General features: G+C 67.1%; 112 protein-coding genes, 5 pseudogenes and 1 other annotated feature (1 of these 118 cut by a window edge). Of the genes and pseudogenes, 41 read left to right on the top strand and 76 right to left on the bottom strand.

The genetic code is table 11. The features are described 5' to 3' along the window. The 3 genes in view from CKW28_RS12040 to CKW28_RS12050 are tightly spaced (each overlapping or abutting the next) and all read left to right on the top strand, a layout consistent with a single transcriptional unit that may run on beyond the window. A protein-coding gene (locus CKW28_RS12040; RefSeq protein ID WP_081475410.1) for a PP2C family protein-serine/threonine phosphatase crosses the window boundary here: on the top strand, positions 1-39 show its 3' portion. The gene continues 1,179 nt to the left of window position 1, outside the view; only the last 39 of its 1,218 coding nucleotides appear in the window; its start codon lies off the left edge, out of view; it ends in the stop codon at positions 37-39. Then, positions 36-1,676, top strand: a complete 1,641-nt coding sequence (locus tag CKW28_RS12045) for a sensor histidine kinase (RefSeq protein ID WP_003923743.1) — start codon at positions 36-38, stop codon at positions 1,674-1,676. The genes CKW28_RS12040 and CKW28_RS12045 overlap by 4 nt, the downstream gene beginning before the upstream one ends. Further along, on the top strand, positions 1,673-2,119 hold the full coding sequence (locus tag CKW28_RS12050) for a response regulator (protein ID WP_003923745.1): 447 nt from the start codon (positions 1,673-1,675) through the stop codon (positions 2,117-2,119). The genes CKW28_RS12045 and CKW28_RS12050 overlap by 4 nt, the downstream gene beginning before the upstream one ends. Before the next feature lie 7 nt (positions 2,120-2,126). Here the strand turns inward: CKW28_RS12050 and CKW28_RS12055 are convergent, their stop codons facing one another. From CKW28_RS12055 to CKW28_RS12065, 3 genes are all read right to left on the bottom strand, one after another. Then, complete coding sequence (locus CKW28_RS12055; protein WP_003923746.1) at positions 2,127-2,351, bottom strand: hypothetical protein; 225 nt, start codon at positions 2,349-2,351, stop codon at positions 2,127-2,129. Further along, complete coding sequence (locus CKW28_RS12060; protein WP_003923747.1) at positions 2,338-2,571, bottom strand: DUF6400 family protein; 234 nt, start codon at positions 2,569-2,571, stop codon at positions 2,338-2,340. The genes CKW28_RS12055 and CKW28_RS12060 overlap by 14 nt, the downstream gene beginning before the upstream one ends. A gap of 106 nt (positions 2,572-2,677) precedes the next feature. Further along, positions 2,678-3,373: an MBL fold metallo-hydrolase gene (locus CKW28_RS12065; RefSeq protein WP_003923748.1), complete on the bottom strand. Its 696-nt coding sequence runs from the start codon at positions 3,371-3,373 to the stop codon at positions 2,678-2,680. Between the two features lie 87 nt (positions 3,374-3,460). Between CKW28_RS12065 and CKW28_RS12070 the strand changes: the two are divergent. The 3 genes and pseudogenes from CKW28_RS12070 to CKW28_RS12080 form a co-directional block, all read left to right on the top strand. After that, positions 3,461-3,580, top strand: a pseudogene (locus tag CKW28_RS12070) (DUF6328 family protein); the annotation flags it as partial. Between the two features lie 128 nt (positions 3,581-3,708). After that, a complete protein-coding gene (locus tag CKW28_RS12075; protein ID WP_040545993.1) occupies positions 3,709-4,656 on the top strand; it encodes a DoxX family protein in 948 nt (315 codons plus the stop codon). Between the two features lie 116 nt (positions 4,657-4,772). Beyond that, positions 4,773-5,279, top strand: a complete 507-nt coding sequence (locus CKW28_RS12080; protein WP_003923751.1) for an RDD family protein — start codon at positions 4,773-4,775, stop codon at positions 5,277-5,279. Here CKW28_RS12080 and CKW28_RS12085 read toward each other — a convergent pair. Beyond that, positions 5,276-5,755, bottom strand: a complete 480-nt coding sequence (locus CKW28_RS12085) for a gluconokinase (protein WP_040545994.1) — start codon at positions 5,753-5,755, stop codon at positions 5,276-5,278. The two genes, CKW28_RS12080 and CKW28_RS12085, sit on opposite strands and share 4 nt — an antisense overlap. A gap of 125 nt (positions 5,756-5,880) precedes the next feature. On the opposite strand from CKW28_RS12085, the gene CKW28_RS12090 reads away from it, so the two are divergent. After that, a complete protein-coding gene (locus tag CKW28_RS12090; RefSeq protein ID WP_003923753.1) occupies positions 5,881-6,774 on the top strand; it encodes an SCO6745 family protein in 894 nt (297 codons plus the stop codon). A gap of 5 nt (positions 6,775-6,779) precedes the next feature. On the opposite strand, the gene CKW28_RS12095 is transcribed toward CKW28_RS12090, so the two are convergent. Genes CKW28_RS12095 through CKW28_RS12105 form a run of 3 tightly spaced genes read right to left on the bottom strand, consistent with a single transcriptional unit; the run spans position 6,780 to position 10,749 of the window. Continuing rightward, a complete protein-coding gene (locus CKW28_RS12095; RefSeq protein WP_003923754.1) occupies positions 6,780-7,109 on the bottom strand; it encodes a YnfA family protein in 330 nt (109 codons plus the stop codon). A gap of 49 nt (positions 7,110-7,158) precedes the next feature. Next, complete coding sequence (locus CKW28_RS12100; protein ID WP_040545973.1) at positions 7,159-9,189, bottom strand: DUF7064 domain-containing protein; 2,031 nt, start codon at positions 9,187-9,189, stop codon at positions 7,159-7,161. Positions 9,190-9,234: 45 nt separating this feature from the next. Beyond that, positions 9,235-10,749, bottom strand: a complete 1,515-nt coding sequence (locus tag CKW28_RS12105) for a carboxylesterase/lipase family protein (protein ID WP_040545975.1) — start codon at positions 10,747-10,749, stop codon at positions 9,235-9,237. Between the two features lie 77 nt (positions 10,750-10,826). On the opposite strand from CKW28_RS12105, the gene CKW28_RS12110 reads away from it, so the two are divergent. Then, on the top strand, positions 10,827-11,516 hold the full coding sequence (locus CKW28_RS12110; protein WP_003923757.1) for a hypothetical protein: 690 nt from the start codon (positions 10,827-10,829) through the stop codon (positions 11,514-11,516). Here CKW28_RS12110 and CKW28_RS12115 read toward each other — a convergent pair. Continuing rightward, on the bottom strand, positions 11,513-12,091 hold the full coding sequence (locus CKW28_RS12115) for a DUF3159 domain-containing protein (protein WP_003923758.1): 579 nt from the start codon (positions 12,089-12,091) through the stop codon (positions 11,513-11,515). The two genes, CKW28_RS12110 and CKW28_RS12115, sit on opposite strands and share 4 nt — an antisense overlap. A gap of 58 nt (positions 12,092-12,149) precedes the next feature. Next, positions 12,150-12,491 (bottom strand): hypothetical protein, encoded by a 342-nt coding sequence (locus CKW28_RS12120; protein ID WP_040545977.1) that lies wholly within the window; start codon positions 12,489-12,491, stop codon positions 12,150-12,152. A gap of 134 nt (positions 12,492-12,625) precedes the next feature. On the opposite strand from CKW28_RS12120, the gene CKW28_RS12125 reads away from it, so the two are divergent. Continuing rightward, positions 12,626-12,970 carry an RNA polymerase-binding protein RbpA gene (locus CKW28_RS12125; RefSeq protein WP_003923760.1) on the top strand — a complete coding sequence of 115 codons (345 nt, stop codon included), beginning with the start codon at positions 12,626-12,628 and terminating at the stop codon, positions 12,968-12,970. Positions 12,971-13,052: 82 nt separating this feature from the next. Here the strand turns inward: CKW28_RS12125 and CKW28_RS24125 are convergent, their stop codons facing one another. Genes CKW28_RS24125 through CKW28_RS12155 form a run of 6 tightly spaced genes read right to left on the bottom strand, consistent with a single transcriptional unit; the run spans position 13,053 to position 18,963 of the window. Next, complete coding sequence (locus CKW28_RS24125) at positions 13,053-13,772, bottom strand: polyprenol monophosphomannose synthase (RefSeq protein ID WP_234784910.1); 720 nt, start codon at positions 13,770-13,772, stop codon at positions 13,053-13,055. After that, positions 13,654-15,777 (bottom strand): apolipoprotein N-acyltransferase, encoded by a 2,124-nt coding sequence (lnt, locus tag CKW28_RS12135; protein WP_003923762.1) that lies wholly within the window; start codon positions 15,775-15,777, stop codon positions 13,654-13,656. Before lnt ends, CKW28_RS24125 begins: the two co-directional genes overlap by 119 nt. Beyond that, a complete protein-coding gene (locus CKW28_RS12140) occupies positions 15,770-17,320 on the bottom strand; it encodes an amidohydrolase (protein WP_050811866.1) in 1,551 nt (516 codons plus the stop codon). The genes lnt and CKW28_RS12140 overlap by 8 nt, the downstream gene beginning before the upstream one ends. Before the next feature lie 51 nt (positions 17,321-17,371). Continuing rightward, complete coding sequence (locus tag CKW28_RS12145; RefSeq protein ID WP_003923764.1) at positions 17,372-17,917, bottom strand: FxsA family protein; 546 nt, start codon at positions 17,915-17,917, stop codon at positions 17,372-17,374. 25 nt (positions 17,918-17,942) lie between these two features. Beyond that, positions 17,943-18,329: a PPOX class F420-dependent oxidoreductase gene (locus CKW28_RS12150; RefSeq protein WP_040545997.1), complete on the bottom strand. Its 387-nt coding sequence runs from the start codon at positions 18,327-18,329 to the stop codon at positions 17,943-17,945. 40 nt (positions 18,330-18,369) lie between these two features. Next, positions 18,370-18,963, bottom strand: coding sequence for an Rv1476 family membrane protein (locus CKW28_RS12155; RefSeq protein WP_003923766.1), 594 nt, complete (start codon positions 18,961-18,963; stop codon positions 18,370-18,372). Between the two features lie 165 nt (positions 18,964-19,128). On the opposite strand from CKW28_RS12155, the gene CKW28_RS12160 reads away from it, so the two are divergent. Together CKW28_RS12160 and CKW28_RS12165 are read left to right on the top strand one after the other, a co-directional pair. Beyond that, entirely contained in the window at positions 19,129-21,975 is a 2,847-nt protein-coding gene (locus CKW28_RS12160) for an aconitate hydratase (protein WP_003923767.1), read from the top strand. Positions 21,976-22,018: 43 nt separating this feature from the next. Further along, on the top strand, positions 22,019-22,591 hold the full coding sequence (locus CKW28_RS12165; protein ID WP_003923768.1) for a TetR/AcrR family transcriptional regulator: 573 nt from the start codon (positions 22,019-22,021) through the stop codon (positions 22,589-22,591). 40 nt (positions 22,592-22,631) lie between these two features. Here the strand turns inward: CKW28_RS12165 and CKW28_RS12170 are convergent, their stop codons facing one another. The 8 genes from CKW28_RS12170 to CKW28_RS12200 form a co-directional block, all read right to left on the bottom strand. Next, positions 22,632-22,826, bottom strand: a complete 195-nt coding sequence (locus CKW28_RS12170) for a helix-turn-helix domain-containing protein (RefSeq protein ID WP_003923769.1) — start codon at positions 22,824-22,826, stop codon at positions 22,632-22,634. A gap of 100 nt (positions 22,827-22,926) precedes the next feature. Then, positions 22,927-24,564, bottom strand: coding sequence for an ABC-F family ATP-binding cassette domain-containing protein (locus CKW28_RS12175; protein ID WP_003923770.1), 1,638 nt, complete (start codon positions 24,562-24,564; stop codon positions 22,927-22,929). Between the two features lie 158 nt (positions 24,565-24,722). Then, positions 24,723-25,547, bottom strand: coding sequence for an enoyl-CoA hydratase (locus CKW28_RS12180; RefSeq protein ID WP_040545981.1), 825 nt, complete (start codon positions 25,545-25,547; stop codon positions 24,723-24,725). Positions 25,548-25,591: 44 nt separating this feature from the next. Continuing rightward, entirely contained in the window at positions 25,592-25,963 is a 372-nt protein-coding gene (gene trxA, locus CKW28_RS12185; protein WP_003923772.1) for a thioredoxin, read from the bottom strand. A 129-nt stretch (positions 25,964-26,092) separates the two neighbouring features. Next, on the bottom strand, positions 26,093-26,512 hold the full coding sequence (locus tag CKW28_RS12190; protein WP_003923773.1) for a PPOX class F420-dependent oxidoreductase: 420 nt from the start codon (positions 26,510-26,512) through the stop codon (positions 26,093-26,095). 4 nt (positions 26,513-26,516) lie between these two features. Continuing rightward, a complete protein-coding gene (locus tag CKW28_RS12195; protein ID WP_308210489.1) occupies positions 26,517-28,538 on the bottom strand; it encodes an excinuclease ABC subunit UvrA in 2,022 nt (673 codons plus the stop codon). Then, positions 28,535-29,080 (bottom strand): P-loop NTPase family protein, encoded by a 546-nt coding sequence (locus tag CKW28_RS24390; protein WP_308210488.1) that lies wholly within the window; start codon positions 29,078-29,080, stop codon positions 28,535-28,537. Before CKW28_RS24390 ends, CKW28_RS12195 begins: the two co-directional genes overlap by 4 nt. Before the next feature lie 25 nt (positions 29,081-29,105). After that, positions 29,106-29,378 (bottom strand): hypothetical protein, encoded by a 273-nt coding sequence (locus CKW28_RS12200; RefSeq protein WP_040545999.1) that lies wholly within the window; start codon positions 29,376-29,378, stop codon positions 29,106-29,108. 115 nt (positions 29,379-29,493) lie between these two features. Here CKW28_RS12200 and CKW28_RS12205 point away from each other — a divergent pair, with 115 nt between their 5' ends. Then, on the top strand, positions 29,494-30,468 hold the full coding sequence (locus CKW28_RS12205; protein WP_050811865.1) for an NAD-dependent epimerase/dehydratase family protein: 975 nt from the start codon (positions 29,494-29,496) through the stop codon (positions 30,466-30,468). A gap of 8 nt (positions 30,469-30,476) precedes the next feature. Here CKW28_RS12205 and CKW28_RS12210 read toward each other — a convergent pair whose 3' ends face one another. From CKW28_RS12210 to CKW28_RS12230, 5 genes and pseudogenes are all read right to left on the bottom strand, one after another. Continuing rightward, positions 30,477-30,842: a hypothetical protein gene (locus CKW28_RS12210; RefSeq protein WP_003923776.1), complete on the bottom strand. Its 366-nt coding sequence runs from the start codon at positions 30,840-30,842 to the stop codon at positions 30,477-30,479. Next, positions 30,839-33,277, bottom strand: coding sequence for an AAA family ATPase (locus CKW28_RS12215; protein WP_040545983.1), 2,439 nt, complete (start codon positions 33,275-33,277; stop codon positions 30,839-30,841). The genes CKW28_RS12210 and CKW28_RS12215 overlap by 4 nt, the downstream gene beginning before the upstream one ends. 154 nt (positions 33,278-33,431) lie before the next feature. Then, entirely contained in the window at positions 33,432-34,439 is a 1,008-nt protein-coding gene (locus tag CKW28_RS24130; protein WP_040545985.1) for a restriction endonuclease, read from the bottom strand. 20 nt (positions 34,440-34,459) lie between these two features. Beyond that, positions 34,460-34,723, bottom strand: a complete 264-nt coding sequence (locus tag CKW28_RS12225; RefSeq protein ID WP_131588004.1) for a hypothetical protein — start codon at positions 34,721-34,723, stop codon at positions 34,460-34,462. A 156-nt stretch (positions 34,724-34,879) separates the two neighbouring features. Next, a pseudogene (locus CKW28_RS12230) lies at positions 34,880-35,788 on the bottom strand (IS256 family transposase); the annotation flags it as partial. A 136-nt stretch (positions 35,789-35,924) separates the two neighbouring features. On the opposite strand from CKW28_RS12230, the gene CKW28_RS12235 reads away from it, so the two are divergent. Both CKW28_RS12235 and CKW28_RS12240 read left to right on the top strand, forming a co-directional pair. Next, on the top strand, positions 35,925-37,241 hold the full coding sequence (locus CKW28_RS12235) for an IS256 family transposase (protein ID WP_095176448.1): 1,317 nt from the start codon (positions 35,925-35,927) through the stop codon (positions 37,239-37,241). Positions 37,242-37,449: 208 nt separating this feature from the next. Beyond that, a complete protein-coding gene (locus tag CKW28_RS12240; protein WP_003923523.1) occupies positions 37,450-37,713 on the top strand; it encodes a hypothetical protein in 264 nt (87 codons plus the stop codon). A gap of 275 nt (positions 37,714-37,988) precedes the next feature. Here CKW28_RS12240 and CKW28_RS12245 read toward each other — a convergent pair whose 3' ends face one another. The 23 genes from CKW28_RS12245 to CKW28_RS12355 form a co-directional block, all read right to left on the bottom strand. After that, complete coding sequence (locus CKW28_RS12245) at positions 37,989-38,501, bottom strand: flavin reductase family protein (RefSeq protein ID WP_040545871.1); 513 nt, start codon at positions 38,499-38,501, stop codon at positions 37,989-37,991. 57 nt (positions 38,502-38,558) lie between these two features. Next, entirely contained in the window at positions 38,559-39,806 is a 1,248-nt protein-coding gene (locus tag CKW28_RS12250) for a styrene monooxygenase/indole monooxygenase family protein (RefSeq protein ID WP_003923526.1), read from the bottom strand. A gap of 227 nt (positions 39,807-40,033) precedes the next feature. Then, a complete protein-coding gene (locus tag CKW28_RS12255; RefSeq protein ID WP_040545888.1) occupies positions 40,034-40,918 on the bottom strand; it encodes a haloalkane dehalogenase in 885 nt (294 codons plus the stop codon). A 90-nt stretch (positions 40,919-41,008) separates the two neighbouring features. Further along, on the bottom strand, positions 41,009-42,475 hold the full coding sequence (locus CKW28_RS12260) for an MCE family protein (RefSeq protein ID WP_003923528.1): 1,467 nt from the start codon (positions 42,473-42,475) through the stop codon (positions 41,009-41,011). Position 42,476: 1 nt separating this feature from the next. After that, positions 42,477-43,607: an MCE family protein gene (locus CKW28_RS12265; RefSeq protein ID WP_040545873.1), complete on the bottom strand. Its 1,131-nt coding sequence runs from the start codon at positions 43,605-43,607 to the stop codon at positions 42,477-42,479. Beyond that, the gene (locus tag CKW28_RS12270; protein WP_003923530.1) at positions 43,607-44,854 is read right to left on the bottom strand and encodes an MCE family protein; all 1,248 of its coding nucleotides are present in this window, start codon (positions 44,852-44,854) and stop codon (positions 43,607-43,609) included. Before CKW28_RS12270 ends, CKW28_RS12265 begins: the two co-directional genes overlap by 1 nt. Next, on the bottom strand, positions 44,851-46,104 hold the full coding sequence (locus tag CKW28_RS12275; RefSeq protein ID WP_040545890.1) for an MCE family protein: 1,254 nt from the start codon (positions 46,102-46,104) through the stop codon (positions 44,851-44,853). Before CKW28_RS12275 ends, CKW28_RS12270 begins: the two co-directional genes overlap by 4 nt. Then, positions 46,101-47,129 carry an MCE family protein gene (locus CKW28_RS12280; RefSeq protein WP_003923532.1) on the bottom strand — a complete coding sequence of 343 codons (1,029 nt, stop codon included), beginning with the start codon at positions 47,127-47,129 and terminating at the stop codon, positions 46,101-46,103. The genes CKW28_RS12275 and CKW28_RS12280 overlap by 4 nt, the downstream gene beginning before the upstream one ends. 49 nt (positions 47,130-47,178) lie before the next feature. Continuing rightward, positions 47,179-48,447 carry an MCE family protein gene (locus tag CKW28_RS12285; RefSeq protein ID WP_003923533.1) on the bottom strand — a complete coding sequence of 423 codons (1,269 nt, stop codon included), beginning with the start codon at positions 48,445-48,447 and terminating at the stop codon, positions 47,179-47,181. A gap of 4 nt (positions 48,448-48,451) precedes the next feature. After that, positions 48,452-49,309, bottom strand: coding sequence for an ABC transporter permease (locus CKW28_RS12290; RefSeq protein WP_040545875.1), 858 nt, complete (start codon positions 49,307-49,309; stop codon positions 48,452-48,454). Further along, complete coding sequence (locus CKW28_RS12295) at positions 49,306-50,055, bottom strand: MlaE family ABC transporter permease (RefSeq protein ID WP_050811857.1); 750 nt, start codon at positions 50,053-50,055, stop codon at positions 49,306-49,308. The genes CKW28_RS12290 and CKW28_RS12295 overlap by 4 nt, the downstream gene beginning before the upstream one ends. A 146-nt stretch (positions 50,056-50,201) precedes the next feature. Next, complete coding sequence (locus CKW28_RS12300) at positions 50,202-51,029, bottom strand: SDR family oxidoreductase (RefSeq protein ID WP_234785019.1); 828 nt, start codon at positions 51,027-51,029, stop codon at positions 50,202-50,204. Positions 51,030-51,183: 154 nt separating this feature from the next. Then, entirely contained in the window at positions 51,184-52,152 is a 969-nt protein-coding gene (locus CKW28_RS12305; protein ID WP_003923537.1) for a fumarylacetoacetate hydrolase family protein, read from the bottom strand. Between the two features lie 8 nt (positions 52,153-52,160). After that, on the bottom strand, positions 52,161-53,339 hold the full coding sequence (locus CKW28_RS12310; protein WP_040545899.1) for a flavin-dependent monooxygenase: 1,179 nt from the start codon (positions 53,337-53,339) through the stop codon (positions 52,161-52,163). Between the two features lie 61 nt (positions 53,340-53,400). After that, complete coding sequence (locus CKW28_RS12315; RefSeq protein WP_003923539.1) at positions 53,401-53,835, bottom strand: DUF6640 family protein; 435 nt, start codon at positions 53,833-53,835, stop codon at positions 53,401-53,403. 1 nt (position 53,836) lies between these two features. Beyond that, complete coding sequence (locus CKW28_RS12320) at positions 53,837-54,400, bottom strand: nuclear transport factor 2 family protein (protein ID WP_308210514.1); 564 nt, start codon at positions 54,398-54,400, stop codon at positions 53,837-53,839. Beyond that, positions 54,327-56,246, bottom strand: a complete 1,920-nt coding sequence (locus tag CKW28_RS12325) for an acyl-CoA synthetase (RefSeq protein WP_081475403.1) — start codon at positions 56,244-56,246, stop codon at positions 54,327-54,329. Before CKW28_RS12325 ends, CKW28_RS12320 begins: the two co-directional genes overlap by 74 nt. Positions 56,247-56,305: 59 nt before the next feature. Next, positions 56,306-57,262: an NmrA family NAD(P)-binding protein gene (locus CKW28_RS12330; RefSeq protein ID WP_081475402.1), complete on the bottom strand. Its 957-nt coding sequence runs from the start codon at positions 57,260-57,262 to the stop codon at positions 56,306-56,308. 43 nt (positions 57,263-57,305) lie between these two features. After that, the gene (locus CKW28_RS12335) at positions 57,306-58,541 is read right to left on the bottom strand and encodes an NAD(P)/FAD-dependent oxidoreductase (protein WP_003923543.1); all 1,236 of its coding nucleotides are present in this window, start codon (positions 58,539-58,541) and stop codon (positions 57,306-57,308) included. Between the two features lie 46 nt (positions 58,542-58,587). Further along, complete coding sequence (locus CKW28_RS12340) at positions 58,588-58,917, bottom strand: non-heme iron oxygenase ferredoxin subunit (protein WP_003923544.1); 330 nt, start codon at positions 58,915-58,917, stop codon at positions 58,588-58,590. Further along, positions 58,914-59,387, bottom strand: a complete 474-nt coding sequence (gene andAd, locus CKW28_RS12345) for an anthranilate 1,2-dioxygenase small subunit AndAd (protein ID WP_003923545.1) — start codon at positions 59,385-59,387, stop codon at positions 58,914-58,916. Before andAd ends, CKW28_RS12340 begins: the two co-directional genes overlap by 4 nt. Before the next feature lies 1 nt (position 59,388). Next, the gene (locus CKW28_RS12350) at positions 59,389-60,645 is read right to left on the bottom strand and encodes a Rieske 2Fe-2S domain-containing protein (protein ID WP_040545877.1); all 1,257 of its coding nucleotides are present in this window, start codon (positions 60,643-60,645) and stop codon (positions 59,389-59,391) included. A 61-nt stretch (positions 60,646-60,706) separates the two neighbouring features. Further along, positions 60,707-61,945 carry a dienelactone hydrolase family protein gene (locus CKW28_RS12355; protein WP_003923547.1) on the bottom strand — a complete coding sequence of 413 codons (1,239 nt, stop codon included), beginning with the start codon at positions 61,943-61,945 and terminating at the stop codon, positions 60,707-60,709. A gap of 494 nt (positions 61,946-62,439) precedes the next feature. Between CKW28_RS12355 and CKW28_RS12360 the strand changes: the two genes are divergently transcribed. Then, positions 62,440-63,396 carry an AraC family transcriptional regulator gene (locus tag CKW28_RS12360; RefSeq protein WP_003923548.1) on the top strand — a complete coding sequence of 319 codons (957 nt, stop codon included), beginning with the start codon at positions 62,440-62,442 and terminating at the stop codon, positions 63,394-63,396. A gap of 12 nt (positions 63,397-63,408) precedes the next feature. Here CKW28_RS12360 and CKW28_RS12365 read toward each other — a convergent pair whose 3' ends face one another. From CKW28_RS12365 to CKW28_RS12375, 3 genes are read right to left on the bottom strand one after another with little or no spacing between them, the layout of a single operon-like run. Then, the gene (locus tag CKW28_RS12365; RefSeq protein ID WP_003923549.1) at positions 63,409-64,935 is read right to left on the bottom strand and encodes an acyl-CoA synthetase; all 1,527 of its coding nucleotides are present in this window, start codon (positions 64,933-64,935) and stop codon (positions 63,409-63,411) included. An 18-nt stretch (positions 64,936-64,953) separates the two neighbouring features. Beyond that, positions 64,954-66,051, bottom strand: a complete 1,098-nt coding sequence (locus CKW28_RS12370; RefSeq protein WP_003923550.1) for an NAD(P)-dependent alcohol dehydrogenase — start codon at positions 66,049-66,051, stop codon at positions 64,954-64,956. A gap of 32 nt (positions 66,052-66,083) precedes the next feature. Then, complete coding sequence (locus CKW28_RS12375) at positions 66,084-67,529, bottom strand: aldehyde dehydrogenase (protein WP_003923551.1); 1,446 nt, start codon at positions 67,527-67,529, stop codon at positions 66,084-66,086. A gap of 118 nt (positions 67,530-67,647) precedes the next feature. On the opposite strand from CKW28_RS12375, the gene CKW28_RS12380 reads away from it, so the two are divergent. Genes CKW28_RS12380 through CKW28_RS12390 form a run of 3 tightly spaced genes read left to right on the top strand, consistent with a single transcriptional unit; the run spans position 67,648 to position 69,672 of the window. Next, positions 67,648-68,907 carry a cytochrome P450 gene (locus tag CKW28_RS12380; protein WP_003923552.1) on the top strand — a complete coding sequence of 420 codons (1,260 nt, stop codon included), beginning with the start codon at positions 67,648-67,650 and terminating at the stop codon, positions 68,905-68,907. 7 nt (positions 68,908-68,914) lie between these two features. After that, a complete protein-coding gene (locus CKW28_RS12385) occupies positions 68,915-69,106 on the top strand; it encodes a ferredoxin (protein WP_040545881.1) in 192 nt (63 codons plus the stop codon). A 20-nt stretch (positions 69,107-69,126) separates the two neighbouring features. Next, a complete protein-coding gene (locus tag CKW28_RS12390) occupies positions 69,127-69,672 on the top strand; it encodes a TetR/AcrR family transcriptional regulator (RefSeq protein WP_003923554.1) in 546 nt (181 codons plus the stop codon). Here the strand turns inward: CKW28_RS12390 and CKW28_RS12395 are convergent. The 12 genes from CKW28_RS12395 to CKW28_RS12450 form a co-directional block, all read right to left on the bottom strand. Then, complete coding sequence (locus CKW28_RS12395; protein ID WP_003923555.1) at positions 69,628-70,371, bottom strand: DUF8548 family protein; 744 nt, start codon at positions 70,369-70,371, stop codon at positions 69,628-69,630. The two genes, CKW28_RS12390 and CKW28_RS12395, sit on opposite strands and share 45 nt — an antisense overlap. 90 nt (positions 70,372-70,461) lie before the next feature. After that, complete coding sequence (locus CKW28_RS12400) at positions 70,462-71,388, bottom strand: GGDEF domain-containing protein (protein WP_234785022.1); 927 nt, start codon at positions 71,386-71,388, stop codon at positions 70,462-70,464. 57 nt (positions 71,389-71,445) lie between these two features. Next, positions 71,446-72,210: an RES domain-containing protein gene (locus CKW28_RS12405; RefSeq protein ID WP_197700586.1), complete on the bottom strand. Its 765-nt coding sequence runs from the start codon at positions 72,208-72,210 to the stop codon at positions 71,446-71,448. After that, on the bottom strand, positions 72,173-72,778 hold the full coding sequence (locus CKW28_RS12410; protein WP_003923558.1) for a hypothetical protein: 606 nt from the start codon (positions 72,776-72,778) through the stop codon (positions 72,173-72,175). Before CKW28_RS12410 ends, CKW28_RS12405 begins: the two co-directional genes overlap by 38 nt. A 58-nt stretch (positions 72,779-72,836) precedes the next feature. Next, the gene (locus CKW28_RS12415; protein WP_003923559.1) at positions 72,837-74,759 is read right to left on the bottom strand and encodes a hypothetical protein; all 1,923 of its coding nucleotides are present in this window, start codon (positions 74,757-74,759) and stop codon (positions 72,837-72,839) included. 226 nt (positions 74,760-74,985) lie between these two features. Further along, the gene (locus CKW28_RS12420) at positions 74,986-75,333 is read right to left on the bottom strand and encodes a metal-sulfur cluster assembly factor (RefSeq protein WP_040545883.1); all 348 of its coding nucleotides are present in this window, start codon (positions 75,331-75,333) and stop codon (positions 74,986-74,988) included. Beyond that, complete coding sequence (sufU, locus tag CKW28_RS12425; protein ID WP_003923562.1) at positions 75,330-75,791, bottom strand: Fe-S cluster assembly sulfur transfer protein SufU; 462 nt, start codon at positions 75,789-75,791, stop codon at positions 75,330-75,332. Before sufU ends, CKW28_RS12420 begins: the two co-directional genes overlap by 4 nt. 16 nt (positions 75,792-75,807) lie before the next feature. After that, positions 75,808-77,061 (bottom strand): cysteine desulfurase, encoded by a 1,254-nt coding sequence (locus CKW28_RS12430; RefSeq protein WP_003923563.1) that lies wholly within the window; start codon positions 77,059-77,061, stop codon positions 75,808-75,810. Positions 77,062-77,063: 2 nt separating this feature from the next. After that, positions 77,064-77,837 (bottom strand): Fe-S cluster assembly ATPase SufC, encoded by a 774-nt coding sequence (sufC, locus tag CKW28_RS12435; RefSeq protein WP_003923564.1) that lies wholly within the window; start codon positions 77,835-77,837, stop codon positions 77,064-77,066. Then, positions 77,838-79,031 (bottom strand): Fe-S cluster assembly protein SufD, encoded by a 1,194-nt coding sequence (gene sufD / locus CKW28_RS12440; RefSeq protein ID WP_003923565.1) that lies wholly within the window; start codon positions 79,029-79,031, stop codon positions 77,838-77,840. It lies immediately after the preceding gene. Continuing rightward, entirely contained in the window at positions 79,031-80,503 is a 1,473-nt protein-coding gene (sufB, locus tag CKW28_RS12445) for a Fe-S cluster assembly protein SufB (RefSeq protein WP_003923566.1), read from the bottom strand. The genes sufD and sufB overlap by 1 nt, the downstream gene beginning before the upstream one ends. After that, entirely contained in the window at positions 80,500-81,297 is a 798-nt protein-coding gene (locus CKW28_RS12450; protein WP_003923567.1) for a helix-turn-helix transcriptional regulator, read from the bottom strand. The genes sufB and CKW28_RS12450 overlap by 4 nt, the downstream gene beginning before the upstream one ends. Before the next feature lie 125 nt (positions 81,298-81,422). Here CKW28_RS12450 and mptB point away from each other — a divergent pair, with 125 nt between their 5' ends. The 4 genes from mptB to CKW28_RS12470 all read left to right on the top strand — a co-directional run bounded on the left by mptB (position 81,423) and on the right by CKW28_RS12470 (position 86,010). After that, entirely contained in the window at positions 81,423-83,177 is a 1,755-nt protein-coding gene (gene mptB, locus CKW28_RS12455; RefSeq protein ID WP_003923568.1) for a polyprenol phosphomannose-dependent alpha 1,6 mannosyltransferase MptB, read from the top strand. Next, on the top strand, positions 83,174-84,109 hold the full coding sequence (locus tag CKW28_RS12460) for an ABC transporter ATP-binding protein (RefSeq protein WP_003923569.1): 936 nt from the start codon (positions 83,174-83,176) through the stop codon (positions 84,107-84,109). Before mptB ends, CKW28_RS12460 begins: the two co-directional genes overlap by 4 nt. Next, the gene (locus CKW28_RS12465) at positions 84,106-84,885 is read left to right on the top strand and encodes an ABC transporter permease (protein WP_003923570.1); all 780 of its coding nucleotides are present in this window, start codon (positions 84,106-84,108) and stop codon (positions 84,883-84,885) included. The genes CKW28_RS12460 and CKW28_RS12465 overlap by 4 nt, the downstream gene beginning before the upstream one ends. Positions 84,886-84,981: 96 nt before the next feature. Further along, positions 84,982-86,010 carry a COX15/CtaA family protein gene (locus tag CKW28_RS12470; RefSeq protein WP_003923572.1) on the top strand — a complete coding sequence of 343 codons (1,029 nt, stop codon included), beginning with the start codon at positions 84,982-84,984 and terminating at the stop codon, positions 86,008-86,010. Positions 86,011-86,346: 336 nt separating this feature from the next. On the opposite strand, the pseudogene CKW28_RS24545 reads toward CKW28_RS12470, so the two are convergent. Beyond that, a pseudogene (locus CKW28_RS24545) lies at positions 86,347-86,589 on the bottom strand (DcsG N-terminal domain-containing protein); the annotation flags it as partial. Between the two features lie 18 nt (positions 86,590-86,607). On the opposite strand from CKW28_RS24545, the gene CKW28_RS12475 reads away from it, so the two are divergent. After that, entirely contained in the window at positions 86,608-87,582 is a 975-nt protein-coding gene (locus tag CKW28_RS12475) for a quinone oxidoreductase family protein (RefSeq protein WP_003923574.1), read from the top strand. A 23-nt stretch (positions 87,583-87,605) separates the two neighbouring features. Here CKW28_RS12475 and CKW28_RS24310 read toward each other — a convergent pair whose 3' ends face one another. The 6 genes and pseudogenes from CKW28_RS24310 to CKW28_RS12500 form a co-directional block, all read right to left on the bottom strand. Continuing rightward, positions 87,606-88,004 (bottom strand): hypothetical protein, encoded by a 399-nt coding sequence (locus CKW28_RS24310; protein ID WP_131588000.1) that lies wholly within the window; start codon positions 88,002-88,004, stop codon positions 87,606-87,608. A gap of 201 nt (positions 88,005-88,205) precedes the next feature. Continuing rightward, a pseudogene (locus CKW28_RS12485) lies at positions 88,206-89,718 on the bottom strand (IS1634 family transposase). 130 nt (positions 89,719-89,848) lie between these two features. Continuing rightward, positions 89,849-91,009 (bottom strand): PPE domain-containing protein, encoded by a 1,161-nt coding sequence (locus CKW28_RS23600; protein WP_157997567.1) that lies wholly within the window; start codon positions 91,007-91,009, stop codon positions 89,849-89,851. 442 nt (positions 91,010-91,451) lie between these two features. Further along, positions 91,452-92,597: an ESX-1 system-associated protein gene (locus CKW28_RS12490; protein ID WP_110844367.1), complete on the bottom strand. Its 1,146-nt coding sequence runs from the start codon at positions 92,595-92,597 to the stop codon at positions 91,452-91,454. Positions 92,598-92,640: 43 nt separating this feature from the next. Then, positions 92,641-93,444, bottom strand: a complete 804-nt coding sequence (locus CKW28_RS12495) for a hypothetical protein (RefSeq protein ID WP_131588003.1) — start codon at positions 93,442-93,444, stop codon at positions 92,641-92,643. Between the two features lie 200 nt (positions 93,445-93,644). Continuing rightward, complete coding sequence (locus tag CKW28_RS12500; RefSeq protein ID WP_081475405.1) at positions 93,645-94,559, bottom strand: heme o synthase; 915 nt, start codon at positions 94,557-94,559, stop codon at positions 93,645-93,647. Between the two features lie 175 nt (positions 94,560-94,734). Between CKW28_RS12500 and tkt the strand changes: the two genes are divergently transcribed. The 17 genes and pseudogenes from tkt (at position 94,735) to CKW28_RS12580 (ending at position 112,020) form a co-directional block, all read left to right on the top strand. Next, on the top strand, positions 94,735-96,825 hold the full coding sequence (gene tkt, locus CKW28_RS12505) for a transketolase (protein WP_003923638.1): 2,091 nt from the start codon (positions 94,735-94,737) through the stop codon (positions 96,823-96,825). Between the two features lie 14 nt (positions 96,826-96,839). Further along, a complete protein-coding gene (gene tal, locus CKW28_RS12510) occupies positions 96,840-97,958 on the top strand; it encodes a transaldolase (RefSeq protein ID WP_003923639.1) in 1,119 nt (372 codons plus the stop codon). Next, entirely contained in the window at positions 97,955-99,532 is a 1,578-nt protein-coding gene (gene zwf / locus CKW28_RS12515) for a glucose-6-phosphate dehydrogenase (protein WP_003923640.1), read from the top strand. Before tal ends, zwf begins: the two co-directional genes overlap by 4 nt. Positions 99,533-99,560: 28 nt before the next feature. Continuing rightward, entirely contained in the window at positions 99,561-100,472 is a 912-nt protein-coding gene (gene opcA / locus CKW28_RS12520; RefSeq protein ID WP_003923641.1) for a glucose-6-phosphate dehydrogenase assembly protein OpcA, read from the top strand. After that, positions 100,469-101,185 (top strand): 6-phosphogluconolactonase, encoded by a 717-nt coding sequence (gene pgl, locus CKW28_RS12525; protein ID WP_003923642.1) that lies wholly within the window; start codon positions 100,469-100,471, stop codon positions 101,183-101,185. Before opcA ends, pgl begins: the two co-directional genes overlap by 4 nt. Positions 101,186-101,236: 51 nt before the next feature. Beyond that, on the top strand, positions 101,237-102,496 hold the full coding sequence (locus CKW28_RS12530) for an HNH endonuclease signature motif containing protein (protein ID WP_003923643.1): 1,260 nt from the start codon (positions 101,237-101,239) through the stop codon (positions 102,494-102,496). Next, positions 102,387-103,874: a recombinase family protein gene (locus CKW28_RS12535; RefSeq protein ID WP_234785015.1), complete on the top strand. Its 1,488-nt coding sequence runs from the start codon at positions 102,387-102,389 to the stop codon at positions 103,872-103,874. Before CKW28_RS12530 ends, CKW28_RS12535 begins: the two co-directional genes overlap by 110 nt. A 255-nt stretch (positions 103,875-104,129) precedes the next feature. Continuing rightward, the gene (locus CKW28_RS12540) at positions 104,130-104,360 is read left to right on the top strand and encodes a helix-turn-helix domain-containing protein (protein ID WP_003923645.1); all 231 of its coding nucleotides are present in this window, start codon (positions 104,130-104,132) and stop codon (positions 104,358-104,360) included. A 267-nt stretch (positions 104,361-104,627) separates the two neighbouring features. Next, positions 104,628-105,868, top strand: a protein-coding gene (locus CKW28_RS12545) for an IS3 family transposase (RefSeq protein WP_435406116.1) whose coding sequence is annotated in 2 segments (ribosomal slippage) — positions 104,628-104,913 and positions 104,913-105,868 — 1,242 coding nt in all. Because the reading frame shifts where the segments join, the coding sequence is not laid out codon by codon here. Further along, positions 104,903-105,020: a sequence feature (AL1L pseudoknot), on the top strand. (Overlaps the previous gene by 118 nt.) A 51-nt stretch (positions 105,869-105,919) precedes the next feature. Further along, complete coding sequence (locus CKW28_RS23605) at positions 105,920-106,852, top strand: hypothetical protein (RefSeq protein WP_131588019.1); 933 nt, start codon at positions 105,920-105,922, stop codon at positions 106,850-106,852. Between the two features lie 388 nt (positions 106,853-107,240). Beyond that, on the top strand, positions 107,241-107,549 hold the full coding sequence (locus CKW28_RS12550) for a hypothetical protein (RefSeq protein WP_003924873.1): 309 nt from the start codon (positions 107,241-107,243) through the stop codon (positions 107,547-107,549). Positions 107,550-107,783: 234 nt separating this feature from the next. Then, positions 107,784-108,941 (top strand): phage major capsid protein, encoded by a 1,158-nt coding sequence (locus tag CKW28_RS12555; RefSeq protein WP_040546488.1) that lies wholly within the window; start codon positions 107,784-107,786, stop codon positions 108,939-108,941. Between the two features lie 2 nt (positions 108,942-108,943). After that, complete coding sequence (locus tag CKW28_RS12560) at positions 108,944-109,141, top strand: MerR family transcriptional regulator (protein ID WP_003924875.1); 198 nt, start codon at positions 108,944-108,946, stop codon at positions 109,139-109,141. Positions 109,142-109,302: 161 nt separating this feature from the next. Continuing rightward, a pseudogene (locus CKW28_RS12565) lies at positions 109,303-110,275 on the top strand (IS481 family transposase). 10 nt (positions 110,276-110,285) lie between these two features. Next, positions 110,286-110,819, top strand: a complete 534-nt coding sequence (locus tag CKW28_RS12570) for a hypothetical protein (protein ID WP_131588036.1) — start codon at positions 110,286-110,288, stop codon at positions 110,817-110,819. A gap of 221 nt (positions 110,820-111,040) precedes the next feature. After that, positions 111,041-111,379: a hypothetical protein gene (locus CKW28_RS12575; RefSeq protein ID WP_157997568.1), complete on the top strand. Its 339-nt coding sequence runs from the start codon at positions 111,041-111,043 to the stop codon at positions 111,377-111,379. Positions 111,380-111,420: 41 nt separating this feature from the next. Continuing rightward, positions 111,421-112,020 (top strand): hypothetical protein, encoded by a 600-nt coding sequence (locus tag CKW28_RS12580; protein WP_131588037.1) that lies wholly within the window; start codon positions 111,421-111,423, stop codon positions 112,018-112,020. Between the two features lie 273 nt (positions 112,021-112,293). Here CKW28_RS12580 and CKW28_RS23610 read toward each other — a convergent pair whose 3' ends face one another. Both CKW28_RS23610 and CKW28_RS12585 read right to left on the bottom strand, forming a co-directional pair. Next, positions 112,294-112,527 carry a hypothetical protein gene (locus CKW28_RS23610; RefSeq protein ID WP_131588038.1) on the bottom strand — a complete coding sequence of 78 codons (234 nt, stop codon included), beginning with the start codon at positions 112,525-112,527 and terminating at the stop codon, positions 112,294-112,296. Between the two features lie 27 nt (positions 112,528-112,554). Further along, on the bottom strand, positions 112,555-113,061 hold the full coding sequence (locus CKW28_RS12585) for a helix-turn-helix domain-containing protein (RefSeq protein WP_040546693.1): 507 nt from the start codon (positions 113,059-113,061) through the stop codon (positions 112,555-112,557). Between the two features lie 171 nt (positions 113,062-113,232). Between CKW28_RS12585 and CKW28_RS12590 the strand changes: the two genes are divergently transcribed. Beyond that, positions 113,233-113,562, top strand: coding sequence for a hypothetical protein (locus CKW28_RS12590; protein ID WP_003925404.1), 330 nt, complete (start codon positions 113,233-113,235; stop codon positions 113,560-113,562). Between the two features lies 1 nt (position 113,563). On the opposite strand, the gene CKW28_RS12595 is transcribed toward CKW28_RS12590, so the two are convergent. Beyond that, the gene (locus CKW28_RS12595; protein ID WP_040546695.1) at positions 113,564-114,274 is read right to left on the bottom strand and encodes a hypothetical protein; all 711 of its coding nucleotides are present in this window, start codon (positions 114,272-114,274) and stop codon (positions 113,564-113,566) included. Between the last annotated feature and the right edge of the window lie 47 nt (positions 114,275-114,321).

Below are 114,321 nucleotides of genomic sequence, written 5' to 3' on the forward strand. Positions count from 1 at the left end.
GACGACATCGCCGTGGTCCGGGTGGAGCGCACCCGGTGACCCCGGCGGCCACCGGCGAGCGGCGCGGTTCGCGGCTGACCGTGCAGGGCTGGCAGAACCTGGTGCTGTCGGTCATGGGGGTGATCGTGCTGGCCGGGGCGATCACCGGCTGGCTGCTGCTGCATCGCACCGACGACATGACCCGGGAACTGAAGAACGACATCCAGCCGGCCCGGGTGGCGGCCTACCAGCTGCAGTCCGCCCTGCGCGACCAGGAGACCGCGGTGCGCAGCTACGCCCTCACCGGCGATGAGGGTTTCCTGACGCTGTACGAGACCGCGCAACGCGATGAACGGGCGGCGGCCGACTATCTGCGGGCGCTGGTGGGCGACCGCCCCGAGCAGATGTCCGACCTGGCCGACATCGAACGCAACGCGGCCACCTGGCGGACCGATTACGTCGCGCCGCTGCTCTCCGCGGTGCGTCCCACCGCCCAGCCCGAGCTCACCGCCCTGGTCGAGGGGGAACGTGTCGAGTTCGACCGGATGCGGGCGTTGTTCGACGTGCAGAACAGCCACCTCACCGAAACCCGGCAGGCCGCGGTCGACGAGCTCGAACGGACCCGCGGCTGGCGCAACGCGGTGTTGATCGCGATGGTCACCGCCTTCTTCGTGACCGCGGCGCTGCTCGCCGTGCTGGTGCGGGCCACCATCACCAGACCCCTGGAGGAGCTCGCCGCCGCGTGCCGCCGCATCACCGAGGGCGACTTCGGTGAGCGCATCTCGCTGCGCGGACCGCGGGATCTGCGGTCCATCGCCACCGACGTGGACGACATGCGGCAGCGGATCGTCGACGAACTGCGCACGTCGCACCGGGCGCACGCGAAACTCAGCGAACAGACCGAGGCGCTCGACGAGCAGGCCGCCGAACTGCGTCGCTCCAACGCCGAACTCGAACAGTTCGCCTACGTCGCCTCGCACGATCTTCAGGAGCCGCTGCGCAAGGTCGCCTCCTTCTGCCAGTTGCTGGAGAAGCGTTACGGTGATCAGCTCGACGAACGCGGCGTGGAGTACATCCGCTTCGCGGTCGACGGCGCCAAACGCATGCAGGTGCTGATCAACGATCTGCTCACCTTCTCCCGGGTGGGCCGGCTCAACGCCACCGAGGCCGCCGTGTCCCTCGACGCGGCGCTGAACACCGCCCTGGACAACCTGTCCACCGCGATCGAGGAGTCCGGCACCGAGATCGTCCGCCCCGCCGGACTGCCCACCGTCGTCGGCGACCCCACCCTGATGGCGATGCTGTGGCAGAACCTCATCGGCAACGCGGTGAAGTTCACACGTCCGCGACAGCGGCCGCGGATCGTCATCGACTGCCGACGGCGCGGCGCCGGTGAGCAGGGCGACGACGCAAACCATGGGGACGGCGACGAATGGCTGATCAGCGTGTCCGACAACGGAATCGGCATCGCCGACGAGTTCGTCGACAAGGTTTTCGTGATCTTCCAGCGGCTGCACGGCCGCGACAGCTACACCGGCACCGGGATCGGGTTGGCGCTGTGCAAGAAGATCGTCGAACACCACGGCGGAACCATCTGGATCGACACCGGCTATGCCGACGGCGCCCGGTTCTGCTTCACCCTGCCCGTAACCTCGACTGAGACAGCCTCGGCCGTGCTGGAAGGAGATCAGGAATGACACCGACACAAGAGGGCCGGGCCATCGACGTCCTGCTCGTCGAGGACGATCCGGGTGACGAACTCATCACCCGTGAGGCGTTCGAACACAACAAGATCAAGAACACGCTGCACGTCACCCGCGACGGTGAGGAGGGTCTGGACTTTTTGTATCGGCGGGGCAGGTTCGCCGACGCCCCGCGTCCGGACCTGATCCTGCTCGACCTCAACCTGCCCAAGTACGACGGTCGGCAACTGCTCGAGCAGATCAAATCCGACCCGGATCTGTCGTTGATCCCGGTCGTCGTGCTCACCACCTCCTCGGCCGAGGAGGACATTCTGCGCAGCTACCAGCTGCACGCCAACGCCTACGTCACCAAACCGGTCGACCTCGACCAGTTCATGAGCGCCGTGCGCCAGATCGACGAATTCTTCGTCCAGGTGGTTCGGCTACCCACCGCCTGACGGGGCTTCAGGCCACCCGGCGAGCCGAACGGCGGGTGTCGGTCGACCACAGATGGGCGCAGTGCGGGCACTGCAGGTGCACCACGGCGCCCTGATTGCTCAGCAGATACTGCCAGTGGTCCCGGCAGTTGCGGCGGCCCTGACACACCGCGCAGTCCCGTCCGTGGTCGCACGCCGGGCAGGCCAGCCAGGCGCGGCGGGACGGGTCGGCGGTCGGATCAATCGGCAGCACGGCCGGCCTCCCGCCTCGGCAGCACCCCGGCCTCGACAAGCCCGTCGTACACCCGCTGCTGCTGATCGTCGAGGCCGGAGTAGAGCATGTCGTATGCCAGCTCCTCCTGTTCGAGCACCGCGATCGGATCCCAGTCGTCGCCGATCGCGGCGAGCACCGCGGCCCGGCGGCGTCCCTCGTCCAGCGTCGGGTCTCCAGCGAAATCGAAATGTGACACCACGCGCCCTCTGAGTTTCGGTCGGTCAAGAAGGTAAGGCTGACCTAACTCACGCGGGCGGGGCAATGATCTGGATCACATCCGGTCGGATCCGGGCGGATGGGATCGGTCACACCCGCTCGGCGAGCCACTGCCGCTGCCGCTGCACGAACGCGGCGTCGACGGTGGCGCCGTGCCCCGGGACGTAGACCGCGTCCGGACCCCCGATCCGCAGGAGCCGGTCCAGGGTCGCCGGCCAGGAACCCGGATCGGAGTCGGCTTCCACGGACGGCTCGCCCGACTCCTCCACCAGGTCCCCGCAGAACACCACCGGCCGTTCCGCGCCCCGCACCACGGCGATCAGATCGTGGTCGGTGTGACCGCGTCCGGGGTGCACGATCGACACCGTCCGGTCCCCCAGCCCGACCACGGCCTGCCGCACGGCGTGGTCCGGGATGCGGCGGGCCGCGATCGCGGCGTCGATCTCCTGCGGGTCGGCGTCGTAGGACAGCGCCTCGTCACGCAGCTGAGCCGACTCGTGCAGCAGCGTCGCCACCACCCGGTCGGTGCTGAACACCTCCGCCCCCGGATGACCGCCGATGCCGAGAATGTGGTCGAAATCGTTGTGGGTGAGCAGGATGTGGGTGATCGGCGTGGCGGCCAGCTCGCCGACGTCGGCGACGATGGCGGCGGCCTCACCCAGCGTGGTGCCGGTGTCGACGAGTAGTGTTCCGGTGCTGCCGCAGACGACGCCGACCGTGACGTCCAGAAACGGCAACCGGGTCCGAAACACCTTGTCAGCCAGCCGTTCCCAGGTGAAGTTCACATCAACCTCCGTGTCGCGGCATCAGCATAGACCGCCCGGGCGGGCCAACCGGCCACCGGCGCGGTCACAGACCGTCAGAATCGGTGCGTGAACGCCGACCGAGCCGCCCGGCGCTGGGATCCCGGCCGGAACGAGACGCAGACCGAGCGGTTGGATCGGCATTGGGCGACCCTGCTGCAGGAGTTGCGGGTGGTCCAGACGGGGTTACCCTGCTGAGCGGCTCGATCACGCTGGCGGCGGCGGCCGGTCCCTGGTTCGCGATACCCCTGCGGAAACGGCGCCCTCCCGGGTGATCGCGTGGTTTGTGACCGGGCGCTGTGGGGAACACCCGCTCCATGTTGATTCGTCGAATCGCGCGTCCCATGTTGTCCGCGGTGTTCATCGGTCGAGGCGTGGATGCGGTGCGCAGTCCCAAGCCGGCGGCCGACGCGGCCCGCCCGACCATCGAGGGCCTCACCAAACTGCCCGAGCCGGTCGGACCCCGTGTTCCGACCGACGCCGAGACCGTCGCCCGCATCAACGGCATGGTGCAGATCGCCGGCGGCGCGCTGCTGGCGACCGGCAAGCTGCCCCGGGTCGCCTCCGCGGTGCTGGCCCTGTCGGTGGTTCCCGGAAGCCTTGGCGGGCACATGTTCTGGACCGAATCCGATCCGCAGCGCAAGGCCGATGAGCGGCGGGCGTTTCTCACCGACATCAGCCTGATCGGCGGCCTGATCATCGCGGCGGTCGACACCGAGGGCAGACCGTCGCTGGGGTGGCGCAGCCGCCAGGCCGCGGCGAAGGTCTCCGGCGCCGTCTCGGCCGCCCTGCCCGCGGGTGCGGCGGCCGGCGCCTCGGTGGCCGACAGCCCGTTGGTGGAGAAACTCGAACATGGTCTGCAGGTGGGCGCCGAGCGGGGCCGCGAGCTCGCCCACGTCGCCCGGGAGCGCGGCGCCGAGCTGGCCGAGGTGGCGCGTGAACGCGCCCCCGAACTCGCCGCGGTCGCCCGCGAGCGGGGTTCGCACTGGGCCGAGCTCGCCCGCGAGCGGGCACCGGAACTGGCCGAGGCGGCCCGTGGTCGCAGCACCGAGTTGGCCGAGCTGGCCCGGGAGCGCGCGCCCGAACTGGCCGCCGCCGCCCGTGAACGCCGCCACGAGTTCGCCGAGATCGCGCGCAGCAGCGCCGCCGAGGCCCGGGTCCGCGCCGACGAGCTCGCCACGACCGCGCGCAAGGAGGCGAAGAAGGCCCGCAAACAAGCCGACAAGGCCCGCAAACGCGCTGAGAAGCAACGCAAGCGGCACTGATCCCGACAGCTGATCCTGCCCGGTCGACTCCCGTCGCGATCCGGCGGTGTCGTCATCGTGGCCGGTATCGTGGGCGTCGTGAACCGATATCGCAACGCGCAGTCCCGGGATCAGCGATGACCGCCGGCGGTTACGGGCCCGCCCCCGACTACGGCGGTCAGTTTCCGGGCGGTCGGTTTCCGGGCGGTCAGATGCCTCCACCCGGGCCGACGCGTCCCGCCGGGCTGATGGTCCGGTTCTTCGCCCGGTTGGTCGACGGCCTCATCGTGATGATCCTGTCCGCGGTGCTGCCGTTCGTGTTCGACGCCGACATCTGGGTCACCGGTGTGTTCTCCGGGGCGGCGATGTTCCTGTACTTCCTGGCCTTCGAGATCACCGTGGGCTGGACCCCCGGCAAGAAGGTGTTCGGCCTGAGTGTGCGGGGCCCGGGCGGCGCCGCCAAGCCGGACCCGAAGCAGTCGGCGATCCGCAACGCGTTCACTCTGCTGCCGATCATCCCGTTCATCGGCGGGCTGCTCGCGCTGATCGCCTACATCGTCATCGCCGTGACGATCGGGGTCAGCCCCACCAAACAGGGTCAGCACGACGAACTGGCCGGCGGCACCCAGGTCGTCAAGGACTAGGGGCGCCGGCTCCGCACGTGGTCCAGGCAGTCGTCGACGATCGCGTCGACGCTCCGGTCCACGTCGACGGTCGCGCCGGGCTCATCCGGCTGCAGCGGCTCCAGCGTGTCGAACTGCGAGCGCAGCAGCGATGACGGCATGAAGTGGCCGGTGCGCCCAGCCTGCCGGCGGGCGATCACCTCGGGTTCGCCGGTGAGATGCAGGAATACGAGGTCGCCGCGGTGCCGCCGCAACCGGTCCCGGTAGCCGCGTCTGAGCGCCGAACACGCCACCACCGCCCCGCCGGGCTGCCCGGCCGACCATCGGCCGACCGCCTCCAGCCAGGGCAACCGGTCCGGGTCGTCCAGCGGCCGACCGGACGCCATCTTGGCGATGTTCGCCGGCGGGTGGAAGTCATCGGCGTCGGCGAACGGCACGCCGAGCCGCCGCGCCAGCGCGGCGCCCACCGTCGATTTCCCGCAGCCCGAGACGCCCATCACGACGATCCCCGGCACGTCGACAACCACCCTCGAGAACCTACCGGCATCTTCGAGGAACTACCGGCACGTTCGAGTACCCACCGGTCTTCCCGGCGGCCCGCGGCGGGTGTTTGACTGCACCCGTGACTCGAACTCGAACCGCGATTCTGGCCCGCCGGTTCTACGACCGCTTCGAACCGGTGCACGCCGTCACCTACTTCGCCCCGGAAGCCCGCCGCGCCCTCGACGATCTGGGGTACCGGGGCTTCTGGATGGGGTATTTCGCGTCCCGGTCCGCACCGTTGGGCCGGGTGCCGACCGAGGTCGTGACGGCCGTGTTCTACAACTTCGCGCCGACCCGGGTGGCCAGGGCGCTGCCCGACGCATGGCAGATCGCCGGTCCCGAGCAGGCGCTGCGAGCCCGCCAGGAGTCGGCGGTCGCGGCGTTGCACCGCTACGGGGTGCGTGACAGCGAAAGTGTCCGCACCGCGGCGGAACTGGCGGCGAGGGCGGCCGGCAGCGCGGGACTCGACGGACGCCCGCTGTTCGCCGCCAACGCGGCACTGGACTGGCCCGACGATCCGGTGGCCCGGCTGTGGCATGCGGTCACGCTGCTGCGCGAACACCGCGGCGACGCCCACGTCGCGGTGCTGACCGCGGCCGGCATCAGCGGGCGGGAGAGCAATGTGCTGCACGCCGCCGCCGACCGGGTGCCCGCAGAGTTGATCATGCGGTCCCGCGACTACGACGACGAGGAGTGGGCTCGGATTCAGGATCGGCTCGCGGGGCGCGGACTGCTCGACGCCGACGGTGCGCTCACCGACGCCGGCCGGGCCCTCAAACAACACATCGAGGACACCACCGACCGGCTCGCGCTGGCGGTGCTCGACCCGCTGACCGATGACGAGGTCGAGACGTTGTTCCGCACGCTCACCCCGATCGCCCGGGCGGTCGTCGCCGCCGGCGACATCCCGGCCGCGACCCCGATGGGTCTCAACCGCGCCGAACTCGACGACGACAGCGCCCGGCTGGCATAACACCGCTACCGGGGTGCGTACATGATCAGCGCGACGCCCAGCAGACACACCGCCGCGCCGATGACATCCCAGCGGTCCGGCCGGAATCCGTCGGCGACCATGCCCCAGACCAGTGATCCGGCGATGAACACCCCGCCGTAGGCGGCCAGCACTCGGCCGAAGTGCGGGTCGGGCTGGAACGCCGCGAAGAAACCGTAGGCGCCGAGCGCGATCACCCCCGCACCCATCCACAGCAGTCCGCGGTGTTCCCGCACCCCTTGCCACACCAGCCATGCGCCGCCGATCTCGAACAGCGCGGCGACCGCGAACAGGATCACCGACTTGAGCACCGTCACGCGGACCACTCTGCCGCATCCGCGGCGCCCGCCTCGTCGGCGCGAGGGGTCAGGTCTGCACGCGGTTCCACTCCACCCAGCCGACGCCGGTGCGGCCGTCGGCGGTGGTGACCCGGCACCAGGCCCGCGGGAAGTGGCTCACCCGCCCGTCGGGGGCGGTCAACCGCACCGGCGCGTGACCCTGGATGTCGATGTCCACCGAGACGTCACCGGGAGTCAACTCGATGGTGGTGGCGACCGGCAGACCGGTGCCGGCGACGGTTTCGCGGGCCCGCACCCCGCTGAGTTCGAGCAGCGGTCCGTCCGGCGGTTGGATGTAGCCGATGCCGATCGGCCCCATGTCCGGGATCCGCACGTCCACCCCGTGCAGACGGGTGCCGTCGTCGAGGTGCAGCGCGCTCCACACCCACTCCATCCCCCACCAGTCGCGCACCCCCCACGAGTGGTCCCGCTGTCCGGGCACCGCGGTGACGGTGTAGCTGCGGTCCCCGGCGGTGACGGTTCCCGACACCGTGCAGGGGATCTCGAAGCGCGGGGTGATCCGGTACTGATAGGGCGTGCCGGCCGAGGTCCACTCCAGGTCGAAGGTGAGCTCCACGGGCTCCCCGGCGCCGCCGGCCAGCAGCACCGCCGGATCGTCGTAGGACTGACCGCGACCCCGCACCGTCACCCGGTACGACCGCAGCGGATCGGTGGCTTCCATGTCGAGTTCGGCGGTGCCGGTGCGGGTCCGGAACGGGTCGGCCGGCAGCGGGGCCTCCCATTCGGTGAGCGCGATCGTCGGCATGTCCGGCCCGCACAGCAGGGCGTTGACCCAGGCGACACCCTCGTTGGGCATCAGTCCCAGCCGCACCCAGCCGCCCACCCCCTGTTCGGCGTCGACGAAGTCGAAATACCAGCTCTCATTCCACAACGGCTCGTCGGTGGGCCGGTGCGGATACTCGTCGGCGGGCTCGGGTCGCAAGGGTTCGGGGGCGGCCGGCGGCGGCAGGATGTCCAGCGCACCGGTGTCGAGCACGTGGTCGCAGTGTCGCCCCAGCAGCGTCAGGAACATCTCGTCGCCGCGTTCGGTGCGCTCCACCAGCATCGCCGGCACGATCGCCATCACCACACCGGTGAAGGTCTGCCGACGCACCCGGTCGCGCACCTCGTCGAGGGTCAGGGCCGGTTCGGGCCCCAGCGCGTCGTGGTAGGCGCGTAGCAGCTCGTCGTAGTGCGCGCGGCGGTCCTCGGTCTTCAGCGCACAGCCCAGGAAGTACGCCACATCGGTCAGCGCCGGCCCCCACGCGACGGTCTGCCAGTCCACGGCGGTCAACGGTCGCGCGGCGTGCGGGTCGCCGAAAAGCATGTTGTCCAACCGGAAGTCGCCGTGCACCAGGCCGTGTGGTCGGCCCGCCGCCTCGGCGGCGAGGTAGTCGTCGAAGGCCGCGATCAGCCGCTCGCACACCAGCCGGTGGGCGTCGCTGACCAGATTGCCGTAACGTTCGACGAACCCGGCGTAGAGCTGGGCGAGCAGCGCCTGGTCGATCGGGGCGTCGCGGTTGAGCCACTCCGCACCGCCCAACTGCTCGTCACCCAGCAGCGGTGCGTGCACCTTGCCGAGTTCGGCCAGCGCCAGCTTGGCCTGTTCCGGTGTGGCGCCGCGGATCTCGTCGCCGACCTGGGCCGGGGCGGCGTCCCCGAGCAGCAGGTCGAACGCGCCGCTGTCCGGGTCGTAGGCGGCGTGGTAGCACGGGGCGATCGGACCGCCGGTCAGGCGCGGGGCGATGTCGGCGTAGAAGCGGACCTCGCGTTCGTAGAGTCCCAGCGACACCCCGGTCTGGCGGCTGGTGGGGTCGCTGGCGGCGACCTTGAGCACCACCGAGGCCGGCCGGTCCGCACCGTCACCGGTCCACGACAACGTGACCCGGTAGCACTCGCTCATCTGGCCGGTGCCGATGCGTTCGACGGTGAAATCGGTGACCCGGCCGGCTCCGGGTGTTCCGGCGGTGAGCTTCTCGGTCAGCCAGTGGGTGGTCAGGTCGGTGGGCCGTTCGATGACACGGTTCCTGGTCGGTTGCACGCGACCAACGTAGGCCATCGGCACCGTCCCCGAGGCCGTTTTCGGCAGAGTTCTTGACGCCTGTCAATTCCGGTCAGGCCGGGTGAGGGTGAAACCCTGCCAGGCTTGTCGCCGGTGCGCGTCCGGGTCGTATTCCACCCGCGGGTTCCGGTCGAACACCCGCACCGGGCGGTGTTCGGCGGTGTAGGCCGGCCAATCGTCGCCCGGCACCCCGGTGCGGCCGAACGCCAGCCAGCGTCGCTGCAGATCGCTGCTGACCCGCTGCGCCGACACCCAGTCGCCGGCCAGGGTCAGCAGCCGGCCCGGGCGGGTGCGGTAGGTGCCGAACACCGCCAGCAGTTCGGTGGCGTGGGTGGCGCCGATCCCCGACCAGTGCAGCATCCGCGGCGCGTAGTCGTAGCGGTACACATAGGTCGGGGCGTGCCGGCTGTGCGCCTCGCTGATCTCCCAGGCGGCGGTGCCGAACGCGAAGTCACCGCCCAGCCGGATGCAGGCATCGGCGTCCGGATAGCCGGGATAGGCCGCGATGATGCGGTCGCGCACCTCGGCGTCGGTGTCGCCGAACAGCGCCTCGATCATCGGTTCGCTGATCGGCAGCAACGGCAGGAAGCGCCGGAACAACCGCCCCTCCTCGGCGTTGGTGCCGACGATCAGCGGAACGTCGTGAGCCCGGCCGTCGCGCATCGCCTCGACCGGATGGCGGGGCAGACAGTCGTCGCCGTAACTCGGCCCGACCGCGAATGCGCCTGGCATGTCGGTCATTCCGCGGCTGATCAGCTCGTCGAGGGCCCGCACCAGATCCGCCGGGGATGCCGCCATCAGCGCCGCGGCCGGGTCCCGGCCCGCGCCGAGCAGATCGGCGAACCGGCGGGCGAACTCGGCGGCGACGTCGGCCGAGCGGACCATACCGCTCGCGGGGCTCTGCGAGATCGCCTGGGAGAAAAGCCCTTTGGCAGCCGGGACGGCCATCAACGTGGCGACCGCGTGTGCGCCGGCGCTCTCCCCGAAGATCGTCACGTTGCCCGGGTCGCCGCCGAACACCGAGATGTTGTCGCGCACCCACTGCAGGGCTAGCACCAGATCCCGCAGGAACAGATTGCTGTCGATCGGATGCCTGCGGGTGCTCAGCGACGACAGATCCATACAGCCCAGCGCACCCAGCCGGTAGTTCACCGACACGTACACACAACCGCGCCGCGCCAGGGCGGCCCCGTCGTAGATGGGGGTGGCCGAACTGCCCAGCAGGTAGCCGCCGCCGTGGATGAACACCAGCACCGGCATCGGCGAGTCCGGCGGGTGTTCGGGCGCGACCACGTTGAGGGTGAGGCAGTCCTCGCCCATCGGTTGGTACTTACCCAACCCGATCAGGGTGTACTTGCGTTCCTGGGGTGCGCAATTGCCGAAACCGTGGCAGTGCCGCACCCCCGGCCACGGGTCGGCCGGCTCCGGCGCCCGCAACCGCAGCGGACCCACCGGTGGTTTCGCGTACGGGATCGCGCGCCAGCGGTGCACGCCGTCCCGGGTGAACCCCTCGATCGTCCCGGTGCTGATCTGCACGCGCACCCGATGTTCGTGCATCACCCGACCGTATCGAATCCGACGCCGCGACCCGGCCTCCCGCACCGGGACCGGGCCGGCCGTCTAGCCTGACCGATATGCGCATCGCTCTGCTCCTCGCCGCATCCGCACTGGTTGCGGCGTGCTCCCAGGGCCAGACCGCAGACGTCGAACAGCGGCTGCCGACCCTGACGGCGCCGCCGACCACCCGCACCACCACCGGCACCCCGACCACCACGACCACCAGCACGACGCCGACCGCCGCTCCCCGGGCCGGGGCCACGATCAACGAGGTGGTGGCCTGGATCGAGGCCGCCGAACCGGTCGACGCCGCGGGGTTCGGGGCCGCCACCCGGGACGGTGAGACCACCGAGCTGGACGGCGACGTCGCGTTCGTCAACCCGTCGGGCACGGTGAACTGCATGACCGCCGCCCGGTTCGACGGGGCGCTGGCCTGCCTGGTGGAGTTGGCCGACCCGCCGCGCCGGCCCACCCCGGGCGAGGGTCAGTGGCAGGGCGGCTGGGTCGACTTCCCGGGCACCACGGTGCAGATCGGCTCGGCGCACGCCGACCCGGGCCGTTTCGCCGCCGGCACCGGGGCGGAACTGCCCCACGGCCGCAGCGTGGCGTTCGGTGACTACCGGTGCCGTTCAGACGCTTCCGGGGTGTTCTGCGTCAACTACGCGCACCGTTCGGCGGTGAAGTTCAGCGACACCGGCATCGAGGCCTACGGCTGCCTGAAGGAGGTGCCGGCGCCCGAGGACGTCGGCGTCAAGTACAGCTGTTAACCGGTGGCGGGCCGAACACGTTCCCGCACCCGCTGCGGGTACACCTGGGTCATCGCGACCGCTCCGGTGATCACCACCACCGGGAGCACCCAGTGGGTCCAGTGGGCCGTTTCGGGCATGTGCACACCGATGAGGCCCAGCACCGCGATGAGACCGAACGCCGCGCCCCACATCGCGGTCAGCACCTGATTCGTCCGCCGGAACACCGGCCGCTGCCAGGCCGCCCGCGGCGCCGAGGCGCGGGTGTACTGCTCGGTGAACGGTACGAAGAACAGCGACGCCAGCGTGATCACGGCGAGCGCACCGCTGGACAACGTGATGGCGTGGGTGTCCATCCAGTCCCGGTCCCGCGCGCCGACGACGGCGCCGGCCACCGTGACCGCGAAGAAGAACACCATGGTGGCGACGTCGAGCAGCTTCGGTCTCCCCCGGCCCATCGACACCCCCAGGATGAAGGCCGCGAGCAGTGCGCACATCGCGCCGTACTGCCAGGTGCTCGGCCCGCCGGCCACCACCCAGTAGAGGATCCAGGGCACGAAACCGACGAACGGACTGCGTTCGAACCATTCGTCCACACCCTCAGCTTGACCGCCGACCGGGGCTGTTGGCCAGCCCGCGGCGGTGCCCGCCGGTTCAGCGCCAGCCGTCGGCCGCCTTGGCGGCGCGCATCAGCTCCTCGCAGAGCTGTTTGAGTTCGGCGGTCCCGGCGCCCTCGTCGAGCGCGGTGGCGATGTCCTCGGCGGCGCAGCGCACCTGATAGACGCGATCGGCGAGCTGGGCGGCCTCCTCGGCGGAGAGCACCACCGCATCGGGCGGCAACGCCGTGCCCTTGACCATCGACCGCTGTTCGTAGGCGCGTTGCCGGCAGGACTGGCGGCAGTACTGGCGCCGCCGGCCGAGTCCGGCGTCGGGCACCTCCCGGCCACACCAGCGGCAGGGTTGTACCCGGGTGCGCTTACGGGTTTCGGATGCCACGGCACAAGACTGTAAACCGCGCGCCGCCGGAACCGGCGTATCATCGACGGCTGAGTCCGGAACTACTCGGGAACTATGTGGTGTGTTGCTGCGTTGTGGTTTCTGGCAGCAAATCTGTGAGGAGAGTATCGACGATGGCTGATCGTGTCTTGAGGGGTAGCCGGCTCGGAGCCGTGAGCTACGAGACCGACCGTAACCACGACCTGGCGCCGCGTCAGATCGCCCGCTACCGCACCCCGAACGGTGAGATCTTCGAGGTCCCGTTCGCCGACGACGCTGAGATCCCCGGCACCTGGCTGTGCAAGAACGGGATGGAGGGCACCCTGCTCGAGGGTGAGGCCCCCGAACCGAAGAAGACCAAGCCGCCGCGGACGCACTGGGACATGCTGTTGGAGCGGCGGTCGATCGAGGATCTCGAGGAGTTGCTCAAGGAGCGGCTCGAGGTGATCCGCGCCAAGCGGCGCGGCGCCGGGAGCTAGCCGGCCGGTCCCCCGGCGAGACCTGACTGACGGGCCCTGACTGACGGACCCTGACTTACGGGCCCTGACCAGCGGACCCTGACTAACGGACGATGCCGCGGGCGCGGTCCAGGCGCCCGCGGATTCCCCATTCCGCGACCTTGAAGATCGCTTCGCGGATGTTGGAGCCGCTCATCTTCGACTGGCCGAGCTCCCGTTCGGTGAAGGTGATCGGCACCTCGACGACCTTGAAGCCGTGGTTGATCGCGCGCCAGGTCAGGTCGATCTGGAAGCAGTAGCCCTTCGAGTCGACCGCGTCCAGGTCGATCTTCTCCAGTACCTCGCGCCGGTAGGCCCGGTAGCCGGCGGTGATGTCGCGGATGTCCACCCCCAGCAGCAACCGCGAATAGGTGTTGGCGGTGCGTGACAGCAGCAGCCGCCGCCGCGGCCAGTTGCGCACCTGACCACCGTCGACGTAGCGCGACCCGATGGCCAGGTCCGCCCCGGCGTCGACGGCGTCGAGCAGCCGGTGCAGCTCCTCCGGGGCGTGGCTGCCGTCGGCGTCCATCTCCACCAGCACCGAGTACTGGCGGTTCAGCCCCCACCGGAATCCGGCCAGATAGGCCGCGCCCAGACCGGCCTTGCTGGCGCGGTGCATGACGTGCACCCGATCCGGGTCCGCCAGCGCCAGCTCGTCGGCCAGCTCACCGGTGCCGTCGGGGCTGCCGTCGTCGACGATCAGCACGTGCACCCCGGGGCAGGCCCGATGCACCCGATCCACGATCAGCGGCAGATTGTCCCGTTCGTTGTAGGTCGGGATGATCACCAGAGTGCGCTGACTCGGACGTCGATTGTCCGTGGTGTCGGGGTCGGGTTGCTGGCCCGTCGTCATGGGACTCCTTTGCTCTTCGTCGACCCCGCAGCGCGTGGGGCACGAGTCTTCCATTCTGCAATACCGTCCCGGCCAGGGCAGCGCCCAGACCGGCCAACGCCGCGGCGATCAGGGCGCCGTGGATGACCGGCCCGTACCGGGTGGCCGGGCTGAGTTGGGTTTTCAACCGCACCTGCACGTCCAGGTAGGCGGGTTCGAAGAACCGGGTCCGGGCGACTTCCCGGCCGTCGGGGGTGATCACCGCGCTGATGCCGGTGGTGCCCGCGACCACCGCGTAGCGGTTGTGTTCGACGGCCCGCAGCCGGGCGAACGCCAGATGCTGTTCGCTCATCGCCTCGTCGAAGGTGGCGTTGTTGGTCGGCACCGCCAGCACCTCGGCGCCGTTGCGCACCGACTCGCGGGCGGCCCGGTCGAAGATCACCTCCCAGCAGGTGGTCACACCGACCGGGACACCGGCCGCGGTCACCACCCCGTCCCCGTCGACCGGGATGAAGTAGCCCGCCCGGTCGGCGTACGGGGACAACCGGCGGAAGAAGTCCCGCCAGGGCAGATACTCGCCGAACGGTTGCACGATCTGCTTGTCGTGACGGTCGGTGGGCCCGGTCTCCGGATCCCAGACCAGCACCGAGTTGGTGGCCACCGGGTTGTCCGGGCGGTATCCGGGCGCGCGCACCACCCCGCCGACCAGGATCGGCGCGCGGATCGCCGCGGCTGCAGCCGAAATCTGCTGGTGAGCATCGGGATTGGCGAGCGGATCGATGTCGGAGGAGTTCTCCGGCCACACCACGAACAGCGGTTGTTCGGCACGCCCGGCGCGGACGTCCTCGGCCAGCCGCATGGTTTCGCGGACGTGGTTGTCGAGCACCGCACGACGTTGCGCGTTGAAGTCCAGGCCCAGCCGCGGCACGTTGCCCTGCACCGCCGCCACCCGGATCGGCTGGTCGGCCGCATCGGCGCCGGCGCCGGAGTAGCGCACCTGCGGCCACACCACCGCGGTGGCCAGCAGCACCGCCGCGATGCACAGTCCGGGCAGCACCACCGCGGGCGGGGCGGCCCGGTGCGAGTCGCTGCGCCACCACCGGACGATCGCCGCCGTGAGCGCGGCCAGGCTGAAGCCGGTGAGCGCCACCGCGAACGACACCAGCGGCGCCCCGCCGATCTGCGCCAGGGCCAGCAGCGGCCCGTTGGTCTGGCTGTAGGCCACCACACCCCAGGGGAAGCCGCCGAACGGCACCGACGACTTGATCCACTCGTAGGCCACCCACAGCAGCGCGAACCACACCGGCCGGCCGGGCAGTCGGCGCACCGCAACCGCCGCCAGCCCGAACAACCCGGGGAACACCGCCTGCACCACCGACAACGCCAGCCACGGCACGGCGCCCACCAGCCCGCTGATCCAGGGCAGCAGCGGGATGTGGAAGGCCAACCCGAACAGCACGCCGTAGCCGAAGCCGCCGGCGAGGGTCGTCGCCCGGTGGACCAGCACCCCGCCCAGCAGGGCGAGTGCGACCGGGGCCAGATACCACCAGCCCATCGGGGGGAAGCTCACACACAGCAGCAGACCGGCCAGCACCGTGAGACCGAGCTGCGGCAGCCGGTCCAGCACGGCGCGGCCGGCGCGGTGGGCGAACCGGATCAGCCGGTCAGCCGGCCGATCGCCCGGTTCCGCGGTGTCGGCCCGGCTCGGCTCGTCGGTGGCCGGCTCGTCGGTGGCCGGATCTTCCACCGGGTCGTCGCCGGCCGGATCTTCGGCCGGATCCTCGGCCGGATCTTCGGCCGGGTCGTCGGTGATCGGGTCGAAGCCGATGGGGTCGGTGGGCGGTTCAGACCTGGTCGGTCCTGATGCCGGCCCGGACGTCGGCCCGGATGTCGGCCCGGACGTCGGCCCGGATCGCCGGCCGGGCGCGCGCCGGTCGCGCCGGCCGCGGTCAGCCATGGATGACCGCACCTCGATGTACCGTCTGCCGGCACCGTGGCAGCCGGTCCCCGGCCGCGAGCCGGGGCAGCGCCGGCACCCGTGAGCGCGGATCGGTCGACCACCGCTGCACGGCGTCGTCGGGGGTGGCGATCTCGAGTTCGTCGGCGTCCCAGACGGCGTAGGAGGCGGGCGCCCCCGGCACCAGGGTGCCGCTCACGCCGTCGCGGACACCGCCGGCACGCCATCCGCCGCGGGTGGCCGCCGCGAACGCCGCACGCGCCGACACCGCGCTGCCCGGGGTGTGGTGCAGCGTGGCGGCACGCACCGTCTCCCACGGATTCATGCTGGTGACGGGCGAATCCGAGCCGAACGCGAGGGGCACGCCTGCCGATGCTAACAGCGCCAGCGGGTTCAGCCCGGCCGCGCGATCGGGGCCCAGACGCCGGGCGTACATCCCGTTCTCGCCGCCCCACAGCGCATCGAAGTTGGGTTGCACGCTGGCCACCACGCCCCAGCTGCCGAGACGCTCGGCCTGCTCGGCGTCGACCATCTCGAGGTGCTCCAACCGGTGTCCGCAGCGTGCCACCGACGGTGCCCCGAACTCGTCGACCACCCGCTGTAGGGCGTCGACGACGGCGGTGACGGCGGCGTCGCCGATGACGTGGAATCCGGCCGTCACCCCGGCCTCGGTGCAGGCCCGCAGATGCGCGAACACGGCATCGGGGTCGAGATGGCGGTTGCCGCAGGTGTCCGGTGCATCGTGGTAGGGCCGGGACAGCCATGCGGTGCGCGACCCGAGCGCGCCGTCGACGAACAGGTCGCCGGCCAACCCGCGCGCCCCGGTGGCGGCCGTCAGTTCGGTGGCCTCCGCGGCGGTGCGGACGGGTTCGCCCCAGTAGCCGATGATCTCCACCCCGAGGTCGAGGTCGCGCAGAGCCTGCCAGTCGTCGAGGCCGCCGATCTGCGGGCCGGCGCATTCGTGTACGGCGACGACGCCGTGGGCGGCGGCGTGGCGCAACGCGGCGGTGCGGGCCGCGTGCCGCTGCTCGGCGGTGAGGCCGGCGCGGGCGGCCGCGCGCACCGCGTGGTGGGCGTCGGCTGTCAGCGGACGTTGCGGGTCGAACCCGGTGCGCTGCCCCAGGTCCGGCACCGACCGGCGCAGCCCGGTGGAGGCGACCGCCGAGTGCACGTCGACCCGGGCCAGGTAGGCGGGCCGGCCACCGACGACGCGGTCCACGTCGTCGGTGTGTGGTGGGCGCTGCTCGGGCCACTCCGAGTCGTCCCAGCCGTGCGCCCAGATCGGCCCCTCGGGATGCCGCCGGGCGTGCTCGGCGAGCAGGTCCAGACAGTGCCGCAACGAGGTCGCGGGGCGCAGGTCCAGCCCGGTCAGCGCGAGCCCGGTGGCGGTGAGGTGCACATGCGCGTCGACGAAGGCGGGCGCCAGGAAGGCGCCGTCCAGATCGATCACGGTGGCGTCGGGGAACTGGTGGCGGCCGACGTCGTCGGTGCCGAGCCAGGCGACGACGCCGTCGCGCACCGCGAGGGCGGTGGCGTCGGGCATGGCGGGGCTGTACACCCGGCCGTTGAGCAGGAGTGTGGTCGTCACGGTGTGTCAGTCGGTGCGTGGCAGGCGGGGCTGATCGGCGTCGATCACGGTGCCGGCAACGTCCGTGTCGGTCACGGTGTCGGTCACGTGCTCGACGACGTGGGCGTCGATCACTTCGCCGTCAATGTAACCGGGCCGCCCGGCGCGGTGGCCGGCCACCGTGATCAACGGCAGGTGCCGGCTGATTCTCCGGGCCGCCACCGCGGTGATCGCCGGCCGCAGCACCGCCCGCGTCGGCGGCGCCAACAGCAGCGCGCCGAGCACCGAACTGGCCAGGCCGGGCACCACCACGAGCACCGTGCCCGCCGCCACCATCAGGCTGTCGGTGGCCGCACCCAGCGGGGAGCCGAGCCGGCCCGGAGGTGCGGCCCCGGCGAGTGTGCTGCGCAGTTCGCGGAGCTGCCGGGTGACCTGCGCACCGGCCAGGACGAGCCCGAGCAGGAACGCCACCAGCACGGCCAGCACCGCCCAGCCGAAGCCCACCGTCGTCACCATCGCGATGAACACCGCCAGTTCGACGACGGCGTAGAGCAGGAACAGCCGCTGTGCCATATCGGTCAAACGTCCCGGTGGCCGATCAGGTTCCGGCCGGGCGGATCTTCAACCCGACGTTGGTGCGCATCCCGCCGCGCAGCTTGGAGAAGAAGTTGAACGCCTTGCCCAGCAGTCCGTAGCGTTTGCCGATCGCGTCGTAGACCTCCCCGGTGCGGGATTTGTCCAGGATGGTGGCGACGGCCTCGACCGGTTCGCTGGTCGGATTGCCCCGCATGTCGCATTTGGCGATGGTGACGCGGGGGGTGTTGCGGATGCGCTTGACCTTCCAGGACTTCTCCTGGGTGATCACCAGTAGACCGTCGCCGTCGGGCGCCGCCCACACCGGGGTGGGTTTGGGCCGGCCGTCCTTGGTGAACGTGGTCAGCAGGATGTAGTCGGACGTGGCAATGTCGTCGAAGGTCACCGGCACGGGCTCCACCGTAACGGCCGGTACCGACGCACGGGGCCCATCACGGGGCCGGGGTCGATTCCGGGGTGGACGGCGGGGCCGTCCGCCGGGCGCGGACCTGGAGCGCGCGGGTGGCGGCCATGGCGAGGGCGACCAGGATCACCAGCGCGATGGTCAGCCCGGTCCACGGGAACTGCGGCGCCTGCAGCTGGTCGACGAACGCCTGGGTGGCCGCCGCCGGATTCCCGGGCACCGCTTTGGCGTAGTCCTCCCCCGCCTCGAGCGTGACCCGATCGTAGGTGGTGCTGTAGGTCCCGGCGAACGACGGGCTGAGCACCAGCACGGTGGCGTCCGGATGGTTGATGCCGACCTCGGTGGCGACATCGCGCAGCGCGGTGTCCATCCACGGGTTCTGGTCGATGACCACCACTTTGAGGTCGATGCCGTCGGCGCGGGCGTCGGCGACCACCTGTTGCAACTCGTCGAGCTGCTCGGGCTCGAGCCCCGCGGCGCTGACATGGTCGTCCTGCAGATCGGCGTTCAGCGCGTCGAGACACGCCTCCGGGGCGTCGGGGTTGAGGTCCCGATCGGCCTCGATGCCGAGGGTGGTACACAACTCGTCGGGTATGTAGGCCGGCAGCACAGGTGCGGTCACAGCCTGGAACGGTACGCGATCACCGCGTTGGGTATCCACCTGACAACCGGTCTCCGACAGGGAAGACTGGGGTCGGACCGGGCGTTATACAGGACAAGCGTACTGTTAGGATTATCGGCGCCGTTGACACAGCCCGTCGGCGGCGATGACTAGCCGGGAGTTGATGTGAGCAAAGGAAATACGAAGGGCTCTTCCCTGAATTCGTTCGATGCGCGCGGCACGCTGACCGTCGGGGACCGAAAATTCGACATCTACCGCCTGAGCGCGGTGCCCGGCACTGACAAACTTCCCTACAGCCTGAAGGTGCTCGCCGAGAACCTGCTGCGCACCGAGGACGGCGCCAACATCACCAAGGAGCACATCGAGGCGCTGGCGAACTGGGACCCGAACGCCGAGCCGAGCGTGGAGATCCAGTTCACCCCCGCCCGCGTGGTGATGCAGGACTTCACCGGCGTTCCCTGCATCGTCGACCTGGCCACCATGCGCGAGGCGATCGCCGAGCTCGGTGGCGACCCGGAGAAGGTCAACCCGCTCGCCCCCGCCGACCTGGTGATCGACCACTCGGTGATCGCGGATCTGTTCGGCCGGCCCGACGCGTTCGAGCGCAACGTGGAGATCGAGTACCAGCGCAACGGTGAGCGCTACCAGTTCCTGCGCTGGGGGCAGGGCGCGTTCAACGACTTCAAGGTGGTGCCGCCCGGCACCGGCATCGTGCACCAGGTCAACATCGAGTACCTGGCCTCGGTGGTGATGGACCGCGACGGCGTCGCGTATCCGGACACCTGTGTGGGCACCGACAGCCACACCACGATGGTCAACGGCCTGGGCGTGCTGGGCTGGGGTGTCGGCGGTATCGAGGCGGAGGCCGCGATGCTCGGCCAGCCGGTGTCGATGCTCATCCCCCGCGTCGTCGGGTTCAAGCTCACCGGTGAGCGGCAGCCCGGGGTGACCGCCACCGACATCGTGCTCACGGTCACCGAGATGCTGCGCGAGCACGGTGTGGTCGGCAAGTTCGTCGAGTTCTACGGTGAGGGTGTCGCCGCGGTGCCGCTGGCCAACCGGGCCACGCTGGGCAACATGAGCCCCGAATTCGGTTCCACCGCAGCGATTTTCCCGATCGACGAGGAGACCATCAGCTACCTGCGGTTCACCGGGCGCAGCGAGGAGCAGCTGGCGCTGGTCGAGGCCTACGCCAAGGAGCAGGGGCTGTGGCACGATCCGCAGCGTCAGCCGCAGTACTCCGAGTACCTCGAGCTGGATCTGTCCACGGTGGTGCCGTCGATCGCCGGGCCGAAGCGTCCGCAGGACCGCATCTCGCTCAACGAGGCCAAGTCGGCCTTCCGCCGCGACCTGGCCGACTATGTCGACGACGGTGAGCACTCCACCGAGTACACCAAGCTCGACGAGGCCGTCGACGAGACCTTCCCGGCCAGCGATCCGGTGCGCAACACCGAGTTCGCCGACAACGGCACCCCGGCGCATGTGCACTCGGCGGCGGTGGAGCCGACCGGGCGGCCCACCAAGCGGGTCCGGGTGAAGTCCGATGAGCTCGGCGAGTTCGAGCTCGACCACGGCGCGGTGGTGATCGCGGCGATCACGTCCTGCACCAACACCTCTAACCCGGAGGTGATGCTGGGTGCGGCGCTGCTCGCCAAGAACGCGGTGGACAAGGGCCTCGCGACCAAGCCGTGGGTGAAGACGACGATGGCCCCGGGCTCGCAGGTGGTCAGCGACTACTACGAGAAGGCCGGTCTGTGGCCGTACCTGGAGAAGCTGGGCTTCTACCTGGTCGGTTACGGCTGCACCACCTGCATCGGCAACAGCGGTCCGCTGCCCGACGAGATCAGCAAGGCCATCAACGACAACGATCTGTCGGTGGCCGCGGTGCTGTCGGGCAACCGCAACTTCGAGGGCCGGATCAACCCGGACACCAAGATGAACTACCTGGCGTCGCCGCCGCTGGTCATCGCGTACGCGCTGGCCGGCACGATGGATTTCGACTTCGAATCGCAGCCGCTGGGCAAGGACTCCGACGGCAATGACGTCTTCCTGCGCGACATCTGGCCGTCGCAGCAGGAGATCGAGGACACCATCCGCTCGGCGATCAGCCAGGAGATGTTCACCAAGAACTACGCCGACGTGTTCAAGGGCGACGAGCGTTGGCGCAGCCTGCCGACCCCGAGCGGCAGCACCTTCCAGTGGGATCCGGAGTCGACGTATGTGCGTAAACCGCCGTACTTCGAGGGCATGTCGGCCGAGCCCGCACCGGTGTCGGACATCACCGGGGCGCGGGTGCTGGCGCTGCTGGGCGATTCGGTGACCACCGACCACATCTCCCCGGCGGGCACCATCCAGCCCGGCACTCCGGCCGCGCAGTATCTGGAGTCCCACGGCGTGCAGCGCAAGGACTACAACTCCTACGGTTCGCGGCGCGGTAACCACGAGGTGATGATCCGCGGCACCTTCGCCAACATCCGGCTGCGCAACCGGCTGCTCGACGCCATTGTCGAGGGCGGGGTGTCCGGTGGCTACACCCGCGACTTCACCAAGGGCGGCGAGCAGGCGTTCATCTACGACGCCGCGCAGAACTATGCGGCCCAGAACATTCCGCTGGTCGTGCTGGGCGGCAAGGAGTACGGCTCGGGTTCGTCGCGGGACTGGGCGGCCAAGGGCACCGCGCTGCTGGGTGTGAAGGCCGTGATCACCGAGTCGTTCGAACGCATCCACCGCTCCAACCTGATCGGTATGGGTGTGCTGCCGCTGCAGTTCCCGCAGGGGCAGTCGGCGGCGAGCCTGGGTCTGGACGGCACCGAGACGTTCGACATCACCGGGATCGAGGCGCTCAACGAGGGCAGGACGCCGAAGACGGTGAAGGTGACCGCCACCAAGGAGGACGGCTCGAAGGTCGAGTTCGACGCGGTGGTCCGCATCGACACCCCGGGCGAGGCGGACTACTACCGCAACGGCGGCATCCTGCACTACGTGCTGCGCAACATGCTGGAGTCCAAGTAGTCCGCTCGTCGACGCGTACTCGGCGGAACAGCAGGGACGTCCGTTGCCGCGGGTGACTGACGACCATCTGGCGGCGCGCCGTCGGCAGATTCTCGACGGCGCCCGCCGCTGTTTCGCCGAGTACGGCTACGAGCAGGCCACGGTGCGCCGCCTGGAGCAGGCGACCGGGTTGTCGCGAGGCGCGATCTTCCACCACTTCAAGGACAAGGACACCCTGTTCTTCGAGCTGGCGCGGGAGGACGCCGAGCGGATGGCCGAGGTGGCCTCCCGCGAGGGGCTGATCCAGGTGATGCGGGATCTGATCGCGGCGCCGGAGCAGTACGACTGGTTGACGACGCGGTTGGAGATCGCCCGCAAGCTGCGCAACGATCCGGAGTTCCACCGCGGCTGGTCGGAGTTGTCCGCGGAGCTGGCGGCGGCCACCACGGCCCGGTTGCGCCGCCAGAAGCAGGCCGGCCGGCTGCGCGACGACGTGCCCGGAGAGGTGCTGCGGACCTACCTGGAGCTGGTGCTCGACGGGCTGGTGGCCCGGCTCGCGTCGGGTGACGATCCCGAAAAACTCAGTGCGGTACTGGACCTGGTGGAGGCGTCGGTGCGCCACCAGGGTTCGGAGTGACCCTGCCCGTCCGCCTGCCCGTCCCAGTGAACCGCGACGGTCAGCTGGCCCGGCGGCTGCGGTGGTTGGGTCCGCCCCGGCTGCGCATCGTGGTGCCGGATTCGCGCAGCATCGCGTGGATCGACCCGTATGACCGTCCGGTGGAGGCCACCAGCGACCGGATACTGGCCCCGTTCTCGTAGGCGGTGCGCAGTTCCTGCATCAGCTGCTCTCGGGACTTGTTGGTCTTCTTCATCGACATCTCCCCACCTCTCGATGTCCCGACGCATACCCACGGTAAAAAGGCTTCACACTCCGCGCGGGAAAATGACCGAACGGGCCGGAACCGGATCCGCTCAGGCGAGCTCGATGAGATCGCGGTACTCGTCGGACCAGAAATCTTCGGTGCCGTCAGGCAATAGCACCACCCGCTGCGGATCCAGCGCCTCGGCGGCGCCCGGGTCGTGCGTGACCAGCACCACCGCACCGACATAGCTGCGCAGCGCATCGAGCACCTGTTCGCGCGACGCCGGGTCGAGGTTGTTGGTCGGCTCATCGAGCAACAGCACGTTGGCGGCCGAGGCGACCAGCCCGGCCAGCGCGAGCCGGGTCTTCTCCCCGCCGGACAGCGTGCCGGCGGGTTGTTCGAGTTGCGGACCGCTGAACATGAACGCCCCCAACAACCCACGCAGATCCTGCTCACCGCTGTCCGGGGCGGCGTGGCGGATGTTCTCCCACACCGTGGCGTGGTCGTCGAGGGTGTCGTGCTCCTGGGCGAAGTAGCCGATCTTGAGTCCGTGACCGGGTTCGATCTGCCCGGCGTCGGGGGTTTCCACCCCGGCCAGCAGCCGCAGCAGTGTGGTCTTGCCGGCGCCGTTGAGGCCCAGCACCACCACCCGCGATCCGCGGTCGATGGCGAGATCGACCCCGGTGAACACCTCGAGCGATCCGTAGGTCTTGGTGAGGCCCTTGGCCACCAGCGGGGTGCGCCCGCACGGGGCCGGGGTGGGGAATTTGATGCGGGCCACCTTGTCGGCGACCGGTGCGTCGTCCAGCGCCGCCAGCATCCGTTCGGCGCGGCGCAGCATGTTCTGCGCGGCAACGGCTTTGGTTGCCTTTGCGCCCATCTTCGCGGCCTGGGCGCGCAGCGCGGCGGCCTTGCGCTCGGCGTTGGCGCGTTCCCGGCGCCGCCGCTGCTCATCTGTCGCGCGGGCGTCGAGGTACTTGTGCCAACCCATGTTGTAGATGTCGACCTCGCCGCGTACCGCGTCGAGGAACCACACCCGGTTGACCACCTCGGCGAGCAACTCCACGTTGTGGCTGATGATCACCAGCCCGCCGGTGTGGTTCTGCAGGAAGGTGCGCAGCCAGCCGATCGAGTCGGCGTCGAGGTGGTTGGTCGGTTCGTCGAGCAGCAACGTGGTCCCCGCACCGCCTCCCGATCCGCTGTCGGCGGCGGCGAACAGGATGCGGGCCAGCTCCACCCGGCGGCGCTGACCGCCGGACAGGGTGCGCAGCGGTTGGGTGAGAACGCGGTCCGGCAGCCCGAGGCTGGCGCAGATCCGGCCGGCTTCGCTCTCCGCGGCGTAACCGCCCAGCGCGGCGAACCGCTCCTCGAGTTGGCCGTAGCGGCGCACCGCGCGGTCGCGGGCGGCATCGTCGACCACCTCGGCCATCAGGACCTGCTGCTTCTCCAGTTCGGCGAGCAGCGTGTCCAGACCGCGGGCAGACAGCACCCGGTCCCGGGCCAGGACGTCCAGGTCGCCCTGTTTGGGGTCCTGGGGCAGATATCCGATGTCCCCGGTGCGGGTGACGGTGCCCGCGTAGGGTTCGCCCTCCCCGGCCAGGATGCGCAGGGTGGTGGTCTTGCCGGCGCCGTTGCGTCCGACCAGACCGATCCGGTCGCCGGGCTGCACCCGCAACACCTGACCGTCGTCGAGGGACAGCAGCGTGCGGGCGCCGGCGCGGACCTCCAGGCCCGATGCGGTGATCACGCTGACACTCCTGAGGACGGGTTCGAAGAACGGGTGGATCTGCCGGGGACATGACGGCACGGTCGGCGGCTGGCCGCGCGACCGGCAACCCAGGCTAGTCGGCCGGTGGGCCGGGATGCCAATCGATTTTCTGTGCGTGCTGGGCCGGGCGGCGCCGTTCAGATCTTGTCGTCCGGGAATCTGGGGGCCCGCTTCTCCTTGCGGGCGGCGACCGCCTCTTCGAAGTTGTGCGTCAGCAGCCGGATGTAGAGCTGTCCGAGGCCCTCGGCGTGCATGTGCGATTCCAGCGAACCGGCGTCCAGTCCGCTCCACAGCGTCCGCTTGGTCAGTTCGGTGCCGGGCCGGGAGAACCCCGCGATCCGGTCGGCCAGCTCGTAGCAGGTGTCGAGGAGCTCGGCGGGCGGCACCCGGCGCGACACCAGGCCGATTCGTTCGGCTTCCTCGGCGTCGACGTCCCGGCCGGTCAGCATGATCTCGAAGGCCCGGGAGGAGCCGATGGCGCGCGGCAGCAGATAGCTGAGCCCCAGCTCACTGGCGGTCAGCCCGTTGTTGATGCCGGCGGCGCGGAAGTACGCCTCGGTGGAGGCGATCCGGATGTCGGCGGCCAGCGCCAGGCACAGCCCGCCCCCGATGGCGGCGCCGTTGACGGCGGCGATCACCGGCTGGTGCAGCTTGCGCAGCGTCAGGATGACGTCGTCGAGCACTTCCATCGACCGCAGCCCGTAGCTGGGCCGGGTCAGCCCGTCGACGTGCGGCACCGTGCCGGCCGACTTGTGGTCCGCGCCGGACGAGAAGCCGCGGCCCGCGCCGGTGAGCACGACGACGCGGACATCGTTGTCGTAGGTGATCTCATCGAGTGCCGCCTTGAGAGGCACCATGACATCGAACGCCATCGAGTTCATCCGCTCCGGCCGGTTGAGCGTCACCAGCGCGATGTGCGGACGGGGATGGTCTACCAGCACCAGGTCGTCACGACTACGCACGGTTGCACGTTAGCGTGCGGCCGTGCCGACTCGGGCCGGGCGGGCTATTCGCCGCTTTGTTCGGCGTTCTGCTGCGCCGCGATGGCGGCGTCGATGTCGAGTTCCCTGACTTTCTGCACCAGCTCCTCCAACGCCGGCGGCGGCAAGGCGCCGGCCTGGTTGAACACCAGGTAGCCCTTCTTGAAGGCCATCAGCGTCGGGATGGAACGGATGTCGGCGGCCGCGGCCAACGCCTGCTCGGCCTCCGTGTCCACCTTGGCGTGGACGACATCCGGGTGCTTCTGGGCCGAGGCCTCGAAGGTCGGCGCGAACTGGCGGCACGGGCCGCACCAGGACGCCCAGAAGTCGACCAGGACGATCTCGTTCTCCTGGATGGTCTCGTTGAACTGATCGGCGGTGATGTCTATGGCACTCACGCCATCTCCTAACGTCGTGGCCCGGCCGGGCATTCCCGGCCGTACTGGCGCTGACCCGCCAGTGCCGTCCCCCGTATGGTAACGGCCTACCGGGTCGGCACCGGGTCACAGGGCACGCGTCGGGCCCGCTCAGTCGGCGACGTTGAACGCGGTGATCACCTTCCGTGGTGTGATCCGGACGATCAATTCGCCGGGTACGCCGTTGCGGCGGCCGAATTCCTCGGCGCGATCGGCGCCCATGTAGCGCCCGCCTATCCGGGTCGCGATGTCGAGCAGGTCGGCCGGGTCCTCGCTGATCGATGTGGTGCCCTGGACTTGAACGAAGGAGTACGGCGGCTGTTCGTCATCGACGCAGAGGGTGACCCGTGGATCCCGCCGCATCGCCCGTGCTTTCGCGGTGTTCTGATCGGTGTTGAACACCAGGGTCTGTCCGTCGACGATGAACCACACCGGTACGACGAGCGGTCGGCCGTCGGCGGCCACGTACCCGAGCTTTCCGGTGCGGGTGCCCTCGGACAGGAAGGCGATCACGTCGTCGGTGAGCTCCATTCGTTCACGGTAGATCGTCGGGCGGTGCTGCGAGGTGGCGTTGCAGCCACGGGCCGATGACGCTGGTGTCGTCGGCGCGCACCTCGTCGACGGTTCCGGTGGCGATGATCTGACCGCCGCCGTCGCCGCCGTCCGGGCCCATGTCGATCACCCAGTCGCAGTTGCCGATCAGGTCGAGGTCGTGCTCGATGACGATCACCGTGGCGCCCGCGTCGACGAGCCGGTCGAGCACACCGATGAGCGTGGCCACGTCGCGGGGGTGCAGTCCGATCGTGGGTTGGTCGAACACGAACAGCGCGGTGTCGTGCCGGCGACGTAGCTCGGCCGCGAGCCGCAACCGCTGCGCCTCGCCGCCGGAGAGTGCGGGTGTCGGTTCGCCGAGGGTGAGGTAGCCGAGTCCGACGTCGTCGAGCGCGGCGAGGGTCCGGTCGAGTCGTCGCAGCGCGGCGGCACGGTTTTTCGGCGCCGTATCGCTGCGCTGGGCGAGGCTTGCGAACCACTCCCGCGCCTGGCTGATCGTCATGTGCAGGACGTCGGCGATCGAGGTGCCGTCAATCTGCGCGTCCAGCGTCTCCGGGTTGTACCGGTCGCCGTGGCATTCCGGGCAGGTCACCGGCAGGTCGGGCAGGTACTGCAGGTCGAGTTCCAGTTCGCCGAGGCCTTCGCACACCGGGCACCGTCCGGCCGGGGTGTTGTAGGAGAAGCGGCCCTTGTTCCAGCCGCGGTGGCGGGCGACGTCGGTGGTGGCGAACAGGGTGCGGATCTCGTCGAAGGCACCGGAGTAGGTGGCCGGGGTGGACCGGTCGTTGGCGCCGATCGGGGTGGCGTCGACGACGACGACCCGGTCGAGGCCGGCGGATTCGACGGCGCGGACGTGGCGTGGCAGCGGCTCACCGTCGGCCTCGGCGCGCAGCGCCGGGATCAGCGAGTCCAAGATCAGCGCGGTCTTGCCGGCGCCCGACACCCCGGTGATCGCGGTCATCCGGTTGACCGGGAACTGGGCCTGCACGTCGCGCAGGTTGAACAGGTCGGCGACGTCGATGGCCACCGCGTCGAGGTCCGGGTCGGGTGCCCGGCGCTGCCGGACGACGGGCTGCGCCGTGCCGGTGAGGTAGGCACCGATGCGGGACTCCAGTGCCGCGGCCACCGTGGTCGGCGGCCCCTGCGCGACCAGCCGGCCACCGCCGGCGCCCGCGTCGGGGCCGAGTTCCAGCAGGTGGTCGGCGGCGCGCAGGATCTGGACGTCATGGTCGACCACGACGATCGAGTTGCCGTCGCCGACCAGGCCGTCGAGGATGTCGATGAGCCCTTCCACCGCCGACGCGTGCAACCCGATCGAGGGTTCGTCCAGGACGTAGAGCATGCCGGTGGTGCGGCGCATGGCCGTCGACTGCAGCTGGATGCGCTGGCGTTCGCCGGTGGACAGCGTGTCCCCGGCGCGGTCCGGTGAGAGGTAGGCCAACCCGAGTACCAGTAACGGTTCGACCGCCTTGTGCAGTTCTCCGGTGAGCCGTTCCGCGGTACCGATGAGCGACGCCGATATGGTGGCGGCCTCGGCCACAACGCTTTTCGCGAAATCGGCATAGGCGCCGAGCGGCTCGGCCAGGATCTCGGCGAGGTTGCGGCCCGCGAGCCGCGATGCACGTGCAAGGGGCGACAGCCGACTGCCGTGACACTGTGGACAGGCCCGGGTCTCCAGATAGCGGGCGGCGCCGGTGCGCCCGGAGGAGGTCTCGTTGGCCGCCATCTTCAGGACCGATTCGGTCGCCGATTCGTAGCAGGCGTTGAGCGGGAACGGCCGGCCGGTGCCGGACTGGATGACGATGTGCTTGGTCACCGGGTGGCCGGGCCCGTCGATGACGAGGCGGCGCTCGTCGGCGGTCAGGTCGCGCCACGGGACGTCGGTGCGGACGCCGAGTTCGGCTGCCACCAGCGGCATGTGCGAACGGCCCAACATTCGCCACGGCCCGATCGCGCCGTCGGCCAGCGACAGATTCTCGTCGACGACGAGGCGGTCGCGGTTCACCTCTTGGATGGCGCCGAGTCCCTGGCAGGTCGGGCAGGCGCCGTGGGTGTTGAACGCGAACGACTCCGCCGACGGGATCGGTTCGGCTGCCTCGCACGTCGGGCAGCTGAGGTGTTCGGTGGCCCACGCGTCCAGGCTGGGCGGCACATCGTGTCCGTTCGGGCACGGTGGGTGCCCAGCCGGCTCATGGTCAACCGCAGGACGGCGTTGACCTCGGTCATGGTGCCGACCGTCGACCGCGGGCCGGGCATGGGTGGACGTTGACGCAGCGACAGCGCGGCCGGCAGGTAGCCGACCGAGTCGACGTCCGGGGCGATCGCCTGGGTGATCCGGCGGCGGGTGAACGTCGGCAGGCCGTCGAGGTAGCGGCGCGATCCCTCGGCGTAGAGCACGCCCATCGCAAGCGAGGATTTCCCCGACCCCGACACGCCGGTCAGCGCAACGAAGCTGCCGAGCGGGATGTCGAGGTCGAGGTCGGTGAGGTTGTTCACCCGCGCGCCGCGCACCTCGATGCTGGTGGGCGGCGGGCGGCGGCGACGCATAGGGCCAACCTACGTGGTGACCAGGTCAGAGCCGGTCGATGATCAAGTCCTTGATCTCGGCGAGTTGCTCATCGACCGAGCGGAACCGGGCTCGGGTTTCTTGGCGGAAGTCGGTCAGTTCCGTGTCGACGGAGGTCAGCCTGGTCTCCACGGCGGTCAACCTGGTATCGACGCCGGTCAGTCTGGTCGCGTGTTCCCGCTGGTTCGCGCCGAGCGCATTGACGGCCGCGAGCACGGCACGGTAATCCCCCTGCGCTGCCTCCAGCGCCGATATTCGAGCTTCGTGATCCTCAAGCATCCCCACGGTGGTCAGCGTAGGTCACGGCGACGGAAGGTGTCATCGGTCAGCGAGATGGCTGTGGATAACCTGGTACAGACGGATGACCGACGAGGATCGGATACCGTGCGGCGCCATGAGCCGACCAAGCGTCTTCATCACCGGGGCGAATGGGTTCATCGGCCGTAGCCTCGGTGCGCACTTCGCCGAGAACGGCTACGACGTGCGCGGTGTCGATCTCGCCGCCGACCCCGCCCGCAATGTGGTCGCCGGTGACGTCGTCAATCCCCGCCCGTGGAAATCGCATCTACAGGGATGTGCCGTCGTGCTGCACACCGCGGCCGTCGTCAGCAACGCCGTCGCCGCAGGACAGCAGTGGCAGGCCAACGTGCTGGGTACTCGCCGCGTACTCGAAGCCGCGGCTCGCGCCGGCGTCGAGCGGGTGGTGCACTTCAGTTCGGTGCGGGCGTACGGGGACCTCGGTTTCCCCGACGGCGTGAAGGAGACGTGGCCGCTGCGGGCCGACGGGCGGGCCTACGTCGACACCAAGGTCGCCGCGGAAGCCACCGCCTTTGCTGCGCACGCTAGCGGCGAGATTGCAGTCACGGTCGTGCGCCCTGGCGACGTCTATGGTCCGGGATCGCGGCCGTGGACGATCATCCCGGTCGAGGAGATCAAGAAGGGCCGCCTGATCCTGCCCGCCGGCGGCCAAGGCGTCTTCTCCCCCGTCTACATCGACGACCTCATCGCCGGAATATTGCTTGCCGCAACGCATCCCGATGCGGCAGGGCAGGACTTCAACCTGCCGGGTGTCGAGCCAGTGACGTGTAAGACGTTCTTCGGCCACTACACCCGGATGCTGAACAAACCGCCACCACGCACTGTCCCCACCCGCGTCGCGATCGCGCTGGCGACCGCAGCCGGCACGGTCGAGCGGTTCCGCGGCAGGTCGTCTGAACTGAACGCGGAAACCGTCTACTACCTCACCCGCGCCGGCGGCTACTCCCGCGCAAAGGCCGAGCGCGTCCTCGGCTGGGTTCCGCAGGTTTCACTCGATGAGGGTATGGCGCGCACCGAGGCGTGGCTGCGCACCGAGGGTTACCTGGATTAGTGAACGGCCTATGTCGACCGGTCCTGCATTTCGGTCAACGCCCGCACCTGAGCGATGAGCGCCTGGATCTCGCCGGCAGACGGTTGCAGTTCGTAGGCGTGGTGATGGCACGCTCGGCTCAGGCCATGCCATAAGCGTTTGACCTGTTCCCCCACGTCGCTGCCGTGCAGCGTGCCCAGCACCACCAGTTTCGACGCGGTCGTCGGACCGCCCCTGTCCGGTGGGCCGCACCAGTCAGCACTCTGTTCGTTCAGCCAGTCCTCCAGCGCACACCGCGCCAGGACAGCCGCCGTGCGCGGTGCCCGTGAACCGAGCGACACGGTCCCGTCGAGCGCATCCTCGGCGTAGTCCAACAGGGCCGCGCGATCGGTCATGATGCGAGTTGTTCGAGGTCGCCGGTAGCCAATCGAGCCGCGTTGACCGCGCCCTTGTAGTCGTGGATGTCGGCGTGAATTCCCTTGTTGGCCACTGCCATCGTGATGCGCCGCGCCGATCGGCCGGACAGCCACTTGTCCACCGCGGTCGTGTCATCAGGGTCGACGGCCAGCCCGACGCGTTTCTTGACGGTGGCGGCTTCTTCCCACCGCGTCTCGACCTCCTCGCGGGATCGACCCTGGCGTAACGCTCTGGCGGCGAAGGTGTCCCACGCCGCGGCTTCCAGCGCTTCGCGGCACAACACGGCGACTGTCTTCTGCTTGATCGTATCCGGTACGGCCTCGTCCACGGCGACGGCGAACGCCTCGTCGAGGAGCCGCGTGGCGGGTCGGCTCGATTCGACAACCGTGACAGCGGAATTGGGGCCTCGGGTCACTTCGACGACGCGGGCCGGCACCCGGGAGCGCCGGATCGCGGCGGGCAGCCGGTCGTCGTGGGTGAACACGATGACTTGGCGGTTGCGGGCCAGACCGCGCAGCACGTCGAGGAAGCCGTCGATCTTGGACGGGTCCATCGCCTGGATCGGGTCGTCGAGCACCATGAAGCGAAACGGGCTCTCCGGTGAGGTGGCCCGAGGGATGAAGATCGCCAGCGCGAGGGCCTGTAGCTCACCCTGGCTCATCACGCCGAACGCCTCGCTGTCGGTTCCGTCGACTGCGGCTAGCAGCGTCACGCGGCGTCTGGTTTTCTCCCCTTCCAGCCGGATCGCGTTCAGGTCGACGTTGCTCTCCTGGCGCAACGCCGCCCAGATGTCACGCGCGTGCTCGGCCAGCGGCGCGATGCGTTGGTTGCGTAGCTCGCCGGCGTTGACCTGCAGCCACTTCAGCGCGTCGGTAGCGACCTTGAGCTTGGGGGCCACTTCGGTCGCCGCCTCCGCCTTGTCCAGCCAGCCGGCCAGTTCCAGCGCGACCGGAGACCACGCGTCTTGCCGGGACTTGATGAGCGCCTCGGCTTCGGCGCGCAGCTGCTCGTAGGCGGCCCGAAGCGCAGGCAATGTGGCCTCGACGTGGTCGGCGAGGTCGACCGAGCCATCGACGGGAAGCTGTTGGAACGCCTCGTAGGCCGTGCGCGCCACAGACAGACTCGTCAGATCGTCGTCGGCCAACGGTGGTGCGGGCACGCTGCGCACCGCGGCGCTCAGCGCTGCGCGGGCCTGCCCGGTGGCCGCGCGGGCGGCAGTCAGCGCTTCGGCGGCGCTCTGCTGGCGGTCCAGCGCGGCCCGCGCAGCGACCGCCCAGCGGCTGTCCAGGGTGCCCTGCTCGCAGACCGGGCAGGGTTGGTCCCCGTGCTGGTCATGAAACATCAGTGCCTGCTCGAGCAGGACGCTGCGGTCGGCGGCCAGCGTGTCGGAGCGCTGCATCTCCTCGCGTTCGTTTTCCGCGGCGGAGCGCAGCGCCTCGCACGTTGCCGTGATCTCGTCGGCATCCGGCACCATCAGCTCCGCGGCCTGATGCCACGCGGGTGGGGTCGACGCGGCGCCACCCTCGGTGATCAGCGGGCGCACCACATCGAGGTCGGGCTTGGTCTTCTTGACTTGCGCCAGCGCCGTCGCGGCGCGCGGATCGGCATGGTCTTCCAGGGTGAGCCGCAGCGCGTCCCGGGCCTTCTTGAGCTCGGCAGACGGTTGCCGCAGCCGCTTGACCTCGGCGTCGAGGCGGTACATCGCCTCTGTCAGCTGTTCGAGACCGAGGAGCTTGTACAACTCGTCGTAGAACTCACTGGGCCTGCCCTCGAGGATGCCGCCGAGTTCGTCATAGCTGAGCAGTGGGCGGTACATCTCCAGGGCGGCGTCCCAGCCGAGAACGCTGGTGTCCTCGCGCTTCTGGCCTGGCCGCTGCACCCAACCCTTCGAATCCTCGACGGCAACATCGGCACCGGGCGGCCAGTCCACCCCGATGGTGGTGGTGCCGACACCCTCTTCGGTGAGCCCGACGCGGATCTGTGCGGGTTCACCGGCGTGCAGGTTGCGCCAGTTCTGCGACCAGACTGCGGCTTTGTCTTCCCACCGGGAATTTGTGCCCGTGAGTGCGAGTTCGAGCGCTTCGGCCAGCGTTGACTTGCCGGAGCCGTTGCGTCCGGCGACGACAACCAGGCCCGGGCCGGGCTGTAGGGGTAGCGTGACCTCAGGTCCGATCCCACGGAATCCCCGAACGCTGATCGACTGCAGGTAGGCGCCCACGGGTTCAGCGGCCGTCTCCTCAGCAGCCGTCAGTTCATCGACGAGTTCAGCCGAGGTAGTCTCGCTGCCCAGCACCTCGGCCAGATCGTCCGCATCGGCGAGGGCCGCGAGGATGGCCAGGCGGGCGTCCTCGCTGAGGTCGTCGTCCTGGTCCGCACGCCGCAGCACGTAATTCTTGAGTCGTTCATCGGGCACACTGCTTACCTACCCGATTGCGGCGAACGGCGCTCCGCATTTCGGTAAGTGCCTGCGGATACCGCTGCGCGTTAGCTATTGGTCCGGCGCTGTCGCCGGTCAGCGCGGCGGGACTGGATTGCCTACGGCGAAGCCGGGAGTCTGAGCACGCTCTTCAGACGTCGGCCGCCGGTGCGTAGAAAGTGCGGAGCGACACCAACGCCTTCGTCTTGCCGTCAGTGTTGTCGTAGTTGTCGATGAGCGCTTTCGTCAACTCCTCGACGGTCCACAACACCACCGGAATGCTGGACCGATCGGCTTCATACCGAGCGTCGCGTGTGAACCCGCCCGTGCTGACGTACAGACATCGATCGTCTTTGTGACGGCCCCCGACGAAGCTCCGAATGCCGTAACTGCTGACCGACTCCTTGCGGTGCTTCACCTCGACAACGATGCGCGGCTGTTCGAATCCGAACCCGTCGGGCGAGGCCAGGATGTCGCGGCCAAGATCTGACCCCGGCGGGGACACCTGCGTCTTGTATCCCATGGCCCGCAGGATCCCGGCGACCAGGTCCTGGAAGTCCTTCCAGTCCAGACGACTGACAAGGTCCTTGATGCGCTCGAAGGCGATCGCCTCGTAATCACTGAGCGGGTCGACGACGTCTTCGTCGTCCACAACCTCGGGTTCCACCGGCGGGGAGGCATCACCTCGCGCCAGGGCAAGTAGTTCGTCTCGCACACTGTTGCTGAGTTTGAAGATTGTCAACGTCGACCCGAGGCTGTTCTTGCTCACAGTCCGCAGACTGTCGCGGTCCACTTCTCGTGGCATCCACTCGACCGGACGGGACAAGTTCATCCCCTCCGCTTCCCACTCGAGGTGAAGTTCCGAAGGACCAGTGATCCTGCCGACCAGATAGGTACGGTTGGCGGGCGAGTACGTCACGACGTAGTCGCCGACCTGCATCTCGTTGACAAATCGATGGACTTGAGAAGACGCGGTGATCGCCGACGCTTCGGACATGTCCGGCACGGCCCGTCGGTAGGCGTCTGCGAGGGTTTTCTTGTCGACGCCCGGTTTGGCGATCGAAGCGATTTCCTTGAAGCCGATACCGGCAGCACCGCGATCACGGAAATCGTCGTAGTGGCGGCCGCCGTGGCTCCGCACCATCCACATATCTGCCATTGGCACCTCGCCGAGCCTTTCTATTTCTCCTCGTCATCCTTGAAACTTCCAGCCCGCTGCTGTCGCCGTTGCCGACGGCTGGCCAACACGTCCCCGACGTTGATCAGTCGCTGGCCCGCCCCGGTCAGCGCCCGCCCGGTGCCCTCGAGCGCTTTGTCGGCGGCAGCGGAAACCGCCTTCAGCGGTGTGGGCACCGCGAGGTCGTCCCACGCCTCAGCTTGGCGTCGACGGGCCCGGGCGAAGTCGTCGAGGGCTTGCCGCAGCACTTCACGGTCCCCGGTCAAGCGGCGCACCGCGCGGTAGCGCATACCGTCGGATTCGGTTCGGTGAGCGGCGTTGTCGATTACCGACTTCGCCGCCTGATGATAGCGTCCCACTGAGTGGTGGACTTCGGATCTGGCGTGGATTCACGCATTGCGATCAACGAGTCATGTTGAACGTTATGCGATTTGGTGTTGTTTGGCAAGCGCTGCAGCGGCGTGTTTCTTCTCGATGACGATCCGTAGTTCGTCCATGGACACATCGGAGAGGTAGCGGCGGGTGACCTGCCATTCGTCGTGGGCTTCGATGACTACCGCGGTGGCCAGCCGCAGAAACGCCGCCGGGTTGGGGAAGATCTCCACGACATCGGCACGACGCTTAATCTCCTTGTTCAACCGTTCGATCGGGTTGTTCGACCAGATTTTCTGCCAATGGGCCCGCGGGAACGCGGTGAACGCCAGCACGTCGGTCTTGGCTTCGCCCATCATGGCGGCGACCTTCGGAAAAGAGCCGGCCAGCGTGTCAGCGACGCGGTCCCACTGCGCGGCGACCTCGTCGGGGTCGGTGTGGGCGAAGATCGTCTTGACCGCCGCGGTCACCGCCGGGGCATGCTTGGCCGCGACCGCGGTGTGCAGATTACGCATGAAATGCACCCGGCAGCGCTGCCACGACGAGTTCGTGAACTGTTGCGCCACAGCGGCTTTCAAACCAGCGTGCGCATCGGAGACGACCAGATGCACCCCGGACAGCCCACGCGCTTTCAGCGAGGCTAAAAACTCGCGCCAGAACTCGAAGGACTCGCTGTCGCCGACGGCGGTGCCCAAGACTTCGCGGGTGCCGTCGATGGATACCCCGGTGGCCACCACCAGGGCCTGAGAGACCACGTGCGCCCCGACGCGGACCTTGCAGAACGTCGCATCGCAAAACACGTACGGGAACTGCGTATGGGCCAAGCTGCGGATGCGAAACGCCTCGATCTCCTCATCGAGGCCCGCACAGATCCGCGACACCTCCGACTTGGACACCCCGGAGCCCACGCCCATGGCGGTGACCAGGTCATCGACACTGCGGGTCGACACACCGTGCACAGAGCAATGATCAGAACCTGTGGATGAGCCTCGGGGTGGGGGCGTGAAAGTGGGCGCACCTTCCCGAGGATGATCTGAATGTCAGTAGGTCCGATCATGAGCCGGCGTTGGCGCGCTGGTTCGGGAAGGTACGCCCATGCTCACCGTAGTTCACGACGCCGAGGACGCCAACGACAGCGACACTCCCGGTCGCTCGTTGTTGGATGAGATCGTCCGCGACGGGGCGCGACAGATGCTGGCCGCCGCGTTGCAGGCCGAGGTCGCCGCCTACGTGGCCCAGTACGCCGACCAGCTCGATGAGAACGGCCACCGCCTGGTGGTGCGCAACGGCTACCACCAGCCCCGCGAGGTGTTGACCGCAGCCGGTGCGGTGCAGGTGAAAGCGCCGCGAGTCAACGACAAACGTGTCGACCCCGACACTGGTGAGCGGAAACGGTTTTCCTCGGCGATCCTGCCGGCGTGGGCGCGCAAGTCTCCGCAGATGAGCGAGGTGCTGCCGCTTTTGTATCTGCACGGGCTGTCGACCAGTGATTTCGGGCCGGCCCTGGAGCAGTTCCTGGGTTCGGGTGCGGGGTTGTCGGCCACCACGATCACCCGGCTCACGGCGCAGTGGCAGGACGAGGCCCGCGCGTTTGCGGCCCGGGACCTGTCCGGCACCGACTACGTCTACCTGTGGGTCGACGGTATCCACCTCAAGGTCCGCCTGGACCAGGAAAAACTCTGTTTGCTGGTGATGCTGGGTGTGCGCGCTGACGGCCGCAAAGAGCTGGTGGCGATCACCGACGGCTACCGGGAATCGACCGAGTCGTGGGCTGATCTGCTGCGCGACTGTAAACGACGCGGCATGACCGCCCCAGTGCTCGCGGTCGGCGATGGCGCTTTGGGGTTTTGGAACGCGGTGCGCGAAGTGTTCCCGGCCACCCGTGAGCAGCGGTGCTGGTTTCACAAGCAAGCCAATGTCCTTGCCGCGCTGCCGAAATCAGCACACCCGTCGGCGTTGGCAGCGCTCAAAGAGATCTACAACGCCGAGGATATCGACAAAGCCCAGGTCGCGGTCAAAGCCTTCGAGGTCGACTTCGGCGCCAAATATCCCAAGGCGGTCGCCAAGATCACCGACGATCTGGACACCCTGCTGGAATTCTACCGCTATCCCGCCGAGCACTGGATCCACCTACGCACCACGAATCCGATCGAAAGCACCTTCGCCACAGTGCGTTTGCGCACCAAAGTCACCAAAGGTCCGGGGTCACGAGCAGCTGGTCTGGCCATGGCCTACAAGCTCATCGACGCCGCCGCGGCCCGCTGGCGCGCCGTCAACGCACCACACCTGGTCGCCCTGGTGCGCGCCGGCGCGGTCTTCCACAAGGGCAAACTGCTCGAACGCCCCACCGAGATCACCCCACCAACCCCGCCCTCAGACGGCGATCAGCAAGCCGGAACGGAGGTCGCCTGAAACACCCCGATCCACAGGTCTTGACAATTCCTCTTTCGGCATGCGGGCGGACGCGAGCAGTTGTGTGGGACCAGGGATGCACTGTCGGTCATCGCTGCGAAGCCAGCCCTCCGTGTCGTCCGCTCCTCTGCCCGCACCTGAATGTATCGACCTTCGAAGAACTCTGTGATGGATGAGATGGGGACCAACGACCGCCAGGACCGGAGGCGTGTTCATCAACGGAGACTTCGCACCCCAGGAAGATGCCGAGGAATGGGTCGGAAAGTTGATCGACGGCATGGAGACGGCCATGGCCCACGCGGGCGTCCAGGTGCAGCGCGGGCCGATCCGTGTCCATGCCGGGGCCGTGTTCGTCGAACTGGACGGAGACGACTTCATGGCCCGAGACATCGACGCTGAAGGCGACCGGGCATCGGCCAGCCTGGAGCGAGTCCTCCCGAAGTTCGCGACGATCGCCGCGCGCCGCGGTTGAGCGCAACGCTGGTTCTACTGGTCCACCGGTGATCCGGTCGGCATGGCGTACTTCGTGACACCCGAGGAGCTCGTCACCTCCAACGGCGTAGACGTCCGTGAACTCGGCACCGGCGAGCAGTGGTACGAGGCGCAACCCGACTGATGTCAGACCCCGGACAATGAATAGAACAAGGGCGGCGGGAAGGAAGCGCGGCGGCTAAGCGGCTGCCGCCGCTCCTCGACCACCACCGACCGTTCAAGACATCGCCACGAAACGTCCTGTCCGACCTCGGTTCACGTCACGATGTCGCTGAGGCTGCGGAATCCGCCCGAATGGAAGATCAACGGCTCACCACCGCGCGCTGCGTACCGCTCGATCTGGCCGATCAACATGATGTGATCGCCCACCTCGACGGTGCGCATGTTCCGGCACTCAAAGTGTGCGATCACACCGCTGAGCACCGGAAGTCCGCCGATCCCGGTGCCGAACTCGATTCCGGCGAACTTGTCCGGTGCGGGGGTGGAGAACTGGCGCGCGATGTGTGCGTGTGACGAGTCGAGAACATGCACGGCGAAATGGGACGCCGCGATGAACGCTGGTGCGCTCGGCGCCTCGCGCCGGACGCACCACGACACCAGAGGCGGATCCAGCGAGACCGCGGAGAAGGAGTTCACCGTCATGCCGACCGGCTTGCCGTCCCCGCTACGGGCAGTCACAACGTTGACGCCCGTTGCGAACTGACCGAGTGCCCTTCGGAGGTCGCGGAAATCGAACGTGGCTTCACGCACTGATTCATCTGTGTGCACGGTAAGCGCTTCTTTCAGTCGGCGAGGAAGGCGAGGCTGACGCGACTTGCGGGCTGGTCATGAACTCGGCTGCATGACGCTTGCCAGGTACGCCTCGGCGTCCGCGGGATCCATGTACCAGGAGAAGAAGTCCTCGGGGTTGACGATCGCATTGGCGAACCGACGTCCGATCTCCGGGTGTTCCATGGCGGCGATATGCAATTGGATGGCATGTGGCGCCGGCGGTTCGAGCATCGCGCTCGTCCACCTCGTCGAGTACTGCGCGAACTCCCAGTAGCGCTCGAACGTGCGTTGCTTGAACTCTCGATCGAACGGCCGCCCATCCTGAGCACAGATCGAGTCCAGATAGGTGGCGGCGCACCTGCTCGCGTTGTTTGAGCCCTGACCGGTCAACGGGTCGTTCAGCACGACGACATCCGCCATACCCAGCACCTCTGCCCCCGACGGCAGAACAGCGACGGGATGCCGGACAGTCGGTGGGAAGCGGCCCGACAGGATCCCCAATTCATCGGTGAGGCTGATGTTCTCACACCGTTCGGCCTCCCACGGGAAGAAATCCTTGAGAATTCTCATCGAGATGTCCAAATGCTGTTCAGGGGTTCCGGCTTCGCCCCAGCAGTCCATCGGGCCGCCGATGATCCCCTCGAACACCATGATTTCGCACGGTCCGCTCAACGTGAGCGCGGGGAAGCAGAAGAACTCCCCGATCCCGGGTACGACGCTGTAGCAGATCGCCGAGTACTCCGGCCGCGGCACCATGCCGTCTACATATGTGAGAGCGAGCGCACGCTGCGGCACGCGATACCTCGACCGGGCATCGTCACGCGTGAACAACTTCGCGATCTCGCCCTTTCCCGCCGCCACAATCACCAATTCCGATTGTCTGGCGTATTCCTCGAGATCGTCGACGTCCGCCTCACGGACGATGAACTCACCGCCTCGTCGAATGAACTCTGCGATGAACCGCGGCATCTTGACTCGCTGATCGACGGATTGGCCGACGGCGTCGAGACGGGAGGCCCACCGCACAGGCATCATCTCGCCGCTGCCCGGAGGGGCGGCGATGGTCATCGAGACACCTTCGATGGGCGGGACCTCCGTATCCCAGAGATTCAGTCCGAGCCCCCTCTCCAAGCTCAGCGCGGGGGCGCCCATCGCCTGACTCGACGCTACTCGGCTCGCGGCGATCTCCTCAGGGGTGCGGTCGCTGACGACGCGGACGTCGTATCCATGTGCCAGTAGCCCGATGGCCAACTGCAGCCCGGACTGGCCGGCACCGACAATCGTGATGCTCCTCTTCGCCATGATCCCTCCGTCGTGATGATTCGCGCGCACCCGATGCTTTCGCATGGCCACATCGGCTCGTACCGCACAACCGGCCCGGCGCATGTTTGGTGATCGGCCGATTCACAATTCAGTCGGACAGACCGATTCGTGAATTTCGAGGTAATGCTAAAGGCGCAAAAGCATTCGCTACTATCCGTACAACGTCGCCGCTATCCGTCTTCGACCGGTGAATTCTGCGACCGCGATCAGCCGCGCAGTTTCCGGACGAAATCAGCGATCGCCGCCCCGATCTCGTCGGGGCTGTCCTCTTGAATGTAGTGCCTGCCGGCGACGGTGATTTCGGTCTGATTCGGCCAGCTCCGGACGAAATCACGGACACGACCGCGCACGATGGCGCCCGGTTCGGCGTTCACGAACAGCTTGGGAACGTCGCCTTCTGCCAACCACACGGCGTAATCGGCGACAATCGCCGCCACGTCGGCGGGCTCCCCATCGATCGGGACATTGCGTGGCCATGTCAATGTGGGCCGCCGGCCCTCGCCGCGATCGCGGAACGGCTCGCGGTAGTGCGCCATCTCCTCGTCGCTGAGCGTGCGGTGGACTCCCCGCGGCAGCATGGCTTCCACGAAAATGTTCTCTTCCAACACCATGCGCTCCCCCTCGGGGGTACGAAGGCCCTGGAACACCGATCTTGCCGGGTCTTCCCAATCTGCCCATGTCAGCGGCGTGACGATGGATTCCATGTGCGCGATGCCCTGCACGCGGTCGCGGTGGTGATTGGCCCAGTCGAAGCCGAGGACCGAGCCCCAGTCGTGTAGTACCAGCACCACCCGGTCACCGAGCTCGAGCTCCTCCCATAAAGCGAACAGATAGTCCCGGTGCTCGCCGTAGTGATATCGGTCAGGGCCCGATGGTGAGAGCTTCTCGGATCCGCCCATCCCGATCAGGTCGCATGCGACGAGACGTCCTAGGCCCTCCAGATGCGGTAAGACGTTGCGCCACAGGTACGAGGACGTCGGGTTTCCGTGCTGAAACACGATGGCGTCGCCTTCACCCTCGTCGATGTAGGCCATTCTCTTGTTCTTGATCTCTCGGAATCGCGGTTCCCCGTATGGTTTCGATCCCGGCATGGCATCCGCCTCCAATCCGAAAAGGGTCCGGACGGCGTGGATTCGACCGTCCGATAACGGCGTCATGGGCGACTCGCGATCGAGTGCGCATCAGTTCCCCGGTGGAAGCATCAGGTCTTGCCACGTCGCCGGACTCCCGCCGGACCGGCCGAGGTTGAAGTGCGTGTAGTGCTTTCCGTCGGGCCCGACGTAGGCGCCCGTCTCAGGGTCGTACTCTGCGATGGCGATCGGGGCTGCAACCGCCGGGGGCGCCTGATCGGGGCCACTCGACAGCGCCGGGTCCCCTGCTCTGGGCTGTGGCACGGCCTGTCCCGACAACGTCGCGTTCGGGTCGCCCTTCCAGTTGAGGCCATCGTTGAGCGGCACGTACTCCTCGTCGCTCTCGCACATCTCGACAGTGGGTGCGCGCTTGCCGGGCCGTTCTGCGCAGGGCAGGTTCCGCGCACCCCGCACGTTGAACATCGAGTCCTGAGGGATTCGGCAGTACAGATAGCCGGGCGGGCGATCCGGATAGTCGACCTCGCTGGGCGGTCGCATCTGTCGGGCCGGTAGGTATCCGGTCGTGCATGGTGGCGGAAGGTTGAGATTCAGGTTGAACGATAGGTACAACCCTCGGTAATCCTGCCTGGTGTCGCGGTTCGCCAGCCCCGCACCCTGCAGAGCCTCGATTCCCGCTGGTAACAACACCAGGAGCTGCTCGAGGTTGGGCTGATAGACAAGCGCGACGTCAGCGATACTCACGAGGTTGGCCGCGAGGATGGGCAGACTCGGCAGCAGTCGGTCGAAGAGCTCTCGCGTTTCATCCAGTGCGGGCGGCCCCTCATCCAGGAGAGTTCGTATCGAACTGTCCTGTGCCTCCAGCTGTGCGGTGATACTCGCCATGTTCGACGCCCACACTTGAATGGCGTCCGACGTGTCGATCTGACTGTCGAGAACTGGTGTGGAGTGATCGATCACAGCCGTCAGCGCGTCCAGGTGGGCGCGGGCGTCGCTCGCCAACTCGGTGCTGAACCGCACGATGCGTGACAGTTCTGCGCCGAGTCCCCCGACGGCGGTGAAGGACTCGTCGATCACCGTCTTCAGATTGTCGTGGGGAATCGCCTGCAACCCCGTGTTCGCCGCCCGCAACACCGTGTTGATGTCTGCCGGCACCGATGCCCGGTGGAGCGGGATCACATCGCCGTCCCGCAGATGAGGTTCGCCACCGCTGCGCGGAACAAGGTCCACAAACTGCTCCCCTGCCGCGGTATGGCTGTGCACGATGGCATCGAGGTCCGCCGGGATCTTCGTGTCGGACCGCAGCGACATGACCGCGTCGACTCCCACGGTGGTCAGACGCACGGCTTCGACCCGGCCTACCTCGGTCCCGCGGTACGTCACATTGCTGTTCGGATACAGCCCGGCCGCGACCGGCAGGTTCACGGTGACCCGATACTGCCCGATGCCGAACAACGTGCTCGGCAGCCTGAGGTACATGAACGTCATCATCCCGCCGGCGAACACGGTGATGACCGCGAAGAAGCCGAGTTGGATCCGGACCCGCTTGCTGAGATTCATGTCAAGGTCCCTGATTCCAGCGATACGGGGCGAGGAGGGGGTTGGCTGCGGTGTACGGGCTCGGCAGCTGTCCTATGGTGCGTCCCCACTGCATTTCGAGTTCGGTCAGGTCACCCTCCCAACGTGTGCCGGTGAACAATGCCGAATCCATTCGGCTCAACGTCAGGTCCGCGACCACCGTGATGTTCGCGTAGTCGCCCCGCATCCATTTCGTCAGCGTTTCCTTCGGGAAGGGAAACGTGGTGAACAAGCTCAGCGATCGTGTGAGAGCCGGGCCCGCATTCGCCAGTGACTCCAGCACCGGGCCCATATCCCTCAGCTCCTCAACCACCGCATCTCTGGTCTGATCGATCGTGTCGGCGGCCAGTTCGTTGAAAGTTCCCAATTCCTCGACGGCCTCGATGAGTTCCTCCCGTTCGCTGTTCAAGACGGCCAATGCCGCTGGAATGGTGTCGAGAGCCTTGTCGACCACCGGCCGCTGCGAGCTGAACTGCGCCACGAGCCGGTTGAGGGCCTCGGTGGCCGCGATGACGTCATCGGTTTGGTCGTTGATCCGGCTGGTGAACGTCTCCAGCCGGGACATCAGACTGCGCAACTCATCTTCTCGTCCGCCGAACGCGGTGCTGAGGGCCCTCGTGATGTCCTGGACCTGGCCGAGACCCCCACCGTTCAGCAGCAGCGAGACGGCCGCCAGGGTCTGCTCGGTCGAGGGATAGGCCCCGCCGGAGTCCAGCGGGATGAAGGCGCCGTCGCGCAGACTGCCCTGCGGAGGCTCATCGACGGGCGGCGCCAGTTCCACATGCAGCGAGCCCAGCAGGCTGGTCTGGCCCACTGTCACGGTGGAGTTCGCGGGCAGGTCCACGTCGCCGTTCAGCCTGATGGTGACCAGCGCATGCCATCCTTGCCGCTCGATCTTGGCGACAGTGCCGACATCGACGTCCCCGACGCGGACGCGAGAGTTCTGCTGGAGGTTGTTCACATCCGGCAGCTGGGCCTGGATGGTGAACGCATCCGCGCCTCTACCCTGCGTTCCGGGCAGCGGCACGGAGTTCAACCCCTGCCACCCACAGCCGGCGAGCAGGGCGGCACTCAGCACCACGAGCGCAAGCGCGCTGACCGTCGCGGAACGCATCACCCTCCCCCGCCCGGTGGCGCCATCATGCCCGGCAGTCCGGAAGCCGGGTCTGTGGTCGAGATGCTCTGCGGTGACGGCGAGTCGGAGCGCAGCCAGTCCTCGCTGTAGGTGATCTCGTTCGGTCGGGCCGCCGCACCGACGAAGGGATTGACGCCCAATGGTGGGAAGTTGTACTGGCGATTTTTCACGATCGGCGCCAGATACTGCACACACAGCTTCGCCGACTGCTCCGCCCCCAGCCGGGAGGCCGCTTGTACGGCCCCGCACAGAAAGGTGATCGGATCGCTGAAGTTGTTCGCCGCCAGTACCCCACTGAGCGTGCCCTGCGCCGGCTGATACATGTTGACGACGTTGGCGAGGCTGGTCGGTGCGACGTGGAGCAACTGTTTGACGTCACCGAGGCTCTCGCTCAACGCCTCAGACACTGACGCGAGCTTCTCCGAAGCTGTCCCGATACTGTCGCGGTTCTCAGCGACGAAGGACTTCACGTCTCCCACAACCGATGCCAGTTCCTCCAACGCTTCGGCGACTTCACCAGGATCGTTGACCATGAGCTGGGTGACAGATGCCAGGTTCTCGTTCAAGCGACGCATCACATCTGTGCTGTCCCGGAGCGCCGACACCAGGGTCGAGAGGTGCTTGACGCTCGTGAAGGTGTCGTCGCTGTGCTCACCGAGCGCTGTCAGCGCCTGTGACAACTTGCCGACGCTGTCGCGAATCGCCGGCCCCTGACCACGGAGATTGTCCGCCGCGGAGTTGACGAACGCACCCAGGGTGCTCACGCCGCCGGGCTCGGTCGGCTGCAGAGTTTGACTCAACCTCTCGAATTGGGCTCGGAAGTCGTCCCATTCGACGGGCACCGCGGTCCGCTCCAGAGGAATCACCGCATCGGATGCGAGCGTCGGGCCGCCGCGGTACGGGGGTGTCAACTGGATGGCCCGCGCGGTCACCAGGGTGGGCGACAGGATCACCGCCTTGACGTCGGCGGGCACGTCATATCCGTCACCGACCCAGAACGTCACCTTCACCTGTGTCGGTTGCGGTTCGATCGAGGTGATCTTGCCGACATTCACCCCACGGATTCGAACATCGTCGCCGACGAAGAGACCCTTGGTGTTCTGGAAGAACGCGACGATGTCGGTTCGGCCCCCTTGTCGCGCCTTGTCGATTCCCAGATGTGCCCCCGCCGTCAGCGCAGTGCAGACCAGAACTGCGGCGAGGCCGACACGGGTGAGCGCCTTCATTGTTCACCGTTCCCTGCGTTCTCCGACCCGGTATCCGCCCCGGGAGGCGGGCCGGGTGGTGGACCTCCGGGCGCGGGTGGCGGCAGTGGTTCACGGTACGGGTAACGCGGGTCACCCGGGTTTCCCGTGATCGCCTCGGGAAGAGTCACATTCGGATCACCACCTTGCCCGGTCCGGGGATACGGCAACGGCAGCGCCGGCGTGCCGGGTTGTCCGGTTTGCGGATCATGGCGTTCGGACGGCGCGAGCACGTGTGGATCCAGACCGAGGTCCGAGAACGCCGCATCCACGAACGGCTGCACGAACTGGCCGGGAAGCAGATTCGCGAGGTAAGCCTTGAAGAACGGTCCCGACGACACTGATTCCCCCAGCGCCATGACATAGTCCCCGAGTCCTCTGATCGACTTCTGTACCTGCGCCTTACGGTTGTCGACGATCGCCAACACCCCGTTCAGTTTCTCCAGGGCCGGCTTCAACGTGTCTCGGTTCGCTGCGATGAGCTCACGAATCTGCCGCGCCATCTCAGCGATGTTCCCGGAGAGCTGGTCCAGTCCCGCGCTCTGCGCGCGGAGCTCCGCGAGCAGAGCGTTGCTGTCGTGGATGAGCCGCACGACGTGGTCGGACCGTTCGGCAAGTACTCCGGTCGCCGTCCGCGCGTTGGCGAGCAACTCCCGCAACTGCGCATCGCGCGCATTCAGCGTCTGGGAGAACCTCGCCACCCCTTCGACCGCGATCCTCAGTTGCGGCGGCGTGTCACGCAACGTCTCGCTCAGTGTTCTCAACGCGGTCGACAACTGGTCGGTGTCGAGACCGCTGATCGTCGCCGTGAGGTCGCCGACCGCATCCGGCAGTTGGTACGGCGATGTGGTCCGCTCCATCGGAATCGTCTCGGCCAGCCGTCCATCGCCTCGCGGCGTGACGACCAGAACCTTGTTTCCGAGAAGGCCGATTGTCTTGATGTCTGCCTCCGTCTGCTCGCCCAGACGGATGTCGTCGGCAACGGTGAATTCGACCAGCACGCCGTCGGGTTCGAGGCTGATGCGCCCCACCTGGCCCGCTCGAAACCCCAGAACCTGGACCGGGGCACCGGTGGTGAGGCCGCCGAGCTCATCGAAGATCGCCGAATAGGTTCTGCTCGAGGATGGCAACGGGAGCTTGCTGTAGTTGAAGGCCCCCACCGTGACGGCGATCAGCGTCGTCACTCCGATCGCTCCGATCACGGCCCGATTGCGTTCTCTCAGCGGCTTCATCGCGGGGCGCACCTCCCTGTATCTTGGCCGGCGACCTTGACGTACACAGGCTGGCCGCCTTTGCCATTCATCTTCAGCACCAGATCACAGAGATAGAAGTTGAAGAAGTCGCCGCTCATCGCCTGCCTGCCCAGCACCCGGTACGCGTCGGGCAGTGTGTTCAACAGATCGTCAAAGTATTCGTGGTCTCCGAGGACGACACCGGCCGCGCGGTCGGTCTCACGGACGGTCTTCGTCAGCGGCTCCCGCGCCTGGCTGAGCAGCTCGGCGAGGGTGCGGGCGCCCTCACCGGCCTTCGCCAGCCCGGCGCTGATGGTTTCCTTTCGCCCCTGTAGCCCGTGGATCAGATCGGAGAGCGAATCGACCGCCTCGGCGAACTGGTCGCTGTGACCGCCCAGCGAGGCCAGCACCGTGTTGAGGTTGACGACAACCTGGCCGATCAGTTCGTCCCGGTCGGCCAGCGTGTTCGTCAACGTGGCGGTTTGCTCCAGGATCGACCCGATCGTGGGGCCCTGGCCCTGAAAGGCCGCGATGAGCTGACCGGACAACGCGTTCACGTGCGCGGGGTCCAATGCGTGGAAGAGTGGCCGGAAACCGCCGATCAGCGCGTCGAGGTCCAAGGCCGGCGCGGTCCGATCGAGAGGGATCGTCTCTCCGGGAGCCAGTTTGGTGGTTCCGCCGGCACCCTCTTCGAGGGCCAGGTACCGGCCTCCGATGAGATTGTCGTAGCGGATGATCGCGCGGCTTCCCTCTGTCAGCACCACAGATCTGTCAGCGCTGAACTTGACCAGTACGGTGGAATCGTCCCGGACACTGACGTGCTTGACCTTGCCCACTTCGACACCGGCGATACGAACGAAGTTGCCGTTCTCCAGACCGGTCACCGAGGTGAAGATCGCGTGATAGGTGTCCTCTTCCTGAAAGCGCAGCTGTGCGAATATCGCGATCAATCCGAATGCACCGAGCGCACAGACGACGACGAAGACCGTCAGCCGTAGTACGAGTCCGGACAGATTCTTCCTCAACTGAACTCACCTTTTCGTGACGCTGTGAGCGAACTGCAGTAAGTCGGGATCACGGCGGTGGTGGTGTTCCCGGAGAGGTCACCGGCCCGGGGGCGGGGCCGCCCGGGTACCGGATGCTCGGCGGTTCGGGCACCGCACGGGTGACCGGAAAGTAGTTCGCCCAACCGGGGAATCCGATCCCAGGATTCGGGCGGACGTCCAGACCCGTACCGAACCCCGTGTTGGTCACCAGGTAGCGCACCGGCCAGTTGTCCGCGACATCGGGCAGTGAACCGCAACCGGGCTTGCCGCCCGGCCCACCCTTCGCAGCGTTGATGGGCAGGTGGTCCGGGTACCGGTACGGATCGTCACCCAGCAGTAACGCCGCGTCCAGTACGGCTGACTTGCCGTTGCCACCGATGTAGTCCATGGCACCCTTGTCGAGCGCAGTCTTGGCACCGAGGAGCAGGCACGTCAGTCCCGGGTTGTACTTCATCAAGAGGTTTGTCGTCGGCTCGAGCCGGTTGATGGCGTTCACGAGCTCGTCTTTGCTCGGGCTCAACACCTTCGTCCCGCTGTTGGAGAAGCCGGCCAGCCCGACCAACAGAGCATCGAGTTGTTGAGCGTGACTCGTCACGGTCTCGCTCGTCGTGCTGGCCGCGTTCAGTGTGTCGAGGAGATCCTGCGCGGCGACGGCGTATGTGTCGCTCACCCCGGCCAGCGAGCGCCACGTCTCACGCATCGTGTCGGTGCGCGAGTTGAGTTCCAGCAGCAGCTCGTCGGCATCTGTTGTCGCCACGCCTATGCGATCGCCCTGACCTCGAACCGCTTCGGACAGCGCCGACAGCACTGCGTTGAGTTTGGCCGGTTCGATCTGTGCGATGAGGTCGACCAGATTCTGGAAGACGGTGTTGACCTCGACGGCGACATTCTGTGACCTCAACACCGCCCCGGCGGACAATCTCTGGGGGCTGGGCTGACGCGGATAGACCAGCTCCACGAACTTCGTTCCGAACAAGGACGTCGCGTCTATGCGGGCCTCGACATTGGCTGGTATGTGCTCGATCTGCTTCGGATCGATCTCCAACCGAAGACCTACCCGGCCGGAACCGCCCGATACGCCGGCGACACGTCCCACCTCCACCCCACGCATCTTCACCTTCGCGTAGGGCTCCATGACCAGACCCGATCGCTCGGCGGTGAGTGTCACCGGGACACTGGGCGTGAAGGACTGGTTGAACGCGGCGACACAAAGGGCGGCTGCGCCCGACAACGCCACCACCAACATGGTGGCGAACCACTCGGACGCGATGCGGGGTGTCTTTCGCCGAGCAGCCATCGCGCTATCCGGAGAAGTTGAATTGACCGGTCTGGCCATAGATCGCCAGAGATACGAACAGGATCAACAGAGCAGTGGCGACCAACGAGGTTCGGGTGGCGCGCCCCACCGCCTCCCCCACACCGGCCGGGCCGCCCGAGGCGGTGTATCCGTAGTACGTGTGAATCAGCATGACGGTCGCCGCCGCCACGGTGGTGACGGTGAAGGAGCGGATCACGTCCGCGGGAACGAGGAAGGTGTTGAAGTAGTGGTTGTAGACACCGGACGACTGACCGTATATGGCGGTCGTGCCGAAGCGCGCGGCGAAGTAGGCAAGGATCAGCGCCACACTGTAGAGCGGCAGGACGACGACGACTCCGGCCACGAGTCGCGTTGACGCCAGGTAGGCGATCGAGCGGACACCCATGACCTCCAGCGCATCGATTTCCTCATTCACCCGCATGGCGCCGAGCTGGGCGGTGGCACCCGCACCGATCGTGGCAGCCAGGGCGATCGCGGCGGTGGTCGGAGTGATGAGGCGTGTGTTGAGGAAAGCCGATGCGAAACCGACCAGGGCATCGACCCCGACCTGGGAGAACTGGTTGTATCCCTGCGCTGCGATGAGACCGCCGGTTGACATAGTCAGGAAGGCGACGACCGCGACTGTGCCGCCGATCGCGGCAAGCGCACCGGTGCCCAGGCTCATCGCGGCGACTTGCCGTAACAACTCGGCCCGGTAATACACGCAGGCATCGAAGAGCGAAACGATCGTCGTCCCATAGAATCTCGTCTGTTCACCGATCCGGCGCCAACTTGACCGGGCCCGCCGCCGGATCTTCACGAGGCGTGGGAAATGCTGTGTCGCAACGGTTGTGACGTTCATGTGGTGATCTCGAAGCCGATTGCGGTAGCCACCAGGTTGATCAGAAAGAGCAGGACGAACGAGAAGACAACGGTCTCGTTCACCGCGTTTCCCACCCCCGCGGGCCCACCTTTGACGGTCGTGCCCTGGTAGCAGGCGACCAGCCCCGCACTCAGTCCGAAAAGTGTGGCTTTCACCATGGAGACCAGGACGTCGCTGAGTCCGGTGATGAACGTCATGCCGGCCACGAACGCGCCCGGGGTCACGTGCTGGAAGAACACGGAGAAGAAGAAGCCGCCTGCCAGTCCGGTGAGCGTCACCGACGATGACAGCAGCAGTGCCACAACGGTGGCGGCAAGGACCCGAGGCACCAACAGCGCACGGACCGGGTCGATCCCCATCACCTTGAGGGCGTCGAGTTCTTCGCGGATCGTGCGTGCCCCCAGATCCGCGCACATCGCCGCTGCGCCCGCGCCGGCGACAACGAGAACGGTCACAAAGGGTCCGATCTGATTGACCGCACCGACCGCGGCCCCGCTGCCGGAGAAGTCGGCGGCGCCGAACTCGACCAGCAGGACATTGAACGTGAAGACCGTCAGGACCACGTAGGGGATCGACAACAACAGTGTCGGCACCAGCGACACCCTGGCCACGAACCACGTCTGTTCGAGAAACTCCCGCCACGCGAACGGCCACCTGAATGTGGCGACCAGCACGTCCAGGGCGAATATGAAGAACCCCCCGACGTTGTGCAACGGCTTCAACATCCCACCGCCCGCCGACCATCCCCTGGTCACGATGGCGCCGGCGGCATCCTTCAGCTGCGCCGCAGAACGATTCACCGGCGATCACCGCCTCGGGGGGCGCCGGGTGCCGGTTGGCGCCTCACTGCTGTCCGCCTCCGGCCGGATCGTCAGTCACGGTGCGCCCCTTGCTCGATGGGTTGCGGGACGGCGGGCACGGCCTGCTCGGGACCCATGGCCGAATAGCCTCCATCGACCGCCCAATCGGCGCCCGTCACGGCTGACGCCCGAGGAGAAAGCAGATACGCGACCACCGAACCGACCTCCTCGGGGTCGCACGTCCGGCGCGTGAGATGAAGCGGAGCGGCGAGCCTGTCGATCATGGTGCGATCCCCGCCACTGCGTTGGTCCATGATCTTCGACCAGGTCCACCCGGGACTGACCGAGTTCACGCGGATGCCGTCGTCGGCCAGATCCATCGCCATGGACCGGGTCAGTTGCACCAACGCCGCCTTGCTGGCCGGGTAGACCCAGCGTCCGGTCTGCGCCACCTTGGACGACACCGACGTGAAATTGACGACGGCGCCGCCGGCCTTTCGCAGATACCGGCGGGCTCGCTGCGTCACGATCGCCGTGCTGACCAGATTGACGTTGAGGGCTTCCAACCACTGCGTGCGCGTGCTGTCCACGCCGTCATCGATGTAGCTGCACGCGAGATTCACCAGCCCGTGGAGGCCGTGGCCGTCGGCATCGATGGCCGCGATCGTTTCCGCCACATCGACGTCGTTGGTGATATCGGTTCTGTAGTACCGCACATTGCTTTGGAGTTCATCGACGATCGTCTTCGCGCCCGTCTCGTCGATGTCCACGATCGCGATCATCGCTCCGGCCGCATGGAGCACCCGCACGACACCGTGGCCCAGCAGAGTGGAACCGCCCGTCACCATGACCGTGCGGCCGGCCAGGTCGTGTGCGCCTGTAGTCATGTCGTCACCCATCGATTCATGTTGGTGCACAAAGTCAACGGCTTTCCCTGCGCCGTCGCTATCCGCTCGACGCCATCACTATCCGGTCCGCGGCGTCGCGACGGACCGAGCTCGTCGCCCGAGAAGCGCCGGCGCGGCCCGGGTCGCCTGCGGTTCTCAAGACCGGTCACGCTCGCTTGATCGGATTGTCGAGTCGGCCGACTCCCCCGATCTCGACGGACAGTGTTCCCTCGAGACGGCTCAGGTCCACATGGCGGACCGTCGGGAACCGTGCAGGTGCTGCCACCTTCACCGCGGTGCCGAAGTGCACGACGTCGCCGGGTTCCAGCGTCATGTATTCGGTGAGGTGCGCCAACACCGTTTCGACTGAGAAGGTGAGCCGACTGGTCGAGTCGGCGAGTATCACTTCGTCGTCGAGGAGACAGGTGACGTCGAGGTTGTTCGGATCGCCGACCGCCTCGGTCGTCACGAGCCATGGCCCCATGGGCGCGAAGGAATCGCATCCCTTGGACCGAGCGTGATAGGTCAGGTACACCGACCGGTCCTCGGGTCCACGCACCTCGCGCCAGTCGAGTTCGACGGGTCCGATGGCGCCCACGGTCGGTGTGAGCTCCATGCTGTCGCGATCCTTCAACGACGGTGACGTGATGTCGTTGATGATCGTGAAGCCGAGGACCGCATCGAGCGCTCCTTCAACAGTCAGGTTGCGGACGCGCCGGCCGATCACCGCCGCCAACTCGGGCTCCGGGTGTGTCAGCCCGAACTCGGATGGGACAACGATCGGATCACCATGGCCCACCAGGGCCGACGGCGGTTTGAGGAAGTATGCGGGCTCCGTCGGCGGACGGTGGGCATACTGCGCGATCGACCTGTTGTTGACCGCCACACCGATGATCTTGGAAGGGTTCGGCGAAGGCGGTAGCCACCGCACCGCTGCGGGATCGACCACCGTCTCGACGACACCGTCGGCGACCCTTCTCCTGAGCGCGTTCAGCAGTTCCTCGCCCTCGGCGAGAACAGCGTTCATGTCCAGGTGGTCACGCCCCACCAGCCGGCTCGCGTCGATCAGTGCACCGTCGGCACCTTCGATCACCAGCAGGCGACGGCCACCGACGCTGACGCTTGCGAGTTTCACACCAGCTCCTAGAAGATGCCGTCGACGGCGACCTGCGCCATGTGCGAACCGAGCACTTGGGCGGCGACGTCATAGTCGGAATAGGCGTGTGCGGCGCCGGCATGGATATCCCGCCAGAACCGCTGCATGGGGTTCTCGTCACGGACAGCTGCGCCGCCGGATGCCTCGAACAACCGGTCGGCGGCGCGAACGCAGACATTCGTCACATACGACTGGTTGGTACGCCAGTTCACCAACTCGTCGGCCGTCGCCAGCCGCCCGGAATTCGCCAACGCATCCAGGTCATTCCAGTCCTGGCGCAGCATGCGGTACGCCGATCGCAACTCATGTTCGGATTCCGCCAGGCGCATGAGTGCCGGCGCAGACTCGGCGACCTTCGCGCCGGTGTATGCCCGTACCCGAGATGCCAGGCGCTCCTTGTAGAGGTCGCGCATCGCTTCAGCCGCTCCGAGCGCGATCGCACTGAAACCGATCGCGAAGACCGGAGCGAAGGGAAGGCGGTAAATCGGCGCGGCATGAGTGCCGAAACCTCGTGCCGTTCCGTGGTTCAACGCGCTGAACGACTCGATCCGATAACTGGGGACAAAGGCGTCCTCGACGACGAGGTCGTGGCTTCCTGTGCCTTTCAGTCCCATGGAGTACCAGGTGTCCTGGATCGTGTAGTCGCTCCTCGGCACAACCGCCAGGTGTGGCTCCGGCACGCCGTCGATGCCGGGCAACAGCAGACCGAGCATCGCCCAGTGGGCGTGTTCACACCCACTCGACCACGCATAGCGACCGCTCAGCCGGATCCCGCCGGCGACCTGCTCGCTCTTGCCGATCGGTGCCACCGACGAGCAGACCAAGGTGTCGGGCCCGCCGCCCCATATCTCATCCTGAAGCTGCGGACTGTAACTGGCGATCGTGTGAGCGTGCACGGTGAGCAGCTGCATCGCCCAAGCCGTCGACGTACACGCGCCCGAGAGCAATCGCGTTGCCTCGGCGACCTCGGCAGGGCTGCGCTCGCCGCCGCCGAACCGCGCTGGAACCAATGCGGTCAGGAACCCTACCCGGCGGAGGTCCTCGACGCTCTCGGCCGGAACACTCCGGAGGCGTTCGGCGTCGACTGCGCGGGCTCCTATCGCCGGCAGTAGGGGGCGCACCAGATCAGCGAGTGATTCGGTCTGCGCGACGACGTCTGTGGACATCTTCAGCACTCCTCTTGGATGAGAACCGCCGGGAAAGGCGGTGGATCGTCACGTTCGGACATCAGCTGGCGGCAACCAGTCCCACCCCGCACAAACCGAGGAGGACGAACGTCGAGAACACGGTGACATTCAGATCGATCCGTCGCTCGCGCCCCATCACCTTCACGGGGACAGGCGGATAGCCGTTGTCGTCGTACAACCGCCCGCCATACAGACGCATCGACGCTGCCGCCACGTAGAATCCGCCGTAGACGCAGAGCGCCAGGAGTGCCGCGAGATACGCCCGCAGCACGGATCCTGCTCCGGGTATCCACAGCAGGCCGAGCGCCACCAGTCCTATTCCGATATAGCTCGCGACCTGCCACACCACGTGGTAGCGCGCGTGCGGCGTCCACTTCGGGTTCGTCGCGTGAGTCTTGTTGAAGTCCGCGTATGCCGGCACGGCGCTGAAGCCGAGGATCACGACCGTCAGTACGATTCTGGCGATGTCGAACATGTCAGTTCTTCCTCGATCCGAACTTCGGAACGGATCCGAATAGTGGTGTCACGACCCGACTTTCGAAACGCCACACACCGTCGGAGGTCCGTCGATACGTGTCGGAGTAGTCGGCGATCAGGACCGGCTTCAGCGGATGTGGAGGTCGGCCGTTCGCGGCGTGCAGCGTGAGCACACACACGCCGTGCGCACAATCACCGTCGACGTGTTCGAGATGCAGATTGGAGAACAGGTGCCGCGATGTGCGTGGACCGGCGGCTCTGCGGCGTTCGTAGAAATCCTGGATCTGATCCCGGCCCTGAAGGTCGAACGCCTCTCCCTCCGCCATGTATCGACCCTGGGGCGTGAACAGGTCGGCGACTCCGTGACCGGATCTGTGGTCGATACGCCAGGCGAATTCGGCCACCAGCACTTCGATCTGCGCGCGGATTTCGGAGGCATCGTCACGGGTGTTCGCGACGCTCATCGATGGCTCCGGGAGGGTGGCATGGTCATCGTGGGAGCTCCCAACTGAAGGTGAACGGCTGGAGTGCGAATTCGACCGCATCCCAATCCACATGTTCATGATCTTGTGCGCTCAACCGCACATGGATGTCTCCGTCGGAGAGACTGCTCGATACGGCGACGTTCTGGATCCCGAAGGTCGACAGCGCCTCACGCACTGCGATGCGGGTCTCGGTCAGCCGCAGCGGGACTTTCGTCGGCTTTCCCACCGCGGTCACGGGCAACTCGTCGACTCGAGTGATGCTCTTGGGTATCGCCGCGGGCTCAGGGACCCGGCTCGCCGCCCAGGCGATCAGGTCATCCTCGGTGACAGACGAGCCGTTGTCGATCGTGACGTATGCGACCGGCACCTCACCGGAGACGGGATGCGGACGCCCCACTGCCGCAGCACCTGTGACCGCAGGATGTGTGAGGAGCGCGTCTTCGATCGTCGCGGGGTCGATGTTGTGCCCTCCCCGGATGATCACGTCCTTCGCGCGGCCTCTCAGCTGGACGTAGCCGTACTCATCGACGCAGGCGAGGTCACCGGTGTCCAGCCATCCGTCGACGACCTTCCCCAGAGTGTCGAGGACCGGACGGCCGTCGACATTGCCGATGACATAACCCGGGAAGACCGTCGGTCCGCTGATCGCCAGGTTTCCCACCGTATTCGGTGGCAGGTCTTTCCATTTTCCGGTTTCACGGTCTATCTCAATGGCTTTCACCCTCTGGTAGGGCAGTCGCTGGCCAACCCATCCTGGGCGGGGGTCGCTGACGAAGTTTCTCGTTGTCGCACACGTCGCTTCGGTGAGTCCGTATCCCTCGCACAACGGCACACCCGTTCGGTTCTGGAACGCGTCGCGGACGGCCGCCGGCAACGGGCTGGCGCCGACGAGGCCGAATCGCAGGCTGCTGATGTCCGCGTCGACCGCAACCCGGCTCAGCGCGGCGTATGTCGTCGGCACTCCGGAGAGGACGGCAACTTCGTACCGCTCGACGATTCTCCAGAGGCGCTCATATATCTGCGGTTCTCGATAGCCGAGCGGGCCCGCCCACACGACATGCTGGCCCCGCAGCATCGGCGCCAGCACCGTGACGATGAGGGCGTTCACGTGGAACAGAGGCAGGGCTGCGAAGAACACCGCGTCGTCCGGCACCGCGTCGTTCAGGGCCATCATCCAGGCGTCGGCGATCTCGTTCGCATGCAGGTGTGCGGCCAGTTTCGGCACTCCGGTCGTGCCGCCCGTGTGGAAGAACGCGGCGAGATTGTTCGCCTCCGGAGGTTCCGCGTCCAGCGTGTCACCGCCGATGCCTGATATGGCGTGACTGAGGTACTCGACCTTCACTCCGGCAAGAGTTCCGAGTTCAGGGGGCCTTCCCGTGGCCCCGGTGGGCCGCAGCGCCCAGATCGCCTCTGCCCCGATCTCTGCTGCGGCCGCCCTTGCCTTGTCCCACATTTGAGGGTCGACCTCGGGCCCGGCTGCGATCAAGTGCCGGACGGCACCGCGTCGCAGCAGGTGGGTCACGTGTTCTGGTGCGAGACTGGGGTTCACCGGAACCGCGATGCCGGCCGCCTGTGCGGCAAGTAGTGCGGTGATCAGTTCAGCGTTGTTGGGCGACATCAGCCCCACCGATGATTCGCGTCCGACCCCGGAGGCAGTCAGGAGATTGGCGACCCGCCGAACGTCCGTCAACAATGTGGAGAACGTGCGCGTCTGGGCGTTGTCGATGTCCTCGGTGCTCGGCAGCACGGTGACCGCTTCTCGATCGGCCCACATGTCTGCTGCTCTTTCGAGCGCTGCATAGGAACTGGCGGGCAGGCCCCGTTTCTCCAGTGGTACTGCTTCGACTTCCTTGAGATCTGCGCGGGTCTCGAACCGAGGCCACAGCAGCGACCGTTCACAGGCGCCGGCCCGGTCCCGCACCATCGCTGGTTCCACGACCATCCCCTCTGTGGTTTGTCGATGTGAATGGCTGACCGAGCGTGTTACCGTCCGCTCGACCCGGACTGGGAGGGCAGCGGAGCCAGGTTTGCGGCATTGATCTGCATCCACGCCCGGAGCGTGAGCGGCGGCCGCTGCAACAGCCAGCCCAGCGTGCCCGAGGTCCGCGCAGCGAACTCCCTGTGCTGCTCGAACTCGTAGAACTTGAGGAAGTATTCTTCACCGCCGCGCCACAACTGGTTGTAACGCGCGCCCATCAGCTTCCGCCAGGTTTCGACGCTGTCGTCATAACCGATCCGGCGCTGCAGCACGTCACTCAGCATTCTGGCCACCTCGTCGAACTCCAGCACATCGTGGCCGTTGTCGACGTCGTACTGGTGACCGATGTGCCGGTCGTCGTGGCTGAGTATGATCCGGGCCGCGGCTTCCCCGACATCAGCGGGATCGACCCAGGCGGCTCTCCGGTTGTAGGGCATGGACAGCAGGTCATACTCACGGATCGGATTGCCCCACCGCAACAGATCATCCGTGAGATACGCGACCATGTTGAGATGGACCACAGGCAGCCCGCTGTCGTTCAAAATCGAACGAGCGACGAAATGCTGGGTTGCGGGACCGCCCAGATCGCGCATGTCCTGCGGGACATCGGAGGGCTTGACGTTCGGAAGGACGCCTTGGATCCTGACGATCACGCGCATGTCTCCGGCCGCCCGTGCGCCCGCCACCAGGTTCTCCATGGCTTGCTTCTCGTCCAGGAAGTCCGGTGTGACAACGAATACCGCAGAGACCCCGTCGAGTGCGGCCTTCATGGCGTCGGCGTCGAGGTAGTCCGCGGCGATGATCTCCGCGTCAGGGAACTCCCGGGCGAGGCTCATGCGACTCTTGTTGTTCCGGGTGGCGAGTCGGAGCTGTACCGCAGGATCGTGGTAGGAGATCCAGCGCGCCACCGGTAGTCCCAGGTGGCCGGCCGCACCGAAAACGAGAACTCTGTCCGAAGTCATCTACCATTCCTCTTCACGTCTGTGAGCAGTGCTTTCGTCGACGCTAGTTCGGGGTGGGCGGCCGCACTATCCGAGCAACGCTACGACTGTCCTCAGGACGTCGATCGTTTCGGTGGCTCATCGCCTCCCCGCGAAGCTGTCGGCGCCACTTGCCGAATGAACGCGGTGACGACACCGCGAGCACCGCCTGCGGCTCTCCGGCTCTCCGGTACACCGCGACGAAGGGGCCATCTGCGGGATCACCGTCCACGATCTCGATCTCGCAGTCAGGTGCCTGATGGCCGGCGAACTGGATTCGCTGCCGGTACAGCTCCGACCACACGTAGGGCACCGGATCGAAGGTGTCGGCGGACGTTCCTCCGCTGAGCAACGCCTTCACCGCGATGGCCGGCCGGGTGGCTGCGGCGGTCCAGTGTTCCGCACGGGTGAACTCTCCTGTCGCGCAATCTCGGACGGCTGCGCAGTCCCCCACCGCGACGACTCCGGGGATCGAGGTGACTCCCCGCTGGTCGGTGACGACTCCGTTGGCGAGTTCGACACCGCTTCCGCTCAACCATCCGATGTTGGGAGTCGAACCGATGCTGACCACGACAACGTCACTTGCGACCCTGCGACCGTCACACAACTCGACTCCCGCGACTCTTCCTGCACGGGTGGCGAAGCCGGCCACCGTCGCACCGGTGATCAACTCAGCGCCGGCGCGTACGTGCAGGTTCGCCAGAAGCCCGCCGATGCGTGAACCCAGCACACGCTGCAATGGGGTTCCGGCCGCCTCGATGAGAGTGACCTCCGCGCCCAATCCGACGGCAGTGGACGCGATCTCACTGCCGAGGAACCCGGCACCGACGATCGCGACACGGGTCCCTCCGGCCAGCTCGTCCCGGAGTGCTCGTGCATCGTCGAGGCTGCGGAGAACGTGTATGCCCGCTATACCTCGCGTACCGGGCAGGGCGATCGCCGACGCCCCGGTGGCGACCACGACCCCGTCGGCGACCAGTTCCTCGCCGCAGGCCAAGGTGATCGAGCGGTGCCGACAATCCATGGCGACGGCGGCGGAGCCGAGGCGCCAATCGATTTCGAGCGCGGCGTCGTCGGGGGTTTCCAGCGTAAGCCGCTCGTCGGCACCCGCCAGGAACTCCTTGGACAACGGTGGCCGGTCATACGGGCGATGAACCTCGTCGCCGACGATGCTGATCCGTCCGTCGAAACCCTGCTCGCGCAGGGCGCGTGCGGATGACAGGCCGGCGAGCGAGGCTCCGACGATCACCACCGACCGCATGATGGGAGTCCCCCGTCACGATGCCCTCGGTTCACCGGTTCATCCCTCAGAGGCCCACGATGATGTCGTCGCCGTCGATGCGGATCTCGAAGGACCGCACCGGTTCGAAAGCCGGTCCTCTCCGTACCTCACCGGTGGCGAGGTCGAAGAGCGCCTGGTGGAGTGGACACTCTATGCATCCGTCTTCGATGTAGCCGTCGGAGAGTCTGGCATCGCCGTGCGTGCATCTGTCAGCCAACGCGAAGATGCGGCCGTCATCGTTGAACAGTGCGATCTCGATACCGTCGACCACGAGGCCGAGCGGTTCATCACCGGGTACGTCGTCCAGACACGCTGCGCGAACCCAGCGCAGGGTGTCGGTGTGCTCGCCGCTCATACCGGGATGACCAGCAACGTCTTGACACGCGCGTTCTCGAAGATCGCACGCTTGGTCGCGTAGCGCCAACCGTCGGGGGTACGCACCACCTCGTCCTCGTATGACCCCACCTGGAACACCTCGGCGTCCAGGCCCGACAAGGTACGGATGACCAGATAGTTCGAACGGGTGGAAACCCGGTCAGACGACTGCGACACGATTTCGAGGCCGGACACGAAATGCCGATATGTCTGGGCCTCGAAGATGTTGGCCTTCCGCAGCGACACGATGCGGTCACGCATCATCGCCCTGCCGAAGCAGTGCATGACCCCGGCGGGTCTGCCGGCGCGTACGTTCTCCCGCGGCAGAATCTCGTAGGTGGCGTCGTCGGTGAAGAAGTCGGGCCAGTCTTCAAGCCGATCGTCGTCGATGGCGCGGATGTAACGATTCTCCAGATCCTGCAGTTCATGTCGGAGGGTGATGTCGTCCATCTCAGAGCCCCATCAGTTTCTGGTAGCCGACCCAGAATCGGCGGATCGCGTCCTCCGATATGGGATGTTGATTCCGGTGTTCCTCATCGGCCTCCAGCGCCATGAGGGCTATCGCTTCGCCGGCCGGGCCGACCGCCGTGGCTCGCTGAACGAGTTCGATCGCCTCGCCGTCCTCCATCGAGATCAGGCCCGCCGGACCGACGAGGTTGAACTGCGCGATGCGGTGTCGTCGCATCTCGGGAGTGTCGTCGGCGTAGCCGAAGAAGTTGAAGATCAGCTCGAACTCGTCGACCCCTTTGGGTAGCACGTTCCGGACGGCGAGCACGTTCTGGATCTGCATCACGACGAGTTGCGGGAAGATGCACTGGAGGTGGTTGGTGATGATCTCGTCGAATTCCTGCCAGTTCTCCACCAGTTCGGGGTTCTCCAGCCGCAGACCCTCCTTGAACGAGGTCACGTTCGCGTAGGCCGCACCCTTGGTCGGGTCCTCGGTGTAGAAGAGGTCGCCGCAGTTGTGGACCTCATGGGTGTCCCCGACCACGATCTTGACCCGTTGCCCGCTGCGCACCAGGTTGAAGGTGCTGTGAAAGGCATGGAGCAGCGACGCGTGATAGCCGTCGCGGACGTTCTCCAGATAGAGCTTCCAGTTCCCCCGTATGCGCTGGCGGGTACACCCGAGATATTCGATCGGCTTGTGGAAGATCCGGTCCAGCCCCGGCGTCTGGTTGCCGAGATAGGCGAGTAAGTCCGGAGTGGCCTCATCGAATGTGCCGAAGACCAGCCCGCGGTAACTTTCGACCCTCAGCTTCTGCAGGCCGTTCTGTGTGGGATCAAACGATTTCGGCATTCCCGTGCCGTTCGCACCGCGGCGGAACGGCACACCCTCCAGATCGCCGGCCGCGTTGTAGCTCCACTGGTGGTAGACGCACACGTGACTACGGGTGTTGCCGGTCTGCTCCCGGCACACGGTTGCGCCGCGATGGGCGCACCGATTGACCCACGCCGCCAACCGGCCCTCACCGTCACGGGTCACCACGACGGGCGTGTCGCCGACGAAAGTGCTCTTGAAGTCGAACGGGTTGGGAAGCTCCGCCTCCAGGGCGAGGAAGTTCCAGATCGGCCCGCGGAACAACCGTTCCTGCTCGCGGTCATAGACCGCCTGGGAACTGTAGACCTCGTAGGGAATACGGGAGCCGTCGGACGTCGGGAACACCGGCATTCCGGCTGCTGCATCGATCATTGCGGCGGTCTCAGTCATGACGATCTCCCGGGTGATGCGGCTGGGTGGGCAATTCGGTTCTCTCCATCGGTTGTCCGGTTCAGGGCGTCGGAACGGGCACACCGGTCGCCCAGTTCGGTATGAGCTCGTTGGACGGCAACGTCTTGTCGAGCAACTTCCGGCTTTGCCCGACGCCGGCCACCGGCAGACCTGACGGGTCGAGCAGTCCGAGTTGAGCGAGGACACTGGCCTGATCCCAGTAGATGTGCTCGTTGTAGAGCTTGTCGCCCCGGAACGTCACGACGGCCACCAACGGGATCTCGACGTATCGGCCGGTGGGTGCCACGCCGGGCAGCATCCAGTCGATCTCCCGGTCGTGGGTGAAACAGAGCACCTGCTCCTCGACTATCCGATCGGCCCCTACCGTCCGGGAGACGGGGATGGCCCGCATGTCCGCGGGGTTGGCATGCACGAAATGGTCTGCGTAGAACCTCGCGAGGTCCGTCTTCCCGACACCGCCGGTGAGAGTGGGAACGTGGTTGACGTAGGGTTCGTCGACCATCGTCGCCATCGTGGCGGGTACATCCCGTGTCACGAACTCGTGATGGATGTGCTGGTCCCAGAGCGCGGACAGATCGTAGCGGGGCCCGATCGTTTGCCGGAGCAACTCCAGGGTGCGTGAATACGCCATCGCGGTGCTCACCGGGTCGAAGCTGTCGCGGCCGTGAGTGGCGAACGCATGGTCGACTTCGGGATATTCGTAGACCCGAACCCGGTCGTTTCCGGCGAAGGCGTTCCGAATGGCCCGGCGTGCCGGCTCCGGGCAGAACGCGTCGAGTTCGGCCAGATGGAACACCATCGGCACCTGCAACTCCGCGGCCCGACCGAGATACTCGTGAACGCCGACCCCGTAATAGCTGACCGCACAATCGATCTGCAACGTCAACGCGGACAGGTATGCCAGCAGGCCCCCCATACAGTAGCCGAGGACCCCCACGCCCCCCGCTTGGCCGGGTAGGGCACGCAAGGCTGTCACCGCGTCATCGATATCGTCGACGGCGAGGGCGAAGTCCAGCTCCCCGGCCAGTTGCAGACCCCTGGCCACCCCTGCCTCGTCGTATTCCAACTCGACGCGGCGCTCAGAGCGCCAGAACAGGTCAGGCACGATGGCGACATAGCCTTCCTGGGCGAAGCGATCGGCCATGTCACGCATGTAGCCATTGACCCCGAAGATCTCCTGCAGGAGCACCAGTCCGGGCCCGGACCCCTGTTCGGGCACGGCCAGGTACGCGTCGTAGGTGTCACCCGATTTGGTTTGGACGGCAATGTATTCGCCCATCGATCACTCCTCCTGGTTCGCTGTCGATCACGGCGTCCGAAGCGGTGTGTGCGTGACCCTGGTCAGAGTCAACGCGGCCGTCGCCGACGCTGCTATCCGGCCGGCGGCGCGGTTATCCGGCCAGCGTCAGCTGTCGGCCTGCCGGCCGATTCATGTGCGGTTTCATGTGCGGTGCGCAAATTCTGTTCCGCAGGCGCCGGCCGAACGGGGTCGGCATCCGGCACTCGCACGGCTATCCACACAACGCCACCGTTGTCCGTTCAGCGTCATTCCGGCCCCGCCGTTCGCTGCGGATCGCGCGAAAATGCCTCTGACCAGCGCATCCATGGTCGAGTGTCACGTTCCCAGCGGGACGCCCGTATGGTGCCATTCGATTTACAGAGAACCGGCTGAGCCCTATACTTCGCTCCACACAGCAGGCGGTTGATTCGCAAAGATCAGCAAATGCTCATCACCGCGGGCTATGGAGGTTCACTGCGATGAAGGATGGCCCATTGCTCGAACTGGGCCGCGTCCGCGACCGCGATCAGATCCGGGCGGCAGTCGCCGACATCTTCTGTCCGCACGGTCTCGACGTGCGCAAAGGGTCGGGGCTCGATGCGTCGGTTCGGGCACAGGCGGCCGGGAGCATAAAGCTGGTCTGGGTGACCTACGGCGCACCGGTCCGGATAGACGTCCCACCGCCGTCCGAACCATTCCACTTGGTGCAGATTCCGCTCCAAGGGTACCTGTCGGTCACCTCCGGCGACGAAGAAGTCGTGTCGGATTCGGCCCTCGCCTCCATGCCGGATCCGCGTCTGCCGTGCACCATGCGATGGGAGGCCCATTGCTCCGAAGTCATCGTCCGCATCGACGATGACGTGTTGCACCGGCACCTCGAGTCGCTGCTGGGACACCCGGTGAAAGCACCCCTTCACTTCTCCCTGGGGATGCCGCTCGACTCCGGCCCCGGAAGCAGTTGGCGCGCAGCGATCGACATGATGATCACCGAACTCGACCGCGATGGCGGTCTGCTGAAGTTTCCACTCGTCTCGGCACAACTGGAGTCGCTCATCCTCACCGGTCTCCTGACCGCGCAGCCGCACAACTACACCACCGCACTTCTCGCGGACTCCGGGCCGGCGCCGCCGCGGGCGATCAGGCGAGCGTTGGACTACATCGAATCCGAGTCCGATCGAGCCATCACCACGGCGCGTCTCGCCGCACACGTGGGAATCAGCGCACGTGCGCTGCAACGCGGGTTCCAGGAGCACGTTGGTTGCTCACCCATGGATTACCTGCGCGATGTACGCCTCAGGAGGGCAAGAGATCTTCTGAGCGAAGCCGATCCCTCGGCGGAGGTCACCGTCACCGAGGTCGCGCTGGAATGCGGATTCATGCACCTGGGCCGGTTCTCGGTCGAGTATCGACGCCGGTTCGGAGAGTCGCCGTCCGAGACGCTGCGCCGCTGACGATGAGGGCCCCTACCCCGACGAGTACCGCTCCCGCAGCCGCCCCTTGACCAGCTTGCCGGTCGGTGTCCGCGGCAGGTCGGTGGAGAACTCGTAGCGCCGCGGCAGCTTGTAGTGCGCGATCCGCTCGCGCAGGAACCGGTCCAGTTCCCCGGCCAGGTCCGGGCCGGCCTGCTCACTGGGATGCACCACCGCGAGAACGGATTCGCCCATCTCCGGATCCGGCACCCCGATCACCGCGACGTCGTACACCCCCGGGTGCAGCGCCAGCGCGTTCTCGATCTCCTGCGGGTAGATGTTCACCCCGCCGGAGATGATCGTGAACGACTTGCGGTCGGTCAGATACAGGTAGCCGTCCTCGTCGACGTATCCGATGTCGCCGGTGGTGGTCCAGGTCGGATGGTCGGGATGCCGCGTCTCGGCCGTGCGCTCCGGGTCGTTGTGGTATTCGAACGGCGCCTCGTCCCGCTCGAAGTAGACCGTCCCGGTCTGGCCGACGGGGACCTCCACCCCGTCGTCGTCGCAGATCCGCACGATGCCGAGCCGGGGCCGCCCCACCGACCCGGGCCGCTGCAGCCACTCCTCACTGTCGATCAGGGTGACGCCGTTCATCTCCGTCGAGGAGTAGTACTCCAGCAGGATCGGCCCCCACCAGTCGATCATCGCCTTCTTCACATCGACCGGGCACGGCGCCGCCGCGTGCACCGCGCACCGCAACGTCGACACGTCGTACGACTCGCGCACCTGCGGATCCAGTTTGAGCATCCGGATGAACATCGTCGGCACCCACTGGCTGTGCGTCACCCGGTAGCGGTCGATGGCCCGCAACGCCTCCTCGGCGTCGAACTTGCGCATCATCACCACGGTGGCGCCGATCTGGTGCGCCATCGCCATGAACCGCAACGGTGCGGCGTGATACACCGGCGCCGGGGACAGGTACACCGAGTCGGCGTCCAATCCCATCACCGGCGCGAACAGCGCGGTCACCGGGTCCCCCGGCTCGTCGACCGCACGATCGGGCAGCGGCCGCTTGATGCCCTTCGGAAACCCGGTGGTGCCCGACGAGTACAGCATGTCCACCCCGCAGGGCTGGGCCGGCAGCGGCTCCGACGACGCCGCGGCCAGCAGCGCCTCGTAATCGGAGAACCCGTCGACCAGTCCCAGGGCGATGCGGCGCCGCACCCGGGGTGTCTGCTTCACAGCTGCGCATGCGGTCTCGGCGTAGCGTTCGGCGACGATGAAGGTCTCTGCCTCACAGTCGTTGACGATGTAGGCGACCTCGTCGGCGCTCAACTGCGAGTTGAGGAAGGTGACATACAGACCCGACCGGATCGCGGCCCAGTAGATCTCCAACGCGCGGGCCTGATTGTCGCTGAGCACCGCGATGTGGTCGCCGGGCCGCACCCCGTCGTCGTGGAGATGCCGGGCGAACCGCAGCGACCGGGTGTCCAGTTGCCCGTAGGTGACCGTCTCCCCCGTCTCGGGCATGATGATCGCCGGTTTGTCCGGAGTTTTCAGCGCATGCGTGCCCGGATACATCCGTACTCCTTCGTCAGTTCAGGCGCCGGGAATGAGCACCGGTTTGATGATCTCTCCCGCCAGCGCACGCTGTTCGGCGGTGTTGATCTCCGACAGCGGGAAGGTCTCGATCATCCGGTCGAACGGGAACCGGCCGGCCCGCCACAGCTCGATCAGCCGCGGGATGAAGGTCCGGGGTTCGGCGTCCCCCTCCAGGATTCCGGTGATGGTGCGCCCGATGGTCAGCGCGAGCGGGCCGATGGCCAGCTCACCCTGCTGAACGCCGACCAGCCCCATGGTTCCCCGCACCGCGACGGCCTCCAGCGCAGCGGCGATGACGGCGGGCAGCCCGGTGGTGTCCAGGCCGTAGTGCGTCCCACCCGGCACGATCGCGCGGATCTGCTCGGTGAGCTCACCGGTGTTGGCGACGATCGTGTGGGTGGCGCCGAATTCTTCAGCCAACGCCAGTCTTTCGGTATTCAGGTCGACGGCGATGATCGTCGACGCGCCGGCGACCTTGGCGGCCATCACCGCCGAGAGCCCGACCGCTCCGGTGCCGGTGATGACGATGCTCTCCCCCGGCCCGATGCGCAGCACCTCGAGCACCGCCCCGGCGCCGGTCTGCACTCCGCAGCCCAGCGGGCCGAGCAACTCCAACGGCAGATCCTTGTCCACCACCACAGCGTTGGCTGCGTCGACGACCGCATGGCTGGCGAACGACGACTGCCCGAACCACCGCCCAGCCACCGGTTGCCCGTCCACGTCGGTCAGCTGCGCTGCGCCGTCGACGCCGGGCCCGCCGAGGTTGCGCTCCAGGAAGGTGTCGCAATACGCCGGGTGAGCGGCCAGGCAGCTGCCGCAGGTACCGCACGAATCGAAGCTGAGCACCACGTGGTCCCCGACGGCGACGGTGTCCACCGCCGCACCGACGGCCTCGACGACACCGGAGCCCTCGTGGCCCACCACGATCGGTGGAGTGCCGAATCCCGCTCCCGCCCTGGGCAGTACGTCGGTGTGGCAGTGGCCGGTTCCGGCGATGCGCACCAGGATCTGATGCGCCGCCGGATCGGGCAGGTCGAGTTCCTCGATCTGATAGGGGTCGGTTTCCCCGCGCAGCACCGCGGCTTGGATTCTCACTGTGGGCAGTCCTTTCAGGGCAGGAAGATCGCTCAGGCCAGGAAGATCGACGTGAGCTGCTGGTAGGCGGCCAACCCCTCGGGCCCGAGTTCGCGTCCCAGACCGCTGGCCTTGACCCCGCCGAACGGTGAGCGGAAGTCGAGGGTGTAGTTGTTCACCCCGATGCTGCCGGTCTGCACCCGGCGGGCGACCTGCACACCCCGCTCCGGATCAGAGGTCCACACCGATCCGCCCAGCCCGAATTCGGAGTCGTTGGCGATCGCCACCGCCTCGTCGACATCGGTGTAGGGAATGACCGTGAGCACCGGCCCGAAGATCTCCTCCCGGGCGATGGTGTGGGAGTTCGCCACGTCGGCGAAGACGGTCGGCTCGACGAACCAGCCCCGGTCGAGGTCGGCGGGCCGGCCGCCACCGGTGGTGATCCGGCCGCCCTCGGCCCGCCCCTTCTCGATGTAGCCCTGCACCCGCCGCTGCTGATTCTCGGTGGCCAGCGGACCGATCTGGGTCGCGGCGTCCAGCGCGTTGCCCACCTTCAGCGACCGCGCGAAATCGGTGAGGATGTCGACGGTTTCGGCATAGCGGCTCCGCGGCGCCAGCACCCGGGTGCCCAGATAGCAGGTCTGCCCGTTGTTCATCAGCGTCGCGGCGAAGAACTGTTCGAGCAGGGCCGGCAGGTCGGCGTCGTCCAGGATGATCGAGGCGGACTTGCCGCCGAGCTCGAGCGTCACCGGGCGGATCAGCCGGCCGCACGCTTCGCCGATCGCCCGGCCGGCCGCGGTCGACCCGGTGAACGCGACCTTGTCCACGCCCGGGTGTTCGACCAGGTAGGCACCCGTCTCCCGGCCGCCGGGAACGATGTTGACGACGCCGGCCGGAATGTCGGATTCCTCGATCGCCTCGGCCAGCAGGTAGGAGTCGAGGACCGTTTCCGGCGACGGTTTGATCACCGCGGTGCAGCCCGCCGCCAGCAGCGGTGCGAGTTTGAAGAACGTCAGGGTCTGCGGGAAGTTCCACGGCACGATCGCCGCGACCACGCCTACCGGGGTGCGGCGCACCAGCGTGGTGCCACCGGTGAACGAGGTCCGCTTCTCCTCAACGGGTTGTTGTTCGGCGAGTTCGGCGTAGTAGTTCAACAGCATCGCCGGCATGACCGCCTCGGTGACCGACGAGATCGAGATCGGCATGCCGTTCTGGGTGCTGACGGCTTTGGCGATCGCCTCACCCCGTGAGGTCAGGGCGTCGGCCAGCGAGGTGATCGCCGCCCGCCGCTGCTCGGCGGTCCAGTGGGCCCACCCGGTGGGATCATCGAACGCTCGCCGCGCCGCGCCGACGGCGGCGTCGACGTCGGCCGGACCGGCCGCCGGGACCGTAGTGATCGGGTCGCCGGTGCTGGCCTCGATGAGCTGGATGCGTTCGGAGGTGGCCGGGGCCGCCCAGCCGCCGTCGATCCAGAAGCCCTTGGGTTCGGTCTCCGTCATCGTCACTCCCCAGATTCTTCGTGCTATGGCTCCGCCGTCGGCCGACGTTGTGTTGTGATGCAGGTAACCGTAACATAATCTATGTTTCGTTCATGTCGGCCTCAACCCGGGAGGGGAAATGACGGTCCAGCCGGTCACTGACACCACGTGGGATGTCAAGCATGTCAACGTCTTCGATCCGCAGTGGTGGGTCGACGGCCCGCCGCACGATCTGTTCAAGCGGATGCGGGCGGAGTCGCCGGTGCACTGGTACCAGTTCGCCGACGGCGAGGGGTACGGGCCCGGGTACTGGTCGTTGTTCCGGCACGCCGATATCGCGACGGTCAGCCACGACACCGAAACGTTCTCCAGCAACCGGGGCGGGCTGTTCATCCACCCGGATCAGATGCTGAGCCTGGACGTGCTCACCAACATGCTGAACTTCATGGACCCGCCCACCCACACCCGCTACCGCAAGATTCTGGCGCGGGTGTTCACCCCGGCCGCGGTGGCCAAGATGGAGGACGGTATCCGCGCCCGGGTGAACCGCATCATCGACAAGGTCATCGAGGCGGGTCGCTGCGATTTCGTCGAGGACATCGCGGTGCCGATCCCGCTGGGGATCCTGATGGAACTGATGGGTGCGCCCGAAGAGGACATGCCGAAGTTCTATTACTGGACCGAGGCCATCGAACAGGCGATCCGGGACCCGGAACCCAACACCGGTGTCGAGGTGTTCGACGAGATGGGCGCCTACCTCACCGAACAGATCGAGCGGCAGACGACGGAGGCCGTCGAGGACTCATTGGTGATGCGGCTGCGCAACGCCGAGGTCGACGGCGAGAAGCTCACCGACGTCGAGATCGTGATGTTCTTCGGGCTGTTGACCTTCGCCGGCAACGACACCACCCGCAACACCGCCTCCGCCGGGCTGCGCACCCTGCTCGAGCATCCCGATGCGCTGCAACAGCTTTATGACGATGCGGCGTTGATTCCCAACGCGATCGAGGAGATCCTGCGCTACACCTCAGTGGTCCAGTGGTTCGCCCGCACCGCCACCCGCGACGTCGAACTGGGCGGCCAGAAGATCTCCGAGGGCGACAAGGTCGTCATGTGGTACGCCAGCGGATCCCGCGACGAGGCGGTGTTCGACGATTCCGACACCTTCGACATCCACCGCCCCAAACCCGACCATCAGGCGTTCGGCGGCGGTGGCCGGCACTTCTGTCTGGGTGCGAGCCTGGCGCGGCTGGAGCTGCGCATCATCTTCGAGGAGGTGCTCGGCCGGATGAAGAACCTCCAACTCGCCGGCACCACCGAAATCCTGCCGTCCAACTGGGCCTACGGACTGACCAAGCTTCCGGTGACCTTCACCGCGGGGCGTCGGCTGGAAAGTTGAGTGAAACATGAAAGCATTCGTTGATCGCGACAAATGTGCGGGCATCGGCATGTGTGAAGCGACCGCGCCCAACCTCTTCGAGGTGAGCGACGACGGACAGGCGATCGTCCTCACCGACGAGATCGCTGGTGAGGACCGGGCGGCGGCCCGGGAAGCCGTCGACAACTGCCCCGCGGGAGCGTTGACAATAACCGAATAACGCGAACAGATGGGTAGGGCATGCACAAGATCGTCGAGCGGGAGGACTACTTCTCGGCGGCCATCGACATTCTCGCCGAAGATGACCATGGCGGGCTGAAGATCACGCCGTTGTGTCGCCGACTTCAGGTGACGAGCGGCTCCTTCTACAACTACTTCGGCGGTTGGGCGAACTTCAAAACCGAACTGCTGGAATTCTGGCTCGACGACCGAACCGTGCAGCTGGCCGAAGCCGCCCGTCGCCACGAGGACGCCGAACAGGGGATGATCGCACTCATCGAGTTCTCGTGCGGACTCCCCCACCGCGCCGAGGCGGCCATCCGGGCCTGGTCGCACAGCGACGGCGAGGTGCTCAAGATCCAGTCGACCGTCGACGAACAGCGCTACCGGGTCACGTTCGACATCCTGGAACGCCTCCTCGGCGATGCCACCGACGCCGAACACCGTGCGCGGCTGGCGCTGTTCGTCACGACCGGCTACCAGCAGGTGCAGCCCTTACCCGAGGTGGAGCATCTGCGGCGCTCACTGCACATGGTGTTCGCGGACATCCTCCCCGCCCTCGCTTGATTGATAGGGCCGACCGGATTCCCGACGCCAGATGGCGTGGTCCAACCGGATGGTGTTCCACCGCTGGTTGTCCGACACTGCGCGGACAAGTGCCGCCGCGTGAGCGGGCGCGACCTTGGCAGGTGGACGATCGAGGGCCCGAGCGACGAAGTTGACCACCATCCGGTCGGCTTTCACCGCCGGCACCTGCGCCAGGATCAGCGCGTAATTCCATGTGACTCCGGACCGCTGGCCCGGTATCACGCACCAGGCCTGCTTGGCTGAGTCGAAGCTTTCCGCGCTCTGCGCGGCGGCACGCAGATCTGCGGTACTGCGAATACCCAGTGCTGTCAACGATTCTGCGCACCGGGCGACCGCTTCGGCTTTCAAGGGAGCGCCCGGGCTTGTCGATGTGGGTCGCAGGTTCCCGATCCGGGTCGCCCATGGCCGCGGTCCGCCGAGTTCCCTGATGGTGGCCGACAGTTCGTCGGTTCCGTCGGTGTCGGCGCCCCCGTCCTGAGCGGCCCGATACTCCCGATAACGCCGGACGATGTTCTCCACCGTCGAATAGCGCGCGCCGGTTGAATAGATGGCGTCAATGATGCACAACGCCAGTGATTGCGGATATCCGGTCGGCGTGAACCACCGGTCTGGATCTCCGAGTTCACGAATGCAGGCGTCCGTCAGTGCCGCGACGCCGGCGTGATCCGCCTCCCCCACGATGCCTCCCCTGATCGTTCGGTGTTTCGGGGAAGATAACAACGGCCTCCGACAAAGCGGGTCAGGACAACCGGGTTATGACAGAACGGCCTATCGGCCGGGAACCGCTTTTCGACTGCGCTTGCGCCGGTAGAGATCTGCGTCGGCGGCGGCGAAAAGCGTCGCGAAGTCACACTTGTCGGCCGGCCCCACCGCGACGCCGTAGCTGACGTGTACCGCCTGTCCGTCGACGAGTTCGGCGGCCAGTTCCCCAGCACGGTGCTGATCACAGCTGGCGATGACCACGAATTCGTCGCCGCCGACCCGACCGAGGGCCGCCGATGCCGGTACTCGGGCTGCCCAGCGCCGGGTGAGCTCGACCAACACCGCATCCCCGACGAGATGCCCGTCGCGGTCGTTGATGGTCTTGAAATCGTCGACGTCGAGCACGATCACCGCGACCGACCGCCCACGACGACGCGCCCGGGAGATGATCTGCTCCGCTTTCAGTTCAACCCCGGCGCGGTTCCATACCGTCGTCAGCGGGTCATGCAACGCCATCGCGAACAGCGCTGAACTTGCCAGTCCGTAGACTTCGCCGGCTCCGGGGATACAGACCACGTACAGCACCACCCACATGATCGGGACCGGCGCCGGCGCGATGAGCAACGCAGTCGCGGCGGCGACCGCGATCGCACCCGATGCGACCCGCGCGGTGGCCCCACGGTGCCAGGTGTGCAGGAACACCGCCATGAACATCGGCGGCACTACCGACCACGACTGGCCGGCGATCTGATCATGGAACAGCAACGCGACTGTCGGCGCCGCGCCGGCACAGCCCAGCGCCGTCACATACCGCCGGCCCCGCAGTGGTCGCGGCGTGGCTGCAGCCACTCCGACAACACACAGCAGCACCGCCAGGACTTCGCCGCGGGCATCCGAGGGCGGAGTGTCCACCGCGACGGCGACACCGACGGCGAGTGCATACAACACCAACAGAATCAACAGGTAGGCGACCAACATCCGGCGCCGCAGCATCGCGTCCAACGGTGCCAGGGTAACGCTCCCCAACCGCTGGCGGTGCTGTTTGCCGAATCAACCGCCGTCGCGCTCGATCACCGCGCGGAGCTGTTCGGCGATCTCGTCGACAAGTAACCGCCCCGGACCTTCGTAGAGCGCGGAGACGCCGGGTGGAGCGAGCTTCCAGCTACCGCGCCCGGCCCGACAGCGAGTACTGCCGAACAGCACGACGGCCTCCACGGGTTCTTCGCCGGCCAGTTCGGACTGCCGCGAATGCCACACGAACCCCTGTAGCGCCTGTCCCGCCGGTCGCTGGGTGAGCGCCGCCCTCGCCAGGCGCCGCGTGCATGGATAGTGCTCGGCCGAACCTGCCACCACTGCGCCGCGCGACAGGCCCATTCGTTCCAGCTCCGGATCGCGTAAGTCACCGAGGGTGGCACTCGCTGGAACGTGAACGTACGCCAACAGCTTGCCGAGCAGGTCCCGCTCGTACCCGGTTCGGCCACTGCGATGGTGGACATCGTGGAACACGGTTTCCAGGAGGGCCGCGGTGCTCGTCGCAGCGAGGTACATACTCGGAAGACGCTTATTGGTGATCGGATCATCGATGGGAGAGAACCGCGCGTCGCCGAATCCGGGATTGTGCTCGTCGTAGCCCCATTCCGCGTCGTACACCCGAAAGAGCGTGGTGCCCGCAGCGAGCGGAACAGCCTGCAACGGCGGCAGTTCCGGCGCGACCGGACAGCGATCCGGATCCGGGCATGCGATGTCCTGCGGTGGCGGTACGCCGGCGATCGGCACGTTATGCCGCAGGCGGCGAAGCGAAGCGCTGCGCCGCATGCAGCGCCCGCGCCGGTGCGGAGCGGGCCACCTCCTCGGGGATCTCGCCAGAGAGGAGGCTAGTCGGGCTCGTCAACCAGGTCCACAGGGCCCAGCCGTCGATACCGGCATTGCGCAGCGCGGCCAGGATCGGCTGTAGTTCCGTCCGGGGTTCACCACGCTCATCGAGCTGAAACGCCGGAATCAGCGTGCGGCCCTTGTGGCTGACGGTGAAAAGCTGGTTGGTTTCGCGCCGCCGGGCCACCCAGGTTCGCGTGGTCGATTCGGCCTTGTCGCCACGCACCTGCTGCAGCGTTTCGTACCTGAACGTCGGGGTCGTCAGCAGGGCATCGCGGTGGGTGGCGAGCCGCTGCGCCTGAGCCAGCGACGCCGGTGGCGTCAGGCTCACGTTCGCCGCCATCAGCGCGCGCAGCAGGTCGTCCCGGCGGGCGGCGACGTGGTCTGCCTGCACCGCGCGGACCTTCTCGAGCAGTTCGAGCGCCTCAGTGACGTCGTCGACATCGACGCCGCGGACCTCGACGTGATCCGAACGTGCGGCGACGTCGTAGGAACAATCGACGGCAGCCATACAACAAGTGCAGCGATCAACTGCACCCGCTTCAATTGCTACATTACCGCCGGACGTGCTATCCCCGGTTCGCCATCCAACTGCGGTGCCGCATCGCGGCCTTGCGTGCAGCCTTGGCCAGCTTGGCGTCGGGCAAGTGCTCCCCGAGCGCGTCGAGCACCGCACCGGTCTCGGCCGCGGGATGCCGCCACATGTCGTCGAGCATCGAGGACAACTCCTCGGCACTCAGTGATCCGGTGAACAGCCGGCACAGCTCGTCGGGGTCGTCCAACGCGGCGGCGAGCACATCCACCACGACGCCGATGGTCACGAAGTCGCCGACGGCCTCGTCGTCGGCCAGGCCGTGGCTCACCAACCACAACGCGGCGTGTCCGGCGGCCGGGCTGTCGAGCAGCTGGCGGACCAGGGGCGCGACGGTCTCCGGCTCGAACCGTTCCAGCGCGACGAATCCGACCAGCCGGGCGACGGCGGTATCGGCGTCGGCGATCGCCGTGACGATCATCTCGGCCCGCTCGGTTGCGGAGCGCCCCGGTTGCCACGCCGCCAGGACGGCCGGATGTTGATCGTCAGACACGGAGCCGAGCGCGTCGATCAGCGCCGCACCATCCGCGTCGGCGAGATCGCCGACGGTGGTCAGCACGTAGCCCGCGTCGGGAACCAGATCAGCAATGACGTGACGGCCCAGCGCAGTCAGCCGCACCACCCCGCCGGCCGGATAGCTGTCGTCCCACCGCGTCGCCACGGCTACCGTGTCGACCCACTCGATCACCCCCGCCGCCTCCAAGGTGGTGAAGATGCGGCTGACGTCTTTTTCGGTGATCGCCTCGAAGGTATCCCGCCAGCGATCGTCCTCGCCGAACTGCTCGTCGACCACCACGCGCGCCACATCGACGATCCGGTCGAACTCAACCTCGGTGTCGTGCGCCAACAGCGGGGCCAGCCAATGCACGATCCCGGCGTCGAGCAGTTCGTCCAACAGGTCGAAGATTGTTCGGTATCGACTCCCCCGCAACGTGAGCGGCCCGCCTTCGACGACGAGCCGGGCCAGTGCCACCGCCTGATCGACGGTGGACCGGCGCCCCCACGCCTGCACCGGAACGAGGCGGCGCTGATAGACCCGCACGGCCCGCACACGCTTCGCCACGTCGATGAAGAAATTCAGCCCCGGCAGGTGCTCGGTCGACGTGGTTTTGAAGGTGGTTCCGCCGTGCTGAGGGTCGAAGCGATCACCGGTGTCGAGGAGTTCGACCAGCGCCCGACCGTCGGCCAACTTGAGATTGCCCTTCTGGGTGAGGGGCTTACCAGCGCCGAGATAGTCCCGCAGCGCCTCGACCTTGCGCGGCAGCGCCGCCGCCAGCGCGGCGGCTTGCACCTCCGTCGGCGAGGGCGGAAGGTAAGTGAACGGCAATTCGAGCAGTTCGGGCTGCGGATCGAAAAACCGGTCGGTGGCCGCCTTGCGCTGCTCGAACGGCAGCGTGTTGAACTCGTCCATACGTGCCTGGACGGCGTCTTTCAGCTCGTCCTCGGTCAGCGCCTCGCCTTGGTCGAGGTCGAAAAACAACGACTTGGCCATCCCGAAATTGGCGGGGTCGGCCATTCTCGTGCGCATCGCTGGGATCAAGCCTTCGGTGTAGGTCATCAACCGCGCTGCACGGTCGAAACCGCCCCGCAACCGGCCGGTGTCGGCCAGGAATTCGACGAACGCGCTGAGGGCCCGGCAGATACCGTCGGCAGCCTCGGGCGGCGCCGACAACTTGCGCGGACACCAGCCGAGCAGGAACTCGCCGATGTCGGCCTCGTCATAGGCGTCGAGCACACCGGTCGAGTAGTGGAAACGCCAGTCGAGAAAGATGTCAGCATCGGAGACCACCGCCCCCGTGTCGGTCGTCCCATGGCGACCCTCTAGCCACTGGCCGAACTCGGCACACAGTTGGTCACGAATGGTGGCGAAGTCGTCGTCGCTGGCAGGTACGAGCGGCATCGGCTCAGTCTGTCACACCCGGTCGAGGCCCCTTCACATCAGGTCGACCTCAAACCCTTCGTCGCGACCCCCCCGAGTTATCCGCTTGAAGCTTAACTCCCCTGGTACGGGAAACCGTTGGCCCGCTGCGCGGTCGAACGCCTCTGCGTTCTCGAAGATGCGCGCCTCCCGCTCCACATGCATTTCACATGCAGGCCGGATCCGGGGCGTGCGCTCGCGCCGGTCTTTAGACCGTGAAACCGAGCGCGCGCAACTGCTCACGCCCGTCCTCGGTGATCTTGTCCGGGCCCCACGGCGGATTCCACACCCAGTTGATCCGCAGCTCGTCCACGAGCCCGGCACCGACCAGCGCGTTGCGGGACTGATCCTCGATCACATCGGTGAGCGGGCAGGCCGGCGAGGTCAGGGTCATGTCCACCTTGGCGATGGTGCCCTGCTCCCCCTGCTCGACCTGCAACCCGTACACCAGCCCCAGGTCCACCACGTTGATGCCCAGCTCGGGGTCGACGACGTCGCGCATCGCCTCTTCCAGGTCGGCGAGGAACTCCTCGTTGTTCACAGCCGTGTCACTCATCGTGCTTCCTCCAGGTCTTGCGTGCGGGCCGCCTGCGCCACCGCATCCTTGAACGCCATCCACCCCAGCAGCGCGCATTTCACCCGCGCCGGGTACTTCGCGACGCCGGCGAACGCGATACCGTCCCCGATCACGTCCTCATCCCCGTCCACCTTGCCGCGCGAGGTGACCATCTCGGTGAACGCAGCGACGGTCCGCAGCGCATCCTCCACCTTCTGCCCGATCACCAGGTCGGTCAAGACCGAGGTGGCGGCCTGCGAGATCGAGCAGCCCTGCCCCTCATAGGACACATCGCGCACGACGTCACCATCGCCCAACGTGACCCGGAGCCGCACCTCGTCACCGCAGGTCGGGTTGACCTGATACGACTCGGCGTCGAACGGCTCGCGCAACCCGCGGTTCAGCGGGTGCTTGTAGTGCTCCAAGATCACGTCCTGGTACATCTGCTCGAGTCGCACTGTCACCGATCCCCTGTCACCGGTCCCCGAAGAACTCCACCGCCCGGCGCACACCGGCCACCAGACGGTCGACCTCGTCGAGCGTGTTGTACACCGCGAACGACGCCCGGGCGGTCGCGGCTATTCCGAACCGCTGGTGCAGCGGCCACGCGCAATGGTGCCCGACCCGCACCGCGACGCCGTCGTCGTCGAGCACCTGCCCCACATCGTGGGCGTGCACCCCGTCGACCACGAACGACACCGGCGAACCGCGCAGCTCCATCGACGTCGGGCCGATGATGCGCACCTGCTCGATCCCGGACAGCCCCTCCAGCGCCGCGGCCACCAGCTCGGCCTCATGCGCCTGAACCGCATCCATCCCGATCGCGCTCAGATACCGCGCGGCCGCGGCCAGCCCCACCACCTGCGAGGTCATCGGGGTGCCGGCCTCGAACCGTTGCGGCGCCGGCGCATAGGTGGCGCCCTCCATCGAGACGGTCTCGATCATCGACCCGCCGGTCAGGAACGGCGGCATCGCCTCGAGCAGCTCACGCCTCCCGTACAGCGCGCCGATCCCGTTGGGTCCCAACATCTTGTGACCCGACCACGCGGCGTAGTCCACCCCCAGCGCGTGGAGGTCCACCGGCTGGTGCGGCACCGACTGGCAGGCGTCCAGCACCGTCAGCGCACCCACCGCGCGGGCCCGCGACACCAGCTCCTCCACCGGCGCGATCGCCCCGGTCACATTGGAATGATGGGTGAACGCAACGACTTTCACCCGCTCGTCGAGTTCGAGCGAGTCCAGGTCGATCCGGCCGTCATCGGTGACCGAGTACCAGCGCAGCTCGGCACCGGTGCGCCGGGCCAGCTCCTGCCACGGGATCAGGTTGGCGTGGTGCTCCAGCTCGGTGGTGACGATGACGTCCCCCGGACCGACGGCCCGGTCGAACCGGTCGTCGCCGAGCACGTACGCCACCAGGTTGAGCGCCTCGGTCGCGTTCTTGGTGAACACCAGCTCGTCCGGATCGGCCCCGACGAACGCGGCGATGTCGGCCCGCCCCTCCTCGTAGGCGTCGGTGGCCTCCTCCATCAGCTGGTGCGCCCCCCGGTGCACCGCACCGTAGGAGGTGGTCAGGAACTCCCGTTCGGCGTCGAGCACCTGCACCGGACGCTGCGCGGTGGCCCCGGAGTCCAGATAGGCCAGCTGACTTCCGCCCCGCATCACCCGCTGGAGAATCGGGAAGTCGGCGCGGATGGCGCCGAGATCCAGTCGGTTCGGTGCGACGGTCATGATCAGGCTCCGGCAGCGGCGGCCTGGGTGAACCGTTCGTACCCGTTGGCGTCGAGCTCGTCGGCCAGCTCCGGGCCGCCGGACTCCACGATGCGCCCGCCCACGAACACGTGCACGAACTGCGGCTGGATGTACCGCAGCAGCCGGGTGTAGTGGGTGATCAGCAAAATGCCGGCATCGGCCTCCTTGGCGTAGTTGTTCACGCCCTCGCTGACGATCCTCAACGCGTCGACGTCCAGACCGGAGTCGGTCTCGTCCAGGATCGCGATCTTCGGTTTCAGCAGCTGCAGCTGCAGGATCTCGTGGCGCTTCTTCTCACCGCCGGAGAAACCCTCGTTGACGCTGCGCTCACCGAACGACGGGTCGATGCCCAGCGACTCCATCGCCTGCCTGACCTCTTTGACCCAGTGCCGCAGCTTCGGCGCCTCACCGCGCACCGCGGTCGCGGCGGTGCGAAGGAAGTTCGACATCGACACACCGGGCACCTCGATCGGGTACTGCATCGCCAGGAACAGGCCGGCCCGGGCCCGCTCGTCGACGGACATCTCCAGCACGTCCTGACCGTCGAGCGTGATCGACCCGGAGGTCACCGTGTACTTGGGATGTCCGGCGACCGCGTACGACAGCGTCGACTTGCCGGACCCGTTGGGGCCCATCAACGCATGGGTCTCCCCCGACTTCACCGTGAGGTTGACACCCTTGAGGATCGGAATCTCCTCACCGGTGTCGGCGGCGGTGACGCTGACGTGTAGATCCTTGATTTCCAGTGTGGTCATTTACGAAAGCTTTCCTTCGGTGATGGCGAGCTCATGCTCGATGGCATCGGTCAGGCGGTCACGCACCTCGGGCACGGTGATTTTCTGGATGACCTCGTTGAAGAAGCCCCGCACGATCAGCTTGCGCGCCTGATCCTCCGGGATGCCGCGGGCCTGCAGATAGAACACCTGCTCGTCGTCGAACCGCCCGGTGGCACTGGCGTGCCCGGCTCCGACGATCTCGCCGGTCTCGATCTCCAGGTTGGGCACCGAGTCGGCGCGGGCGCCGTCGGTCAACAGCAGGTTGCGGTTGATCTCATAGGTGTCGGTGCCGGTCGCCGCGGCCCGGATCAGCACGTCGCCGACCCACACCGCATGCGCGTCGGGCCGCTTGGAGTCCGGATCGCTCTGCAGCGCACCCTTGTAGATGACGTTGGAGCGACAGTGCGGCACCGCATGGTCGATCAACAGCCGCGACTCCAGATGCTGCCCGTCGTCGGCGAAGTACAGCCCGTACAGTTCGGCGTCACCGCCCGGCGCGTTGAACCGCACCCGGCCGGTCATCCGGACGACCTCGCCGCCGAGCAGCACCGCGGCATGGCGCAGCACCGCGTCCTTGCCCAGCGCGGCGTGATGCATGCTGACGTTGACCGCGTCGCCGGCCCAGTCGGCGATCGACACCACCTTCAGCGTCGCGCCGTCACCGACGACGAACTCGATGTTGTCGGCGTAGACCCCGCTGCCACGCTGGTCGATCACCACCACGGCGTCTGCCAGCTGCTCGACGCGCACCTGCAGATGCCCGTAGGCGGTGGCCCCTTCGCCCGGCCCGGTGATCGTGATCTCGATCGGGTCCTCGACATGGGTGTTCCGGCCGACGGTGACGACCGTCGCCGAGTTGAACGACGAGAACGCCTGGGCGGCAACCCGATCGGCGGGGACACCGCCCTGGCCGAGCCGCTCGTCGCCGCGGCGGGTGGTCTCCACCGTCACGCCGGGCCGTTCGGTCACCTCGATCGTCGCGGCGCCGGTCGCGGGTGCCGACCCGTCGTGCAGGCCCCGCAGCCGGCGCAGCGGGGTGAACCGCCAGATCTCGTCGCGCCCACCGGGCACCTCGAACGCGTCGACGTCGAACGAGGTGAAGATCTCTCCCTTGTTGAGCGCGGAGCCGGCGGGTGTCCCTTCTGCCGCTGCGGTCAGATTCTGCGCGCCCACTAACCCACCGCGCCTTCCATCTGCAGCTCGATGAGCCGGTTGAGCTCGAGCGCGTACTCCATCGGCAGTTCCTTGGCGATCGGCTCGACGAAGCCGCGCACCACCATGGCCATCGCCTCCTCCTCGGTGAGGCCACGGCTCATCAGGTAGAACAGCTGCTCCTCGCTGACCTGCGACACGGTCGCCTCATGCCCCATCGTGACGTTGTCCTCCCGGATGTCCACATACGGGTAGGTGTCGGAGCGGCTGACCGTGTCGACCAGCAGGGCGTCGCACTCGACGTTCGAGCGGGAACCGTGCGCGCCCTTGTTGATCTGGACCAGGCCGCGGTAGGACGCCCGGCCACCGCCGCGCGCCACCGACTTGGACACGATGTTGCTCGAGGTGTTCGGCGCCAGGTGCAGCATCTTGGCGCCGGTGTCCTGATGCTGGCCGGGGCCGGCGAACGCCACCGACAGCACCTCGCCCTTGGCGTGCTCACCGGTCATCCACACCGCCGGGTACTTCATCGTGACCTTGGAGCCGATGTTGCCGTCGACCCACTCCATGGTGGCGCCGGCCTCGGCCCGGGCCCGCTTGGTGACCAGGTTGTAGACGTTGTTCGACCAGTTCTGGATGGTCGTGTAACGGCACCGCCCACCGGGTTTGACGATGATCTCCACCACCGCCGAGTGCAGCGAGTCGCTCTTGTAGATCGGCGCGGTGCAGCCCTCGACGTAGTGCACGTAGGCGCCCTCGTCGACGATGATCAGCGTCCGCTCGAACTGGCCCATGTTCTCGGTGTTGATCCGGAAGTAGGCCTGCAGCGGGATGTCGACGTGCACGCCCGGCGGCACATAGATGAACGAACCGCCCGACCACACCGCGGTGTTGAGCGCGGAGAACTTGTTGTCCCCGGCCGGGATCACGGTGCCGAAGTACTGCTTGAAGATCTCCGGATGTTCCTTCAGCGCGGTGTCGGTGTCCAGGAAGATGACGCCCTGGGCCTCCAGGTCCTCGCGGATGGAGTGGTACACCACCTCCGACTCGTACTGCGCCGCGACACCGGCCACCAGCCGCTGCTTCTCGGCCTCCGGGATGCCCAGCTTGTCGTAGGTGTTGCGGATGTCCTCGGGCAGGTCGTCCCAGGTGGTGGCCTGCTTCTCGCTGGACCGCACGAAGTACTTGATGTTGTCGAAGTCGATGTCGTCGAGGTTCGACCCCCACGTGGGCATCGGCTTCTTCTCGAAGGTGCGCAGCGCACGCAACCGGATGTCGAGCATCCAGTCCGGCTCGTTCTTCTTGGCCGAGATGTCGCGCACCACGTCCTCCGACAGCCCCCGCTGTGCGGCGGCGCCGGCCTCGTCGGGGTCCACCCAGCCGTAGCCGTACCGGCTCAGCGCATCGATGGTCTCCTCCTGGCTGAGCGGCGCGCCCAGCTTGCGGTCAGACGTCGCGGTGACGTCGGACTTGGTGTCCGGGGTGGCGGTCATGAAGACGCTCCTTGTGGGCTCGTGGTGGCTGTTCTGGGCTGCACTCGGTTGGGCTTTCTGGGCTGTTTCCGGTGGGACGGCATCCGGTTGGGCAGGGGCACGTGGGTCGTGCAGGCGTTGTCGCCGTTGACGATCGTGGCCAGCCGCTGCACGTGGGTGTCGAGGATCTCCGCGAAGGCCTCGCGTTCGGCGTCGCACAACTCCGGGAACTCCTCGGCGACATGCGACACCGGGCAGTGATGCTGGCAGATCTGCACACCGTCGACCGGCCCCGGTACCCGCGACGTGGTCGCCGCGTAACCCGCCCTGGTCAACGCGCGGGCCACCCGTTCGGCAGTCGATTCAACGTCACCGGCCCCCTCGGATACTCCCAGGACCCCCGCCAGGATGGCGTCGATGCGGCGGCGGGCGAACGTCCGCACCGCATCGTCCCCGCCGATCTCCCGCAGATGACGCAACGCGTCGACGGCGAGATCGTCGTAGGTGTGGCCGAGCTTGGCCCGCCCCGCCGGTGTCAACCGGTACCGTTTGGCCGGCCGGCCACGCCCGGTGTGCTCCCAGGGCGCGGCGGCGACGGCCTCGGCATCGCCCGCTTCGATGAGGGCGTCGAGGTGCCGGCGCACACCGGCCGCCGAGATGCCCAGCCGCTCCCCGATCCGGCCCGCGGTGACCGGACCCTGCAGCAGCAGCCGGAAGATGGCCCGGCGAGTGTGTCCGTCGGCGACCGGAGCCACACCATCGGCCGGCGCCGACACCGCGGCACCGGTCGAGACGGACTCCGAACCGAATTTCACAACACCATTGTGACGGAATTCAGAAACCGCTTCCACCCAGGGCACCCTAAGTCGGCGCTCGGGCCGGTCGCCCCGGGCGATGCGGACCGCGCGGGTCACATCACGCCGACGGTTACGCTGCTCGAATGGCGCGTCTGGCCAGGCTCCTGCCGTCGCTGAGCACATCGGTCGCCCGGTGGCACGGCGACGAGCGCACCGTCGGCACCCCCCTCAACGAGGCGGAACTGCTGGCCATGCGCCGCACCAGGTTGTTCGGCGCCACCGGCACCGTGCTGATGGCGATCGGCGCGCTGGGCGCCGGCGCCCGGCCGGTCGTGCAGGATCCGACGTTCGGGGTGCGGCTGCTCAACCTGCCGTCCCGGATCCAGACCGTGTCGCTGACCATGACCACCACCGGCGCGGTGATGATGGCGCTGGCCTGGCTGATGCTGGGCCGGTTCGCGCTGGGACGGCGCCGGATGTCGCGCAGCCAGCTGGACCACACCCTGCTGCTGTGGACGCTGCCGCTGCTGATCGCCCCGCCGATGTACAGCAAGGACGTCTACTCCTACCTGGCGCAGAGCGAGATCTCCCGGCTCGGCCTGGATCCCTACGAGGTCGGCCCGGCCACCGGGCTGGGGCTCGACCACGTCTTCACGCTGTCGGTGCCCAGCCTGTGGCGCGAGACGCCGGCGCCCTACGGTCCGCTGTTCCTGTGGATCGGCGAGGGCATCTCCTGGCTGACCGGCGGGAACATCGTCGCGGCGGTGCTGTGCCACCGGCTGGTGGTGCTGGTCGGCGTCGGGCTGATCGTGTGGGCCATCCCGCGGCTGGCGCGGCGCTGCGGAGTGGCCGAGGTCAGCGCGTTGTGGCTGGGCGCCTGCAATCCGCTGCTGTTCATGCACCTCGTCGCCGGCATCCACAACGAGGCGCTGATGCTCGGCCTGATGCTGGCCGGCACCGAGTTCGCGCTGCGCGGGGTGGAGGCCGCCGACCGGCTGATCCCCCGCCCGCTGGCCTGGCCGCACACCCGCGCCGAGCTGCAGCGCTGGTCGCCGGTGGTGATGCTGCTGCTGGGCACCGTGCTGATCACGATGTCCTCGCAGGTCAAACTGCCGTCGCTGCTGGCGCTGGGTTTCGTCGCGATGGGCCTGGCATGCCGGTGGGGCGGCACCCTCAAGGCTTTTGTCCTGGCGGGCGGATCGCTCGCGGTGGTGTCGCTGACCGTGATGGCGGTGATCGGGCTGGCCAGCGGGCTGGGCTTCGGCTGGATCAACACCCTGGGCACCGCCAACGTGGTGCGCAGCTGGATGTCCCCGCCCACCCTGCTCGCGCTGGGCACCGGGCAGGTCGGCATCCTGCTCGGCCTGGGCGACCACACCACCGCGGTGCTCGGGCTGACCCGCGCCATCGGCGTCACCGCGATCGCGATCCTGGTCAGCTGGCTGCTGTGGACGGTGCTGCGCGGCAAACTGCACCCGGTCGGCGGGCTGGGCGTGGCGCTGGGCGTGACCGTGCTGCTGTTCCCGGTCGTCCAGCCCTGGTACCTGCTGTGGGCGATCATCCCGCTGGCCGCCTGGGCCACCCGGCCCGGTTTCCGCGGCACCGCGATCGCGGCCACCCTGATCGTCGGCATCTTCGGCCCCACCGCCAACGGCGACCGGTTCGCGATGTTCCAGATCGTGATGGCGACGTTGGCCAGCGCCGTGATCGTGCTGCTGCTCATCGCGCTGACCTACCGCCGGCTGCCGTGGCGGAATCTGCCCGAACTGACCCACCTGGCCGAGGACTCCGCCGACCCGGCACCCCCGGACGACGGCCCGGACGGCGGCCCGGACGGCGGGAAGCAGGCACCGCGGCCACCGGTCCCCGAAGCCGACGCTTACGCTGAGTCTCCGTGACCTCTGGTTCTGATGCCACCCCCGTCCGGCTCCGCGGGGTCAGCAAGCGGTTCGGGTCGACGACCGCGGTGTCGGGCCTGGACCTGGACGTCCACCGCGCCGAGGTACTGGCGTTGCTGGGCCCCAACGGCGCCGGCAAGACCACCACGGTGGAGATGTGCGAGGGCTTCCTGCGGCCCGACTCCGGCACCATCGAGATCCTCGGACTGGACCCGGTGGCAGAGAACGCCGCGGTGCGCGAACGCATCGGGGTGATGCTGCAGGGCGGCGGCGCCTATCCGGCCGCCCGCGCCGGCGAGATGCTCAACCTGGTCGCCGCCTACGCCGCCGATCCGCTCGACCCGCAGTGGCTGCTGGACACCCTGGGGCTGACCGAGGCGGCCCGCACCACCTACCGCCGGCTGTCCGGCGGCCAGCAGCAGCGGCTGGCGCTGGCCTGCGCGATCGTCGGCCGGCCGGAGCTGGTGTTCCTCGACGAGCCCACCGCCGGGATGGACGCGCACGCCCGCATCGTGGTGTGGGAGCTGATCGACGCGCTGCGCCGGGACGGGGTCACGGTGCTGTTGACCACCCATCAGCTGTCGGAGGCCGAGGAGCTGGCCGACCGGATCGTGATCATCGACCACGGCGTCGCGGTGGCCGCCGGCACCCCCGCCGAGCTGATGCGCTCCGGCGCGGAGAACCAGCTGCGCTTCACCGCACCGCCGAAACTCGATCTGTCCCTGCTGGTGGCCGCGCTGCCGGAGGGCTACAAGGCGACCGAGACGTCGGCCGGCGAGTACCTGGTCGAGGGGCACATCGACCCGCAGGTGCTGGCCACCGTCACCGCCTGGTGCGCCCAGCACGACGTGCTGGCCACCGGCATGCGGGTCGAGCAGCGCAGCCTCGAAGACGTGTTCCTGGAGCTGACCGGACGGGAGCTGCGACCGTGACGAACCGTTTTCCCGCGGGCACCTTCACCCCGGATCCCCGCCCGGCGCCGGTGCCGCGGATGCTGGCGGCGCAGTACGGCCTCGAACTCAAACTGCTGCTGCGCAACGGCGAACAGCTGCTGCTGACCCTGTTCATCCCGATCACCCTGCTGGTCGGGTTGATCCTGCTGCCGCTGGGCGACTTCGGCGACGACCGGGCGAGCCGGTTCGTGCCGGCGATCATGGCGCTGGCGGTGATCTCCACCGCGTTCACCGGTCAGGCCATCGCGGTGGCGTTCGACCGGCGCTACGGCGCGCTGAAACGCCTGGGCGCCACCGCATTACCGGTGTGGGGCATCATCGTGGGCAAATCGCTGGCGGTGGTGACCGTGGTGTTCGTGCAGTCGGTGGTGCTGGGCGCGATCGGCGCCGCGCTGGGCTGGCGGCCGCAACCGGCCGGGCTGCTGCTCGGCGCGGTGATCATCGCGCTGGGCACCGCGGTCTTCGCCGCCCTCGGGCTGCTGCTGGGCGGCACCCTGCGCGCCGAGATCGTGCTGGCGGTCGCCAACCTGCTGTGGTTCGTGTTCGCCGCGTTCGGCGCGCTGACCGTCGAACCGGAGGGCGATGTGGTGCCGGCGGCCGCGGCGCTGGTGGCGCGGCTGACCCCGTCGGGGGCGCTGACCGATGCGCTGTCGCAGGCGATGACGCTGTCGGTGAACTGGTTCGCGGTGGCCGTCCTCGCCGTGTGGGGCGTGCTCGGCGCGGTCTGTGCGCTGCGCTGGTTCCGCTTCACCTGACGGGAGCGGTATGACCCCGAGTGTCGGGTGCTGTCACGCCGTCGGGGGGACCCGCCCTACTACGAGCCGTAGTTGAGCTTGCTCTACGATCGACTCGTGCCCGTCCGACGCCTTTTCCTGCGGCTGGTCGACCTGTTGCCGATGCCCAGCCTGCGGGTGCAACGTGCCATCGCGATGGCCGTCATCCTCACCCAGGGCGGCATCTCGGTCACCGGAGCGATCGTCCGTGTCACCGCGTCCGGCCTGGGCTGCCCCACCTGGCCCCAGTGTTTCCCGGGCAGTTTCACCCCGGTGCCGCACGCCGAGGTGGCGGGACTGCATCAGGCCGTCGAGTTCGGCAACCGGCTGCTGACGTTTCTGGTGGTGATCACCGCGGCGCTGGCCGTGCTGGCCGTCACCCGCGCCCGGCGCCGCCGCGAGGTGCTGGTCTACGCCTGGATCATGCCCGCCTCGACCGTGGTCCAGGCGATCATCGGCGGGATCACGGTGCTCACCGGTCTGCTGTGGTGGACCGTGGCGATCCACCTGCTGGCGTCGATGACGATGGTGTGGCTGGCGGTGCTGCTCTACGTCAAGGTCGGTCAGCCCGACACCGGGGTGACGACGCCGCGGGTGCCGAAGCCGTTGCGCCACCTGACGGTGCTCAGCGGTGTCACGCTGGCCGCGGTGCTGGTGACGGGAACCCTGGTCACCGGCGCGGGACCGCATGCCGGTGACAAGAGCCCGGATCAGCCGGTGCCGCGCCTCGAGGTGGAGATCACCACGCTGCTGCACCTGCATTCGTCGCTGCTGGTCGCGTACCTCGCGCTGGTGGTGGGCCTCGGGTTCGGGCTGCTCGCGGTGCGCGCCGCCCGGCCGGTCATGCTCCGGCTCGGGGTGCTGTTGATCGCGATCGTCGGCCAGGCGCTGATCGGGGTGGTGCAGGTACGGCTCGGGGTGCCGGCAGCGCTGGTCGCGGCCCATGTGGCCGGCGCGGCCATCTGCACCGCGGCGACGGCCGCGCTATGGGCGTCGATGCGAGAGCGGACCGAGGCCGAACCGCTCCAGGGCGGCCTCGACGGCCAGGACGAACTGGCGTTGTCGAGCGGCCCGGGCGTCGGGGTCCAGGCGCCGCCAACCCAGTGACGGCGCCACCAGATCCAGCCTGACCAACCGCGGGTCGCGGTGATCGCCGGCCACCTCCACCCGTGCGTACAGCAGCTCCTCCGGGGCCAGGCCGAGGTGGTGTGCCGCCGCCGTCAGTGTCCGGTGACCGAACTCCCACACCTCCCAGTCCGCATCCACCGGGGTGTCGGTGAACGCATGGGACTGCTCACCGCCCAGGAAAACCAGCGCCGTGACGGGCTCTTTGGGGACGGGCTCTCCGACAACGGGTGAGACCGCGATCCCGCAGCGCGCCAGATCGTCGCGATACCGCTCGTCGGCGTTCCACAGCACCGCCGCCGGCGGATTGAGCAGCCGGCGGACCCGGCGGGTCCACGCCGCGAACTCATCGAACCGCTCAGCGAGGTCGTCGGCGGCACGCAGGATCACCAGATCCGCCTCCACCGTCGCGGGATCGTCCCACGACACCCAGCGGGCGTGCAGACCGCGGCGGCGCAACGCCGCGATGAGATCGGCGTCATCGGCGTCGCCCTGCGGGCGGTCCGGACTACCGGCCAGAACGATCCGCGGATGGAACACATCCGGGCGGGCGAGCTTCACACTGGGATGATAGGTGCCATGAAGGCCATCGAAGTGCGGGAAACCGGCGGACCCGAAGTGCTCACCTACGTCGACGTGCCCGAACCCACCCCGGGTCCCGGGCAGGTGCTGATCAAGGCCGAGGCCATCGGGGTGAACTTCATCGACACCTACTTCCGGTCCGGCCTGTACCCGCGCGAGGTGCCGTTCATCGTCGGCACCGAGGTGTGCGGCACCGTCGAGGCGGTGGGCGACGGCGTGGCCGCGCTCCGGGTCGGCGACCGGGTGCTGACCGACAAGGCGAACGGCGCGTATGCCGAGTACACCGTGGCACCGGCCGACTACGTGGCCTATGTGCCGGACGGGGTGGCGCCCGACACCGTCGCGTCGGCCCTGCTCAAGGGGATGACCGCGCACTACCTGATCAAGTCGGTGTACGAGGTGCAGCGTGGCGACACGATCCTGGTGCACGCCGGCGCCGGCGGGGTCGGGCTGATCCTCACCCAGTGGGCGACCCACCTCGGCGCCCGGGTCATCACCACCGTGTCCACCCCGCAGAAGGCCGAGCTGTCCCGCAAGGCCGGGGCGGCCGAGGTGCTCGACTATCCGACCGACCCCGAGGAGTTCGGCGCGAGGATCCGCGACCTCACCGGCGGCGAGGGCGTTCCGGTGGTCTACGACGGGGTGGGCCGATCCACCTTCGACGCCAGCCTGGCCAGCCTGGCGGTGCGCGGCACGCTGGCGCTGTTCGGGGCGGCCAGCGGGCCGGTGCCGCCGTTCGATCCGCAGCGGCTCAACGCCGCCGGGTCGGTCTATCTGACCCGTCCGTCGCTGGTGCACTTCACCCGGACCCCCGACGAGTTCGGGTGGCGGGCCGGGGAGTTCCTGTCCGCGGTGGCCGACGGCACCTTGACCATCACGGTCGGGGAACGCTATCCGCTGGCCGAGGCCGAACGTGCGCACCGCGATCTGGAGGGCCGCAAGACCGTCGGCTCGGTGGTGCTGCTCCCGTAACTGGCTGCGAGATTGATCAGGCGTTATGCCGAACCGGTTTCCTGAGGTCCTTTGGTGTCTTTCGGGTCTTTGCGGCGCCGGTTGCCGATGACGGCTTCGGTCCATGGTCGGTCTTCGGTGTAGATGTCTTCATCGGCTGCCAGTTTGGGATCGCGTCGCTTGTCCTTGCCCTGGTTATGGCCTTGACCGCCCATGCCGCCCATCATTGGGCCACCCATGCCGCCCATCATCCCGCCGCCGCCAGTCGCGGCTCCGATCGGAGCCGCACCACCACGTGCGGCCGCCGCCCCCGGTGCGACGGTTTCTGCGGTGACTGCCGGCCCCAGCGGCGAGGCTCCAACTCCCCCGCCGCCGGCGCCACCACCGCCGGCTCCACCGCCTGCGCTGGCCGGTTTCAAGTTCGGCTCAGTCAGCTTCGGCATATCGCCGGGCTTACCGCCCGTGGAAGCACCGCCTCCTGTCGACGGCACCCCACCTGATGGTGCACCCGCACCCGACGGAGCACCCGCACCGGTTGGCGAGCCCGTTTGCGGCTGTCCCGCAGCCGATCCAGACCGGCCGGCGACATCACCGGCTCACCCATCGGCATCCCCGACGGCGCTCCTGGCCCGAGTTGGGCCAATTTAGTGCGCATCGCGGCTGTGGATGTTGGTGAGCGCGTCGCTGAGGTCGTCGGGTAATGGGTCGGCGGCGGTCAGGATTTGTTGGCCGGCGCGGATCTGCACGGTGCGGTAGCGGCGTGCGGTGCGCACGAACTTCTTGATGCTCCAACCTGTTCGGTGCTCGATCCAGTGCGAGACCGCCATGGCCGCGAAGACGATCGTCAGGTGGGCCTCGATGGAGTCGCGGGTGCGGTGATAGATCGGCCGGGCGGCCAGGTCGTGTTTGGACATCCGGAAGGACTTCTCGATACGCCACAGCTGGTGATAAGCGCCGATGATGAACTCTGCGGGCTGGCTGGTCAGGTTGGTGGTGTAGCCCTTCCATCCCGCCAGCGCGCGAACCTTGGCCTCTAGGGTTCGGTTCACCGATCTGGTGGCCCCGGTGAGCTGGATGAAGCGGTTGCGTTTGACCGGGGCGTGCCCGTCGACCGCGCGCTGGGCTTTGGCGATCTGCTCATCGATGCCGCGCAGTGTGCGCCGTGCCCGGTCGTGGCGGTACTGGTAGTAGATCACCCGATCCGGGATCCCGCGGGCCTTCTCCGCACTGGTCGACGGCCACGGCTGGGTCAGCACCAACCCGTCGGGAACCTGGTCGTCGGGGTGGTCGTCACGCCATTGGCGCACCACATCGGGCAGATACGGGATGCGGGTGCCCAGGATGAACGACAACCCGGCCGCCTGCAGAGCGACCTGGTTGCTCTCCGAAATCATGCCGGCATCAGCGACCACGGTTACATCGGTCAACCGGTGGGCGGCCTTGAACGCGTTGATGACTGGAACCATGGTCGCGGTCTCGGCTTTATTGCCCTCGAAGGCCGCTACGTTGAGCGGAAACCCGGAGGCGTCGGTGAGCACCCCGAGGGTAATCTGCGGATCCAGGCGGCGTTCCTTCGAAAAACCCGGCTCGCGAAACCCATCAGCGACATCGGTCTCGAAGTGCAACGTTGACACGTCGTAGAGCACCAACGAGGCCGGACCCAGTTGAGCATGTGTCGCGCATGCTTTGGATAGTGCTTGTCACAGCGTCTTTAGCGAAAGCGGGTAAACGGCGCTTGACGGTGCGGTACGCCGGCGGATCCACCCCGGTCTCAGCGAGCACCCGCAGTGAATCGGCCTTGCTGGTCGGCTCGATGATGCGCGCTAGCACCAAGTCACGGAACACCTCATCGCCGTCGAGGGCACGGTCGAATCCCAGCACCCGGTAGGCGTGGCACAGCGCATCCCACAGGTGCTGCGAACACGACGCGGTGATCTTCAACGGCCCATCACTGGTGCGGTTCTGCCCAAGATCGAGATCCAACGACTGCTGACCGGCGGCCAGCCGCTGTGTTGCTGCGGCTTTCAGCGCCTCCAATTGCGCCTCATCATGCGCTGAGCCGAGATGCTCGATTTGGCGCGAGCCCTTTCGCGAAGACCACACGATCTGCACCGCCGTGGCTCCCGAGGCGGTCTTCACAGTGCGCACATACGCCACCACCGCACCCTACGAGCCACCATTTAGTGCACACATCTCGACCCGCCAACACCGATAACCGCAGCTCAACGACCCGCGGTCACCGCTGCTCCCAAAAAGTGGCCCAAGTCAGGTTTCAAGTTCGGCTCAGTCAGCTTCGGCATATCGCCGGGCTTACCGCCCGGCAGGCCGCCGGGCATCCCACCCGTGGAAGCACCGCCTCCTGTCGACGGCACCCCACCTGATGGTGCACCCGCACCCGACGGAGCACCCGCACCGGTTGGCGAGCCCGTTTGCGGCTGTCCCGCAGCCGATCCAGACCGGCCGGCGACATCACCGGCTCACCCATCGGCATCCCCGACGGCGCTCCTGGGGCTCCTGATCCGCCGCCGGCACCCTCACCGGCACCGCCACCTCCGGTGCCGGTGCCGGCTGGACCACCCGCGCCCGCCCTCGACCCGAACGGCGGATCAGGCAACGGGGCCAGGTCGACATCTGCTTTCTGCGCATAGCTTTCCCGCACATCGACAGATTTCTGTTCCTCGGCTTCCATCGCCTTGAGGATGCGCTCGACTTCCGCCGGATCCGGGGAGGTTCCCGATAGCTCGTCATCCAAATGACGTTGCAGGTTGTCGTATTCCTGCCAAATTGGGTGGTGTGCCGTGACTGCCGCCGTATGTGCGTCGATCACGGTTTTGGCTGCCGCGGTGTACTTCGCCCACCCGCCAGCGAGTTCATCGATCCAGTCACGGAACTGGTTGAACTTCGAGAACGCCGCGTCAGCGGCGACTCCCTCCCAATCATGGAAGTTGGCGTCAGGCGCACCGCGTTGCACCTCAAGCACCGTCTTCAACCCCTGTCCCGCAGCCTGGCCCAAGGAGCCGGGATCTCCCGGATTGTTCAGTAACGCTTCGGTTTCGGGTACGGTGCTATATCCTGCGGCGCTGACCTTCTGCGGGCGCGGCGCCGGTGGCGGCAGCTGCGGTCCAGGCAGCGGCGGCGGGACGGGTACGGCCTCCACGCGTTGCAACCGCTCGATGGCATCCGCGGAGGATTTGTCGACAGCCTCGTAGGCGTTGGCGACTTCGCGCAATGTCTTCGCCAACCGCAGACTTTCTTCTTTGGTGGCGTCCGTATATTGCTGCAGCGATTCGGCGTATGCGTTGAGGTTGTCGACAGCGGTTTTCGTAGACGGCAGCCCATCTGGCGCTGTCGCCGTCGGGGCCCCGGTCGGCCAGTCGCCAGCCTGATCTTCAATCCACTGTGCCCGGGCATGTAATTCCTCAGCGGCCACTCGGATCTTGTCAGCCATCGCTCCTCCTTGAGTCGCGGTCAGCGCCGTAAATTCGTCGACCGCAGCGAAAAATTAAGCCCACCTTCACAGCGCCTGTTTATCCACGTCATCGGGACGGGCCAAGACCCGGTTCATCAGCCACATCGAAGCCCACATGTCGGCAGAACTCGTATAACAGTCGGTACATCCGGCGATGGGTGGCCAACTCCAACTCGAACAGCCCGTGGACATATGGGTTGAATTCCGCCGAACCTGCCGCTCCCCCGACTCCGACGAGGTTGTCACGCAATGGGGTGCGGTGGTTTTCCTCGGCCAAACACGATCCAGCAGCCACCATCAGTCCGTAGTCCGGACGGTCCGAGTGATACGGCGGAAAGGCCGGGAAGCGACACGTCGCCATATGGTCAGCGGCCGCCGTCAACGAGGCCGCCGCCTCACCGATAGCAGCTATCGATACCCATTAGTTGACCTCAGCGGCTTTGCAGGCCTCGTAAATGGTGGATGTCGCCCGGGCGGCCGCTCGGGAAAGATATGAGTCTGCGGCAGTATACGTGGGAAGCGCTTTCACATACGCACGACGATATTGGGTCGCAAACGCAGCAAAATCGCGCATCGCAGGATTATCACTCGCCTCTCCTAGCTTTTCGATATCGTTCGCGAACGCATCCATCACCGGCTTAACTGCATCCACAACAGCCCGTTGGTCGGTACTCCATTCACTAGCCGAAATATTGGCGTCGAGCTGCTTCCAAGATTCCACGATTGGATCGCTGTCAAAGTTAGTCAGCAGTTGGTACCAATCCGCACAAATGGGGTCGACAGCACTTAGAAAGGGTTGCACCCTTGCCGGATCAGACGTAGAAGGAAGACCCGCCGATATAGAAGGTGGCGCCACCAAAGGTTGCCGCGCCTGAGCTGACCCATAAGTTATTGCAGCGCATGCAAATGTGACTGCACCAGAACTAGAGTTCACCACCCCAGCCAGGTGATTGTCGTCCGGCGTGTAATCGGGAATCGCGCTGCTGTAGGCGCGAGCATAGGCTATAAACTGTTCGTAAAAATGTCGAAGTACTCGGTTCGGTGTTAGTTCAGCCAACTGAATCGTTTGATCTGCCGCGTCTCGCATCGCGCGACCAACGTCCTCATACTGGGTACGCTGCTCCGCGGTCCAAGCAGTCGCGGGAATTGTGGGATTACGTTTATCCCAACCTCGCTGTTCAATCGCCACCAATGTACTCGCGATCGGTGTCCACACAGCGCAGGTCGGATCTTCCGTGATGATATTGACCGGTCCAGTGTCGTTAGCGCTAGCGAACTCAGAGTCACCATCGCCAGACGGTGCGGTCGGTGAGCTATCGCCGCCGCCCGCGACCGAAATCGACACGACCGCCGTCACCGCGATCACGGCTACCAACGCCACCCCGCCCAGCGCCCACTTCCAACCGTTACCCCGCTTCTTTGGCGGTGGACCGCCCGCCCATTGCGGCTGCTGCTGGTGCTGCAACTGCCACGGCACATACTGCGGGCCGCCTTGACCACCGGGCTGGTGCGGCGGATACAGGCCCCCACCCGGAGGGGGCGGATTATTCGACGGCGGCAACGTCATCGAGCAGACCCCCACCTTTCACTGTTTCGCCCTAGCAGGGCGCTCACAGAACAATCTCCGCATCCGATACAGCTGAACGGGCCGAAGGCGACCCCACCGGCGCCCGCTCACCGGGTTGGTCGGTCTGTTCTTGCTGCTCGGCAACGGCAGCAGGTATTTGTGACTCCGGCTCGGCTGACGCTTGTTCAGACATCACCCCATCGACCGCTTCACCCGCCTGATCGTCTCCGAGTCCCTGCTGGTCACCATCCGCCAGCCCAGAAAGCTGAGTAACTTGCTCCATTGCCCCTTGCGCACCTTGCGCGAGCTGCTGCGGTAGCTGACCAGCCATGCCGCCCATCTGCATCGGCATCTGCGCGGCCTGCTGAGCCATCTGCATCGGCATCCCCATCATCTGCTCAAACCCGCCAGCCTGACCGGCAGCGCCACCGACCGAAGCGCCCGTCATACCGCCCACAGATGCACCCGCCGCGGATAGTGGAGAAGAAGGACCTGTGACCGCCGACGAACCGCCACTCGGGACAGCCCCGCCGTGAGCCGGCGGCTCATCGAACGCACCTATTTGCTTCAGGATCTCCTCGGCGATCTGCCGATCCTTGGCGTCGTACTCGTCAGCCGCGCTCACCACGTTCTGAGCAAACTGCTTCAGTTCTTCCTTCGTCACGGGGAGCGCCTCGATCACTGGATCTACCACCTCGGTGATCCGCTCCGAGATCGCCGCAGTCAAAGCATCTTCTCCGACCGGTGGCGATACCTCAGGAGGTGCGGGAATCGCTTCAGCCAGCCCTTTGATGCGACCACCGGCGGCGCTCACGAGGTCCGTATCGACTCGCAACTCCTCAGTCATCACCCACCCCGCCCCACAAATCCGAACTGACGGGGTTTTCCCATACGGAGGCACGAACCGGCCCCATTCGACAGGATCTGAACTCAATGCTCCCCGCAACACTGCGTGTTGTGGCGTGCTTCACCCGCAGAAGGTTACCTGAGCAGCAACACCGCTTGTCGCACCAAAAAGCGAAGCGACAAGCCGCAGCTAACCAGGCGTCAGAGCACCGTCGGCAGGTCCAGCACCGAGTCGATGGCCAGCGCCAGGAACACCACGGCCAGGTAGTTGTTCGACTGCAGGAACAACCGCAGCGGCTTGACCGGTTCACCGCGGCGCACCCCGGTGTAGAGCTGATGCGCCATGATCAGGAACCACGCCCCGGCCAGCAGCGCCACCGAGTTGTACAGCCAGCCGGTGACCGGCGCCAGTGCCAGCGTGGACAGCACGGTCAGCCAGGTGTAGACGAGGATGTGCACGGTCACCCGGCGCTCGGTGGCCACCGCCGGCAGCATCGGCACGCCGGCGGCCACGTAGTCGTCCTTGTACTTCATGGCCAGCGCCCAGGTGTGCGGCGGCGTCCAGAAGAAGATGACCAGGAACATCACCAGCGCCGGCCACTCGATGGTGCCGGTCACCGCCGACCAGCCGATCATCACCGGCATGCAGCCGGCCGCTCCGCCCCACACCACGTTCTGCGAGGTCCGGCGCTTGAGCACCAGTGTGTAGATCAGCACATAGAACGCGATGGTCAGACCGGCCAGGTGGGCCGACAGCAGGTTCGTCGTCCACCACAGGTAGAAGAACGAGATCACCGACAGCGCCAGCCCGAACACCAGGGCGTGGCTGCGTGGCACGGTGTCGCGGGCCAGCGGCCGGCGTTCGGTGCGCTTCATCACCTTGTCGATGTCGGCGTCGGCCACGCAGTTCAGCGCGTTGGCCCCGCCGGCCGCGAACATGCCGCCGATCAGGGTGTTGAAGATCAGTACCGGGTCGACAGTGCCGCGCCCCGCCAGCAGCATGGCCGGAATCGTGGTGACGAGCAGCAACTCGATCACCCGGGGCTTGGTCAGCGCCAGGTAGCCGCGGAGCGTCGTGCTAATTCGATTCGGCGCGACGCGCTCGCGAATGCTCACGCACACCAACTCCTTGGAAATCACCGCAGCGCGTAGCGCTTCTACTACACACGATGGTAGACCGCCGGTCCTGCGTCGGGAAATCGCGGTCGGTTCCGGAGACGATGCGACCGCACGGTCTCCGACATTAGGGTGGGTGGTGCCCACGTCCTGATTACCGGACAGAATGAAAGCCGTGACCACATCCGAAGAGATCTCCGCACTCACCCGCCCGAGCCATCCCGACGACTGGACCGAACTGGACACGCTGGCCGTGGACACCGCACGGGTGCTGGCCGCCGATGCGGTCCAGAAAGCCGGCAACGGGCATCCGGGTACGGCGATGAGCCTGGCCCCGCTGGCCTACACCCTGTTCCAGCGGCAGCTGCGGCATGACCCCAACGATGTGCACTGGATCGGCCGGGACCGCTTCATCCTGTCGGCCGGTCACACCAGCCTGACTCTCTACATTCAGCTGTACCTGGGTGGATTCGGCCTGGAACTGTCCGACATCCAGGCGCTGCGGACCTTCAAGTCCAGGACCCCCGGGCATCCGGAGTTCCGGCACACCCCCGGGGTGGAGATCACCACCGGCCCGCTCGGCCAGGGCCTGGCCTCGGCGGTCGGCATGGCGATGGCGGCGCGCTACGAGCGTGGCCTGTTCGACCCGGACGCCGACCCGGGCACCAGCCCGTTCGACCACTACATCTATGTGATCGCCTCCGACGGCGACATCCAGGAGGGCGTCACCAGCGAGGCGTCGTCGTTGGCCGGCACCCAGCAGCTGGGCAACCTGATCGTCTTCTACGACGACAACAAGATCTCGATCGAGGACGACACCGCGATCGCGCTGTCCGAGGACACCGTCAAGCGCTATGAGGCCTACGGCTGGCATGTGCAGACCGTCGAGGGCGGCGAGAACGTCGTCGGCATCGAGAAGGCCATCGCAGAGGCGAAGAAGGTCACCGACAAACCGTCGTTCATCGCGCTGCGCACCGTGATCGGCTATCCGGCGCCGAAACTGATGAACACCGGCAAGGTGCACGGCGCGGCGCTGGGCGAGGAGGAAGTCGCCGCGGTCAAAAAGATCCTCGGCTTCGATCCGGAGAAGACCTTCGAGGTGCGCGACGAGGTCATCGAGCACACCCGCAAGCTGCGGGACCGCGGCCGCGAGGCCCACCAGAAGTGGCAGACCGACTTCGACGCCTGGGCCCAGCGGGAACCGGAACGCAAGGCGCTGCTGGACCGGCTCACCGCGCAGCAGCTGCCCGACGGGTGGGACGCCGACCTGCCGTCCTGGGAGCCCGGCTCCAAGGCCGTCGCCACCCGCGCCGCCTCCGGCGAGGTGCTCTCCGCGGTCGGCCCGAAGCTGCCCGAACTGTGGGGCGGCTCCGCCGACCTGGCCGGCAGCAACAACACCACCATCAAGGGAGCGTTGTCGTTCGGGCCGCCGTCGATCTCCACCAAGGAGTACACCGCCGACTGGTACGGCCGCACCCTGCATTTCGGGGTGCGTGAGCACGCCATGGGCGCGATCCTGTCCGGCATCGTGCTGCACGGCCCGACCCGCGCCTACGGCGGCACGTTCCTGCAGTTCTCCGACTACATGCGGCCGGCGGTGCGGCTGGCCGCGCTGATGGACATCGACACCATCTACGTCTGGACGCACGACTCGATCGGCCTGGGTGAGGACGGCCCCACCCATCAGCCCATCGAGCACCTCTCGGCGCTGCGGGCCATCCCGAACCTGGCCGTGGTGCGACCCGCCGACGCGAACGAGACCGCCTACGCCTGGCACACCATCTTGTGCCGCGGCGCCGGCAGCGGCCCGGTCGGCCTGTGCCTGACCCGCCAGGGTGTGCCGGTGCTGGAGGGCACCAGCCGCGAGGGCGTGGCCCGCGGCGGCTACGTGCTGGGCGGCACCCCGGCCGAACAGCCCGACGTCGTGCTGATCGGCACCGGCTCCGAACTGCAGCTGTGCGTGGAAGCGCAGAAGATCCTGGCGGACAAGGACATCCGTGCGTCGGTGGTGTCGATGCCGTGTGTCGAGTGGTTCGAGTCGCAGCCGGTCGAGTACCGCGACAGCGTGCTGCCGCCGGCGGTGTCGGCGCGGGTCGCGGTGGAGGCCGGTGTCGCGCAGAGCTGGCACAAGCTGGTCGGTGACACCGGTGAGGTCGTCTCCATCGAGCACTACGGCGAGTCGGCCGATTACAAGACGCTGTTCCGCGAGTTCGGCTTCACTCCCGAGGCCGTGGTGGCTGCCGCCGAACGCTCGCTGGACAACTGACGAGAGGCAATCCGATGGCACAGAACCCAAATCTCGCCGCCCTCTCGGCGGCGGGGGTATCGGTATGGCTGGACGACCTGTCCCGGGACCGGCTGCGCTCCGGCAACCTTCAGCAACTCATCGACACCCGCTGCGTCGTCGGGGTGACCACCAACCCGTCGATCTTCCAGGCGGCGCTGTCGAAGGGTCACTCCTATGACGAGCAGATCCGCGAGCTGGCCGCCCGCGGCGCCGACGTCGACTCCGCCATCCGCACGGTGACCACCGACGACGTCCGGGAAGCCTGCGATGTGCTGCGCCCGCAGTGGGAGGCGTCCGACGGGGTGGACGGCCGGGTGTCCATCGAGGTGGATCCGCGGCTGGCGCACGACACCGACAAGACGATCCTGCAGGCGATCGAGCTGTGGAAGATCGTCGACCGGCCCAACCTGTTCATCAAGATCCCCGCCACCAAGGCGGGTCTGCCGGCGATCACCGCGGTGCTGGCCGAGGGGGTGTCGGTCAACGTCACGCTGATCTTCTCGGTGGAACGCTACCGCGAGGTGATGGACGCCTATCTCGCCGGACTGGAGGCCGCCAAGCAGGCCGGCCACGATCTGTCCAAGATCCATTCGGTGGCTTCGTTCTTCGTGTCGCGGGTGGACACCGAGATCGACAACCGGCTGGAGGCGATCGGCACCGAACAGGCGCTGGCGCTGCGCGGTAAGGCCGGGCTGGCCAACGCCCGGCTGGCCTATGCCGCCTACCGGGAGGTGTTCGAGGGTGGGTCGCGGTTCGAGGCGCTGAAGGCCGACGGCGCCCGGGTACAGCGGCCGCTGTGGGCGTCCACCGGGGTGAAGAACCCCGCCTACCCCGACACCCTCTACGTCACCGAACTGGTCGCGCCCAACACCGTGAACACGCTGCCGGAGAAGACGCTGGAGGCGGTGGCCGATCACGGGGAGATCACCGGCGACACCGTGACCGGCCGGGCCGAGGAGTCGCAGGCGATCTTCGACCAGCTCACCGCCGTCGGTATCGACCTCGACGACGTCTTCCTGAAGCTGGAGAACGAAGGCGTGCAGAAGTTCGAGCAGTCCTGGGAGGAGCTGCTCGACGCCACCCGGGAGCAACTCGACACCCTCGGGAAATGACCGACCCGGCTGGGTTCGGTCCGGTGGCCGGACTCGCTGAACCGGCCCCACCGGGCTGGCGGAATCCGCTGCGCGACAAGCGCGACAAGCGGATGCCGCGGATCGCCGGCCCGTGCAGCATGGTGATCTTCGGGGTGACCGGGGATCTGTCCCGCAAGAAGCTGATGCCGGCGATCTACGACCTGGCCAACCGTGGGCTGTTGCCGGCGTCGTTCTCACTGGTCGGGTTCGCCCGCCGGGACTGGGCCGACGAGGATTTCGGCCAGGTTGTTTACGAGGCGGTCAAGACCCACGCCCGCACACCGTTCCGGCAGGAGGTGTGGGACCGGCTCGCCGAGGGATTCCGGTTCGTCCAGGGCACATTCGACGACGATGCGGCCTTCGCCCGGCTCACCGAGGTGCTGGAGAAGCTCGACGTGCAGCGCGGCACCGGCGGCAATCACGCCTTCTACCTGTCGATTCCGCCGAAGGCGTTTCCGCTGGTGTGCGAACAGCTGCGCAGGTCCGGGCTGGCCCGCCCCCAGCCGGGCCGGTGGAGCCGGGTGGTCGTGGAGAAGCCGTTCGGCCATGACCTGCAGAGCGCGGTCGAGCTCAACGCCGTGGTCAACAGCGTGTTCCCGGAGGAGTCGGTGTTCCGCATCGACCACTACCTCGGCAAGGAGACGGTCCAGAACATCCTGGCGCTGCGGTTCGCCAACGAACTGTACGAACCGATCTGGAACAACCACTACGTCGACCACGTGCAGATCACCATGGCCGAGGACATCGGCCTGGGCGGGCGCGCCGGCTATTACGACGGGATCGGCGCGGCGCGCGATGTGATCCAGAACCACCTGCTGCAGCTGCTGGCGCTGACCGCGATGGAGGAACCGGTCAGCTTCCATCCCCGCCAGTTGCAGGCCGAGAAGATCAAGGTGCTCTCCGCGGTGCGGCTGGCGCAGCCGCTGGACCAGACCACCGCGCGCGGGCAGTACACCGCGGGCTGGCAGGGCGGCGAGCGTGTGGTCGGGCTGCTCGAGGAGGAGGGTTTCGCCAAGGACTCCACCACCGAGACGTTCGCGGCGATCACCCTGGAGATCGACACCCGCCGCTGGGCCGGGGTGCCGTTCTATCTGCGCACCGGAAAACGGTTGGGCCGCAGGGTGACCGAGATCGCACTGGTGTTCCGTCGGGCGCCGCATCTGCCGTTCGACGCGACGATGACCGAGGAGCTGGGCCAGAACGCGCTGGTGATCCGGATCCAGCCGGACGAGGGTGTCACACTGCGGTTCGGGTCCAAGGTGCCGGGCAGCGCGATGGAGGTCCGCGACGTCAACATGGACTTCTCCTACGGTTCGGCGTTCGCCGAGGACTCCCCCGAGGCCTATGAGCGGCTGATCCTCGACGTGCTGCTCGGTGAACCGTCGTTGTTCCCGGTCAACGCCGAGGTCGAGTTGTCGTGGAAGATCCTGGACCCGATCCTGGAGTACTGGGCGTCGCACGGCAAACCCGATCCGTACGAGGCGGGCACCTGGGGGCCGGAGTCGGCGTTCGAGATGCTGCGGCGCACGGGCCGGGAGTGGAGGCGGCCTTGATCACCGAAGGCGACGAAGGAGCCGAGCATTGATCGTCGACCTGCCGGACACCACCACCAACGCGATCAACAAGAAGATCACCGCGCTGCGCGAACAGGCCGGAGCAATCACCCTGGGCCGGGTACTGACCCTGGTGGTGGCCGCCGACAGCGAGGATCAGCTCGACGACGCCATCGCCGCCGCGACCTCCGCCAGCCGCGAGCACCCTTGCCGGATCATCGTCGTGGTGCCGGTCGACCGGTCCACCCCCGAGCCGCGGCTGGACGGTCAGCTCCGGGTCGGCGGCGACGCGGGCGTCGGCGAGGTGGTGGTGCTGCGCATCGCGGGCCCGCTCGCCGACCAGGCCGCCAGCGTGGTGCTGCCGTTCCTGTTGCCGGACACCCCGGTGGTGGCCTGGTGGCCGGGTGAGGCGCCGCCGGTGCCGGCGCAGGATCCGTTGGGCCGGTTGGCGGTCAAACGCATCACCGACGCGACCGCCAGCAGTGATCCGTTGACGGCGATCAAGGGCCGGCTGCGCGGCTACACCCCCGGCGACACCGACCTGGCGTGGAGCCGGGTCACCTACTGGCGGGCGCTGCTGGCCTCGGCGGTCGATCAGCCCCCGTACGAACCGATCGAATCGGCGCTGGTGTCCGGGCTGGCCACCGAACCGGCGCTGGACGTGCTGGCGGGCTGGCTGGCCAGCCGGCTCGACTGCGAGGTCCGCCGGGCCACCGGACCGCTGCAGGTGCAACTGGTCCGGAGCTCCGAGACGATCACGTTGGGCCGTCCGCAGGACGGTGTCACCGGAACGTTGAGCCGCACCGGCAAACCGGATGCGCTGCTGCCGCTGGGCCGCCGGGAGACCCGTGAGTGCCTGGCCGAGGACCTGCGCCGGCTGGATCCCGACGAGATCTATCACGAGGCGCTGCGCGGGCTGGATAAGGTGCTCTACATATGAGCACTTTCGTCGAAACCCATCCCGATACCGCGACGCTGGTCACCGCCGCCGGAGACCGGCTGGTCGAGGCCATCAACGCGGCCACCTCCGCGCGCGGCGAGGCGGTGATCGTGCTGACCGGCGGCGGCTCCGGTATCGCGCTGCTCAAGCGGGTCGGTGAACGGGCCGGCGAGATCGACTGGTCCAAGGTGCGGCTGTACTGGGGCGACGAACGTTACGTGCCGGCCGCCGACGACGAGCGAAACGAGAAGCAGGCCCGGGAGGCCCTACTCGACCACATCGACATCCCGGCGGCCAACGTACACCCGATGGCGGCCAGCGACGGTGAGTTCGGCGACGACATCGCCGCCGCGGCGGCCGCCTACGAACAGGTGCTGCCCGCGGAGTTCGACGTCCACCTGCTCGGCATGGGCGGCGAAGGGCACATCAACTCGCTGTTCCCCGACACCCCGGCGGTACGCGAGACCGAACGGCTGGTGGTACCGGTCACCGACTCCCCCAAGCCGCCGCCGCGGCGGATCAGCTTGACACTGCCCGCGGTTCGGCGCGCCCGTCAGGTGTGGCTGGTGGTGTCGGGGGCCGCCAAGGCCGATGCGGTGGCGGCCGCGGTCAACGGCGCCGACCCGGTCGACATCCCGGCCGCCGGTGCGGTCGGTCGAGAGGCCACGGTGTGGCTGCTCGACGAGGAAGCCGCGAGCAGGCTCGACCGCTGAGTCGCGCGCAGCCGCGCCGGACTGTCAGACCCCCCGAGTAGCATCGAACGCATGTTCGAATCTCTCGACGACGGCGCGGTGGTCGATTCCATCGCCGCGGCGTCGCGCGAGCAGAGCGCGGCGTGCGGCCGGGAGATGCTCGCTATCGGCGAGCTCTACGCCCGCCGGGCGCCCGAGGACGACACCGAACGAGCGAACTGGGCGATCGACGGGCACGCCAACGTGGTCGCCGAGATCTCGGCGGCGCTGAACATCAGCCGGGGCCGGGCAGCCGGCCGCCTGCAGTTGGCGATCGACCTGCGAGAGCGCCTGCCGCGGGTCGCTGCGGTGTTCGCCGCCGGAGACATCGACTTCCGGATGGTGTCGGCGCTGGTGAACCGCAGCCGCAACGTGGTGGATCCCGACCTGCTGGCCCGGCTGGACGCGGCGCTGGCGGCGTGGTCGCCGAAGTGGATGAAGCTGTCCGGGCCCACACTGAACGAACGCATCGACATGTGGGTGGAGAGGTTCGATCCGACCGGGGTCCGCGAACCGCGATCGCCCGGCGAAGACCGCTACGTCGTGGTCACACCCGCCGGCCAGGGGATGGTCGATGTGTCGGCCCGGCTCACGTTCGAGGCCGGCTTCGCGTTCGACACCCGCCTCGATCAGATCGCCGCGACCGTCTGCCGCGACGACCCGCGCACCGCCGACCAGCGGCGAGCCGACGCGATGGCGGCGATGTCGGAGGGGCAGAACCGGCTCGTATGCGGCTGCGGATCCGAGGACTGCCCGGCCGACCCCGCCGACACCGCTGCGACCCGGCTGGTCATCAACGTGATCGCCGAACAGGCGACGGTGGAGGGCCGGTCGGACAATCCGGGGTATCTGCCGGGCTACGGTGCGGTGCCGGCGTCGATTCTGCGCGCGAAGGCGGCGACGGCCACGCTGCGTCCGGTCGCATTGCCGCAGCCCTGCGCCGAGGCCGGCTACCGGCCGTCGGCGGCGCTGACCCGGTTCATCCGGTGCCGCGATCTGACCTGCCGGTTCCCCGGGTGCGACGCGCCCGCGGCGGTCTGCCAGATCGACCACACCATCCCGTATCCGGCGGGGCCGACCCACCCGTCAAATCTCAAGTTGCTGTGCGTGTTTCATTGTCGACAGGCTGAACTACGTTTCACCCATGACCAGCACAAGCACCAAAGCAGCTGTCTACCTGCGTATTTCCAGCGACCCCACGGGCCAGCAACTCGGCGTCCACCGTCAGCGCGAGGACTGCGAGAAGCTGTGCCGCGACAAGGGGTGGACCCCCGTCGAGTATCGGGACAATGACACCAGCGCCACCACGGGCAAGCGCAAGCATTACGAGCGGATGTTGGCCGACATCCGCGACGGCCTGGTCCGCGCTGTCGTCGTCTGGGACCTGGACAGGCTGCACCGACGGCCCCTCGAGTTGGAGGGGTTCATGGCGCTGGCCGACGAGCGGGGATTGAAGCTGGCCACCGTGTCAGGAGACGTGGACCTGTCCACGGCCCAGGGGCGGTTAATCGCCCGGTTGAAAGGCAGTGTGGCGGCCCATGAAATCGAGCACAAGCGCGCCCGTCAGCTGCGCGCTGCCCAGCAGAAAGCTGAACGGGGTGTGCCGCAATGGAAACGGGCCTTCGGGTTCGCCGACGGCTATGTCGCCGACGAAATTACCGCCCCTCTGGTCAAGGAAATGTACGCGCATGTGTTGGCCGGTGGGTCGCTGTCGGGGCTGGCGCGGGAGTTGAACGCGCGGGGCGACTGGGCGTGGGGGCAGAAGTGGGTGAAGCCCAAGGATGATTACGGCGAGACGATCAAGTCGGCCGAGGTGGTGTGCCAGCGTCAGCCGTGGTCGGCCAGCACGTTGTCGTTGTTCCTGCGCTCGCCGCGCAACGCAGGGCTGCGCACCTACAATCGGGAACTGGTGCTGGACAAAGACGGCCAGCCCGTCCGGGGCGCGTGGGAACCGCTGGTCGATGAAGACACCTGGCGGGCGGTCCAATCGGTGCTGGACGCCCCGGGCCGCGCCCCTGGCCGCAAGTCGGTGCGACAGCACTTACTGACCGGGGTGCTGGTGTGTGGGAAGTGCGAGGGATCACTTGCCGGACAGTGGGTTATGCAGCCAACGGGTGGTGAGCCGGGGCGCTCCAAGGCAGGCCGGGTCAAGGAGCCGACCGGCCAGAAGCGCCACGTCATCACCTACTCCTGCAAGACCTGTCGCGGGGTGTCGATGCGCGCCGAGCACATCGAGCCGCTGGTTTACGGGGTGGTGGGGGCGCGGCTCGCCGAACCCGACGCTTTGGACCTGCTTCGCAGCGAGCAGCACGACGTTGAGGCGGCCGAACAAGTACGGCAGCAACGTTCCGCTCTGAATCAGAGGCTGTTGGAGATCGCTGACGAGCGGGCCGATGGGCTGTTGACGGGCCAGCAGGCGGCGCGGGCGACGGCGCGCATCCTGGACCGGCTGGCCGCGCTGCAGTTGGTCGATGCCGACCAGGAACGGCTACGGGTCCTCGACGGTCTGCCGTTGGGCACGCCCGACGCTGAGGGCGCGCTGGAGGGGTTGACCCCCGACCGCTTCCGAGCGGTCCTGGGCGTCGTCTGCACAATCACGGTGCTGCCCATCGGCCGGGGCCGCCGCAAGGGTGTCGAGCACCGCGACCGCCTGCAGATCGACTGGAAATAACCCGTCCGCGAGATCACAACCGTCCCCGGTGACACGCCGTTACCCGGGATTAATTCCTGCGTGGCGGCGACAATCCCACGCGAGGCCACGTCGTGTGCGGCGTATATCGCGCTATAACAACCTATTTCGCGCTCCTAGTCCCGCGTCGTACTGACCTGTACTCTGTACCGCGAAGTTATCTACTGCCCCAACGGGCCAGTTGTCACGCCATAGGGCGACTCCGACGACAGGCACAGTCTGCAAGGAGTTCGGCTCTTGAGCACGAAAACCGACCAACCCAACGACGGTGCGCTGACCACCACCGACCTGGCCCGCGCGCTGGGCTGTCATAAGCGCACCATCCAGCGCGCCATCATCGCCGGTCGAATCCCGGCGTTCAAACTCCGCGGGCAGTGGCGGATCCGCCGCGTTGACGCCGACTCGCTGATGTACAGGTTGGCGGGTCACCCGGACAATCCCCCCACCCCGCTGGGCGATGCGAAATGACCGGCCCCACAGAATTATTTAGCACCGCCACGCTGACCACCGCAGACCGCGAATGGATCGCCGCCCAGGTGGCCACCGCGCCACGATTCACAACCGACCAGCGCGACCGGCTAGCCGAACTGCTGCGGCCCGTCCGCCAGGGCATCGCGGGGTGAGCACCACCCCGGCCCGCACGACCACGACGCAAACCACCAGCACTCCCAACACCCCAGTGCGCCATTGAAGTACCCCAGGTTTTGTTCCGATCCGTATAGGAGGATCAGGAACATGCCACGTAAGTATTCGCCGGAGTTTCGTGACCGTGCGCTTCGGTTGTTGGACACCACGATGGAAGACTCAGAGGTTTCTGAGTTCGAGGCCATCAAGTCTGTAGCCAGCAAACTTGGTGTATCGCAGGAATCGGTGCGCCGGTGGCGGCGCAAGGCCGAGATTGACGCCGGGCAGCGCCCCGGCGTGACCAGCACTGAGCACGCCGAGATCCGCAAGCTCAAGCGCGAGAACGCCGAATTGCGCAGAGCTAACGAGATTTTGAAGTCTGCGTCCGCGTTTTTCGCAGCGGAGCTCGACCGCCCCGCGACGAAATGATCGCCTTCATCGATGCGCATCGCGATCAGTTCGGGGTCGAGCTCATTTGCCGTGTTCTGCGGGCAGCAATCGCCGGTTTCCTCACCTCCCGGGGCTATCGGGCCGCCAAGGCCCGCCCGCCATCAGAGCGGGCGATGCGCGATGAACTCCTCATCGCCGAGCTGCGCACCGTCCACGAGCAGAACTTCTCGGTCTATGGCGTCAAGAAGATGCATCACGCCATGAAACGCCGCGGCTGGCGGGTCGGCCGCGAGCAGACCCGCCGGTTGATGCGTAAAGCCGGCCTGCGCGGCGTGCAGCGCGGTAAGCCGGTGTTCACCACGATCAGCGACCCTGCGCACTGCCGGCCTGCTGATCTGGTCAACCGGCAGTTCAGCGCTGAGGCCCCAGACCGGCTGTGGGTTGCTGACATCACGTTCGTACGGACCTGGCAGGGGTTCTGCTACACCGCGTTCGTCACCGACGCCTGCACCAAAGCCATCAAGGGATGGGCAGTCGCGGCCAGCATGCGCACCGAGGACCTACCGCTGGAAGCATTCAATCATGCTGTGTGGCACTCGGACTCAGACCTGTCTGAGTTGATCCATCACTCCGACCGAGGGTCGCAATACTTATCGTTGACATACACCGACCGGTTGGCCGAGCTCGGGATCGCCCCTTCGGTGGGGTCCCGCGGCGATAGCTATGACAACGCCCTCGCCGAAGCGGTCAACGCCGCCTACAAGACCGAGTTAATCAACCGCGGCAAACCCTGGCGCAGCGTCGACGACGTCGAGTTGGCCACCGCCGGATGGGTGGCCTGGTACAACCAGGAACGCCTGCACGAAGCCCTCGGCTACGTCCCACCAGCCGAGTACGAGGCCGCCCTCACCGGCACCTCACACCCCGCGAGCCAGCCAACCCCGGCCCTCGCAACCAACTAGGAACAAAACCTGGGGTACTTCACATCAAAACCAGCCAAAGGGGGTGAAACCGTGGCCGACACGTTCGACAAGTTCAGCTGGCTTAAGGCCCTTCAGTGTGACCCCACCGTTACCGAGAAGTCATTTCGCTTGGGGGTGGTGATCGCCACCCACTACACCAAGAGGGACGGCTCGGGGTGGGCGGTGGACCTGGACGAGATGGCAGATCAAGTGAAGGGCGGCATGAGCGTGGCGCGCTTCAACGACGCTGTGCGGCACCTGGCGTCCCGCGGGTACGTGATTGAGACGTGGCGGTCAGTAGGTGGTCGCCCACGCAAAGGTGTTGCGGCGTCACGCCGTGGAGCCTTCAACCTGACGATGCCAACCGAAACCGACGCCGCCGTGAGCGTCGGTTCTAACGGAAACCGACGCCGCCAGCGACCAAAACCCAAGCTGCCAGCGGTCAAAACCGACGCTGCCAGCGATGATTACCGACGCTCTGGAGAGCGTCAGTTTGGTCCCGTCGACCCTGATCAGACGGTGGAAATTTCACCTACAGGTACTTCATCAGGTACTCCTTCAGGTACTTGTGTAGGGGACGCGCGCGTGAACGGCATGTCCCAAACCCAAAGACTGCCAGCGATTCCCGACACCACCCCCATCACGGTGGAGGTGCAAGAAGTGATCACTGTGTTGGGCGAGGTGGTCGAGGACGACCCCGACCCCGAACCACCACTGGAATGCCGTGACCATGCGGCATTGCCCATCGACGTCCGGCGACCACGCTGCCACGACTGCAGGCGTGTACGGCAAGCCAACCAACCGGCCCACCACGATTGGCGTCTGCGCCAGATGCTGAGAGAGACGACCGCCGCTGCGTCGGTCGGCCACGCCAGCTCACCGCCGAGTGGCCCATGCGCCAAGTGCGGCGGGTCGGGCTGGATCGACTTGGACGAGTACCACCAGGACGCGTGTAGCTGCCGCCGCCGTAGGGGGGCGCCGTGATGATCCCGTTGCCTCAACCCATCGCCGCGGCTTACGACGGTGCGATGTCGGTGGCGTGCGCGAATTGTGGTGCCGCTCCGGGTCGGTACTGCACCAAGCCCACAGGGCAGCTACGGCGTGTTCCCTGCCTGGTTCGCTGCCGGGCGATCACCCCCGACCGAGGGTCCCTAGACCCGGGAGCAGATCCGATGCGGGCGAACGAGAGCCAACCGCCAATGCTTGCGTCACTTACCACATCCAGCGAAAACGCCACCCCCGCAGCACCCGCCACCCAGGTGGCAAACGGGTACCACCACCCCGGCGAACCGCGACACAGACGGGAGGACGACTGACACCGGCCGCGCGGCGTCGTCGCCGGTCTTCACATCACAGAGAAGGGAACCATCGAATGACCGAACACAACCCAATCCCGATCCCGGATGCTGTCGCCCCAGGACGGGCCGACGCGCTACGGGCAGCGGCAGCACTGGCGGCCGGGAACACCGACGGCTTCACCCAGGTCCTAGCCGAACTGTCGTGCCTGCACCCGGCAGCCTGGCAGACCACGCTGGGTGCGGCCCTTGCCGAGTGGGTCCAGCTGCTGATCGCCGTACACGGCGGAAACCAACAGGCAGCCCTGGAATACCTTGAGCACCAGGCCTTCGCAGCCCTGGATCGCGCCGAGGCCGTCGCCCAACGGCGCGAGGGTCAGCAATAGGCGCGGACTCGAGGTGCCCCAGCGGATCCGGTGCAGTGGTCACCGAACTCGCTGGGGTGCCCCACTTTCGGTTAGGATGACCTGCAAATTGGCTGTGCGCCTGTGGGTGGCACTCCCCGGCATGACCAACCAGCTACGGCCAGCCCTGGCACTGGGCGCGGATGCGATTCCCCCATTCATGCGCGGCGCGTGACCCACGTTGTGCCGCAACGTATCTGCCAGGAGGCACCCATCATGGAGAAGCGACTCCAACAGTTGATCGACAAGCGCGCCCGGCTGCTCGCCGGGCGCGTGGCTATCACCGATCTGGTCCTCGCGGAGGGCCGCGACAGCCTGACCGGCGATGAGACCAAGCGGTTCCAGGACCTGTCGGCCGAGATCGAGGACCTGACCGTGCGTATCGCCCAGCTGGGTGATGAGATCGAAAGGTCCGGTCGCACCAACCCCATCTGCGCGTTTATCAGGGGGGCGCACTTCAGCGGCACCAGTTGGGCGGCGCGCGCGGCCGACGCGCTGCTCAAGCTCGGCGGGGAAGCCCGCGCCATCGCATCGGATAGCGTCGATGTCCCCACCCTGGTCGAGTCGGAGGTGTCGGCCAAGGAGCGGCCGTCCCGGCTGATCGACCTGTTCACGAACCGAAAGGCCATCGAGGGCAACGCTTTCGAGTACTACCGGCAGACCGTGCGCACCAACAACGCCACGGCCGTCGCCGATGGCGGTACCAAGCCCACCTCGGTGTTCTCGCTGGAGCTGGTCGATGATCGCGCCCGGGTCATCGCTCACCTGTCGGAGCCGATGCCGATCCGCTTGTTCCAGGACCACCCAGAGTTGAACCGTTGGCTCGACACGGAGATGGCCGAGGGCGTCTTGGACGCGTTGGAGGCTCAGGTGATCGCCGGTGACGGCGAAGGCGAGAACCTGACGGGCCTTCTGTCCACCACCGGCACCACGTCGGTCGCGTTCGACACCGACCTGCCCACCACCATGCGGTCAGCAGTGACGGCACTGCAGCTGATCGGCGCGCAGCCCAACGGGTGGGTACTCAACCCCGCCGACGCCCAGACCATCAACCTGCTGCGCTTCCAGTGGGGCGGTACCGAGGCTGCTGATGCCGGGTTCCTGCTCGATGGCTACCAGAACACCAACGCTGGCAGCGGCAACGTGTTCGGGCCGACCACCCCGCGCGTGGTGTCCAACAGTGTCCCAGAAGGCACTGCCATCCTGGGCGACTGGGGCCAGCTGCGGCTGTATGTCCGTGAGGGGGTACGGCTCGACGTCGATGCCGGTGGCGACCTGTTCACCACCAACCAGGCGATCGTCCGTGCGGAGGGCCGCTTCGGTATCGGCGTCCTCAAGCCGCTGTCGTTCGCCATCGTCGACCTGACGGCATAGCTATGGCCTGGTGGGACGACGCCCTGGACGCACGACTGGACCACGAACAGCTGGAAGGGTTCGTGACGGTCGAGGAAGCGGCCCAACAGATGGGAGTCGCGGAACAGCGGGTGCACCAACTGGTTCGCCAGCGCATCCTGCGCTCAGCCGGCCACGGCATCGCCATGCTCGTCCAACCCGCCATCACCAACTACACCTAGACCCGGTGGCCGCGCGGCATTCCTGGTCGTCTGCCGCGCGGCCACCGCCCTAACTGTAACTCCCAGACAGGTTGTGAACGGCGTGGTGAGCGGAAGTAGGTGAGGACCTCCGGTATCGGTGTGGTTACCAAACACGCACATCCAATTACCGAGAGGTCCTCATGGTCCACGCTAATGCTTCGTTGACTCCTCGTGGGCGGTTGCGGCTTGCGCAGGCTGTTGTTGATCAGGGCTGGAGTTTGCGGCGCGCTGCTGAGCGGTTCCAATGTTCGGTGGCCACAGCCAAGAAATGGGCCGACCCGTTATCGCGACGGTGGCGAAGCAGCGATGGTAGACCGGCCCAGCCGGCCGCATCGCAGTCCGTTGCGGTTGCCGAAACGACGTGAGCGGCGCATCGTCAACCTGCGCTTCACCCGGCGGTGGGGCCCACATCGTATCGCCGCCCATTTGCGGTTGGCGCGGTCAACGGTAGAAGCGGTGTTACGCCGCTACCGCATGCCATTGCTGCGGCACCTGGACCAGAACACCGGGTTGCCGGTACGCCGGCCCAAACCCCGCCGCTATGAGCACCCGGCTCCCGGCGACTTGGTCCATGTCGACGTCAAGAAACTGGGCCGCATCCCCGACGGGGGCGGCCATCGCAAGCTGGGTCGCCAAGCCGGCCGGCGCAACCGCTGCGGCATGGGATACACGTTCTTGCACCACGCCGTTGATGACCACTCCCGGCTGGCGTATTCCGAGGACCTCGCCGACGAACGCAAAGAAACCGCCGCGGGGTTCTGGAAACGCGCCAGCGCGTTCTTCGCCGACCATGGCATTACCGTCAAGCGGGTGTTGACCGACAATGGATCCTGTTACCGGTCAAAGAATTTCGCTGAAGCGCTCGGCCCCGACATCGCCCACAAGAGGACCCGGCCCTACCGGCCGCAGACCAACGGCAAAGTCGAGCGATTCAACCGCACCCTGACCACTGAATGGGCCTATGCGCAGACCTACCGCTCTGAGGCCGAACGCGCCGGAACCTACCAGCACTGGCTGCATCACTACAATCACCACCGACCCCACACCGGCATCGGCGGAATGACACCTATCGACCGCCTACGCGTTCACAACCTACCCGTGAAGAACACCTAACCTGTCTGACATGAACGTGGTCGGGATAATCGTCGATGCCGTAGCCGCTCTTGGCGCTGTGGCCGCTGCCTTCGTCGCGCTGGTCATCGCAACAAGGGACCGTCAAGAGCGCCGCGACGAACGTCGTGCAGCCGAGCGCGCGCAGGCGCGTCTGGTCCAGGTCGAGGTTGTGGGGCCACCTGACTCGCTCTACTACCGCATCGAGGTGCACAACCACGGCGCACAACCCATCATCAACGTGACGCTGGATCAGGTGCGGCTCCGAGACCACGACGCCGAATGGAAACTGGAGAACACCTCGGCGCGGGTCGTCCGGATCATCCGCACGGGAACGGCAGCGCATGAATCGTTCCTGGGCACGTTCTATACGGCGGACGGCGAGCCAATCGCCACGCCCACCTACGATGCCCTCGGCAACATGACCTTCGACGTCAAACCCGACGCCCGTCGGATCGAGGCCGTCGTGTCATTCTCCGACGCTAACGGCAACACATGGACGACCGACACTGACGGTGCGCTGACGCGCATCGGAACGACCGAGTGAGGGACGACCGTCACCACCCGGCAACCTGGACGACCGGGGGTGGGTCGAAACTCGGCGCGCTGGTCGCCGCCACTGCCGCCCGGTAGGGGTCTTCCCCCCTGAGAGTTGACGAACGATTTTCGCACTGCCGCAACACCTTCGGGGTCACCCCAGATCATGTTGTTGACCTGGTAGTTCTCACTGATCGGTTAACTCGTTGGCACACCGTAGGATCGAACAGTATGAGGCGGGTTGACGGTGGTCGTGAGCGTCGGGATCGGCGGGTGGTGCAGCTGGTCCTGGCGGGGGCCAGTTACCGGGAGGCCGGGGCCGCCGTGGGGCTGAGGTCGCCCAGCACAATCCACGCGATCATGCAGCGAGCGTTGGCTGGTGATGCTCGCCAGGACGTGCTGGCGTCGGAGGCTGGGGCGATGTTCGTGGAGCGGTCGGAGGCGTTGATCCGCGCTAATTGGGCTGATGCGATGGCCGGTGATTATCAGGCATCCGTGATGGTGTTGCGTCAGATGGATCAGCAGGCCCGCCTATTCGGGTTGTACGACCGCGCCGCGGCAACCCGCTGAATCGTTCTCGTGCCAATGGGTTCGGACCACATACTGGGCAGGTGGAACGGAACGATCCTTGGGAGCCGCTTCGCCGTCTCGCGGAGACGGCAGCTGCGGATGAATCGCCCCCGTTAGTCGCGAACGACGACAGCAACACACCGCAGGATGACACCACGCGGAACAGGGTGGCTGCGGGTATCGGTGCTGGTTTGGGGTCCGTTGTGCTGGTCGGTCTCGTGGTGTTGTTGTGGGTTGTCATGCCGGACATGCGGGCGCGAGCGATTCTGCTGTTCGCATTCGCCCTGGGGATGCAGCTGGCCGGTGCCGTGCTGGTGATTCTCGACGTGTGGCAAACGATTCGGAATACCCGCCGGTTGAAGATGGACCTCGCGGCAGCGGAGGGCGCGGTTCAGGAACATCACCGCTCGATGATTGAGGGGCCGCCACTGGCGCGCGCTCTCCACCAGGCGATGGGCCAGGACGCCGATCGCGCGTTGCGACAGATGGGACCGGCTGGGCAAATGGAGCGTCAGGCACTTGTCCGGCATTTGAACGCGCAGAGCGAGATCAGCGATTTCCGGCGGTGGGGTGGTGTGGCAATCCTGGTCCTAGGAGTCGTCGTTGGTTTTGTCGCCAACGTGGTGGCGCTGTACGCCTAGGCGTGTGCGCCAACAGAATCCGCGTCACGACCGCTAAACTTGACGGTGCGATCCGGATTCCTCCACGGCCGGTGACCACCCTTTCTGAGGTTCCTTTTTGGTTGGAGAAGCCCGGTCTCCGCTGGCACTGCGGGGGCCGGGCTTCTGCGTTTATGAGCTGAAGCGGTCGGGGCCATCTGCGCGTCCCTGCGAACCCTCAACGCTTACCGGCGCGTTCGGCTACACCACGGTGACGGTACCGCCAACCAGGTGGCGGCGGCACCCGTTCAGCGATCAGTCTTTGCGGCGGCGGCCGCGTTTCCAGTCGCTGGGTTTGCGGGATCGGAACGTCTCACCGTCCAGGATCGCGGTCGGGTCGGGAATGGTGGGGCCGTCCGTGCGCGGCTTGTACTCCCTGGGGGGCGGGGCCTGGATGTTGCGACCGGACGGCTTCGCGCCCAGACGACTCCACGCACCAGCGCGCGACTTCTGGGTCTCCGGCTTCGGCGTATCAGCGCCACGAGACATGTGGCCCCTCCTTCCTGTGGTGGTCTGTCACGGCATGACGGCCGGGAGTCGCCAGACCCGGCGACCCTCGTCGGTCAGTTCGGTGTAGTCGTTGACGCGAATCATCAGGTCACCGTCGTCAGCGGTGCGCGGCACGTACCGCCAACCTCCCTTGCTGCTCACCCCCGGGATCGGCGGGATGTTGGGGTCGAACTCCAGCACCTGATCCTGCAGCTTCCGGTAAAACCCGCGCAGACGGCCCAAGGTCCCGTTGTCCATCCCGACGCCCCACGTCGCCACGTACCGGCCATGATCGCGCAAACGCCGGTAGGGGCTGGTCTGACCCATCTCGGTCGGGACCTGGAACGGAAAGTGTTGCTGCAGCAATTGCTCGGTCGGGGTCAGACGGCCGTCGTAGTTGTACTTGATCCACGAAATGTATTGGCGCGTAACGCCATACCTCCGGGCGATCTCTGACTGGCTGTAACCCTTGCCCTTCAGGTCCTCGACGATGGCCGGGGTTAAAGGGTTCCCGGGTCGGCGGTGGCGCCCCATTGTGGCGGTTCTCCTTGGGTGGTGGCGGGGGTACTGAGTCTAATCCCAGGACAAGACCTCCGTCTCTGAAACGCATAAGTTCATGGTGTACGACTATGCGTACTGCTACGCATATTCGTAATACGTTGTGGGCCTTGTGATTTCACGTTTTCAAGAGCTACGGTCACCAGTATGGACACCGACACCGACATCACTGTTCCTGACCGCCTCAACCCCGCCGCGCTGATCGTGGCGGCCGGTTCCCCACGGGCCGGGACACTTCGGGACGTTCTGCGGGTCTACGCCGACCAGCTGACCGCCATCGGGTGCTTCGCCGACCTGACCGCTTGCGACACCAGCACGGTGGCCGCGTTCATCGCTTGGGATGTCGTCCATGGTGAGGAGTCCCCCGCGCTACGGCAGCGATCCGCCGCAGTCGCCGAGGGCGCGTGGGCCGGGTGGGATAACCCCGTGGGCGTCGCCCGAGTTTTCCGTGCCGCGGCGACCGTCCTGGACGCCTGACTCAGAAGGCGGACGGCTGAGCCGTCATCTCGCAGCGATCAGGAATTCCGGTCACGACGAGACGTGCCGATACCTTGACTTTGCCGTTGGCGGGCACGACATCCGGGAATTCTGAGCCGCCCCCAATGATCTGCCCATGCGGGTCGAAGCAAATGACACCCACTCGGGCAGCGGGGATCTGCTGATCCGACGGATTGGTCAGCTCGGCGTCCGCTGTGGGGGAGCCAAAGGTGTCTTGACCGATGGTTACCGGGCCAACCTCCAGCACCACGTCGCTGAACTCGACCGGTTTCGTCTGCGGGTGATCGCTGACCTCAAGAGTCGGTTCTACCCGTGTCACCGGCTGGCCGTTGGGCACGGAGACCTGGGTGCCCACCGTGATGCGGGCTCCGGGATTAACGGCCTGCTCAACCTGGGACTCCGTCGCGAGCAACGCGCCGTCGGCTCCAAACAGGTTGAACGAGACGGTGGCGAACTGGCCCACCGGCACGTCCCGCACGGTCGAGGTCACCCACAGATAATCACCCGATCCACCGAACCCGGACTGTTCGATCACCGCTGTCGCCGCCGGCGCGTCCGACAACGTGCCGCCCTCGGCGGACTGCTCCGCGCTGGGCGACCCCTGGCAAGCCATCGCGAGCGGTACGACCGTGCCGACAAGCGTGATTGTGCGAAATAGCTTCATCAGATCCCTCCGCAAGGGCAGGTTCACGCGCCTGCCGCCGGTTGCAGAGCGTAGCTAAGCAATTCTGCGGGTTG

Origin of the sequence: Mycolicibacterium thermoresistibile, assembly GCF_900187065.1 — a bacterium.
Lineage (GTDB): Bacteria > Actinomycetota > Actinomycetes > Mycobacteriales > Mycobacteriaceae > Mycobacterium > Mycobacterium thermoresistibile.

What these genes read in the sequence shown, in the direction of transcription:
- CKW28_RS12050 (WP_003923745.1), top strand. Translation starts at nt 1,673, where the DNA reads ATGACACCGACACAAGAGGGCCGGGCCATCGACGTCCTGCTCGTCGAG.
- CKW28_RS12075 (WP_040545993.1), top strand. Translation starts at nt 3,709, where the DNA reads ATGTTGATTCGTCGAATCGCGCGTCCCATGTTGTCCGCGGTGTTCATC.
- CKW28_RS12080 (WP_003923751.1), top strand. Translation starts at nt 4,773, where the DNA reads ATGACCGCCGGCGGTTACGGGCCCGCCCCCGACTACGGCGGTCAGTTT.
- CKW28_RS12085 (WP_040545994.1), bottom strand. Translation starts at nt 5,755, where the DNA reads ATGGGCGTCTCGGGCTGCGGGAAATCGACGGTGGGCGCCGCGCTGGCG.
- CKW28_RS12100 (WP_040545973.1), bottom strand. Translation starts at nt 9,189, where the DNA reads ATGGCCTACGTTGGTCGCGTGCAACCGACCAGGAACCGTGTCATCGAA.
- CKW28_RS12105 (WP_040545975.1), bottom strand. Translation starts at nt 10,749, where the DNA reads ATGCACGAACATCGGGTGCGCGTGCAGATCAGCACCGGGACGATCGAG.
- CKW28_RS12110 (WP_003923757.1), top strand. Translation starts at nt 10,827, where the DNA reads ATGCGCATCGCTCTGCTCCTCGCCGCATCCGCACTGGTTGCGGCGTGC.
- CKW28_RS12125 (WP_003923760.1), top strand. Translation starts at nt 12,626, where the DNA reads ATGGCTGATCGTGTCTTGAGGGGTAGCCGGCTCGGAGCCGTGAGCTAC.
- lnt (WP_003923762.1), bottom strand. Translation starts at nt 15,777, where the DNA reads ATGGCTGACCGCGGCCGGCGCGACCGGCGCGCGCCCGGCCGGCGATCC.
- CKW28_RS12140 (WP_050811866.1), bottom strand. Translation starts at nt 17,320, where the DNA reads ATGCCCGACGCCACCGCCCTCGCGGTGCGCGACGGCGTCGTCGCCTGG.
- CKW28_RS12145 (WP_003923764.1), bottom strand. Translation starts at nt 17,917, where the DNA reads ATGGCACAGCGGCTGTTCCTGCTCTACGCCGTCGTCGAACTGGCGGTG.
- CKW28_RS12170 (WP_003923769.1), bottom strand. Translation starts at nt 22,826, where the DNA reads ATGAAGAAGACCAACAAGTCCCGAGAGCAGCTGATGCAGGAACTGCGC.
- CKW28_RS12190 (WP_003923773.1), bottom strand. Translation starts at nt 26,512, where the DNA reads ATGGAGCTCACCGACGACGTGATCGCCTTCCTGTCCGAGGGCACCCGC.
- CKW28_RS24390 (WP_308210488.1), bottom strand. Translation starts at nt 29,080, where the DNA reads ATGCGTCGCCGCCGCCCGCCGCCCACCAGCATCGAGGTGCGCGGCGCG.
- CKW28_RS12200 (WP_040545999.1), bottom strand. Translation starts at nt 29,378, where the DNA reads ATGCTTGAGGATCACGAAGCTCGAATATCGGCGCTGGAGGCAGCGCAG.
- CKW28_RS12205 (WP_050811865.1), top strand. Translation starts at nt 29,494, where the DNA reads ATGAGCCGACCAAGCGTCTTCATCACCGGGGCGAATGGGTTCATCGGC.
- CKW28_RS12210 (WP_003923776.1), bottom strand. Translation starts at nt 30,842, where the DNA reads ATGACCGATCGCGCGGCCCTGTTGGACTACGCCGAGGATGCGCTCGAC.
- CKW28_RS24130 (WP_040545985.1), bottom strand. Translation starts at nt 34,439, where the DNA reads ATGGCAGATATGTGGATGGTGCGGAGCCACGGCGGCCGCCACTACGAC.
- CKW28_RS12235 (WP_095176448.1), top strand. Translation starts at nt 35,925, where the DNA reads ATGCTCACCGTAGTTCACGACGCCGAGGACGCCAACGACAGCGACACT.
- CKW28_RS12250 (WP_003923526.1), bottom strand. Translation starts at nt 39,806, where the DNA reads ATGGCGAAGAGGAGCATCACGATTGTCGGTGCCGGCCAGTCCGGGCTG.
- CKW28_RS12255 (WP_040545888.1), bottom strand. Translation starts at nt 40,918, where the DNA reads ATGCCGGGATCGAAACCATACGGGGAACCGCGATTCCGAGAGATCAAG.
- CKW28_RS12260 (WP_003923528.1), bottom strand. Translation starts at nt 42,475, where the DNA reads ATGAATCTCAGCAAGCGGGTCCGGATCCAACTCGGCTTCTTCGCGGTC.
- CKW28_RS12265 (WP_040545873.1), bottom strand. Translation starts at nt 43,607, where the DNA reads ATGCGTTCCGCGACGGTCAGCGCGCTTGCGCTCGTGGTGCTGAGTGCC.
- CKW28_RS12270 (WP_003923530.1), bottom strand. Translation starts at nt 44,854, where the DNA reads ATGAAGGCGCTCACCCGTGTCGGCCTCGCCGCAGTTCTGGTCTGCACT.
- CKW28_RS12275 (WP_040545890.1), bottom strand. Translation starts at nt 46,104, where the DNA reads ATGAAGCCGCTGAGAGAACGCAATCGGGCCGTGATCGGAGCGATCGGA.
- CKW28_RS12285 (WP_003923533.1), bottom strand. Translation starts at nt 48,447, where the DNA reads ATGGCTGCTCGGCGAAAGACACCCCGCATCGCGTCCGAGTGGTTCGCC.
- CKW28_RS12290 (WP_040545875.1), bottom strand. Translation starts at nt 49,309, where the DNA reads ATGAACGTCACAACCGTTGCGACACAGCATTTCCCACGCCTCGTGAAG.
- CKW28_RS12295 (WP_050811857.1), bottom strand. Translation starts at nt 50,055, where the DNA reads ATGTTGAAGCCGTTGCACAACGTCGGGGGGTTCTTCATATTCGCCCTG.
- CKW28_RS12300 (WP_234785019.1), bottom strand. Translation starts at nt 51,029, where the DNA reads ATGGGTGACGACATGACTACAGGCGCACACGACCTGGCCGGCCGCACG.
- CKW28_RS12310 (WP_040545899.1), bottom strand. Translation starts at nt 53,339, where the DNA reads ATGTCCACAGACGTCGTCGCGCAGACCGAATCACTCGCTGATCTGGTG.
- CKW28_RS12315 (WP_003923539.1), bottom strand. Translation starts at nt 53,835, where the DNA reads ATGTTCGACATCGCCAGAATCGTACTGACGGTCGTGATCCTCGGCTTC.
- CKW28_RS12320 (WP_308210514.1), bottom strand. Translation starts at nt 54,400, where the DNA reads ATGAACATGTGGATTGGGATGCGGTCGAATTCGCACTCCAGCCGTTCA.
- CKW28_RS12325 (WP_081475403.1), bottom strand. Translation starts at nt 56,246, where the DNA reads ATGGTGCGGGACCGGGCCGGCGCCTGTGAACGGTCGCTGCTGTGGCCT.
- CKW28_RS12330 (WP_081475402.1), bottom strand. Translation starts at nt 57,262, where the DNA reads ATGACTTCGGACAGAGTTCTCGTTTTCGGTGCGGCCGGCCACCTGGGA.
- CKW28_RS12335 (WP_003923543.1), bottom strand. Translation starts at nt 58,541, where the DNA reads ATGCGGTCGGTGGTGATCGTCGGAGCCTCGCTCGCCGGCCTGTCATCC.
- CKW28_RS12340 (WP_003923544.1), bottom strand. Translation starts at nt 58,917, where the DNA reads ATGAGCGGCGAGCACACCGACACCCTGCGCTGGGTTCGCGCAGCGTGT.
- andAd (WP_003923545.1), bottom strand. Translation starts at nt 59,387, where the DNA reads ATGGACGACATCACCCTCCGACATGAACTGCAGGATCTGGAGAATCGT.
- CKW28_RS12350 (WP_040545877.1), bottom strand. Translation starts at nt 60,645, where the DNA reads ATGACTGAGACCGCCGCAATGATCGATGCAGCAGCCGGAATGCCGGTG.
- CKW28_RS12355 (WP_003923547.1), bottom strand. Translation starts at nt 61,945, where the DNA reads ATGGGCGAATACATTGCCGTCCAAACCAAATCGGGTGACACCTACGAC.
- CKW28_RS12365 (WP_003923549.1), bottom strand. Translation starts at nt 64,935, where the DNA reads ATGTATCCGGGCACGCATGCGCTGAAAACTCCGGACAAACCGGCGATC.
- CKW28_RS12375 (WP_003923551.1), bottom strand. Translation starts at nt 67,529, where the DNA reads ATGACGGAGACCGAACCCAAGGGCTTCTGGATCGACGGCGGCTGGGCG.
- CKW28_RS12380 (WP_003923552.1), top strand. Translation starts at nt 67,648, where the DNA reads ATGACGGTCCAGCCGGTCACTGACACCACGTGGGATGTCAAGCATGTC.
- CKW28_RS12385 (WP_040545881.1), top strand. Translation starts at nt 68,915, where the DNA reads ATGAAAGCATTCGTTGATCGCGACAAATGTGCGGGCATCGGCATGTGT.
- CKW28_RS12390 (WP_003923554.1), top strand. Translation starts at nt 69,127, where the DNA reads ATGCACAAGATCGTCGAGCGGGAGGACTACTTCTCGGCGGCCATCGAC.
- CKW28_RS12400 (WP_234785022.1), bottom strand. Translation starts at nt 71,388, where the DNA reads ATGCTGCGGCGCCGGATGTTGGTCGCCTACCTGTTGATTCTGTTGGTG.
- CKW28_RS12405 (WP_197700586.1), bottom strand. Translation starts at nt 72,210, where the DNA reads ATGCGGCGCAGCGCTTCGCTTCGCCGCCTGCGGCATAACGTGCCGATC.
- CKW28_RS12410 (WP_003923558.1), bottom strand. Translation starts at nt 72,778, where the DNA reads ATGGCTGCCGTCGATTGTTCCTACGACGTCGCCGCACGTTCGGATCAC.
- CKW28_RS12415 (WP_003923559.1), bottom strand. Translation starts at nt 74,759, where the DNA reads ATGCCGCTCGTACCTGCCAGCGACGACGACTTCGCCACCATTCGTGAC.
- CKW28_RS12420 (WP_040545883.1), bottom strand. Translation starts at nt 75,333, where the DNA reads ATGAGTGACACGGCTGTGAACAACGAGGAGTTCCTCGCCGACCTGGAA.
- CKW28_RS12430 (WP_003923563.1), bottom strand. Translation starts at nt 77,061, where the DNA reads ATGACCGTCGCACCGAACCGACTGGATCTCGGCGCCATCCGCGCCGAC.
- sufC (WP_003923564.1), bottom strand. Translation starts at nt 77,837, where the DNA reads ATGACCACACTGGAAATCAAGGATCTACACGTCAGCGTCACCGCCGCC.
- sufB (WP_003923566.1), bottom strand. Translation starts at nt 80,503, where the DNA reads ATGACCGCCACCCCGGACACCAAGTCCGACGTCACCGCGACGTCTGAC.
- mptB (WP_003923568.1), top strand. Translation starts at nt 81,423, where the DNA reads ATGGCGCGTCTGGCCAGGCTCCTGCCGTCGCTGAGCACATCGGTCGCC.
- CKW28_RS12475 (WP_003923574.1), top strand. Translation starts at nt 86,608, where the DNA reads ATGAAGGCCATCGAAGTGCGGGAAACCGGCGGACCCGAAGTGCTCACC.
- CKW28_RS24310 (WP_131588000.1), bottom strand. Translation starts at nt 88,004, where the DNA reads ATGCCGAAGCTGACTGAGCCGAACTTGAAACCGGCCAGCGCAGGCGGT.
- CKW28_RS23600 (WP_157997567.1), bottom strand. Translation starts at nt 91,009, where the DNA reads ATGGCTGACAAGATCCGAGTGGCCGCTGAGGAATTACATGCCCGGGCA.
- CKW28_RS12490 (WP_110844367.1), bottom strand. Translation starts at nt 92,597, where the DNA reads ATGACGTTGCCGCCGTCGAATAATCCGCCCCCTCCGGGTGGGGGCCTG.
- CKW28_RS12495 (WP_131588003.1), bottom strand. Translation starts at nt 93,444, where the DNA reads ATGACTGAGGAGTTGCGAGTCGATACGGACCTCGTGAGCGCCGCCGGT.
- tal (WP_003923639.1), top strand. Translation starts at nt 96,840, where the DNA reads ATGGCACAGAACCCAAATCTCGCCGCCCTCTCGGCGGCGGGGGTATCG.
- zwf (WP_003923640.1), top strand. Translation starts at nt 97,955, where the DNA reads ATGACCGACCCGGCTGGGTTCGGTCCGGTGGCCGGACTCGCTGAACCG.
- pgl (WP_003923642.1), top strand. Translation starts at nt 100,469, where the DNA reads ATGAGCACTTTCGTCGAAACCCATCCCGATACCGCGACGCTGGTCACC.
- CKW28_RS12530 (WP_003923643.1), top strand. Translation starts at nt 101,237, where the DNA reads ATGTTCGAATCTCTCGACGACGGCGCGGTGGTCGATTCCATCGCCGCG.
- CKW28_RS12550 (WP_003924873.1), top strand. Translation starts at nt 107,241, where the DNA reads ATGACCGAACACAACCCAATCCCGATCCCGGATGCTGTCGCCCCAGGA.
- CKW28_RS12555 (WP_040546488.1), top strand. Translation starts at nt 107,784, where the DNA reads ATGGAGAAGCGACTCCAACAGTTGATCGACAAGCGCGCCCGGCTGCTC.
- CKW28_RS12560 (WP_003924875.1), top strand. Translation starts at nt 108,944, where the DNA reads ATGGCCTGGTGGGACGACGCCCTGGACGCACGACTGGACCACGAACAG.
- CKW28_RS12570 (WP_131588036.1), top strand. Translation starts at nt 110,286, where the DNA reads ATGAACGTGGTCGGGATAATCGTCGATGCCGTAGCCGCTCTTGGCGCT.
- CKW28_RS12575 (WP_157997568.1), top strand. Translation starts at nt 111,041, where the DNA reads ATGAGGCGGGTTGACGGTGGTCGTGAGCGTCGGGATCGGCGGGTGGTG.
- CKW28_RS23610 (WP_131588038.1), bottom strand. Translation starts at nt 112,527, where the DNA reads ATGTCTCGTGGCGCTGATACGCCGAAGCCGGAGACCCAGAAGTCGCGC.
- CKW28_RS12585 (WP_040546693.1), bottom strand. Translation starts at nt 113,061, where the DNA reads ATGGGGCGCCACCGCCGACCCGGGAACCCTTTAACCCCGGCCATCGTC.
- CKW28_RS12590 (WP_003925404.1), top strand. Translation starts at nt 113,233, where the DNA reads ATGGACACCGACACCGACATCACTGTTCCTGACCGCCTCAACCCCGCC.